The organism is Streptomyces sp. NBC_01341 (assembly GCF_035946055.1).
GTDB lineage: Bacteria > Actinomycetota > Actinomycetes > Streptomycetales > Streptomycetaceae > Streptomyces.
This window is the reverse complement of sequence record NZ_CP108364.1, coordinates 6,285,560-6,400,531: the sequence shown is the minus strand read 5'-3', so window position 1 is coordinate 6,400,531 and position 114,972 is coordinate 6,285,560. Positions and strand designations below refer to the sequence as shown.

At 71.3% G+C, this 114,972-nt stretch carries 95 protein-coding genes, 7 pseudogenes and 1 riboswitch (2 of these 103 only partly in view); of the genes and pseudogenes, 49 read left to right on the top strand and 53 right to left on the bottom strand.

Annotated features, from left to right (window positions below; all coding sequences use genetic code 11):
• The 11 genes and pseudogenes from OG206_RS28240 to OG206_RS28190 form a co-directional block, all read right to left on the bottom strand.
• Positions 1-1,075, bottom strand: partial view of a PP2C family protein-serine/threonine phosphatase gene (locus OG206_RS28240; protein WP_327120983.1) — the 5' portion only. The gene continues 266 nt to the left of window position 1, outside the view; only the first 1,075 of its 1,341 coding nucleotides appear in the window; the start codon lies at positions 1,073-1,075; its stop codon lies beyond the left edge, outside the window.
• The gene (locus OG206_RS28235) at positions 1,075-1,878 is read right to left on the bottom strand and encodes an alpha/beta fold hydrolase (protein WP_327120981.1); all 804 of its coding nucleotides are present in this window, start codon (positions 1,876-1,878) and stop codon (positions 1,075-1,077) included. The genes OG206_RS28240 and OG206_RS28235 overlap by 1 nt, the downstream gene beginning before the upstream one ends.
• Before the next feature lie 514 nt (positions 1,879-2,392).
• Entirely contained in the window at positions 2,393-2,725 is a 333-nt protein-coding gene (locus OG206_RS28230) for a MerR family transcriptional regulator (protein ID WP_327120979.1), read from the bottom strand.
• An 804-nt stretch (positions 2,726-3,529) separates the two neighbouring features.
• On the bottom strand, positions 3,530-5,107 hold the full coding sequence (locus OG206_RS28225) for an alpha/beta hydrolase (protein ID WP_327120976.1): 1,578 nt from the start codon (positions 5,105-5,107) through the stop codon (positions 3,530-3,532).
• A gap of 154 nt (positions 5,108-5,261) precedes the next feature.
• Entirely contained in the window at positions 5,262-6,047 is a 786-nt protein-coding gene (locus tag OG206_RS28220; protein ID WP_327120975.1) for an urease accessory protein UreD, read from the bottom strand.
• Positions 6,044-6,721: an urease accessory protein UreG gene (gene ureG, locus OG206_RS28215; RefSeq protein WP_327120973.1), complete on the bottom strand. Its 678-nt coding sequence runs from the start codon at positions 6,719-6,721 to the stop codon at positions 6,044-6,046. Before ureG ends, OG206_RS28220 begins: the two co-directional genes overlap by 4 nt.
• 60 nt (positions 6,722-6,781) lie before the next feature.
• On the bottom strand, positions 6,782-7,447 hold the full coding sequence (locus OG206_RS28210; RefSeq protein ID WP_327120971.1) for an urease accessory protein UreF: 666 nt from the start codon (positions 7,445-7,447) through the stop codon (positions 6,782-6,784).
• Positions 7,448-7,463: 16 nt separating this feature from the next.
• On the bottom strand, positions 7,464-9,185 hold the full coding sequence (locus OG206_RS28205; RefSeq protein ID WP_327120969.1) for an urease subunit alpha: 1,722 nt from the start codon (positions 9,183-9,185) through the stop codon (positions 7,464-7,466).
• A complete protein-coding gene (locus OG206_RS28200) occupies positions 9,178-9,489 on the bottom strand; it encodes an urease subunit beta (RefSeq protein WP_327120967.1) in 312 nt (103 codons plus the stop codon). Before OG206_RS28200 ends, OG206_RS28205 begins: the two co-directional genes overlap by 8 nt.
• A gap of 14 nt (positions 9,490-9,503) precedes the next feature.
• Positions 9,504-9,806: an urease subunit gamma gene (locus tag OG206_RS28195; RefSeq protein ID WP_014157609.1), complete on the bottom strand. Its 303-nt coding sequence runs from the start codon at positions 9,804-9,806 to the stop codon at positions 9,504-9,506.
• Between the two features lie 137 nt (positions 9,807-9,943).
• Positions 9,944-10,376, bottom strand: a pseudogene (locus OG206_RS28190) (TetR/AcrR family transcriptional regulator); the annotation flags it as partial.
• Positions 10,377-10,396: 20 nt separating this feature from the next.
• On the opposite strand from OG206_RS28190, the gene OG206_RS28185 reads away from it, so the two are divergent.
• The 3 genes from OG206_RS28185 to OG206_RS28175 all read left to right on the top strand — a co-directional run bounded on the left by OG206_RS28185 (position 10,397) and on the right by OG206_RS28175 (position 13,033).
• Positions 10,397-11,254 carry an ABC transporter permease gene (locus OG206_RS28185; protein ID WP_327120962.1) on the top strand — a complete coding sequence of 286 codons (858 nt, stop codon included), beginning with the start codon at positions 10,397-10,399 and terminating at the stop codon, positions 11,252-11,254.
• Between the two features lie 458 nt (positions 11,255-11,712).
• The gene (locus OG206_RS28180; protein ID WP_327120960.1) at positions 11,713-12,021 is read left to right on the top strand and encodes a hypothetical protein; all 309 of its coding nucleotides are present in this window, start codon (positions 11,713-11,715) and stop codon (positions 12,019-12,021) included.
• Between the two features lie 365 nt (positions 12,022-12,386).
• A riboswitch (cyclic di-AMP (ydaO/yuaA leader) is annotated at positions 12,387-12,559 on the top strand.
• Between the two features lie 3 nt (positions 12,560-12,562).
• The gene (locus OG206_RS28175; RefSeq protein ID WP_327120958.1) at positions 12,563-13,033 is read left to right on the top strand and encodes a C40 family peptidase; all 471 of its coding nucleotides are present in this window, start codon (positions 12,563-12,565) and stop codon (positions 13,031-13,033) included.
• A gap of 57 nt (positions 13,034-13,090) precedes the next feature.
• Here the strand turns inward: OG206_RS28175 and OG206_RS28170 are convergent.
• Positions 13,091-13,353: pseudogene (locus tag OG206_RS28170) on the bottom strand (LysE family translocator); the annotation flags it as partial.
• On the opposite strand from OG206_RS28170, the gene OG206_RS28165 reads away from it, so the two are divergent.
• Positions 13,319-13,486 (top strand): hypothetical protein, encoded by a 168-nt coding sequence (locus OG206_RS28165; RefSeq protein WP_327120956.1) that lies wholly within the window; start codon positions 13,319-13,321, stop codon positions 13,484-13,486. The pseudogene OG206_RS28170 and the gene OG206_RS28165 overlap by 35 nt on opposite strands.
• Before the next feature lie 7 nt (positions 13,487-13,493).
• Here OG206_RS28165 and OG206_RS28160 read toward each other — a convergent pair whose 3' ends face one another.
• Positions 13,494-13,925, bottom strand: coding sequence for an ATP-binding protein (locus OG206_RS28160; RefSeq protein ID WP_327120954.1), 432 nt, complete (start codon positions 13,923-13,925; stop codon positions 13,494-13,496).
• Between the two features lie 230 nt (positions 13,926-14,155).
• Here OG206_RS28160 and OG206_RS28155 point away from each other — a divergent pair, with 230 nt between their 5' ends.
• Positions 14,156-15,118 carry a helix-turn-helix domain-containing protein gene (locus tag OG206_RS28155; protein ID WP_327120952.1) on the top strand — a complete coding sequence of 321 codons (963 nt, stop codon included), beginning with the start codon at positions 14,156-14,158 and terminating at the stop codon, positions 15,116-15,118.
• Positions 15,046-15,285, top strand: coding sequence for a DUF397 domain-containing protein (locus OG206_RS28150; protein WP_327120950.1), 240 nt, complete (start codon positions 15,046-15,048; stop codon positions 15,283-15,285). The genes OG206_RS28155 and OG206_RS28150 overlap by 73 nt, the downstream gene beginning before the upstream one ends.
• Here OG206_RS28150 and OG206_RS28145 read toward each other — a convergent pair.
• Positions 15,278-16,426, bottom strand: a complete 1,149-nt coding sequence (locus OG206_RS28145; RefSeq protein WP_327120948.1) for an 8-amino-7-oxononanoate synthase — start codon at positions 16,424-16,426, stop codon at positions 15,278-15,280. The genes OG206_RS28150 and OG206_RS28145 overlap by 8 nt on opposite strands.
• A 142-nt stretch (positions 16,427-16,568) precedes the next feature.
• On the opposite strand from OG206_RS28145, the gene bioB reads away from it, so the two are divergent.
• The 4 genes from bioB (at position 16,569) to OG206_RS28125 (ending at position 20,489) form a co-directional block, all read left to right on the top strand.
• Complete coding sequence (gene bioB, locus OG206_RS28140) at positions 16,569-17,732, top strand: biotin synthase BioB (RefSeq protein WP_327120946.1); 1,164 nt, start codon at positions 16,569-16,571, stop codon at positions 17,730-17,732.
• Positions 17,725-19,029 (top strand): adenosylmethionine--8-amino-7-oxononanoate transaminase, encoded by a 1,305-nt coding sequence (locus OG206_RS28135; RefSeq protein ID WP_327120944.1) that lies wholly within the window; start codon positions 17,725-17,727, stop codon positions 19,027-19,029. The genes bioB and OG206_RS28135 overlap by 8 nt, the downstream gene beginning before the upstream one ends.
• Before the next feature lies 1 nt (position 19,030).
• Entirely contained in the window at positions 19,031-19,720 is a 690-nt protein-coding gene (bioD, locus tag OG206_RS28130; protein ID WP_327120942.1) for a dethiobiotin synthase, read from the top strand.
• A 73-nt stretch (positions 19,721-19,793) separates the two neighbouring features.
• Positions 19,794-20,489, top strand: a complete 696-nt coding sequence (locus OG206_RS28125) for a class I SAM-dependent methyltransferase (RefSeq protein ID WP_327120940.1) — start codon at positions 19,794-19,796, stop codon at positions 20,487-20,489.
• A gap of 9 nt (positions 20,490-20,498) precedes the next feature.
• Here OG206_RS28125 and OG206_RS28120 read toward each other — a convergent pair whose 3' ends face one another.
• Together OG206_RS28120 and OG206_RS28115 are read right to left on the bottom strand one after the other, a co-directional pair.
• Complete coding sequence (locus OG206_RS28120; RefSeq protein ID WP_327120938.1) at positions 20,499-20,870, bottom strand: fic family toxin-antitoxin system, toxin component; 372 nt, start codon at positions 20,868-20,870, stop codon at positions 20,499-20,501.
• Positions 20,867-21,094 (bottom strand): hypothetical protein, encoded by a 228-nt coding sequence (locus OG206_RS28115; RefSeq protein ID WP_030125221.1) that lies wholly within the window; start codon positions 21,092-21,094, stop codon positions 20,867-20,869. The genes OG206_RS28120 and OG206_RS28115 overlap by 4 nt, the downstream gene beginning before the upstream one ends.
• Positions 21,095-21,837: 743 nt before the next feature.
• Here OG206_RS28115 and OG206_RS28105 point away from each other — a divergent pair.
• The 5 genes from OG206_RS28105 (at position 21,838) to mug (ending at position 27,440) form a co-directional block, all read left to right on the top strand.
• A complete protein-coding gene (locus OG206_RS28105) occupies positions 21,838-23,175 on the top strand; it encodes a hemolysin family protein (protein ID WP_327120931.1) in 1,338 nt (445 codons plus the stop codon).
• Entirely contained in the window at positions 23,172-24,191 is a 1,020-nt protein-coding gene (locus tag OG206_RS28100) for a hemolysin family protein (RefSeq protein ID WP_327120929.1), read from the top strand. The genes OG206_RS28105 and OG206_RS28100 overlap by 4 nt, the downstream gene beginning before the upstream one ends.
• Positions 24,192-24,292: 101 nt before the next feature.
• Positions 24,293-25,129, top strand: a complete 837-nt coding sequence (locus OG206_RS28095; protein ID WP_327120927.1) for an SGNH/GDSL hydrolase family protein — start codon at positions 24,293-24,295, stop codon at positions 25,127-25,129.
• Positions 25,130-25,422: 293 nt separating this feature from the next.
• Positions 25,423-26,865 (top strand): adenylosuccinate lyase, encoded by a 1,443-nt coding sequence (purB, locus tag OG206_RS28090; protein WP_327120925.1) that lies wholly within the window; start codon positions 25,423-25,425, stop codon positions 26,863-26,865.
• A 14-nt stretch (positions 26,866-26,879) separates the two neighbouring features.
• Positions 26,880-27,440, top strand: a complete 561-nt coding sequence (gene mug, locus OG206_RS28085; RefSeq protein ID WP_327120923.1) for a G/U mismatch-specific DNA glycosylase — start codon at positions 26,880-26,882, stop codon at positions 27,438-27,440.
• A gap of 595 nt (positions 27,441-28,035) precedes the next feature.
• Here mug and OG206_RS28080 read toward each other — a convergent pair.
• From OG206_RS28080 to OG206_RS28070, 3 genes are all read right to left on the bottom strand, one after another.
• On the bottom strand, positions 28,036-28,473 hold the full coding sequence (locus tag OG206_RS28080; protein WP_327120921.1) for a hypothetical protein: 438 nt from the start codon (positions 28,471-28,473) through the stop codon (positions 28,036-28,038).
• 603 nt (positions 28,474-29,076) lie between these two features.
• A complete protein-coding gene (locus OG206_RS28075) occupies positions 29,077-29,820 on the bottom strand; it encodes an ABC transporter permease (protein WP_327120919.1) in 744 nt (247 codons plus the stop codon).
• Between the two features lie 5 nt (positions 29,821-29,825).
• Positions 29,826-30,773 (bottom strand): ATP-binding cassette domain-containing protein, encoded by a 948-nt coding sequence (locus OG206_RS28070; protein WP_327120917.1) that lies wholly within the window; start codon positions 30,771-30,773, stop codon positions 29,826-29,828.
• A gap of 108 nt (positions 30,774-30,881) precedes the next feature.
• On the opposite strand from OG206_RS28070, the gene OG206_RS28065 reads away from it, so the two are divergent.
• From OG206_RS28065 to OG206_RS28055, 3 genes are all read left to right on the top strand, one after another.
• Positions 30,882-32,054 (top strand): sensor histidine kinase, encoded by a 1,173-nt coding sequence (locus OG206_RS28065; protein WP_327120915.1) that lies wholly within the window; start codon positions 30,882-30,884, stop codon positions 32,052-32,054.
• A 4-nt stretch (positions 32,055-32,058) separates the two neighbouring features.
• Positions 32,059-32,709: a response regulator transcription factor gene (locus OG206_RS28060; protein ID WP_327120913.1), complete on the top strand. Its 651-nt coding sequence runs from the start codon at positions 32,059-32,061 to the stop codon at positions 32,707-32,709.
• A 125-nt stretch (positions 32,710-32,834) separates the two neighbouring features.
• On the top strand, positions 32,835-33,992 hold the full coding sequence (locus tag OG206_RS28055) for an ROK family protein (RefSeq protein WP_327120911.1): 1,158 nt from the start codon (positions 32,835-32,837) through the stop codon (positions 33,990-33,992).
• A gap of 115 nt (positions 33,993-34,107) precedes the next feature.
• Here the strand turns inward: OG206_RS28055 and OG206_RS28050 are convergent, their stop codons facing one another.
• Both OG206_RS28050 and sigJ read right to left on the bottom strand, forming a co-directional pair.
• On the bottom strand, positions 34,108-34,872 hold the full coding sequence (locus OG206_RS28050; RefSeq protein ID WP_327120908.1) for a GntR family transcriptional regulator: 765 nt from the start codon (positions 34,870-34,872) through the stop codon (positions 34,108-34,110).
• 653 nt (positions 34,873-35,525) lie between these two features.
• Complete coding sequence (sigJ, locus tag OG206_RS28045; protein ID WP_327120906.1) at positions 35,526-36,410, bottom strand: RNA polymerase sigma factor SigJ; 885 nt, start codon at positions 36,408-36,410, stop codon at positions 35,526-35,528.
• A gap of 197 nt (positions 36,411-36,607) precedes the next feature.
• Here sigJ and OG206_RS28040 point away from each other — a divergent pair.
• Positions 36,608-37,127: pseudogene (locus tag OG206_RS28040) on the top strand (alpha/beta fold hydrolase).
• Between the two features lie 202 nt (positions 37,128-37,329).
• On the top strand, positions 37,330-38,787 hold the full coding sequence (locus tag OG206_RS28035; RefSeq protein ID WP_327120904.1) for a GNAT family N-acetyltransferase: 1,458 nt from the start codon (positions 37,330-37,332) through the stop codon (positions 38,785-38,787).
• Here the strand turns inward: OG206_RS28035 and OG206_RS28030 are convergent.
• The gene (locus OG206_RS28030) at positions 38,711-39,937 is read right to left on the bottom strand and encodes a trans-sulfuration enzyme family protein (protein ID WP_327120902.1); all 1,227 of its coding nucleotides are present in this window, start codon (positions 39,935-39,937) and stop codon (positions 38,711-38,713) included. The genes OG206_RS28035 and OG206_RS28030 overlap by 77 nt on opposite strands.
• 59 nt (positions 39,938-39,996) lie before the next feature.
• Between OG206_RS28030 and OG206_RS28025 the strand changes: the two genes are divergently transcribed.
• From OG206_RS28025 to OG206_RS28015, 3 genes are all read left to right on the top strand, one after another.
• Positions 39,997-40,515, top strand: a complete 519-nt coding sequence (locus OG206_RS28025) for an Lrp/AsnC family transcriptional regulator (protein WP_327120900.1) — start codon at positions 39,997-39,999, stop codon at positions 40,513-40,515.
• 67 nt (positions 40,516-40,582) lie between these two features.
• A complete protein-coding gene (locus tag OG206_RS28020) occupies positions 40,583-42,268 on the top strand; it encodes a DUF885 domain-containing protein (RefSeq protein WP_327120898.1) in 1,686 nt (561 codons plus the stop codon).
• A gap of 127 nt (positions 42,269-42,395) precedes the next feature.
• Complete coding sequence (locus tag OG206_RS28015) at positions 42,396-43,352, top strand: ATP-grasp domain-containing protein (protein ID WP_327120896.1); 957 nt, start codon at positions 42,396-42,398, stop codon at positions 43,350-43,352.
• Here OG206_RS28015 and OG206_RS28010 read toward each other — a convergent pair.
• Positions 43,271-43,675 (bottom strand): annotated as a pseudogene (locus OG206_RS28010) (rhodanese-like domain-containing protein); the annotation flags it as partial. The gene OG206_RS28015 and the pseudogene OG206_RS28010 overlap by 82 nt on opposite strands.
• Between OG206_RS28010 and OG206_RS28005 the strand changes: the two are divergent.
• Positions 43,655-44,107 carry an Lrp/AsnC family transcriptional regulator gene (locus OG206_RS28005; protein ID WP_327120894.1) on the top strand — a complete coding sequence of 151 codons (453 nt, stop codon included), beginning with the start codon at positions 43,655-43,657 and terminating at the stop codon, positions 44,105-44,107. The pseudogene OG206_RS28010 and the gene OG206_RS28005 overlap by 21 nt on opposite strands.
• Here OG206_RS28005 and OG206_RS28000 read toward each other — a convergent pair.
• From OG206_RS28000 to OG206_RS27990, 3 genes are all read right to left on the bottom strand, one after another.
• Positions 44,097-47,180 carry an SMC family ATPase gene (locus tag OG206_RS28000; RefSeq protein ID WP_327120892.1) on the bottom strand — a complete coding sequence of 1,028 codons (3,084 nt, stop codon included), beginning with the start codon at positions 47,178-47,180 and terminating at the stop codon, positions 44,097-44,099. The two genes, OG206_RS28005 and OG206_RS28000, sit on opposite strands and share 11 nt — an antisense overlap.
• A complete protein-coding gene (locus OG206_RS27995; protein WP_327120890.1) occupies positions 47,177-48,343 on the bottom strand; it encodes an exonuclease SbcCD subunit D in 1,167 nt (388 codons plus the stop codon). Before OG206_RS27995 ends, OG206_RS28000 begins: the two co-directional genes overlap by 4 nt.
• A gap of 133 nt (positions 48,344-48,476) precedes the next feature.
• Complete coding sequence (locus OG206_RS27990; RefSeq protein WP_327120888.1) at positions 48,477-49,112, bottom strand: YigZ family protein; 636 nt, start codon at positions 49,110-49,112, stop codon at positions 48,477-48,479.
• 82 nt (positions 49,113-49,194) lie between these two features.
• Here OG206_RS27990 and OG206_RS27985 point away from each other — a divergent pair, with 82 nt between their 5' ends.
• Together OG206_RS27985 and OG206_RS27980 are read left to right on the top strand one after the other, a co-directional pair.
• Complete coding sequence (locus OG206_RS27985; RefSeq protein ID WP_327120886.1) at positions 49,195-49,611, top strand: CoA-binding protein; 417 nt, start codon at positions 49,195-49,197, stop codon at positions 49,609-49,611.
• A 94-nt stretch (positions 49,612-49,705) separates the two neighbouring features.
• Positions 49,706-50,521, top strand: coding sequence for an aminoglycoside N(3)-acetyltransferase (locus OG206_RS27980; protein ID WP_327120884.1), 816 nt, complete (start codon positions 49,706-49,708; stop codon positions 50,519-50,521).
• A gap of 100 nt (positions 50,522-50,621) precedes the next feature.
• Here the strand turns inward: OG206_RS27980 and OG206_RS27975 are convergent, their stop codons facing one another.
• Positions 50,622-51,206 carry a helix-turn-helix domain-containing protein gene (locus tag OG206_RS27975; protein WP_327120882.1) on the bottom strand — a complete coding sequence of 195 codons (585 nt, stop codon included), beginning with the start codon at positions 51,204-51,206 and terminating at the stop codon, positions 50,622-50,624.
• A 93-nt stretch (positions 51,207-51,299) separates the two neighbouring features.
• Here OG206_RS27975 and OG206_RS27970 point away from each other — a divergent pair, with 93 nt between their 5' ends.
• On the top strand, positions 51,300-52,166 hold the full coding sequence (locus OG206_RS27970) for an EamA family transporter (RefSeq protein WP_327120880.1): 867 nt from the start codon (positions 51,300-51,302) through the stop codon (positions 52,164-52,166).
• Between the two features lie 87 nt (positions 52,167-52,253).
• Here OG206_RS27970 and OG206_RS27965 read toward each other — a convergent pair whose 3' ends face one another.
• Positions 52,254-53,006, bottom strand: a complete 753-nt coding sequence (locus tag OG206_RS27965) for an acyltransferase (RefSeq protein ID WP_327120878.1) — start codon at positions 53,004-53,006, stop codon at positions 52,254-52,256.
• A 146-nt stretch (positions 53,007-53,152) separates the two neighbouring features.
• Here OG206_RS27965 and OG206_RS27960 point away from each other — a divergent pair, with 146 nt between their 5' ends.
• Positions 53,153-53,683, top strand: a complete 531-nt coding sequence (locus tag OG206_RS27960) for a gamma carbonic anhydrase family protein (protein ID WP_327120876.1) — start codon at positions 53,153-53,155, stop codon at positions 53,681-53,683.
• Positions 53,684-53,751: 68 nt separating this feature from the next.
• Here OG206_RS27960 and OG206_RS27955 read toward each other — a convergent pair whose 3' ends face one another.
• Both OG206_RS27955 and OG206_RS27950 read right to left on the bottom strand, forming a co-directional pair.
• On the bottom strand, positions 53,752-54,414 hold the full coding sequence (locus OG206_RS27955) for a DedA family protein (RefSeq protein ID WP_327120874.1): 663 nt from the start codon (positions 54,412-54,414) through the stop codon (positions 53,752-53,754).
• A 129-nt stretch (positions 54,415-54,543) separates the two neighbouring features.
• Positions 54,544-54,996: a DUF4442 domain-containing protein gene (locus OG206_RS27950; protein WP_327120872.1), complete on the bottom strand. Its 453-nt coding sequence runs from the start codon at positions 54,994-54,996 to the stop codon at positions 54,544-54,546.
• Between the two features lie 94 nt (positions 54,997-55,090).
• Here OG206_RS27950 and OG206_RS27945 point away from each other — a divergent pair, with 94 nt between their 5' ends.
• Both OG206_RS27945 and OG206_RS27940 read left to right on the top strand, forming a co-directional pair.
• Positions 55,091-56,128 carry a hypothetical protein gene (locus OG206_RS27945; RefSeq protein WP_327120869.1) on the top strand — a complete coding sequence of 346 codons (1,038 nt, stop codon included), beginning with the start codon at positions 55,091-55,093 and terminating at the stop codon, positions 56,126-56,128.
• 66 nt (positions 56,129-56,194) lie between these two features.
• A complete protein-coding gene (locus OG206_RS27940) occupies positions 56,195-57,505 on the top strand; it encodes an MFS transporter (RefSeq protein ID WP_327120867.1) in 1,311 nt (436 codons plus the stop codon).
• On the opposite strand, the gene OG206_RS27935 is transcribed toward OG206_RS27940, so the two are convergent.
• The 3 genes from OG206_RS27935 to OG206_RS27925 all read right to left on the bottom strand — a co-directional run bounded on the left by OG206_RS27935 (position 57,467) and on the right by OG206_RS27925 (position 60,617).
• Positions 57,467-58,312, bottom strand: coding sequence for a spermidine synthase (locus OG206_RS27935; RefSeq protein ID WP_327120865.1), 846 nt, complete (start codon positions 58,310-58,312; stop codon positions 57,467-57,469). The two genes, OG206_RS27940 and OG206_RS27935, sit on opposite strands and share 39 nt — an antisense overlap.
• A 95-nt stretch (positions 58,313-58,407) precedes the next feature.
• A complete protein-coding gene (tuf, locus tag OG206_RS27930; RefSeq protein ID WP_327120863.1) occupies positions 58,408-59,577 on the bottom strand; it encodes an elongation factor Tu in 1,170 nt (389 codons plus the stop codon).
• Positions 59,578-59,897: 320 nt separating this feature from the next.
• Positions 59,898-60,617, bottom strand: coding sequence for a DNA alkylation repair protein (locus tag OG206_RS27925; protein WP_327120861.1), 720 nt, complete (start codon positions 60,615-60,617; stop codon positions 59,898-59,900).
• 49 nt (positions 60,618-60,666) lie between these two features.
• On the opposite strand from OG206_RS27925, the gene OG206_RS27920 reads away from it, so the two are divergent.
• From OG206_RS27920 to lnt, 8 genes are all read left to right on the top strand, one after another.
• On the top strand, positions 60,667-61,389 hold the full coding sequence (locus tag OG206_RS27920; protein WP_327120859.1) for a TVP38/TMEM64 family protein: 723 nt from the start codon (positions 60,667-60,669) through the stop codon (positions 61,387-61,389).
• Positions 61,390-61,583: 194 nt separating this feature from the next.
• Entirely contained in the window at positions 61,584-62,456 is an 873-nt protein-coding gene (locus OG206_RS27915; RefSeq protein WP_327120857.1) for an undecaprenyl-diphosphate phosphatase, read from the top strand.
• 270 nt (positions 62,457-62,726) lie between these two features.
• Positions 62,727-63,134: an ester cyclase gene (locus OG206_RS27910; protein WP_327120856.1), complete on the top strand. Its 408-nt coding sequence runs from the start codon at positions 62,727-62,729 to the stop codon at positions 63,132-63,134.
• A gap of 200 nt (positions 63,135-63,334) precedes the next feature.
• Positions 63,335-63,508 carry a hypothetical protein gene (locus tag OG206_RS27905; protein WP_327120854.1) on the top strand — a complete coding sequence of 58 codons (174 nt, stop codon included), beginning with the start codon at positions 63,335-63,337 and terminating at the stop codon, positions 63,506-63,508.
• A 260-nt stretch (positions 63,509-63,768) separates the two neighbouring features.
• The gene (locus OG206_RS27900; protein ID WP_327120852.1) at positions 63,769-65,118 is read left to right on the top strand and encodes an MFS transporter; all 1,350 of its coding nucleotides are present in this window, start codon (positions 63,769-63,771) and stop codon (positions 65,116-65,118) included.
• A gap of 153 nt (positions 65,119-65,271) precedes the next feature.
• Positions 65,272-66,069 (top strand): SGNH/GDSL hydrolase family protein, encoded by a 798-nt coding sequence (locus OG206_RS27895; protein WP_327120850.1) that lies wholly within the window; start codon positions 65,272-65,274, stop codon positions 66,067-66,069.
• Between the two features lie 54 nt (positions 66,070-66,123).
• On the top strand, positions 66,124-66,594 hold the full coding sequence (locus tag OG206_RS27890) for a nuclear transport factor 2 family protein (protein ID WP_327120848.1): 471 nt from the start codon (positions 66,124-66,126) through the stop codon (positions 66,592-66,594).
• 113 nt (positions 66,595-66,707) lie between these two features.
• Positions 66,708-68,333 carry an apolipoprotein N-acyltransferase gene (gene lnt, locus OG206_RS27885; RefSeq protein ID WP_442805906.1) on the top strand — a complete coding sequence of 542 codons (1,626 nt, stop codon included), beginning with the start codon at positions 66,708-66,710 and terminating at the stop codon, positions 68,331-68,333.
• Here the strand turns inward: lnt and OG206_RS27880 are convergent.
• Complete coding sequence (locus OG206_RS27880; protein WP_327120846.1) at positions 68,257-69,162, bottom strand: Gfo/Idh/MocA family protein; 906 nt, start codon at positions 69,160-69,162, stop codon at positions 68,257-68,259. The two genes, lnt and OG206_RS27880, sit on opposite strands and share 77 nt — an antisense overlap.
• A gap of 33 nt (positions 69,163-69,195) precedes the next feature.
• Positions 69,196-70,407 (bottom strand): FAD-dependent monooxygenase, encoded by a 1,212-nt coding sequence (locus OG206_RS27875; protein ID WP_327120844.1) that lies wholly within the window; start codon positions 70,405-70,407, stop codon positions 69,196-69,198.
• A 78-nt stretch (positions 70,408-70,485) separates the two neighbouring features.
• Between OG206_RS27875 and OG206_RS27870 the strand changes: the two genes are divergently transcribed.
• On the top strand, positions 70,486-71,106 hold the full coding sequence (locus tag OG206_RS27870) for a TetR/AcrR family transcriptional regulator (RefSeq protein ID WP_327120842.1): 621 nt from the start codon (positions 70,486-70,488) through the stop codon (positions 71,104-71,106).
• Positions 71,107-71,145: 39 nt separating this feature from the next.
• Positions 71,146-71,658: a DinB family protein gene (locus OG206_RS27865; protein ID WP_327120840.1), complete on the top strand. Its 513-nt coding sequence runs from the start codon at positions 71,146-71,148 to the stop codon at positions 71,656-71,658.
• 28 nt (positions 71,659-71,686) lie between these two features.
• Here the strand turns inward: OG206_RS27865 and OG206_RS27860 are convergent, their stop codons facing one another.
• The 11 genes from OG206_RS27860 to OG206_RS27810 all read right to left on the bottom strand — a co-directional run bounded on the left by OG206_RS27860 (position 71,687) and on the right by OG206_RS27810 (position 101,914).
• Positions 71,687-72,208: a hypothetical protein gene (locus OG206_RS27860; RefSeq protein ID WP_327120838.1), complete on the bottom strand. Its 522-nt coding sequence runs from the start codon at positions 72,206-72,208 to the stop codon at positions 71,687-71,689.
• 75 nt (positions 72,209-72,283) lie between these two features.
• Positions 72,284-73,003 (bottom strand): uracil-DNA glycosylase, encoded by a 720-nt coding sequence (ung, locus tag OG206_RS27855; RefSeq protein ID WP_327120837.1) that lies wholly within the window; start codon positions 73,001-73,003, stop codon positions 72,284-72,286.
• A 91-nt stretch (positions 73,004-73,094) separates the two neighbouring features.
• Complete coding sequence (locus OG206_RS27850; protein WP_327120835.1) at positions 73,095-74,675, bottom strand: ABC transporter substrate-binding protein; 1,581 nt, start codon at positions 74,673-74,675, stop codon at positions 73,095-73,097.
• 118 nt (positions 74,676-74,793) lie between these two features.
• Positions 74,794-75,549, bottom strand: a complete 756-nt coding sequence (locus OG206_RS27845; protein ID WP_327120833.1) for an SDR family oxidoreductase — start codon at positions 75,547-75,549, stop codon at positions 74,794-74,796.
• 22 nt (positions 75,550-75,571) lie between these two features.
• Complete coding sequence (gene fabG / locus OG206_RS27840) at positions 75,572-76,333, bottom strand: 3-oxoacyl-ACP reductase FabG (protein WP_327120831.1); 762 nt, start codon at positions 76,331-76,333, stop codon at positions 75,572-75,574.
• Between the two features lie 201 nt (positions 76,334-76,534).
• Complete coding sequence (locus OG206_RS27835; protein ID WP_327120829.1) at positions 76,535-76,918, bottom strand: DUF3037 domain-containing protein; 384 nt, start codon at positions 76,916-76,918, stop codon at positions 76,535-76,537.
• On the bottom strand, positions 76,915-77,799 hold the full coding sequence (locus OG206_RS27830; protein ID WP_327120827.1) for a HipA family kinase: 885 nt from the start codon (positions 77,797-77,799) through the stop codon (positions 76,915-76,917). The genes OG206_RS27835 and OG206_RS27830 overlap by 4 nt, the downstream gene beginning before the upstream one ends.
• A gap of 113 nt (positions 77,800-77,912) precedes the next feature.
• Positions 77,913-78,380 (bottom strand): hypothetical protein, encoded by a 468-nt coding sequence (locus tag OG206_RS27825; protein ID WP_327120825.1) that lies wholly within the window; start codon positions 78,378-78,380, stop codon positions 77,913-77,915.
• Positions 78,381-79,156: 776 nt separating this feature from the next.
• Positions 79,157-86,731 carry a non-ribosomal peptide synthetase gene (locus tag OG206_RS27820; protein ID WP_327120823.1) on the bottom strand — a complete coding sequence of 2,525 codons (7,575 nt, stop codon included), beginning with the start codon at positions 86,729-86,731 and terminating at the stop codon, positions 79,157-79,159.
• A complete protein-coding gene (locus OG206_RS27815; protein WP_327120821.1) occupies positions 86,728-101,226 on the bottom strand; it encodes a non-ribosomal peptide synthetase in 14,499 nt (4,832 codons plus the stop codon). The genes OG206_RS27820 and OG206_RS27815 overlap by 4 nt, the downstream gene beginning before the upstream one ends.
• Before the next feature lie 469 nt (positions 101,227-101,695).
• Entirely contained in the window at positions 101,696-101,914 is a 219-nt protein-coding gene (locus tag OG206_RS27810; RefSeq protein ID WP_327120819.1) for an MbtH family protein, read from the bottom strand.
• 829 nt (positions 101,915-102,743) lie between these two features.
• Between OG206_RS27810 and OG206_RS27805 the strand changes: the two genes are divergently transcribed.
• The 3 genes from OG206_RS27805 to OG206_RS27795 all read left to right on the top strand — a co-directional run bounded on the left by OG206_RS27805 (position 102,744) and on the right by OG206_RS27795 (position 105,188).
• Complete coding sequence (locus OG206_RS27805; protein WP_327120817.1) at positions 102,744-103,994, top strand: cytochrome P450 family protein; 1,251 nt, start codon at positions 102,744-102,746, stop codon at positions 103,992-103,994.
• Between the two features lie 110 nt (positions 103,995-104,104).
• Positions 104,105-104,545 (top strand): Rieske (2Fe-2S) protein, encoded by a 441-nt coding sequence (locus OG206_RS27800; protein WP_327120815.1) that lies wholly within the window; start codon positions 104,105-104,107, stop codon positions 104,543-104,545.
• A 175-nt stretch (positions 104,546-104,720) separates the two neighbouring features.
• Positions 104,721-105,188, top strand: coding sequence for a pyridoxamine 5'-phosphate oxidase family protein (locus OG206_RS27795; RefSeq protein WP_327120813.1), 468 nt, complete (start codon positions 104,721-104,723; stop codon positions 105,186-105,188).
• Between the two features lie 27 nt (positions 105,189-105,215).
• Here OG206_RS27795 and OG206_RS27790 read toward each other — a convergent pair.
• Positions 105,216-105,329 (bottom strand): annotated as a pseudogene (locus OG206_RS27790) (LysR family transcriptional regulator); the annotation flags it as partial.
• An 85-nt stretch (positions 105,330-105,414) separates the two neighbouring features.
• Here OG206_RS27790 and OG206_RS27785 point away from each other — a divergent pair.
• Positions 105,415-105,624, top strand: a pseudogene (locus tag OG206_RS27785) (IS5/IS1182 family transposase); the annotation flags it as partial.
• A 13-nt stretch (positions 105,625-105,637) separates the two neighbouring features.
• Here the strand turns inward: OG206_RS27785 and OG206_RS27780 are convergent.
• Positions 105,638-106,282, bottom strand: coding sequence for a DsbA family oxidoreductase (locus OG206_RS27780; RefSeq protein ID WP_327120811.1), 645 nt, complete (start codon positions 106,280-106,282; stop codon positions 105,638-105,640).
• Positions 106,283-106,598: 316 nt separating this feature from the next.
• On the opposite strand from OG206_RS27780, the gene OG206_RS27775 reads away from it, so the two are divergent.
• Positions 106,599-106,982 (top strand): zinc-binding dehydrogenase, encoded by a 384-nt coding sequence (locus OG206_RS27775; protein WP_327120809.1) that lies wholly within the window; start codon positions 106,599-106,601, stop codon positions 106,980-106,982.
• Positions 106,983-107,331: 349 nt separating this feature from the next.
• Positions 107,332-107,678, top strand: a pseudogene (locus OG206_RS27770) (hypothetical protein); the annotation flags it as partial.
• On the opposite strand, the gene OG206_RS27765 reads toward OG206_RS27770, so the two are convergent.
• The gene (locus OG206_RS27765; RefSeq protein ID WP_327120807.1) at positions 107,665-108,996 is read right to left on the bottom strand and encodes an aminotransferase class I/II-fold pyridoxal phosphate-dependent enzyme; all 1,332 of its coding nucleotides are present in this window, start codon (positions 108,994-108,996) and stop codon (positions 107,665-107,667) included. The pseudogene OG206_RS27770 and the gene OG206_RS27765 sit on opposite strands and share 14 nt — an antisense overlap.
• Before the next feature lie 36 nt (positions 108,997-109,032).
• On the opposite strand from OG206_RS27765, the gene OG206_RS27760 reads away from it, so the two are divergent.
• Positions 109,033-109,719, top strand: coding sequence for a pyridoxamine 5'-phosphate oxidase family protein (locus OG206_RS27760; RefSeq protein ID WP_327120805.1), 687 nt, complete (start codon positions 109,033-109,035; stop codon positions 109,717-109,719).
• A 7-nt stretch (positions 109,720-109,726) separates the two neighbouring features.
• Here OG206_RS27760 and OG206_RS27755 read toward each other — a convergent pair whose 3' ends face one another.
• The 3 genes from OG206_RS27755 to OG206_RS27745 form a co-directional block, all read right to left on the bottom strand.
• Positions 109,727-110,839, bottom strand: a complete 1,113-nt coding sequence (locus OG206_RS27755) for an EamA family transporter (RefSeq protein ID WP_327120803.1) — start codon at positions 110,837-110,839, stop codon at positions 109,727-109,729.
• A gap of 67 nt (positions 110,840-110,906) precedes the next feature.
• Positions 110,907-111,449, bottom strand: coding sequence for a Clp protease N-terminal domain-containing protein (locus OG206_RS27750; protein ID WP_327120801.1), 543 nt, complete (start codon positions 111,447-111,449; stop codon positions 110,907-110,909).
• A 200-nt stretch (positions 111,450-111,649) separates the two neighbouring features.
• Positions 111,650-112,252, bottom strand: coding sequence for a PadR family transcriptional regulator (locus tag OG206_RS27745; protein ID WP_327120799.1), 603 nt, complete (start codon positions 112,250-112,252; stop codon positions 111,650-111,652).
• A 354-nt stretch (positions 112,253-112,606) separates the two neighbouring features.
• Between OG206_RS27745 and OG206_RS27740 the strand changes: the two genes are divergently transcribed.
• Positions 112,607-113,056 carry a DUF2199 domain-containing protein gene (locus OG206_RS27740; RefSeq protein WP_327120798.1) on the top strand — a complete coding sequence of 150 codons (450 nt, stop codon included), beginning with the start codon at positions 112,607-112,609 and terminating at the stop codon, positions 113,054-113,056.
• Between the two features lie 323 nt (positions 113,057-113,379).
• Positions 113,380-114,201 (top strand): PhzF family phenazine biosynthesis protein, encoded by an 822-nt coding sequence (locus OG206_RS27735; RefSeq protein ID WP_327120796.1) that lies wholly within the window; start codon positions 113,380-113,382, stop codon positions 114,199-114,201.
• 22 nt (positions 114,202-114,223) lie between these two features.
• Here OG206_RS27735 and OG206_RS27730 read toward each other — a convergent pair whose 3' ends face one another.
• A protein-coding gene (locus OG206_RS27730) for a CPBP family intramembrane glutamic endopeptidase (RefSeq protein ID WP_327120794.1) crosses the window boundary here: on the bottom strand, positions 114,224-114,972 show its 3' portion. The gene runs 31 nt beyond the window's last position; 749 of the gene's 780 nt are visible here — the last part of the coding sequence; its start codon lies off the right edge, out of view — the gene reads right to left on this strand; the stop codon is at positions 114,224-114,226.

Below are 114,972 nucleotides of genomic sequence, written 5' to 3'. Positions count from 1 at the left end.
TGGTCTGCGTCGTGCTGAACGGAGCTGTGGGAAGGGCGCCGACGAGCAGCCCGCCGGGAGTGCGCAGGAACTCCGCCCGGCCGTCGGAGCGCAGGACCAGGGCCGGCGGATGCCCGCCGGAAGCCAGGCGAAGGGTGGCACAGCCGCCCTCGAGGCCGGGCTCGACAATGCCGAAGATGACGGTGCAGTAGCGGGGATCACCTTCCGCGCCGTACCGCCCGTGCAGGACCGTGTTCAGCGTGGTCAGGGCCGAGGTGGGCTCGGGATCGTGATGAGCGGCGGCGCGCAAGGTGTAGCGGGTCAGGGAGGTCAGGGAAGCGGCTTGAGGGCCTTTGCCGCACACGTCACCCAGAAAGAACGCCCACCGTGTGTCGTCGAGGGGGAACAGGTCATAGAAGTCGCCGCCGAGCTGGTCGGCAGATGCGGTGTGGTAGTGCACAGCGGTTTCGAGCCCTGGCACTACGGGCAACGAGGCCGGTACGAGGGACTGCTGGAGCACGGCAAGTGCGTCAGCAAGCCGTTTCCGGTCGGCCTCAGCCTGCAGCCTGGCCTCCTCTGCCTCTCGTCGCGCCCTGTCGGCCTCGGCATGTGCCTGTTGTGCCTCCTGGCTGCGGCGCAGGAGCTCCTCCTCGTAGGCGCGGCGGTCGGAGGCGTCGAAGACCGTGGTCCGGATCAGCAGCGGCTCGCCTTCGCTGCCGTACTTGATCTGTGACGAGACCAGAACGGGCAGCCTTCTGCCGCCGGAGACCTTCAGTTCCAGAGCGATGCCGCTCAGCTCGCCCTGCATACGCAGCAGGGGTGCGAAATGGGTTTCGTGATACAGCCTCCCGCCGACCGTGAGCAGGTCGGTGAATCGCATGCGCCCCACCACGGCCTCCCGTTCCAGGCCTAGCCAGCCCAGCAGCCTGGCGTTGGCCTTGGCGATGGTGCCGTCCATCAGGGTGGAGAGGTATCCGCAGGGAGCCGCCTCGTACAACTCTTCGGCACTGTCCTCCAGGAGCGCGGTGAACGCCGCGTCCGCCCCCGTGTCGTTCCCGGTCCCGGAAGGCTCTGCCTCCTCCCCCGTGCGGCACATCACCGGCGGCCTGCCAGGAAGCCGAGGATCGCCTGCGCGGTGGCTTCCGGAGCGCTCAGTTGCGGGCAGTGCCCGGTGGCATCCAACGTGACCAGCCGGGAGGAGGGGATTGCGGCCTGTACATAGGCGCCGACCTCCCGGGGCGCGATGGCGTCCTGCGCGCACTCCAGCACCAGCGTCGGCACGCTCACACCCGTCAGGTCCTTACGGCTGTCGGACAGGAACGTGGTGCGGGCGAAGACACGGGCGATGTCCGGATCGGTGGCGCAGAAGCTGTTGGTCAGTTCCAGCCCCAACTCGGGCCGCTCCGGATTTCCCATGATCACGGGTGCCATGACGGACGACCACCCCAGATAGTTCGACTCGAGTGACGTGAGCAACTCGTCGATGTCCTCGGCGCTGAAACCGCCGCGGTAGCCCTCGTCATCGATGTAGCAGGGCGACGGCGCCACCATCACCAACGCCCCGATCCGCTCCGGGACAGTCTGCGCGGCCAGGACTCCGATCATGGCACTGACCGAATGCCCCACGAACACGGCCCGCTCAAGGTCCAGCTCCTCGAAGACATCCACCACATCCTGGGCATAGCCCTGAAGCGAGGAATACCGCTCATGGTCCCAGGCCGACAGATCCGAACGCCCGGAACCGACGTAGTCGAACAGCACCACCCGGTACTGCCGCGCCAGCGTCGGAACTATGAGGCGCCACATGTTTTGATCACAGCCGAACCCGTGCGCAAGCACCACCACCGGCCCGTCGGACGGACCGGTCACGGTGATGTTGTTTCTGCTGCGAATGTCCATGTCAGCCATCCTCCCATCACGACCCCACACAACTGGGAGGGCGGCTCAAGATCCTCACACTCCGTGCATGGCAGATCTCCCGGCAGACACCACCTCGATGCGCATGGCTTCCGCGAATTCCGGAATCACGCCGGATTTGCTCAGAACCATGGGGCAAGCGTAAGGCGGGGTCTTCTGGTCGTGCCGCGCGTTCTGGTCCGGCGGAATGGCTTCGTTGTCGCGATCGCCGAATCTGAACGGAGGCCTTGCACGGCCGTGCCCCGAGAAGCGGTCCGGGTGGCGGCAGCCGCTCTCCAGGATCTCCGTCCGGTGATCTCGCCATCGCGGCTTCTCGTAAGGACGAGGCGGTCTTGATTCCTTGTCCCGGCGCCGCATACCGCACCGAAACCACCGATCAGCGGGACCACCACGGCCCGGCCCGACAGGGCAGGGAACCTGTCCTTTTCCTCCTTTCTTCCTTCGCAGCCCGGGATGCCTCCCTGAAGGACTCGACACCGGTTGTACGAGGAAACTGTCAGTCCACCGGCATCGCTGTTGCGTCGGCGCGCCGGTATTCGGCGTTGATCCGCTGCGCTTCCTCGAGCTGGTCCTCGAGGATGACGATGCGGCAGGCGGCCTCGATGGGCGTGCCCTGATCGACGAGTTCGCGGGCACGGGCCGCGATGCGCAGCTGGTAGCGGGAGTAGCGGCGGTGGCCGCCCGCGGAGCGCAGTGGGGTGATGAGGCGGGCTTCGCCGATGGCGCGGAGGAAGCCCTGGGTGGTGTTGAGCATGGCGGCGGCCCGGCCCATGGTGTAGGCCGGGTAGTCGTCGTCGTCGAGACGTCCGAAGGAGTCGTCCGCTGTCACTTGCACCTCTCTGTGGAACGCGTGGAGGGGCCTTGGTGCCGTACGGCACCAAGGCCCCGAAGGAACTGCTACACCATCTGCCGGCCCTGTGACTGCGCCGACCCTCTGTTTCCGCCTGCCCGGCCGTAATGGCGCCGGTCTTGCGGGGATCGCGGTTGCTCGACCGGAGACCACCTCACTATCGATGTCCTGCGGTACCCGGACTCATGACTCCGCCCGGGCGATCCTGATGGCGTCCAACCCCTCCGTTCTTCCCTCTGAACCATTCACTTTCCGTGCGTACTGCCGGCGGCCTTGACAGCACCACCTTCGCCGGCCAGCCCCGTCGCCCGTCCTGCAACAATCCTGGCTTGGAACCCCACCGCCGAACCTCCCGGCGCGCGCGCCCGCAGCCGACGCCTTCACCGAGGTACCGCTCACCGACTTCACCGCCGGGGTACTGCGACTGCACTTACAGGTACTGCTCGCGGTGGCCCCTGATCACTACGGGCCACCCGGTCCGGTCGCCAGCCCCGTCGCCGCCCTGCAACAAACCTGGCTTCGAAACTCCACCACCGCACCGTCCTGCACACGGCAACTTCACTGCCGATGCCCGCCAGTTCATCTCTGCCGGGCCCGATCGATCTCGCCTACGAGAAAAACCATAGCCACTCCACCAGCCAATGTCTACTCCCACCGACATAGATTTTCGCGTGCCCTGCAGGGAGATAGTCAGACTTGAGCCGAGAAGTCACATCGCTGCCCGCCGCGGGTGAGCGGACGGCCGCCGGAAGACATCGGCCGCCCGCTCACGTCCTCGGGGTGTTACGGCTTCGGCGTGGCGTGCGGGGTGCACGTCACGTCGTGCCGGTCGGTCTCCCCCGTGAGCAGGTAGGTCTCCACCCGCTCGTTGATGCAGGGGTTCACCAAGCCGGTCACACCGTGTGAGCCGGCGCCCTTCTCGGTGATGAGACGCGAGCCCTTGAAGCGCTTGTGCAGCTGGACGGCGCCCTCGTACGGGGTGGCGGCGTCACGCGTGGACTGCACGATCAGCACCGGGGGGAGCCCCTTGCCGGTACGGACCTCCAGCGGCCGCTGCTGCGTGGCCGACCAGGTGGCACAGGGCAGGTTCATCCAGGCGTTGGCCCAGGTCATGAACGGGTAGTCCTGGTGCAGTCGCGTGTTGTCGCGGTCCCACTTCTTCCAGCTGGTGGGCCACTTGGCGTCGGCACACTCGACCGCCGTGTACACGGCGTTGCCGTTCTCCGCGCTGATGTTGCCCGCGGTGTCCGACAGGTCGGGTGCCGCGGCGTCGATCAGTGCCTGGGTGTTGCCGCCCAGGTAGGCGCTCCAGACCCGCGCGGTGGGTGCCCACGCGGAGTCGTAGTACGGCGCACTCTGGAAGAAGCCGATGAGCTCGGCGGGTCCCACGACGCCGCCGATCGGGCTCTTCTTGGCAGCGGCACGCAGCGTCAGCCAGGCTTGCTCGACCTTGGCCGGCGTGTCCCCGATGTGGAAGGTGGCGTCGTTCTTGGCGACCCACGCCTTCCAGTCGTCCCAGCGCATCTGGAATGCGACGTCCTGGTTGAGGTTGGCCTCGTACCAGATGTTGTCCGTCGAAGGGTCGACGACGCTGTCCACGATCATGCGGCGCACGTGCGAGGGGAAGAGTGTGCCGTAGACCGCGCCCAGATAGGTGCCGTAGGAGACACCCAGGAAGTTGAGCTTCCGCTCACCGAGCGCGGCACGGATGACGTCCAGGTCACGCGCGGTGTTGGGAGTGGTCATGTGCGGCAGCATCCCGCCGCTGCGCTCGGCGCAGCCGTCGGCGTACTCGGCCGCCAGCTTGCGCTGTGCCCGCTTGTCGGCCTCGCTGTCGGGGACCGGGTCGGCCTTCGGGGCCTTCACGAACTCCTGCGGGTCGACGCAGGAGATCGGCGCCGAGTGGCCCACCCCGCGCGGGTCGAATCCCACGAAGTCGTACGACTTCGCGGTGTTCGTCCAGAGGGGGTTCTTGGTCACGATGCGCTTCGGGAACGCCATTCCGGAGCCGCCGGGGCCTCCGGGGTTGTAGACCAGGGCACCCTGCCGTTCGGCCTTCGTGCCGGTGCTGGTGTGCCGGTCGACAGCGAGCTTGATCTGCTTGCCGTCCGGCTTGCTGTAGTCGAGCGGAACGCTGACCCATCCGCACTGGATGGGGGCGGCTATCGCCCAGTCCGCCGGACAGTCCTTCCAGTCGATGCCGGCCCTTGCGGCCCGGGCAGCGGCTGTCTGCACACCGCGCGCCTCGCGGTCGCCGTGGTGGCGCCCGTCGGCACCGGCGGCCGGTGCGGCTATCGCGCCCGCTATGAGCGTGCCCGCGATCAGAGTGCCGGCCGAACCGAGCAGTGCTGTGCGTCTCAAAGTGGAACCTCCCCCTACGTGATGCGCCGCCGATGACGGCGCTGTTGTTCATGCGTCCGGCAGATCCTTTCGTCTGTGAGGTTGCCGAGAACAGGGCGTACACGTGTTTCTTTACCGAACCAATAACCGGTGCGCTCTGTCCCGCTGAGCGAACTCAGCCCTCCACAGGCGGCCTTGCCCCCTCCAGAAGCTCGCCCAGCGCCTCGTCCAGAAGTCCGCGCAGCAGCCGCGCGTCGGCGGCGAGAGCCGTCACCAGGACGGCGGGCCCTGCCAGAGGCACCAGTGAGGCGGTCGGCCCCAGCAGCCTGGGGGCGGGCTGGTCGTCGACGAAGGCCGGGTCGACCACCAGCAGTTGTCCCACGGCGCGGTGGCCCCCGAGGACGGCCGCCCCGTCCCATCCACCCGGGGCGCCGGGCCCGAACGTCAGCTGCTGGTCGAACAGGGGCCGTCCGCCCCTGCGCACCGTCAGCCGGGTGGAGAGCCGGCCGGTGGTCTCACCGTGGCGGCCCAGGATCTGCTCCTCGCGAAGTACCAGTCGGGCGGAGAGGGCGAGTTCGACACGGGTCGTCACGCCGAGCGCACTGCCCCGCGCCGAGATCAGCTGCTCGGGCAGCCAGCGCAGTTCCGCCCGCTCCCCCACGTCGAGCCGCACATCGTAGGAGGCGGGGATGTCGTCCGGGCCGGCGCCCGGCAGTGCCACGGTCGCGGCGGCGGAATCCACCGTCAGCCGCGCCCCGTCCCCGGCCCGTACCTCGATGGCGAGCCGGTCGCCGCCGAGGGGCGCGCTCATCGCCCCGATGACGGTGACGCGCGTGTGCGCGGCGTCCGGCGATCGGGTCCTGCGCAGGGCGAGCGGACCCTCGCTCTCGAGTACGGGGAGTGCCGTGCCGCCGCGCCCGTCGGCGACCGCGGCGATCCGGGCGGTGGCCGTGACGCTCATGCGGCCCAGGCCGCGAGCTGCGCCCGCACCCAGTCGGCGACGGGGGCAACACCGTCCTCGGCCTTCAGGGAGGTGAACACCACGGGCAGATCGCCGCGTTGTTCCGCGGCGTCGCCGGCCATCCGGTCCAGATCGGAACCCACGTAGGGGGCGAGGTCGGTCTTGTTGATGACGAGCAGGTCGGCGGTGGTGACCCCAGGGCCCCCCTTGCGTGGGATGTCGTCGCCGCCGGCGACGTCGATCACGAACACCTGCGCGTCGACGAGGCCTTTGGAGAAGGTGGCGGTCAGGTTGTCGCCGCCGGATTCCACCAGGATCAGATCGAGCGGGCCGACGGAGTCCTCCAGTTCCTCCACCGCCTCGAGGTTGGCGGAGATGTCGTCGCGGATCGCGGTGTGCGGGCAGGCGCCCGTCTCGACGGCCTGGATGCGCTCGGGCGGGAGTACGGCGTTCCGGAGGAGGAAGGCGGCGTCCTCCCGGGTGTAGATGTCGTTGGTGACAACGGCGATGGAAAGCCTGTCGCGCAGTGCGCGGCAGAGCGCTGCGACGGTCGCGGTCTTCCCGGAGCCCACCGGCCCGCCGAGGCCGATGCGCAGGGCCCGACGCGTGCCGTCGGGGCGTGCGGCGTCGGCACTGACGGCCGCGGGACCGTGGTGGGCGTGGTCGAGGTGCATGGTGCGGCTCCTGGTGGTGGCTTGCGGCGGGCATCGGTGGTTCACAGAGCGAGCGGTGGTTCAGGAAGCGAACAGGCGCACCGGCCAGGCCGCGTGGGACTCCGCGGAGATGTCGAGCATCGGGGCGGAGGCGGCGGGCAGCGCGTCGATGCCCTTGCGTGCCGCCTCGGCCGCCTGCTCCGCGACCCGGTCGAGTTCGGGTGCGAGGCGGGCGAGTACCGCGGCGGCCTCGAAGGGGTCGAGGGAGAGCAGCCGGACCACCGCGGTGGCGGGGCCGCTGACCGTCTCGTAGGCGGCGCAGTGGGCCGCGTCCTCGGGTCCGAGCCCGGCTGCCCGGGCCGTGAGGCCGAGGACGACCGGCTGGTGGGCCCCGCGGGGCAGGGCCGCGGCGAGCGCCGACAGTTCGGGGCTGGGCCAGGTGGCGCGGGCGGCCCGCATCAGCTGGCGGCCGAGCTTGCGTGCGACCGCGCGGAGGGCGGGTGATGGGGTCCGGGCGTCGGCGGCCTCGTCGAGCGCGAGCGGATCGAGGCCGTGGGCCGCGGCGGCGGCCAGAGCGGCGGAGGTGAGGCCGGTGGTGTGGAGCCTGCCCAGGCAGAAGCCGGCCAGGTCCCGGGCGTCGCGGATGTGTCCCGCCTTGACGGCCGGCTCGGCGCCACCGGAGTGGGCGTGGCCACCGGCGGGGAACCGGCCGTCGGCGAGGACGAGCAGTGCTGCGCGCGTCGTCATGAAGTGCCGCCTGCTGTCAGAAGAGGAAGTACCGCTGGGCCATGGGGAGTTCCGTTGCGGGAGCGGGTTCGACCGGCTCGCCGTCGATGGTGACGGCGAAGCTGTCGGAGTCGACGCGGACCTGTGGCAGTGCGTCGTTCTCCCTCATGTCAGCCTTGGTGACGCCTCGGGTGCTGGTGATCGGCACGAACCGCTTGCCGAGCCCCAGACGCTCCGGGAGTCCGTCCTCGACGGCCGCGGCGGAAACGAAGTTGAAGGAGTTGGCGGCGGGAGCCCTTCCCACGGCACCGAACATCGGCCGTGGCATGACCGGCTGCGGGGTCGGGATCGACGCGTTGGCATCACCCATTTGTGCGTACGCGATCTGGCCACCCTTGATGACGAGCTGCGGCTTCACCCCGAAGAAGGCCGGATCCCACAGCACGAGATCCGCGAGTTTCCCCGTCTCGACGGAACCGATCTCACGGTCCAGCCCTTGGGCGACGGCGGGGTTGATGGTGTATTTGGCGACATAGCGACGAGCCCGGTTGTTGTCGGCGGCGCCGTCGCCGGGCAGCGCTCCCCTCCGTCGCTTCATGACATGGGCGGTCTGCCAGGTCCGCAGGATCACTTCACCGATCCGGCCCATCGCCTGGGAGTCGGAGGAGATGATCGAGATGGCGCCGAGGTCGTGGAGGATGTCCTCCGCCGCGATGGTGGAGGGCCGAATGCGGGACTCGGCGAAGGCCAGATCCTCCGGCACGGTGGGATTGAGATGGTGACACACCATCAGCATGTCGAGGTGTTCCTCGATGGTGTTGACCGTGTGCGGCCGGGTCGGGTTGGTGGAACTGGGCAGGACGTAGGGCTCCGAGACCACGCTGATGATGTCGGGTGCGTGCCCGCCGCCGGCCCCCTCGGTGTGGTAGGCGTGGACGGACCGTCCCGCGATGGCCGCCAGGGTGTCGGCGACGAAGCCGGCCTCGTTCAGCGTGTCCGTGTGGATGGCGAGTTGCGCCCCCGTCTCCTCGCAGACGCCCAGGCACGCGTCGATGACGGCGGGGGTCGCGCCCCAGTCCTCGTGGATCTTGAATCCCAGTGCACCGGCGCGCAGTTGGGAGTGCATGGCGTCCCGGGACATCGTGTTGCCCTTGCCGAGCAGTCCGATGTTGACCGGGTATCCGTCAAGCGCCTCGAACATGCGGGCGAGATGCCAGGGGCCGGGAGTGATCGTCGTGGCCTTGGTGCCCTCGGCGGGGCCGGTACCCCCGCCGACGAGTGTCGTGATCCCGGAGGAGAGCGCCTGGTCGACCAGGGTCGGCGAGATGAAGTGCACGTGCGCGTCGATGGCACCCGCGGTGACGATCTTGCCGTTGCCCGCGATGATCTCGGTCTCGGGCCCGATGACCAGGTCCGGGTGGACGCCATCCATCGTGTCGGGATTGCCGGCCTTCCCGATACCGGTGATCCGGCCGTCGCGGATGCCGATGTCGGCCTTGACGACACCCCAGTGGTCGAGGACGACCGCACCGGTGATGACGGTGTCCGGCGCGCCTTCGGCGCGCGTGGTGCGCGCCTGGCCCATCGATTCGCGGATCACCTTGCCGCCGCCGAAGACGGCTTCGTCCCCGGCGCGCCCGGGGCCGCCGCACCTGTCCTCGTCGACGCGGACCACGAGATCGGTGTCGGCGAGCCGGATGCGGTCACCGGTGGTGGGGCCGAACAGGTCGGCGTACAGGGGGCGGCTGAGCTCAGGCATCGAGGGGGCCTCCGGTTTCGCCACGCAGTCCGGGGACGATGCGCAGGCCCGCGAGCGGGACGAGTTCGACGTCGACGGGGATGCCGGGTTCGAAGCGCACAGCGGTTCCGGCGGCGATGTTCAGCCGGAGTCCACGGGCCGCGCGGCGGTCGAACTCCAGGCCGCTGTTGGCCTCGGCGAAGTGATAGTGCGAGCCGACCTGGACGGGCCGGTCGGCGGCGTTGAGGACGGTGAGGCGGGTGACGGGACGCCCCTCGTTGAGCGGCACAGCGCCTTCCGCGTACAGGATCTCTCCGGGAATCATCGGCTGCTCCCCCGTCAGACGATCGGCTCGTGGACGGTGACGAGCTTGGTGCCGTCCGGGAAGGTGGCCTCGACCTGGACGTCGTGGATCATCTCCGGGATGCCCTCCATGACGTCGTCACGGGTGAGCACCTTCCTGCCGGAGGCCATGAGTTCGGCGACCGTCCGCCCGTCGCGGGCGCCTTCCAGGAGGTGCGAGGTGATCAGCGCGATCGCCTCGGGGTGATTGAGCCGCAGGCCGCGTGCCCTGCGCTTCTCTGCGACATCGGCCGCCACATGGATGAGCAGGCGTTCCTGTTCGTGCGGAGTCAGTTGCACGCTTCCACCCTCTTCGTCTTCCGCCCGGTACCTGCCCGGGCGCAGCGGGACCCTATCCGCCTTCAACACCCTGTTGAACGATGAAAGGGATTCCGGGTTCAGGTATTGCACGTTAGGGCGAAAGTTTTTCCGGCGCGTTAACTGATCTTTTGCGGACCCATGGACATCAGACCCCGCAAGCCGTTCTCCAGGACCTCGGGCTCGACCCCGCCGAACAGTGCTTCCTGCACCATGAATCCCTGGGCGGTGGCGATCATCGTGCGGGCGACGTCGTCGGGGGAGACGTCGGCGTGCATGATGCCGGCCGCACGATAGGCCTCCACCAGCGTCGCCCAGCCCACGCGCATGCCGGCGTAGCCGTCACCGAAGGCTTTGGACAGCCGCTCACTGCGCCGCCAGGAACGCGCGCAGCACTCTGCCCAGGAGCACGTCCGGGGTGGGCGGCGGGGTGACCTGGGCGGCGTCCGCGAAGGCGTGCCGGATGGCGCCGAACGCCTCGTCGGCGATGGCCGCGATGGGATCGTCCTTCCCCGCGAAGTAGCGGTAGACAGCCCCCGCCGACAGCCCGACCACCGCCGGGGGCTGCCACCGTGCTGCTCGTCCCTCTGATCGTCGCGCTCGCGCTCTGGGCCCTCGCGTGGCCCGCCGCCCGTATCGCGCCGCGCGACCTGCCCGTCGGCATAGCAGGTGCGGCGCCGGCCGTCGATCAGCTGCAGGAGCGGTTCGAGCGGGAGGAAGGAGCCTTCGAGATCCACCGGTACGAGGACGAGACCGCGGCCCGCACCGCGATCGAGAACCGGGTCGTATACGGGGCGGTCGTGGTCACCGCCCAGGGCCCGCGGCTGCTCACCGCCTCGGCCGCGAGCCCGGTCGTCTCGCAGTTGCCGACCGGGGCGGTGGCGGCATCCGCACCCGGCGGGGCCGGAGAACGGATTGCCCAGCAGCACCATCAGCAGTGCCCTCAGGCCGATGCCAGGGGTGCCCAGCAGGGCGGCGAACCCCGCCACCGTCGAGCCGATCGCCACCACGGTGAGCCCGACGACGCCCGCCTCCGCCCACCAGTCGCCGGTGATCACGCCGAGCCAGCTGTCGGCCATGGCGGTCGCCACGAGCGGGAGGGTGCTCGCGCCGAGCGCGCTGCCGCGGGGGTCGGTGTCCGGCGCGGCGACGACATCGGTGACCGGCATGCCGGCGTGACCAGCGCCCCCGAACTGCTCCCCGCACCTGTCGGCACCCTCGGCCAGTGGCTGCCACCCGGCGCGGGCGGCTCACTGCTGAGGTCGGCCGCCTTCTTCGACGGTCACGCGGCGGGCGGACCGGCGCTGACTCTCGCCCTCTGGGCCGTTCTCGGTTTGACCGCCGTACTGGTGGGCGGGCGCAGGCACCGCGACGACCCGGCACCGCATACCGAGGCCGCCGACCGCACGCCCGAGCCCGCGCTCACCTGAACAACCTGCACGCCGCGCCACGTCGCGTCCTCCCCGCCCGAGCGGCGGAGGGCGCGGCTTTCCCTTTCGGCCGCGCGGGTGCCCCGGTCACTCGTCCCGCTCGCGGCCGCGGGGCTCCGCGACGATCCCGAATCGGCGCCGTCCGCCCTCGCCCGAAGTCAAGGACCTCGCCGTGACTACGGTCTGCCTCAGGCAAGCAAGTTCCGGTGCTGCCGGCGGCGGGCGGCCCCGGCCTCCGACATGCGCTGCCCGGCACCCGGGTAGCCATTGAGCAACCCGCTCCGGAGGAGCCGGGCGGGGACAGCCTTCGGATCCCGGGATCCAGGCACGCGAGCCGCCATCGAACGGGACACCATTCCCTTCCCGACAGCCGGCCGCCCTGGCATTCGGGCTGGTGGACCACGTCATGGAGAACCGCATGCCGTCCCGGCCGCCGCACCCCGCGAGGTGAACCAGCGATGCTCCCACCCCAGTTCCCGCCGCTGCCCGCACTGACCCGCGCCGAGGCCGAGTTCATCGACTGCTACCTCGAGGCGCTCGACCAACTCGGCCGTATCAATCCCGCTCGCGACGGCGATACCTACGGGGCCCTGAGGGCGGCACAGGCGCTCGCCTCCCGGGCGGTCGCCCTGCGCGACGCGCTCACGCTGATGCACGAGCGGGGTGAGTCCCGGATCCACGCGGAGACGCCGGCCAGGGCGCTGCGACTGCTGGACGGGGAGCGGCGGGCCGGGCGGGTAGGCGTACCGCCCGAGCCGTCCGGCTGAGCACCACGGCGCTCGACTCCCCCGGCTTGCGGCTCCCCTTCGGTGCCCTTCCCGACACGCCCGACGAGCCGATGAGTTTTCCTCGCTCGTTCGGCGTAGAAGATCCCCCGCCCGAGGGACAGCCCAACTTGCGCAAGCAGCGCGGACAAGGAACGGAATCAGTCGTTCCACCGCTGGTACGGGGCTGGTCCGGCCCGGCCGCAGGGTCCCCGGATCCGCCCCGTCCACCCGAACGGATCAGTGGTGACGACTCTCACATATCGCGGATTCAGTGAGGAAATCCGCCAGTGCGTGCGTAAAGATCCCCTGGACGACAAGCCCCCGCCGCCGCGGCGGGGCGGTCCGGGCGGACGCCGAGTCCTGCCGCTGTCCGGATGCCTGGTCGACAGAAGTGGATCGGCAGGAGTGGAGGACCCGAGCACAACGGGCCGCCCGGACATCCGGACGACCCTCGGGGTGAAGCCGCCTTGTGCGGCCGGGCAACTTCGCCAGCCCGAACCCGACAGGTCATCCTTCACAGGCGGCTGACGAAGGGTTGCGCATGACTGCGCAGGTTCATGTCCCGTCTCTGTTCGCCCGGGTCAGTACGGCCTCGGTTCTCACATTCGCTGTAAGCACCACGATGCTGGCTCCCGGCTTCGTCGACGACGCCGAGGCCGCCAGCCATTCGGCGAGGGCTCTCGACATCGCCGCCTCCAAGAAGGGCGCGCCCTACAGATACGGCGCCACGGGTCCGCACCGGTTCGACTGCTCCGGGCTGACGCTCTACTCGTATCGGAAGGCGGGCAAGAAACTACCCCGCACGGCGCAACAGCAGTACAACAAGACCCGCCATATCTCCAGGTCGCAGCGGAAACGCGGCGACCTGGTCTTCTTTCACGCGGGGCGCGGTGTCTACCACGTCGGGATCTACGCCGGAAGCGGCCGGATCTGGCACTCGCCGAAGACCGGGGCACTGGTGCGGCTGGAGAAGATCTGGTCGAACAGCGTCTGGTACGGGAGGGTCCGCTGACACCTGCGTCCGCCCGGTGCCGACCCCCGCGCGCGCCGGCGCCGCTTCCCACCTGGATCAGTGCAGCAGGGGCCCGGCCACCAGCACGAGTCCCAGCGCGGTGAGCGCCGCGCCGCTGCCGCCCTCGATGTCGCGGGTGGTACGCGGCCGGCGCAGCCACCTGCCGAGACGTTCCTCGTGCCGGGCCACGGCCGGGAACCGGACGAGCGCGAGCAGGACGACCACCAGGGCGAGCAACTGCGTCCTCGGCAGGGAAGCCTGCCGCCGGGCACGAACGTGGGCAGCATGCTCAGGAAGAGTGCGGCCGTCTTCGGAGTCAGACGTTGGTCAGGGATCTCACGCCGGGTTCCCCCGGACGGCCTCGGTGGCGCACCGGGTCAGGAGAACACCGCGGCTGCCACCACCCTGCCGACGCCGCTGCGGAGCGGTTCCGGCAGGACCGGCATGCCGTGAGCCGATGTCAGGCCTGCGCCGGAACAGCCCAGGGAAGGGCGATCAACACGGTCTTGCCCCCGTCGGGGGTGGGGATGACGCTGAGTCTCCCCCCGCACTCCTTGGCGAGGGACCGGATGATCACCATGCCCCGGCCGTTGTCCTGGCGGACCGCCGCGGGCAGCTTCTGCGGCCAACGGGGGTGGCTGTCCGTCACGCCCAGACAAAGCTCCTCGTCCCGGTCGAGCCGGAGGTCGACGGTGAACGTGGGTGACAGGCCAAAGGTGTGCTGGACGGCGTTGGTGGTCAGTTCCGAGACGATCAGCCTGACCGCCTCGGCCAGGTCGCTGCCCTCGGCCAGGCCCCACTCGGTGAGTACCCGCGCGACATAGCGGCGGGCCGCGGACACCGAGACCGGGTCGCTCGGCAAGGTGACGGTTGCTTCCTGATGGTCTGCCATGGCGTCGTCGTCCCTTCCCGCCCCGACCGGTCCGCGACCGGTCCGGATTGTGGTTCGCGCCAGACTGCCATCCCCCGAGCCGTCCGTAACCGCGATCCACCAAGATATGCATATATCTGTCGCCCATTCCGGTGAACCATGCCCCGCGAGCACTGACCGGGCGCCACACTGGCCACTTTCCGAGCCGCCCCTGAAGGGGTCGGCTCTCCGTACAACGGAGGGAGGCCACCGTGCGCAACGGCCCGGTCGTACGCCGTCGCAAACTCGGCGAAGAGCTGCGCGGTCTGCGTCACACATCCGGACTCACGAGCCGGGAAGCCGCCGGAATGCTGGGCTGGCACCAGTCGAAGGTGAGCCGGATCGAGACAGGTGCGAGCGGGGTGTCCCCCGATGACGTGACACGGTTACTGGATGCCTACGGGGTCGGCGACGGGCAGTTGCGCGCCCTGCTCCAGACGCTCGCCGGATCGGCCGGCGGCGGCGGAAGCGGCTGGTGGCACGCCTATCGTGGTCTCATTCCGCCGCAGTACCGCGACTTCATCAGTCTCGAGTCACAGGCCGACGCCGCGCGCACGCTCGAGACGTCGGTGGTGCCGGGGCTCCTGCAGACCGCCGACTACGCGCGGGCCGTGACCCGCTCCACTCTGGACGGCCTGCCCCCCTCGGCGCTCGACTCCCTGGTGGAGGTCCGACTCGCCCGGCAGAGCGTCCTGCACACGTCCGGACCACTGCGGCTCAGCGTGGTGCTCGACGAGGCGGTTCTCAGGCGCCAGGTCGGGGGCGCCCGGGTGATGGAGGAACAACTGAGCCACCTACTGTGGGCCGCCGAACTGCCCCATGTGACACTGCAGTTGCTGCCGTTCGAGGCGGGAGGGTATGTCGGCCTCACCGGCCCCTTCGTCATCTTCTCCTTTCCGAGCACTTCTGATCTGGATGTGGTCGTTCTTGACCACTTGACGAGTAGTCTCTATCTGGAGCGGAGAGAAGACCTCGAGGCGTACAGCTCGGCCTTCCGCACGATGCAGGCCCACGCGCTGTCGCCGGAGCGTTCGCTGGACCTCATCGCCGCGCTGATCAGCGGCGGTCAGGCGGAACCTTCAGACTGCCCGAGGGGGGCACGATGTCCGACCGTCCCGCACAGCTCTCACAGCCCGCACCCGAATGGCGGCGCAGCAGCCGCAGCACGGGGATGAACAACTGCGTGGAAGCCGCACTGATCGCCCCCGGCAGGCTCGCCGTCCGGGATTCCAAGGACACGGACCTGCCGCACCTGAGCCTCTCGGGCGCGGCGTGGACGACCTTCGTGGCCTGCCTGTGCGGCCGCCGGGTCCCCGGGGGCCGCGTCGGAAACCTCAGCTGACCTGCGGGGGCGCCGATCCGACGATCGTGGCCACCGCGAACTCGATCTGCGCCGCCGTCAGGTCGGCGCGGGCCGTGAGCCGGAGGCGCGAGATGCCGTCCGGCACGGAAGGAGGCCGGAAGCACCCCACCGCGAGCCCCGCGGCACGGCAGTCGGCGGCCCAGCGCACCGCCGACTCCGGCGACGGCGCGCGGACCGAGACGACGGCTGCGTCCGGGCGTACCGCGGTGAGCCCGGCGGCGGTCAGCAGGCCGTACAGTTCGGCGGCCACCCCCCTCGCCCTTCCGGCACGCTCCGGCTCCCGGCGCAGCAGTCCCAGGGCGCCGGACGCCGCGCCGGCCGCTGCCGGGGCGAGGCCCGTGTCGAAGATGAACGTCCGGGCGGAGTTGACCAGATGGGCGATGACCCCGGCCGGCCCGAGCACGGCCCCACCCTGGCTCCCCAGTGACTTCGAGAGGGTGAGCGTGGCGACGATCCCTTCCCCGCCCGCGAGGCCTGCGGCGGCGAGGGCGCCGCGCCCACCGTCCCCCAGCACCCCGAGGCCGTGCGCGTCGTCCACCAGGAGGGCTGCGCCCGTGTCCCTGCAGGCATCGGCGAGCGGCGCCAGCGGGGCCGCGTCGCCGTCCACCGAGAAGACGGAGTCGGTCACCGCCACAGCCCGTCCGGTGTGCGTCAGGAGTGCCTTGCGCGCGGCCTCGGGGTCCGCGTGCGGCACGACCGCCGTTGCCGCCCGGGAGAGCCGGCAGCCGTCGACGATCGAGGCGTGGTTGCCCGCGTCGGACACGATCAGCGAGTCGTGCCCGGTGAGCGCGGTCAGGGCGGCGAGATTGGCGGCGTAGCCGGAGGAGAAGACCAGGGCGGCCTCGAATCCGCAGAACTCGGCGAGTTCGCGTTCGAGCCGGGCGTGCAGCGTGGTCGTTCCTGTGACCAGCCGCGAACCGGTGGCACCCGCACCCCACTCACGCGCGGCCTCGGCAGCGGCGGACGTGACCTCGGGATGCCTGGTCAGCCCCAGGTAGTCGTTGCTCGCGAGGTCCAGCAGATCCGTCCGGGAGGCGCGGGGGCGCAGGGTCCGGACGAGTCCGGCGTCGGTACGGCGGCGGGCCTCGTCATCGATCCAGTCGAACGGGGCGTAGGACATGAGCGGGTCCCTTTGTAGGCAGTTCACAGACCCTAGCCCGGGGCGCAACAGGCCAGGGTGTGGCAATACACACAGCATCGTCCGCCGGTCCTGTCCGGTTCCTCCTTGGCCGGAGGCGGTGTCGTACGCCAGGATCGACGCCATGGACCTGCTGAACACGCTGGTGGACAAGGGGCTGCGGCGCGAACTGCCGACCCGTGACGAAGCACTCGCCGTACTGGCGACCTCCGACGACGAACTGCTCGACGTGGTGGCCGCGGCCGGAAAGGTGCGCCGCCAGTGGTTCGGCAGGCGCGTCAAGCTCAACTATCTGGTCAACCTGAAGTCGGGGCTCTGCCCCGAGGACTGCTCCTACTGCTCACAGCGTCTCGGTTCCAAGGCCGAGATCCTCAAGTACACCTGGATCAAGCCGGACGAGGCCGAGAAGGCCGCCGCCGCGGGCGTGGCCGGCGGCGCGAAACGCGTCTGTCTGGTGGCGAGCGGCCGGGGGCCGACCGACCGGGACGTCGACCGGGTGTCGAAGACGATCGAGGCGATCAAGGGGCAGCACGGGGACGTGGAGGTGTGCGCCTGCCTCGGTCTGCTGTCCGAGGGACAGGCGGAGCGCCTCAAGTCCGCGGGCGCGGACGCGTACAACCACAACCTCAACACGTCCGAGGCGACGTACGGGGACATCACGACCACCCACACGTACGCCGACCGGGTGGAGACCGTGCAGCAGGCCCAGGCCGCCGGCCTCTCGGCGTGCTCCGGGCTGATCGCCGGCATGGGCGAGACCGACGCCGATCTCGTCGACGTCGTCTTCTCGCTCCGTGAGCTGGATCCCGACTCCGTGCCGGTCAACTTCCTGATCCCCATGGAGGGGACCCCGCTCGCGAAGGACTGGCACCTCACTCCTCAGCGGTGCCTGCGCATCCTCGCGATGGTCAGGTTCGTGTGCCCGGACGTCGAGGTGCGGCTGGCAGGCGGTCGCGAGGTACACCTGCGCTCGATGCAGCCGCTCGCCCTGAACCTCGTCAACTCCATTTTCCTGGGCGACTATCTGACCAGCGAGGGTCAGGCGGGCCAGACCGACCTGGACATGATCGCGGACGCCGGCTTCGAGGTCGAGGGCGCGGAGACGAAGACGCTCCCCGAGCACCGGGCGGAGCCTTCCGGGGGCTGCGGTTCGCACGAGGGCGGCTGCGCTCCCTGCGGCGACGCCCCTCGGACAGTTCCGGAGCCGTCCGAGGCGCAGGCGGCGCGTACGGATCTGGTGGCGGTGCGCCGTCGCGGTGCCGGAACGGATCTCGCGCCCAATGCCTGACCGCTTCACCCCCGCCGAACTCCGCGCCCTGGACCGGGCCCACGTCTGGCACCCCTACGGACCGATGCCCGGCCGCCAGGAGCCCCTGATCGTGGAGTCCGCGTCCGGGGTTCGGCTGCGGCTCGCCGAATCCGTGCACGGCCGGAGCGAGTTGGTCGACGGCATGTCGTCCTGGTGGTCGGCGGTGCACGGCTACAACCATCCGGTGCTCAACGACGCGGCCCGGAGCCAGCTGGACCGGATGAGTCATGTGATGTTCGGCGGGCTCACGCACGAGCCCGCCGTCCGGCTGGCGGCCCGGCTGGTGGAGATCACCCCGGAGCCGCTGCAGCACGTCTTCCTCGCCGACTCAGGCTCGGTATCGGTCGAGGTCGCGGTGAAGATGTGCCTGCAGTACTGGCGCTCGGCCGGCCGGCCGGCCAAGCACCGGCTGCTGACCTGGCGCGGTGGGTACCACGGGGACACCTGGCAGCCGATGTCGGTGTGCGACCCCGAGGGCGGGATGCACGACCTCTGGTCGGGCGCGCTCCCCCGGCAGGTCTTCGCCGACGCACCGCCCGACGGCTTCGGGGCGGCGCCGGACGAGGCGTACGCACGTCACCTGAACGACCTGATCGCCGCCCACCGCGACGAACTGGCCGCGGTGATCGTGGAGCCGGTGGTCCAGGGAGCGGGCGGGATGCGCTTCCACTCGCCGGCTTATCTGCGGGTGCTGCGCGAGGCGTGCGACGCCAACGACGTGCTTCTGGTGTTCGACGAGATCGCGACCGGTTTCGGGCGGACGGGAGAACTCTTCGCGGCCGGACACGCGGGGGTCTCACCGGACGTCATGTGCGTCGGCAAGGCGCTGACCGGTGGCTATCTGACGCTGGCGGCGACCCTGTGCACCACGCGCGTGGCGGAGGGCATTTCCCGCGGGGAGGTGCCCGTGCTGGCCCATGGGCCCACGTTCATGGGCAATCCGCTCGCCGCGGCCGTGGCGTGCGCGTCCGTCGACCTCCTGCTGGGTCAGGACTGGCAGGTGGAGGTGAAGCGGATCGGTGCGGGGCTCCGGAACGGTCTCGCGGAAGCCGCGGAGGTGCCGGGCGTGCGTGACGTCCGGGTACTGGGGGCCATCGGCGTCGTACAGCTCGATCATGAGGTCGACATGGCGGCCGCGACACGGGCCGCGGTCCGCGAGGGTGTGTGGCTGCGGCCGTTCCGCGACCTCGTGTACACGATGCCGCCCTACGTGACCGGCGACGACGACGTGGCGAGGATCAGCCGGGCCGTGTGCGCGGCGGCGAGAGAGGGCTGAGATGACGATCCTGGTGGTGACCGGGACGGGCACCGAGATCGGCAAGACGATCGTGACGGCGGCGGTGGCCGCTGCCTGCGCGCAGAAGCGGGTGGCGGTCCTCAAGCCGGCCCAGACCGGCCTGGCGCCGGGTGAGCCGGGCGATGCGGCGGAGGTCGTACGGCTGGCGGGCGCCCATGTGACAGCCCTGGAACTGGCGCGCTTCCCGGAGCCCCTGGCCCCCGAGACGGCGGCACGCCGGGCCGGAATGGCGCCCGTACGCCCCTTCGAGATCGCGGAGGCGGCGCAGAAACTGGCGACGGAGCACGACCTGGTGCTCGTGGAGGGGGCGGGCGGGCTGCTCGTGCGCTACGACGAGCAGGGGGCCACGCTCGCGGACGCCGCCCGGCTGATGGCCGCGCCCGTCCTGGTCGTGGTGCAGGCCGGTCTGGGCACGCTGAACGCCACCGCCCTGACGACCGAGGCCCTGCGGACCAGGGGGCTGGTCTGCACCGGCGTGGTCGTCGGCAGCATGCCGGCCGACCCGGACCTCGCGTCCCGGTGCAATGTGGAGGACCTCCCGGTTTCGGCGGGGGCTCCGCTGCTCGGCGCGGTACCGGCCGGGGCGGGCGCTCTGGACCCGGCCGACTTCCGTGCACGCGCCGGGAGTTGGCTCGCCCCGCAGCTCGGAGGGAATCGCCGGGGCGACTGAGGGGGCTGAGCACGCCCGTACGGGGGAGAATCGGGGGAGAGCCGCATCTCCGCGTCCTCCGAGGAGGCCTGCCATGCGTCGGCGCAGCACGAATGTCCCCAAGGACGCCGTGCACCACCCGGTGTTCGCCCGTTTCTACGCGCGGATGAGCGTGACCGCCGACCTGAAGGCGGGCGTCGCTGCCCACCGCGAGGAACTTCTCGCCGGGCTGTCCGGCCGGGTCATCGAGATCGGCGCGGGCAACGGTCTCAACTTCGCGCACTACCCCGGGGCCGTCTCGGAGGTGGTGGCGATCGAGCCCGAGCGAAGTCTGCGGCGACTGGCGGCCCCCGCCGCGCTGAGGGCGGAGGTTCCGGTCGACGTGGTGCCGGGAACCGCTGAGGCCCTGCCGGTCAAGAGCGAGGCCTTCGACGCGGCAGTGGCCTCGCTGGTCCTGTGCACCGTGCGCGACCTCCCCCGGGCGCTGGCGGAGATGAAACGTGTGCTGCGGCCGGGCGGCGAGCTGCGGTTCTTCGAGCACACCCTGGCTTCCGGCCGGGCGCTGGCGACGACACAACGGGTCGTGGACCGGACGGTGTGGCCGTTTCTGTTCGGTGGCTGTCACACGGCACGGGACACCGTCGCGGCGATCGAGGAGGCGGGCTTCCGAATGGGGACGTACCGCAGGTTCCGCATCCCGGAGAAGGGCGTGCAGCTGCCGACCACGCCGTGCGTGATCGGGGTCGCCCGCAGGTCCGCCGTGGTCGACCGGATGGCGGAGGCGGGTTGAGAAGGAGGGTCAGAGGCTCCATCGGCGCAGTTCGTCGGCGATGGCCCGGACGTCCGCCTTGCCCTCCTTCACCAGTCGCGCGAGGTCGCGGACCTGTTCGGGTGAAGTGATGACCTTCGTCCCCGAAGCGACGAGATAGCCGTAGGCCACGGCGGAGGCGAACATCGCGTTGGAGTGCTCCAGCGCCGGCACATGAAGCAAAAGCTGCAGCATGGCGGCGGCCCGCGCGTGCGGGTCGCTGTAGACGGGGCTGCCGAAGATCTCCGCCTCGTGCCGGCTGACAGCCGCGACGAGCGCTCCCCAGTCGACGACCTGGGGATCACCGGGCGTCTTGTGCTCGGCGACCATCAGCAGCCAGGAAAGGTCGATCTGCAGGTTCAACGGGTGCCTTCGCGCTCCGGGCCGAACTCTTCGGCGAACACCGACTCGTACTGCTTCATGAAGTCGGCTGCTGCTTCGACGAACGTGTGTCCGACCTCGCCGGCATCCCGCTTGACGAGTTCCTCTATGTAGCGGTTCACACTCATCCCCCGCTGGAGGGCGCGCTGTCGCGCCGCCTCGGCGGTGGCCTCGTCCACGCGAACGTTCAGCTGAGTTTTGGGCACCTCATCACGCTAGCGCGTGACTGCTAGCACCAGCAAGAGGAACGACACGGGCACCTCCGCCCCGCCCGAGCCGCCGTACACCCGGCGAGCCGCCGCTTTTCCGGCGGCAGGCCGCGCGCGGCGGGGCTGCGAGCCGGGGCTGCAATGCGCGGCTTGCCTGTCGGCGTGCCGACAGGGCCGGACGTCACCGAGGGGGCGGACGACGAGGTGCCGGGACGGCCGGTCAGCGCCACCCCTGCGGCCCACCGGACCGGGCAGTGCGGCGAAGCTGGAGATCTTCGCCCACATCACCGCATTGGTGTCCGGCCATGTCGCCCACGAGAGCGCGCGAACCGCCGCCTCACAGGCCCCCGAACGCATCACGGCCGAAGCCCGCCACCTCGCCGCTGTCGTCACGGACGGCCGCCACCCCCAACTCGCCGAAGCCCTCGCCACACCGGACGCCCCCTCGCACCCGAAGCCACCTTCACCCGGTTCCTCAACCGCCCGATCGACGGCCTCGACACCGGCTGCCCCCCTTCGACCCACCGCGCCGTTCCTCCACGTCAGTAAGTTGAGGGAAGCGCCTCGGCCGCCGGTCCTGCGCCACCGGCTCTTTGCCGACCCTTTACTATGGACGTTCGACCGTCCGACCCACTCGAAAGGTGTGAGCGTCCGCCCATGGGCGAGCCCCCCAGTAGTCCATACCGCCGACATCGCGCGATCCTCCAGCCCCTGCCCGATCATGGGACGGAGGTGAACCGATGACCGAAGTGCTACTGCTCCTCATGGCCTTGTTGCTCTCCCTCGCCTGCGGTGTGTTCGTGGCGGCGGAGTTCTCTCTGACCACCGTGGAGCGCGGCCAGCTGGAACGGGCCGTCGAGCAAGGGGAGCGGGGTGCTGCTGGAGCCCTCAAGGCCGTACGCAGCCTCACCTACCAGCTCTCGGGCGCACAGCTCGGCATCACCGTCACCAATCTGGTGGTCGGGATGCTCTCCGAGCCGTCCATCGCCGCGCTGATCCGGGGGCCGGTGGAGGCCACCGGGCTGTCGCCGGGTGTGTCCTCCTCGCTGGCGCTCGTGATCGGCACGGCACTGTCCACCGTGGTCCTCATGGTCGTGGGCGAGCTCGTCCCGAAGAACTGGGCGATCTCGTCACCGCTGGCCGTCGCCAAGAAGGTCGCCGCACCGCAGCGCATGTTCACCGCGGTCTTCCGTCCCTTCATCAGCCACCTCAACAACACCGCCAACCGGATCGTGCGCCGCTTCGGTCTGGAGCCGGCCGAGGAGCTGGCCTCGGCACGCAGTCCGCAGGAACTGGTGGCCCTGGCCCGCCACTCCGCGAAGGAGGGCGCACTGGAGGCGGACACCGCCGAACTCTTCGTACGCACCCTCAACCTGTCCGAGCTGACCGCGGAGAACGTGATGACGCCCCGCGTGCAGGTCACCGCCCTCGAGGTCCAGGCGACCGCCGAGGACGTCGCGAACGCCACACGCGCGACCGGCCTCTCCCGCTTCCCGGTCTACCGGGGCAGCCTGGACACGGTCGTCGGCATCGCGCACATCAAGGACGTCCTGGCCATCCCCGCGGACCAGCGGCCTCGCAAGCGGGTGTCGGACATGCTGCGCGAACCGCTGCTCGTGCCCGAGACCCTCACCGTGGACCGCCTGCTGGACCGGCTCTCCGGAAAACCGGCCATGGCGGTCGTCATCGACGAGTACGGCGGCACGGCGGGAGTCGTGACGCTGGAGGACATCGTGGAGGAAGTCGTCGGCGAGGTACGGGACGAACACGACCCGCACGAGACGCCCGACCTGGCCTCGGCCGGCGAGGACGCCGACGGCCGCACGCTCTGGTCGGCCGACGGGGCTGCCCGCACGGATCAGCTCCGCACGATCGGGCTGCGGGTCCCCGACGGTCCGTACGAGACGCTGGCCGGGCTGATCGCCACAGAGGTCGGCCGCATTCCGGTGGTCGGCGACACCGTCGAACTCGCGGGCTGGCGCATCGACGTCGTGGACGCCTCCGGGCACCGTGCGGCTCGCGCCCTGCTCCACGCGCCGCTGTCCGGTGACGACGAACCGGCGGAGGACGAACGATGATCGCCGTTCAGCTCTTCATCGGCCTGCTCACCCTGGTCGTCAACGCATTCTTCGTCGGCGCGGAATTCGCCCTGATCTCCGTGCGCCGCAGCCAGATCGAGCCCGAGGCCGAGGCGGGGAACCGTCGCGCGCGCAGTGTCATCTGGGGCCTGGAGCACGTGTCGGCGCTCCTCGCGGCGGCTCAGCTGGGCATCACGCTCTGCACCCTGGTGCTGGGCATCGTCGCCGAGCCGGCCATCGCCCATCTCCTGGAGCCCGTCTTCGACGCGGTGGGAGTGCCCCACGGGCTGGTACACCCGATCTCCTTCGTCATCGCCCTGACCGTGGCGACGTACCTCCACATGCTGCTGGGCGAGATGGTGCCGAAGAACATCGCGCTGGCCGAACCGGCGAGGACCGCGCTGCTGCTCGGACCGCCCCTGGTGACCCTCGCCAGGGCGCTCAAGCCGGTGATCTTCGCGATCAACGCCTTCGCGAACGCCCTGCTCAAGATCCTCCGGGTGGAGACGAAGAACGAGGTCTCCGCGACCTTCTCCGACGACGAACTCGCGCGCCTCGTCAAGGACGCGGAGGACTCCGGACTCGTCGACGACCGTTCGGCGGACCGGCTGCGGCATGCCCTGGAACTGGGCCGTCGCCCTGTCCAGGACGTGATCATGCCGGTCGACCGTGTCCTGTACACGAGGGTCGGCACGACTCCGGAAGAACTGGAGCGGCTCTCGCACGAGTCCGGCTTCTCACGGTTCCCGGTCATGGACAGCGAACAGCGCATCATCGGCTACCTCCACGTGAAGGACGCCCTCGACGCAGCGCCGCGCGATGTCCCGTTCCCCGTGTCGGCCCTCAGGCCGATCGCCCGGGTACGCGCCGCGACCCCGCTGGACGACGTGCTGACCGCGCTGAGACGCAGCCGTACGCACCTGGCGGCCGTACTGGACGAGGACGGCCGTCTGTCCGGCATGGTGACGATGGAGGACGTGCTGCGCGAACTGGTAGGCAGGCCACAGGCCCGCTGACACCGGTGCGGTACGGCGGGCGGAGAGGGGCGCGGCACCGGGCCGCGCGCCTCTCCGCCCACGTCTCTCCCCGGGGGATACGCGGTACGATCGACGTCGCCATGGAATTGAATGCCTCCTACACCAGTCTCGTAGCGGTCGGCGACTCGTTCACCGAGGGCATGTCGGATCTGCTGCCCGACGGCTCCTACCGCGGCTGGGCCGATGTGCTCGCCTCGCGTCTCGCTTCGCGGTCGCCCGGCTTCCGGTACGCGAATCTCGCCGTGCGCGGAAAGCTCATCGGCCAGATCGTCGACGAGCAGGTCCCCGTCGCAGCGGAGCTCCGGCCCGATGTGATCACACTCGTCGGAGGGCTCAACGACACCCTGCGCCCGAAGTGCGACATGGGCATGGTGCGCGGCCGGCTGGAGGAGGCGGTGGAACGACTTGCGCCGGCGTGCAAGACCCTGGTCCTGATGCGCAGCCCCGGTCGGAGCGGTCCCGTGATGGAGCGGTTCCGTCCACGCATGGAGGAGCTGTTCTCGCTGGTCGGGGAACTGGCCGACCGCCACGGCGCGCTGGTGACGGACCTGTACGGCGCGCCGTCGCTCGGCGATCCGCGGATGTGGGACGTCGACCGGCTGCATCTCACCGCCGAGGGGCACCGCAGGGTCGCGGAAGCCGTCTGGCAGACGCTGGGCATGCCCGAGGAGAGCGACTGGCAGACGCCGATGGCCGCCACGTCGCCCGTGCGCTGGGTGCGGCGACGGGTCGACGACGCGCGGTTCGCCAGGCAGCACCTGATGCCCTGGATCGGGCGGCGCCTCACAGGACGCTCGTCGGGCGACGGACGAGCAGGCGCCCAGTACGACGCCGGGCTCGGGCAGGCCTTCTGGATCACCCCCGAGGATGCGTCGGCTCCCGGGCCCGTCACGGGCTGGCGCCGGCTGGACGGCTGACGCAGGGAACTGGGGGATCTGTTCCTCGGTCTCCCGGTCTACGGCCTGGGTCTGGTCTCCGCCCCATGCCTGTTGTGCCTGGCGCGCCTGGGGCGGGTCTCCATAGTTGGCCCGTGCCCCGGAGTGCCGACGTAGTCGGAGTGCCTGGCGTGCTTGTGCGGTCGAGGGCAAGGCACGACTCGGCTCCTGACGAGCGGACGACCCGGCGCCTGCGGCGTGCGAAGCCCTTCGTAGGAAACCACAGACCGGCCCTCGGCGCGGACCTGCAGAAACCGCCAGTAGAATCCGGACACGTGACTGCTGTGTCTGCGAAGCCTCGCATCCCCAATGTCCTGGCCGGCCGCTATGCCTCCACGGAGCTGGCCGTCCTCTGGTCCCCCGAGCAGAAGGTGAAGCTGGAACGTCAGCTGTGGCTGGCGGTGCTGCGCGCTCAGAAGGACCTCGGGATCGAGGTTCCCGATGCGGCGCTGGCTGACTACGAGCGTGTGCTCGACCAGGTCGACCTGGCCTCGATCGCCGAGCGCGAGAAGGTCACCCGGCACGACGTTAAGGCCCGAATCGAAGAGTTCAACGCTCTCGCCGGCCACGAGCAGGTCCACAAGGGCATGACCTCCCGGGACCTCACCGAGAACGTGGAACAGTTGCAGATCCGGCTCTCGCTGGAACTGATGCGGGACCGCACGGTGGCCGTCCTGGCCCGTCTCGGCAAGCTGGCCGGGGAATACCGCGAGCTGGTCATGGCTGGCCGATCCCACAATGTCGCCGCCCAGGCGACGACGCTCGGCAAGCGCTTCGCGACCGCGGCGGACGAGCTGCTGGTGGCGTACGGGCGACTCGAGGACCTGCTGGGCCGCTATCCGCTGCGCGGCATCAAGGGGCCGGTCGGCACGGCGCAGGACATGCTGGACCTGCTCGGCGGCGATACGGGCAAGCTGGCCGATCTTGAACAGCGCATCGCCGGACACCTCGGCTTCGGCCATGCATTCACCTCCGTCGGTCAGGTCTACCCTCGCTCCCTCGACTACGACGTGGTGACTGCCCTGGTGCAGCTGGCCGCCGCTCCGTCGTCGGTCGCGAAGACGATCCGGCTGATGGCGGGACACGAGCTGGTGACCGAAGGCTTCAAGCCGGGTCAGGTCGGCTCGTCGGCGATGCCGCACAAGATGAACACCCGCTCCTGCGAGCGTGTCAACGGCCTGATGGTCATCCTGCGCGGCTACGCGTCGATGACAGGCGAGCTGGCGGGCGATCAGTGGAACGAGGGCGACGTGTCCTGTTCCGTAGTCCGACGCGTCGCACTGCCCGACGCCTTCTTCGCGTTCGACGGTCTGCTCGAAACCTTCCTCACCGTGCTTGACGAGTTCGGCGCATTCCCCGCGGTCGTCGCGCGTGAGCTGGACCGTTACCTTCCCTTCCTCGCCACCACCAAGGTGCTCATGGGTGCGGTGCGAGCCGGGGTCGGCCGTGAGGTGGCCCACGAGGCCATCAAGGAGAACGCCGTCGCCTCGGCACTCGCCATGCGGGAACAGGGCGCGGAGCGCAACGAACTGCTGGACAAGCTGGCGGCCGACGAGCGCATCCCGCTCTCCCGTGAGCAGCTCGACGCGCTGATGGCCGACAAGCTCTCTTTCACCGGCGCGGCAGGCGATCAGGTCAGCGCCCTCGTGGCCCGGATCGAGGAGATCGCCAAGCAGCACCCCGAGGCCGCGGGCTACACCCCCGGTTCCATTCTCTGACGGCACCCCACCGAATGGCACCCGAAGAGCCTCCGGCCGCCCGCGGACGCGTCGTACCCGACGTGGTCGCGGGCGGCCTGCGCGTGCTGTTCTGCGGCATCAACCCCAGCATCATGACGGCTGCTACCGGTCACCACTTCGCCCATCCGGGCAATCGTTTCTGGCCGGTATTGCACCTGTCGGGCTTCACCCCTCGGCAGTTGAAACCCTCCGAACAACGGAAGCTGCTGGACTACGGCTTGGGTATCACCAATGTCGTGGCAAGACCCACCGCGCGGGCCGACGAACTGAGCACGGAGGAGTTCCGCGAGGGCGGAAAAGTCCTTGCGGCCAAGGTGGCAGAGCTTCGCCCGGCGTGGCTGGCCGTTGTGGGTGTCACTGCCTACAGGACAGCGTTCGGCGACCGTCGCGCACAGATCGGTCCGCAGGAACATACGCTCGGCGGCGCTCGCGTGTGGGCTCTGCCGAATCCCAGCGGCTTGAACGCTCACTGGACCGTGGAGACCATGGCGGACGAGTACGCACGCTTCCGGTCTGCGGTCCGTGAGCACGAATGTCAGGGCTCCAAGCACTAGAGACTGATGGCCAGGGCCCGCACTCCTCTCGGTCTGCACGGCGAGGGGCCTCCCGCTCCCGATACTGGTCTGCGCAGCCCATGGGCACCTGCCTCAGGCGCATCTGCGGCCGCCTGCCCCAGTCAGTCTTGGCGGGGCTCGGGTGACAGGCGTGAGCAGTGCTGCCCAGGCCCGGACTCCCGCCAATCGCGCGTCTGGCTCAGGTGGGACGGGGGGGGCTTACGTTGCCCGTCGCGCTACGGTTCCGTTGCCGCCAGGACGCCGAAACCGAGCCCGAGCCCGCAGCCAACGACTAAACACGGACGCCAAGGGCGAATTTCGCCTCACGGAGGGTGGATTAGCCTCCGACGCGCGCGCTCACCCGCCGCCTTGGCCTGCGGATCGCCTCGCTCCTCGGCACTCTGATCGTGCGATCCGGAGAGAGCAGGGCTTCGAGCATCGAATGACTGCCGCCGACAAGGGCGGTGACGGTGACCCGGGCACGCCCTGCGCCGTACCTGTGGGCCCGCAGTACGCAACAACTGCCTGGCCTACGTATTGATCAAGCTGCTGATCACTGTCAGGCCGTTGTTGTCGTATCGGCCGCCTATGCCGCTCAAGGTGGGTCGACAACCGTCACGATGACGCCCAGCTCGCAGCCCACTCCAGCCTCTTGCAGATACAACACCATCGCTATCCAACGCCCGTCGACCCGCCACAACTGCAGGTACTCGCAACCTGAGACAGGTTCAGCCCAGGGGTCGGCTATCGCCTCACCTGCCATCATGCGCTCCTGGGCACTCCACAGACTGACCAGTTGTGGTTCGCCCCAGCGAAGAGTGAGTAGCGTAAGCAGTGCGTCATGTTCCGCCAAGCACTGGGCCCGTCGCTGCGCCCGGCCTGAGGTGTCGTCCTCTCCGTAGAGGTCCTCTCTGAGAAGAAGCGCTGTGTGGTAGCCGGGTGCGCTGACTCCTGTGCCCGAGTGGAGGCGCTCCGAGGGAAAGTCCTGGGTGCGCATTCCGTCGATGAGGCCGAGGTGATGTTCGGTCGTCATATCGTCAGTAAACCTCTCCCCACTGACAGATGACCTGACGCCCGGAAGCATGCCGAGCATCGACTCCACCAACAGGACGCATGCAGTCGCGGATGCCTGCTCCGCGTTCGGCCGGATCAGTCCGGGACATGACGTCCGCCGTCTCGGAACGCTGCCCGTCCTCATGGGATACCCACGCCGGCCGCATCGGAGCCGCCGGCTCCGATGCGGAGCTTTAGCTGCGGTCGGCCGCCTACGGCAGCTGGTGGCCCGGGCCTTCGCCAACTGAGCTGCATGGCATGGGCCGTGGCGCCAGTTCGCCATCACGGGTGCAGACGCGTCAGCGAGAGCAGAGGACGCCCTCAAGGTCGCGTGTCTGTGATCAGCGGTGCGAGCGTGGTGATCCGGGATCACCACACGATCTTTCGTGACCGGCTACGGCGGACAGGGGGTCTGCGCGGCGCCGACGCACCCAGTCCGAGAGGTGCCCGGCGGGCCGGCCCACAGCCAGAGGCAACGCGAGCCATCCGCCCACTACTCTCGAGCCGCATCCCGTGTTCCGATCTCGCGCTTCGCGTCCCGCACACGTGGGCCATCCCGTCCGGTCCGTGGTCCACCCTGCCTCTAGGCATCGCGCCGACTCATGGACCACCACCCTGCAAGAAGTGCGAGACCGGCCCATCCTGCGGTGACGGCAAGTCCCGTCCAGGGGCCCATACCTTCCTCGTGGCGTGTATGCAGGATCAGCTGTCCCGCTTGGTCCGGGAGAAAGTGAGCGGCAGCTCCGGCTATGTCGCCGATAACGAAGGACACGATGAGGATGAAAGGAATCATAAGACTCAGCACGGCGACCGCGCTGCGGAGGAGCGCTGTCAGTCCTGCCGCGAAGAGGGTCATCAGCGCGAGATAGACGGCCCCTCCGAACGCCGCTCGCAGCGCACCCGGATGCCCGAGGCCGATCGCGTACTCGCCCATGAACAGCTGCCCCACAAGAAAGGTGGTGAAGCTGGTGATCAGGCCCACGCCGAGGGCAAGCCCTCCGACCACCGACATCTTGCAGCCGTAGAGAAGGCCACGTCGGGGAACCGCCGCGAGCGATATGCGCAAGGCACCGTTCACGAACTCCGACGACATGGCGGTCGCCCCGAAGCATATGGCGGCGATCTGGCCGAAGTTCAGCGCATAGAAGGCGGAGAAGACCGGATCGTGACCTGCGTCATTCACCTCGGCCTGCTCGACGGAGGCAAACATGAGCACGGTGACGAACAGCGTCGCGCCGAAGACCGATATCAATGAACCGGACACTGACCGTACGGAGCTGATCTTGATCCACTCGGAACGCAGAACCGCTGTCGCAGACATCGTCATGGCGCTCAGGCCTCCTTAGGGCTGACAGGCTGGTCGGGCAGGGTCGTGGATGCGGCAAACTGGGTCTCGCTCGCGGTGAGGTCGAGGTACGCCTCTTCCAAGGTGACCCGCATCTGTGTCAGTTCGACGAGGGGAATGCCCTCCCCAGCTGCTATCGCGCCGATCTCCTCCACGTGTGCTCCTTCGATCGTCCAATCCCCGCCTTCGTCCTCGACCGGCGTGTAGCCCCTGCGCACGAGAGCGTCCCGGAGACGAAAGGCTTCGGTGGTCCGGAGCCGGACGCCGGGGCGGTTTCGAGAACTGAGGAATTGCCCTATCGGCAGATCGGCCAGGAGCCGGCCCCTGCCCAGCACGATCAAATGGTCGGCGAACGATGAGGTCTCATTCATCAAGTGGCTGGAGACCAGGACTGTTCTACCTTCGCGCGCCAAGCGGCGCATCAGCTCGCGAATCCATACGATGCCCTCCGGATCCAGCCCGTTGGAGGGTTCGTCCAGCATCACCACCTCCGGCTCACCGAGCAGTGCCGCGGCAATGCCGAGCCGTTGCCGCATGCCGAGCGAGAAAGTCTTGATCCGCCGCCCCCCGACCTCTGTGAGGCCGGCCTCATCGAGCGCCTCCTCGACCCTGCTGTCGGCTATGCCGTTACTTGCGGCGAGAACACGCAGGTGCTTACGCGCAGTCCGTGAACCGTGTGCCGCCTGGACGTCGAGCAAGGCTCCAACCCGGCGTAGCGGGTTGTCCAGGGCGGAGTACTGTCGTCCGCCGATGGTGGCCGAGCCGGCCGAAGGGCGGGCCAACCCGAGTGCAAGTCGCATGGTGGTGGACTTCCCGGCGCCGTTGGGACCGAGAAAGCCTGTGACACGCCCTGGCCGCACGCTGAAGGTGAGGTGGTCAACAGCGCGGACAGGCCCGTAATCTTTGGTGAGTTCGTGGACTTCGATGCTGGTCATGGCTCAAGGCTGGCTTGCCGCCCACCCTCGCCGCCTCCCCCGCCGGAGGGAGCGATATCCCTCGCTCGGGGGAGCCGCCCTCCAGCGCGACGCTGACACGATTGCGGCATGCACTATTTCCTGGGACCGCTGGCCCGACCCGTCACGTACAGCCGCTGGCTGCATCTGCTCATTCCTTCCGCTGTGGTCAGTGTGTGGCTGTTCATTTCCATGGACACACCGTGGATGCCTTGCCTCTTCGCGGTACCGGTCGGCCTGCTGCCCGGGTTCCGCCTCGCGGAGGGCTTGCAGGCGCAGTTACTGCTCACACCGGCAGAGCGCGGCAGGCCCGGGGCCTCGATCTCAGCCACTCCCGCAGCCACGTGGGCCGAGCGGTGGCGGACCGTCGCCTGGCTAGAGGTCAGGCTGCTGCTCGCAGCAGCAGCGGGCTTTGCCACCGTCTGGTTGCCGGCGACGACGTTCGACCTGATCGGCGCAGCGTTCGGCGCCCGGCCGACCACGGACTGGCTGACCGAAGTGCTCCCGGGACGCTGGCTGTGCGCGCTACTCGCGCCTGTGCCGCTCCTGTTGCTGCTCGGGGTGGTCGTCCTCTGTGGCGAAGTGGCCACAGCAGCGGCCCGCGGGCTACTCGGCCCCTCCCCGACCGAGCGGATGACCGCCCTGGAGGAGCGCACCCAGCTGTTGCTGGAGCGCAATCGGATAGCCAGGGAACTCCACGACTCCATCGGACACGCGCTGACGATTGCGGTGGTGCAGGCGGGGGCTGCCCGGACCGCGGACAGCCCGGAATTCACCGCCCGCGCCCTCGCCGCCATCGAGGAGACGGGACGCACTGCGCTGGAGGATCTGGAACGGGTTCTGCGCGTTCTGCGGGAGCCGGACCTCCCCGTCGGGGGACGTCCGACGCTCGTCGACGCCGGCAGGCTGCTGGATTCGGCCCGCGACTCCGGCGTGATCATAGACGTGGACATGGTGGGATCACTGGATCTGCTACCCGGCCCGGTGTCGCGCGAGGGGTACCGGATCCTGCAGGAGTCGCTCACGAACGTGCTGCGTCACGCAGGCACTGTTCCCGTTCGAGTGAGGATCGCCGTGGTGGGGACACGCCTTGATCTCGAAGTGACCAATCCACTTGTGGGGTCATCGCGCGGCCGAGGCGGCGGTAGTGGTCTGCGGGGCATGAGGGAACGGGCCGCGCTGCTCGGCGGCAGAGCGAGAACCGGACCGCACAAGGGGGAATGGATCGTGCACGCGAGCCTCCCGTTGGACCACATACGCTGACCTGATGCCGGTTACCGTACTTCTCGTCGACGACGAACCCTTGGTGCGTGCGGGGTTGCGCGCGGTCCTGGAGGCCCAGCCCGATATCGAGGTGGTGGGAGAAGCAGCGGACGGCGCGGCAGTGATTCCGCTGGTGAGCCGGCTTCGGCCCGACGTCGTCGCAATGGACGTACGCATGCCCTTGATGGACGGCATCGAGGCGACCCGTCTGGTGCTGCGGACCGTTCCCGACCCGCCGAAGATCCTCGTGGTGACGACGTTCGAGAACGACGAGTACGTGTACGAGGCACTGCGGGCCGGCGCTGACGGGTTCCTCCTCAAGCGCGCCCGGCCCTCCGAAATCGCGCATGCCGTACGCCTGGTGGCGGAGGGCGAGTCGCTGCTGTTTCCCGCAGCGGTCCGGCAGCTCGCCGCGGAGTACGGAAGCAGCAAGGCACGGGAACGCATGCACAGAGCGGCGCTCACCGACCGTGAGGCGGCGGTGCTCCGGCACATGGCGCGAGGGCAGTCCAACGCGGAGATCGCTGCCGAGCTCGTCGTCGGAGTGGAGACAGTGAAGACACATGTCAGTGCGATTCTTGCGAAGTTGGGAGCCAGGGACCGGACCCAGGCGGTCATTGCGGCATATGAGTCCGGCTTCGTGGCTCCGAGCTGACCGGGGTCAGCCCCCGCCCAGTGCACCCGATGTGTTGGCCGGTGCCTTCCCTCAGCTGAGTGGTCGCCCCGGTCCGAGGCAGCGAGTACCATCCGGCAGACACCCACGACCTGGGAGGACACACGGTGGGCAGGCTGACCGGTGGGGATCCGTCTCTGCTTCGGCGGATCAATTCCGCAGTGGTGCTGCATGCACTGCGCGGCGCGGATTCGCCCACACTTACGGATCTGACACGGATCACCGGCCTGTCCCGGCCCACCGTCGAGGGCGTCGTCGAAGGCCTCTTCGGTGAGGGCCTGGTGGTCGAGGCGCTGCCCGACGACAGCGGAGCCCGCCGCCAGGGGCGGCCTGCCAGGCGGTTCAGGTTTCGTGCCGAAGCGGGGTATCTACTGGGCGTCGAGATCGGCCCTCATCGAGTGTCCGCCCTTCTCTCGGGACTGGACGGCAGAGTGGTCGGCGCCGGTTCACGCGACGTCTCGGAAACAGCCTGTGCGGATGACAGGCTCGAGCAGGTCCGAGCCATGATCGTAGATCTGTTGCGGCGCACCGGGGTGGCGAGAAACAGTTTGCGCGCAGTGGGAGTCGGGAGCCCTGGCATCGTGGAGACGGACGGCACCGTACGACTGGGGACGGCGCTGCCCGACTGGACGGGGCTCGCGCTCGGCGAGAGGCTGCGGCGTTCGTTCCGTTGCCCGGTCCTGGTGGAGAACGACGCCAACGCCGCAGCGGTGGCCGAGCACTGGAAGGGTGCGGCGACCGAGTCCGACGACATCGTCTTCGTCCTGGCGGGCTTGAGCCCGGGCGCCGGTTCGCTGATCGGGGGGCGATTGCACCGCGGGTTCGGCGGAGCAGCCGGCGAGATCGGCGCACTTCATCTGCTGGGCAGGGACGTCACACCGGAACACCTGCTCTCCACGACGGACACTCCGCTCGACCCACTGGACGAGCAAGCGGTCGCAGCGGTCTTCGCCAAGGCCAAGGACGGGGACTCGGGCGCCCAGGCAGCAGTCGCACGGTTCAATCAACGGCTGGTCCACGACGTCGCCGCTCTCGTACTTGCGCTCGATCCCGAGCTTGTGGTGATCGGCGGGTGGGCCGCCGGTCTCGACGGGGTACTGGACCCTCTTCGTGACGAGCTCGCCCGCTACTGTCTGCGGCCCCCACGAGTCACTCTCTCGCTCCTCGGTGAGGCCGCCGTCGCCACCGGTGCACTGCGGTTGGCACTGGACCACGTGGAGGAGCAGCTCTTCGCCGTCGAGGGAACGATGACGGCCCGCCGCTGACAGCGGCGGGCCTCTCCGAAAGAGCGGGGATGGCGGGCTCGCACCCCGGCATCAGCACACATCCATCGGCCAGGGTCTGACATACCCGAAAACGGCCGACGCACCGACGACGACGTCAGGAGGCCTTGCGTTCCTGCTCGGCGTGACTGATTTCAAGAGCTCCCGAATCCCCGAAGGTCAGCCTGCAGGTATCAGCCCGGTAGGTGGCGACGGAAACAGCCGCCGTGGCCTTTTCGGCAAGGTAGCGCGTCGTGACGACGAGCACAGGGGCTCCTGGCAGCCGGTCGAGCTCCCTGGCGTCGTCCGCACGGGCTGATCCCAGCTCGACCGAGCGGTCCTGGCCGTCGAGGTCGAGACGGTGCAATTCCCTCAGGACACTGCGGGCCCGTGTCGGCCCGGACGCCGCCTCGATAGCGGAGAGTTCGGGTACGGAGGACGCCGGGACGTAGAGGAGCTCAGCGGCGACGGCCTGGCCATGGGTGATTCGGATGCGGCGCACCACGTGCACCGTCTCACCGGCTTCGACGTCGAGTGCGGCCGCGACCACCGCGGGTGCGACGGCCATGGTGCACTCGACAGGCTGCCATGCCTCGTCCCCGTCGCCGGACCATCCGTGCTGCGCGGTCGCGACAGCGACCCCGACGCGCGGCGGTGCGACGGTCGTGCCGACGCCGCGGCGGCGCTGCAGCCGTCCTTCGAGTTCGAGCTGCTCCAGTGCCTGGCGGAGCGTGGCGCGTGCGACACCGAAGCGCGCTGCGAGATCCCGCTCGTTGGGCAGTACCTCTCCCACCGCGAAGTCCGAGTCGAGTGCCTCACTGAGCACGGTCTTGAGGTGCCAGTACTTCGGCTCCTGTACCGATTCCAGCTGCGTGGTCCCCACCCTGTCCTCCGCAATCGCTCGACAGCTTTCCGCGACGTTATTTATTAAAGGTTCCTGCCTTAACGTTCAGACCTTAGGGCGGCTCATCACCTTGGTCAAGACCAATCCTCGCTCGGTGACGGAGAGAAACGGTCTCATGCCGCAGAGCGTTCATGGGACGTTCGCGCGGCTGTGAGCCCAGGCAACACTCGACCTCATGGCAGACCGGATCCGTCGGGGTTCGCGAAGCATGAACGGTGCGACCGCCGGAGGGCTTCGCGAGACCGGCCAGACGCTGGAGGCAGCACATTCCCGCGCGGGAATGTGCTGCCTCGCCCTCGCCCCCGGCCGCCGGATCCGAGGGGCGTCAGTAGGGACCACCACAAGCGGGCAGCCCCGACCCATGGAGGACCGGGGACCCGCGAAGGCCGGCGTCCGAACGCTCGTGCAACGCCCCGTGCAATTGCGAAGGTGAAGGGGTGAAACGGCCATGAACCGCCGAGCCGCACACGGGCCCGTGTCAACAACGCTCGCGATCAAAACACCTAGGCCCAGAGGTCCCGGAACCCAAAAATCGACCCCCGAGCCCCCGAGCCCCGGCCGGCTTCTGAATCTGGCAGACTCGCCCCCGCCTCTGCGATAGGGGGACGCCCCGGCCAGGCAGGGTTCGTGCACTACGTGACGTGCAGCCCCGTCAGCTTGTCGGGGTTGCGGATCACATAGACACACTGGATGACACCGTCCGTGACCTCGGTCTGGAAGACGGTGTCCACCTGCCCGTCCACGCCGAAGACCAGGGCGGGGCCACCGTTGAGTTCCAGGATTCGGGCCTCCATCCGAGAAGGCCAGTCGTGCGCCACCGCGAAGAGGAAGCGCCCGACCTTGTCCGCGGTCTCGATGATCCGCCGGGGTGCCTTGGCCTTGCCGCCACTGTCACTGACAAGCCGCACGTCGGGCGCCAACAGGGCCAGCAACTGGTCGAGTCCACCGCCCGAGGCAGCGGCGAGGAAGCACTCCGTCAGTTCGCGCCGCTCGGCCGGGTCCACGTCATAGCGCGGCCGGCCTTCCTCGACATGCCGCTTCGCGCGACCGGCGAGCTGACGCACCGCCGCCTCGGATCGGTCGAGGGTGGTGCCGATCTCCGCGTACGGGAAGCCGAATGCCTCGCGTAGGACGAAGACCGCGCGCTCCAAAGGGGAGAGCGTCTCCAGGACGATGAGGACGGCGAGGGAGACGGAGTCCGCGAGGACCGCCTGCTCGGCGGAGTCGGGAACTGCCTGGCCGAATCCGGTGACCACGGGTTCGGGCAGCCAGGGCCCCACGTACGCCTCACGCCGGGACTGCAGGTGGCGCAGCCGGTCGATGGCGAGACGGGTGGTGATCCGTACGAGATAGGCCCGCGGTTCCCGCACGTCTTCCCGGCCGGCCGAGGACCAGCGCAGCCATGCCTCCTGCACCACGTCCTCGGCGTCGGCGACGCGGCCGAGCATGCGGTACGCGACCCCGGTCAGGACGGGCCGGTGCTCCTCGAAGACATCAGTCACGGTGTCGGCAGTCACTTCCCCATCCCAGCCGACGCACCGGAGGGTGTCCAGCGGGAATCGGGCGGACCCCGTGAACTGCGAGCTACCGGCGGTAATTATTGTTGACGTGGAGTCTCATTCACTCCGCCCCCACGCGGCCGGATGATCCCGAGGGGCGGTAGGGCCGGCACACGGTCGGTATGGCGTACGAACGAACAGGTGAGGGTGAGCCGTTGGTCCTGCTGCACGGCATCGGCCATCACCGGCAGGCCTGGGATCCAGTCCTGCGCATCCTGGCGTCCGAGCGGGACGTGATAGCCGTCGGCCTCCCCGGGTTCGGCGACTCGCCGTCGCTGCCGGCCGGGCTCTCCTACGGCGTGCGGACGGTGGTACCGGTGCTCGCGTCGTTCTTCGACGCACTCGGCCTCGTGCGCCCGCACGTCGCGGGCAACTCTCTGGGTGGTCTGCTGGCCCTGGAGCTGGGCCGGGAGAAGAGCGTCCGCTCGGTCTACACCTTCTCCCCTGCCGGCTTCTGAGGCCGGGCGGTTCGCCGACTTCACCGACGACGTGCCAGGCATCCCCGTCACCGTCGCCGCGGGCAGCAAGGACCTCCTGCTCCCACGTCAGCAGGGCATCAGGGCGAAGAGCGTCGTCCCCGGTGCCCGGCTCGTCCGCCTGCCGCACTGCGGCCACGTCCCGATGAGCGACGACCCTGCCGCCGTCGCGCGGGTCGTCCTCGACACGAGCCGCTGATCCCTCCGCACCGCTCCGGCCCGAGGACGCCCGACCCCGGTGCCCTATCCCGGCTCCCGGCTCCCGGCTCCCGGCTCCCGGCTCCCGGCTCCCGGCTCCCGGAGAAAGGTACCGAAGGCCACCAGAACGGCCGGATCCACACGTAACCCATCAGTCACAATGCGTTCGTGGTGAGGCAACACCGTTCGGTCACAGTTGCTACATGACTGATGTGACCTCTGCGAAGAGTGCCCGCCGCCCGCACCACTGGCGGCGGGATCTGATCGAACTGGCCGCGCTCTTCACTGCGGTCGCGGTGGCCGACGCGATCGCCAACCTGATCGGGCACCAGCCCGACGGCCCCTATCTGCTCATCGCCTCGGCCGTGGCCCTCGCCGCCACGGCCGCGTTCCACACGTGGTGGGCACGACGCCACAGCCACGCACCGCCCCCGGATTCCGATACCGGTGCCGGCACGCAGGCGGAGCTCGCCTCGGCCGGCCCGGACGAGGCGATGGAGACGGTGCTGTGGCGGATGCGGACGACCGTGCGGGACACTCCGGGTGCCCTGGCGGCCCTCTGCACCGCACTCGCCCGCCACCGGATCGACATCCTCACCCTGCAGACGCACCCTCTGGCGGACGGTACTGTCGACGAGTTCCTGCTGCGGGCGCCCGGCGCGCTGCCGGCGCAGCAGCTCACCCGGGAGATCGCCTCCGCCGGCGGGACCTCCACCTGGATCGAGCGCGCGGACGCGCACGACCTGGTCGACACCCCCACCAGGGTTCTCGGCCTCGCGACCCGCACGGCCCTGGACGCGGCCGAACTGCCCCTGGCCCTGCGTCAGCTCCTCGGCCGGTGCACCATCCACTCGCTGCCCGCCCTGTCGATCACCGGGCGGCCCACCGGGGAGAGCGCGCCGGTGGAAGGTGTCCTGGAGGACACCGTGATGAGGCTGCGCGATCCGTCCGGTGGCGTCATCAGCGTCGAACGCCCCTACCTTCCCTTCACTCCCACGGAGTTCGCCCGCGCGCGGGCTCTCGTCGAGCTAGACGCGCGGCTCGGACCGCGGGTGCCCCGCAGCGAGGACGTCCTCACGCTGCCCGAGGGCAACGAGATCACGGTCCGCCGGGCCGATCAGGGTGACCTGGACGCGGCGGTCGCCATGCACAACCGCTGCTCCGAGCGCACCCTCGGCCTCCGCTACCACGGCCCGGTCCGCGACGCCGACCGGTATCTCGACCACCTCCTGAGCCCGCGCTTCGGCCGCACCCTCGCCGTGCAGACGGCTTCCGGCCGTCTGGTGGCGCTCGGGCACCTGCTCTGGGACGGCGACGAGACCGAGGTCGCCCTCGTCGTCGAGGACGACTGGCAGCGCCGCGGTATCGGTTCGCAGCTCCTGAAGCGCTTGGTGGGCCTGGCGGTCGAGGCAGGATGCGAGAGCGTCTACGCCGTGACGCAGGCCCACAACACGGGGATGGTCGCCGCCATGCGCGCGTTGTCGCTGCCCCTCGACTACCAGATCGAGGAAGGCACGCTGGTCATCACCGCGCGGCTGGCACCGTCCCCTGCCCGGTCTGCCGCGGAGTCGGCGAACCGGCCGGCTACCGGGCCTTCGGAACAGGCATCGCAGCGGCCACTCCCCCGGTCCGGGCCGGCGGGACAGCCGTTCCGTCGCTGAGCGCCTGGCACAGATCCGCCCACAGGTCCTCGACGTCCTCCAGGCCGACCGACATGCGCAGCAGCCGGTCGCCGACGCCCGAAGCCCGCCGGTCTCCCTCACCCACGATGCGGTGGCTGATGGAGGCCGGGTGCTGGATCAGCGTGTCCACGCTGCCGAGGCTCACCGCGGGCGTGATCAGGCGCACCCCGGCGATGATCCTGTGCGGATCCCCGTACACCTCGAAGGACACCATCGCCCCGCCCACCTCCGGGTAGTGGACGCGGGCGATCCGGGGGTCGGCCGAGAGCCTCCGGGCGAGTTCCGCGGCGGACGCCGACGCGGCTCTGACCCGTACCGGCAGCGTGGACAGACCGCGCAGCAGCAGATATCCGGCCATCGGGTGCAGCACGCCCCCGGTGGCGAACCGGACCTGGCGCAGGGTCGAGGCGAACTCCTCGTCGCAGGCGACCACTCCGCCCATCACGTCACCGTGGCCGCCGAGGTACTTGGTGGCACTGTGCAGGACGATCCGCGCCCCGTGCTCGACCGGGCGCTGGAGGACCGGTGTGGCGAAGGTGCTGTCGACCAGCAGCGGTACGGATCCGCAGGAGTGCGCGACGGCTCTGATGTCGATCTCGGCCAGGGTCGGGTTGGCGGGTGTCTCGACCATCACCAGACCGGTGTCCGGGCGGATCGCGTCCGCGATGCCTGCCGGATCCGTCCAGGTCACCTCGGTGCCCAGCAGGCCGGCGCTCAGCAGGTGGTCACTGCAGCCGTAGAGGGGACGCACTGCCACCACGTGTCGGAGCCCCAGGCTGGCCCGGGCCAGCAGGACGGCGGTGAGGGCCGCCATTCCGCTGGCGAAGGCCACCGCGCTCTCGGCGCCTTCCAGCCGTGCGAGCGCCGTTTCGAAGCGGGCCGTCGTGGGGTTGTCGAGCCGCGCGTAGACGGGCGGGCCGTCGGGCCTGGCCCCGGTCGTGGCGAAGGCGTCGATGCGCTCGGCCTCACCCCGGGAGTCGTACGACGGGTAGGTGGTGGAGAGATCGATCGGCGCGGCGTGCAGACCGAGAGAGGCGAGATCGTCGCGTCCGGCGTGCACGGCTTCGGTGGCGAGCGCCCTGGACCGGAAGGGGGCCTGGGATGTCAGGGAAGTGGCTTCGGCGTCCATGACACCAGCCTGAACAATCAACGGGTGATCGTGCCCGAATGCCGTGCTACGTTCGCCGAATGCCAGAATCCGTCGCTCTCGATCCGGTCGACCTGCATATTCTGCGACTGCTGCAGAACGATGCACGGACGACGTACCGGGAACTCGCCGCGGAGGTGGGTGTGGCGCCGTCCACGTGTCTCGACCGGGTCGCACGGCTGCGCCGCTCGGGAGTGATCGTCGGACACCGGCTGCGCATCGATCCGGCGCGGATCGGCCGCGGGCTGGAGGCGCTCCTGCTGATCCAGGTCAGGCCGCACCGCCGGGAGCTGATCGGCCCGTTCGTCGAACGGATCCGGGCGCTGCCGGAGTCCCGGGCGTTCTTCCACCTGACCGGCCCGGACGACTACCTGGTCCATGTGGCCGTCGCCGACCCTGCGGACCTGCAGCGGCTGGTGCTGGACGAGTTCACCTCACGCCGGGAGGTAGCCCGGGTGGAGACCCGGCTGATCTTCCAGCAGTGGGAGTGCGGCCCGTTGATGCCGCCATCGTCCGGCCCGGGCGTCAGGGAACAGCATCAGGATCTTCCGGCCCCGTAATGGATCTTTCCCGGCCGAAGTCGTATTACCCGTGACGTGAGGGCCTCACCCGTACGAGGATGTCCACATGTCAGACACATCGAGCAGCCCGCTGCCCCGCCAGGTCGCCGACGCCTACGTCGACGCGTACATCGAACTCGACCCGATCACGGGCACCTACCTCGGCGTCGCGGAAAGCTCCCGCAGGCTGCCCGATCTCTCGCCCGACGGTCAGGCGGCCATGGCCGGTCTCGTCCGGCGCACCCTGGTGGAACTCGACGCGGCCGAGCGGGTGCCCGGCGCCGACACCGCGGAGGAAAAGCGCTGTGCGCGGCTGCTGCGCGAGCGCCTGACAGCCGAACTCGCCATCCACGAGGCCGAGGAGGGGCTGCGGGCGGTCTCCAACATCCACTCCCCGGTCCACAGTCTGCGGGACGTCTTCTCGGCCACGCCGACGGCCACGGACGAGGACTGGGCCGCCGTCGTGGACCGTCTGCGGGCGGTTCCGGCCGCGATCGAGGGCTACCGCTCCTCGCTCGCACTCGGCCTGGAGCGCAAGCTGTACGGCGGGCCCCGGCCGACCGCCACATTCATCGGGCAGCTGGGTACCTGGACGGGCGACGGCGGCCCGGCGTTCTTCGAGGACTTCGTGGCCCAGGGTCCCGACTCCCTGCGCACGGACCTGGACGGAGCGGCCGTACAGGCCACCGCGGCGCTCGTCGCGCTGCGCGACTGGCTGGCCGAGGTGTACGCCCCCGCGATCGAGGGTGCCCCGGACACCGTGGGCCGTGAGCGCTACGCCCGCTGGGCGCGCCAGTTCAACGGCACGGACCTCGATCTGGACGAGGCGTACGCGTACGGCTGGTCCGAGTACCACCGGCTGCTGGCCGAGATGAAGACCGAGGCGCACAAGATCCTTCCGGGCGCGGGCCCGTGGGAGGCTCTCGCCCACCTCGACGTGCACGGGAAGCACATCGAGGGCGTGGAGGAGGTGCGGGAGTGGCTGCAGGGCCTCATGGACGAGGCCATCGAAGCCCTGGACGGCACGCACTTCGAACTGGCCGAGCGGGTGCGGAAGGTGGAATCCCGTATCGCTCCGGCCGGCGGCGCGGCCGCTCCGTACTACACGGGCCCCTCGGAGGACTTCTCGCGTCCCGGCCGCACCTGGCTGCCGACGATGGGCGAGACCCGCTTCCCCGTCTACGACCTGGTGTCCACCTGGTACCACGAGGGCGTGCCCGGACACCACCTGCAGATCGCGCAGTGGACGCACGTGGCCGAAAGCCTCTCCCGCTACCAGGCGTCGATCGGTCACGTCAGCGCCAACGCCGAGGGCTGGGCGCTGTACGCCGAGCGGCTGATGGACGAGCTGGGCTTCCTGCCCGACGCGGAGCGGCGCCTCGGCTATCTGGACGCGCAGATGATGCGCGCGTGCCGCGTGATCGTCGACATCGGCATGCACCTGGAGCTGGAGATCCCCGCGGACGCGCCGTTCCACCCGGGTGAGCGGTGGACGCCGGACCTGGCGCAGGAGTTCTTCGGCGCCCACAGCGGACGGCCGGCGGACTTCGTGGAGAGCGAGCTGACCCGCTACCTGTCGATGCCCGGGCAGGCGATCGGCTACAAGCTGGGCGAGCGCGCCTGGCTGCTGGGCCGGGAGAACGCCCGCAAGGCGCACGGGGACGCGTTCGACCTCAAGGCCTGGCACATGGCCGCGCTGTCGCAGGGGTCGCTCGGCCTCGACGACCTGGTGGACGAGCTGTCCAGGCTCTGATCATGTCGGTGGCGGGGTCGGGTGCAGGGCCCCTGACCCCGCCGTGTTCCTCCCCGCCGTGTTCCTCGCTAACGCCCTTCACGGGCCCACGTCGTCCGAGAACGAGTCGTCCAGGAATGAGTGGTGCATGACTTCGCCCGGATTCCTGTTCTGCCGCGATCCTCTGCGGACCGGCCGCCCGGATGCCGCGTTCGCCCGGGAGGCCGCCGCGGCTCGTCGGGCCGGTGCCCAGGTCGTCACGATCGACCACGACGCGCTGCTCGCCGGCGACGCGGAGACCGCGGTGAGCCGGGTGCCCCGAGATTCGGGTCCGTACTGGTACCGGGGCTGGATGATCCCGTCGGAGCGCTACGTGGACCTGGAGCAGGCTCTCGTCGCTCGCGGCTGTCCGCCGCTCACCGATGCCGCCGGCTACCGGAAGGCGCACGAACTCCCTGGCTGGTACGAGACGTTCAGGGATCTCACGCCGCGCAGCACCTGGCAGCCCCCGCACGCCGGAGACGTCCCGGCCGGTCCCGGCCCCTGGTCCGCCCTCGCCCGGTCCCTCGGCCAGGGGCCGGGGATCGTGAAGGACTTCGTGAAGTCCCGCAAGCACGAGTGGCACGATGCATGTTTCGTGCCCGATCTCGGGGACACGGCACGGCTCACCGCCGTCGTGGACCGGTTCCTCGCCCTGCAGGGCGAGTTCCTGGCCGGTGGAGTGGTGCTGCGTGCCTTCGAGCCGTTCGTGTCGGACGGTGAGGTACGTGTCTGGTGGGTGGACGGCGAGCCCGTGCTGGTGACGGCCCACCCCGACACACCCGGTCGTGTGCCGGAACCCGCGCTCGGCCCGGTCCGTGACGCCGTGCGGGAGCTCGGCTGCCGGTGGGTCACCACCGACATGGCCCTCCGCGAGGACGGGGTGTGGCGGGTGGTGGAGGTGGGGGACGGTCAGGTCAGCGGACTGCCCGCGGACGACGACGGCGGCATCCTCTTCACTGCGCTGCTGGCCGTCCGGCCGGGTCAGCAGCCGCAGTCCGCGTCGTCGGCAGGCGCGGTGATCGGATCGACGGTGCGCCGCTCCGGCCCCTCCCAGGTCTCGTAGGCGAATCCTTCCCGAACCCAGTACTCGAATCCGCCGAGCATCTCCTTTACCTGGTAGCCGAGTTCGGCGAGAGCCAGCGCGGCACGGGTCGCACCGTTGCAGCCCGGCCCCCAGCAGTACGTGACCACCGGAACGGCCGGATCGAGAAGCCCCGCCGCCCGGTCCGCGATCAGGGCGGTCGGCAGGTGCACCGCGCCGGGGACGTGGCCCCGGTCCCAGGAGGCGGCGGAGCGGGAGTCCAGGAGGGCGAACCCGGGTTCCGTCCCGGAGCCGAGCACCGCCGCCACGTCGGACACGTCCGCGTGGAACGCGAGCGAGGCACCCCGGACGCCACGGACTGGCGTCTCCTCGACGTCCTCCAGCGCGACGGACGTGCCTCCTTCGCCGAACTGGCCCGGGCGGTGGCGATGTCCCCGAGCGCCGTCACCGAGCGGGTCCGCCGTCTCGAGGAGGCCGGGGTGATCAGCGGGTACTCCGCCGTGGTGGACCCGGAGCGTTTGGGGATGCCCATCCTCGCCCTGGTGCGCCTGCGCTACCCGAACGGCAACTACAAGCCGTTCCACGACCTGACGGACACGACCCCGGAGATCGTGGAGGCGCACCACGTGACGGGTGACGACTGCTTCGTCCTCAAGGTGACCGCCAGATCCATGCGTCACCTGGAGGAGATCACCGGCCGGATCGGCACGCTCGGTTCCGTGACGACGAGCATCGTGTACTCCTCGCCGCTGCCCCGGCGGGCCATCAGCCGCTGAGCGGGCCGCCCGCCCGGTGGCGCACCGCCGACCCGTGACGCTCCTTCACCACCTCGAGCTGGGCGGGGATACGGCGGCGCAGGTCGGCGACGTGGCTGACGATGCCGACACTGCGGTCCCGCTCCCGCAGGGAGTCCAGGACGTCCAGCACCTCGTCGAGGGTCTGGTCGTCCAGGCTGCCGAACCCCTCGTCGATGAAGAGCGTGTCCAGCCGCACGCCGCCCGCCTCGTCCGTCACGACGTCCGCGAGGCCGAGAGCGAGGGCGAGGGAGGCGAAGAAGGTCTCCCCGCCCGACAGTGTCGCCGTGTCGCGCTCCCTGCCCGTCCAGGCGTCGACGACGTGCAGTCCCAGCCCCGCCCGCCGGCCTCCGCTGCGCTCGTCGGAGTGGACGAGGGTGTACCGGCCGGAGGACATGCGCTGCAGGCGGGCCGTCGCGGCGGCTGCCACCTGTTCCAGGCGGGCCGCCAGCACGTACGCCTCCAAGCGCATCCTGCGTTCGTTGTCCGCCGACGTCCCGGCGGTCAGGCCCGCGAGGCGGGCCACCCGCTCGTACTCCTCGCGGAGCGGGCCCAGACCGCGCACCTCGTTCGCCGCACGGCGCGAGAGCCGGCCGAGTTCGACGGTACGCTCCAGCGCCGCGGCGTGGGAAGCCGCACCCTCGCGCAGCGCCCTCACGGAAAGGTCGTACGCCGCCTGTGCGTCACCGGGCACGGCAGGAGGGCGCTCCGCGGCCGCTCTGGCGTCCTCCTCGGCCAGCCGGTCGGCGACCGTGGCGGCCTCCGTCTGCCAGGCGTCGATCCGGTGCTGGAGTTCGCGCTGCGCCGTGTCGTCGAGGACCTTCGCCGCGGCGGCCCGGGGAGTGTCGAAGCCGGCCCGGAACGCCGCGTCGGCGAGCCTGCCGTCCGCTTCCTTGAGGCGGGCGGCGGCAGTCTCCTCGGCGCGGAGGGCCTCCGCCGCGTCCGCGAGCAGCCGGACCCGCCGTCCCAGCAGGCCGGCGTGCTCGGCGACCGTGCCGCAGGTGCCGCGCGCCTTCACCAACTCGGCTTCCAGCGCGCCCTGCTCACGGTCGAGGGCTTCCCTCTGCGAGGTGCGGGCCGCCGCACGACGCTCGGCCTGCTGACGTTCGTCGAGCCGCCCCAGGTACTCGCGTTCGGCGGCGGCGAGGGCCTCGCGGGCCGCGTGCGTCCCGGCGGCAAGCCGGTGCGCCCGTGTGTGCTCCCCGGTGAGCAGGTCCACGGCCTCCTGGAGCCCGGCGACCGAGGCAGGGTACTCGGCCTCCATCGGGCCCGGCCCATGTCCCTCTCCGCCCGGATCGGCCGATCCGGCGGGCTCGCCGTCGCCGGCCGCTTCCGCGCGGGCCGCCGCGAGCCGTTCGCGCAGCACGCCGAGCGCGCTTTCCGCCTCCGCGCGTGCCTGCTCGGCGCTCCGGTGTGCGGTGAGCGCGGCTTCCTCCGTGGCCCGGTCCACGTGGCCCGCCGTGGGGCGGGCGGGGTCGGGGTGTTCGGCCGAGCCGCACACCGCGCACGCCGTGCCGTCGACCAGCCGGTCCGCCAGTTCCGCGGCGATGCCCTGGAGACGCTGCTCGCGGAGCCGGAGCCAGTGCTCGTGGGCCCCGACCGCACGTTCACGGGCCCGCGTGAGGTCCGCCGCCGCCCGGCCCTCCCGGCCGGCGAGCGCGTCACGCCGTCGTGCCGCATCCAGCCTCCTGCGGGCCGGGCCGAGCCGGCCGGCCAGCTGTTCCGCCCGGGTCGCCGCGAGCTGCGCTTCCTCCACACGGCCGGTGAGATCCCGGCGGGTGGCGTCCCAGCCCGACAGCCAGTGCGCCGCCTCCTGGATCAGTTCGTCGTCGACGCGGGACTGCCTTTCGAGACCTGCCCGTTCGGCGTCGATCTCCGCGCTGCGCCGTTCGGCCCGTCGGGCGGCGTCGAGGGCTCCCAGCTCCGCCCGGATGCCTCGCTCCCTCTCGGCGAGCTCGTCGAATCCGGCATCGGCGAGTCCGGGCGGGAGTCCGGTGCGGGACCGCTCGCGCTCCGCGACGGCGGAGCGGTACGCGCGTTCGGCCTCGTCCCGGAGGTCGAGCGCGGGGACGACGAGGTCCGCCTTGCGCGCGCGGGTCAGCTGCTCGTGGCAGCGGTCGTGCTCGGCGCGGCGGTCCTCCAGTCCCGCCGCACGGCGACGGGTCTCCTCGTACCGCTGCTGGAGGCGTGCCAGTTCGCGCTCCGCCTCGAGTGCCTCACGCGCGGCCGCGTTCCTGCCCTCCACGCCGTCCAGGACGCATCGGGCGATGTCGAGCCGTTCCTGGGCTCCGCTGCGCGCGACCGCGGCCCACTGGAGGACCCCCTCGGCCAGTCCGGGTTCGCCCGCGCGGTCCTCGGGGAGGTCCGCCTCGCCCGCGGCCGGTCCGGCGGCCTGCGCGATGCGCTGGGCCAGGGCGAGGATCTGCTCGTCGGCGGCCTTGACCCGGGCTTCGGCCGTCCGGCGCAGCTCGGCCAGGCGGTCTTCGACGGCCGCGAAACGGCGGGTGTCGAAGAGCCTCCCGAGCAGCTTGCCGCGCGCCTCGGCGTCGGCGCGCAGGAAGCGGGCGAAGTCGCCCTGGGGCAGCAGGACGACCTGGCAGAACTGGTCACGGCTCATCCCGATGAGCACGCCGATCTCCTCGCCGATCTCCTGGTGCGAGCGGCTGAGGGCCTGCCAGCCCTTCTCGGTGTCGTACTCACGCAGCAGGCTCTGGGCCTTCTCCGTCGTGAAGCCCCCGCCCCGCTTCTTGGGGCGGGGCTGTGCGGGCCTCCTGGTGATTTCCAGGCGGCGTCCGCCGACGGTCAGTTCCAGGCTCACCTCCGTCGGGAGACCGGCCTCGGCGTGGTCACTGCGCAGCGAGGTGCCGGGGCTCTGGCGGGCGCCGGGCACGGCGCCGTACAGCCCGTAGCAGACGGCGTCGAGGACGGACGTCTTGCCCGCGCCGGTCGGTCCGTGCAGCAGGAAGATCCCGGCGGCGGACAGCGCGTCGAAGTCGACTTCCTGCGTGCCGCCGAAGGGCCCGAACGCGGTCAGGCTGAGCTTGTGCAGCCTCAACGGGCCACCTCGTCCACCACGTCGGCGACCCTCACGTCGTCGAAGGCGTCGCGCAGCACGGTCCGCTCCTGTGCGCTGGGGCCGCTTCCGCCGCGTACATGGGCCACGAAGTCCTCCGCGATCTGCTGGTCGTCGCGCCCCCTGAGCCGCTGGGCGTACGACGCGAGGGGGTCCTCGGGGGGCCGTTCCGGCTCGAAGACCAGGCTGAGGGTGTGCGGAAAGCGCCCGGCGAGCCTGGCCATGGGCTCGTCGGGGCGTGCCGGGTCCGTGAGGGTGGCCTCCACCCAGGACTCGCGGTGCCGTTCGAGCGCGGGGTCCTCGAGGAGGCTGTCCAGGCGTCCGCGCAGCCGGGCGAGGGGACGCGGCACGGGGCAGTCGATCCGTTCGGCGCCGAGTTCGCCGCCGGGGCCGAGGTCGACGAGCCACATGGACTTGCGGTGCACGTGCTCGGAGAAGGAGTAGGCGAGCGGCGAGCCCGAGTAGCGCACCCGCTCCGTGACGGTCTGGGAGCCGTGCAGGTGGCCCAGCGCGACGTAGTCGACGCCGTCGAAGACGCCGGCGGGCACCGCTGCGACGCCGCCGACGGTGATGTCGCGTTCGCTGTCGCTGGGTTCACCGCCCGCGACGAACGCGTGGGCGAGGACCACGGAGCGGGTACCGGCCGGCCGGGAGGCGAGATCGGCCCGTACGCGGTCCATGGCTGCCGTGAGGACGGCTTCGTGCCCGGCCTTCGGGGCACCCAGGGTGTCCTTGACGAGAGCGGGTTCGAGGTAGGGCAGTCCGTAGAACGCCACCTCGCCGTGGGTGTCGCCCAGGACGACCGGGACGGCGCAGTCAGCGGGGTCGGTACGCAGATGAACGCCCGCCCGGGCGATCAGTCCGGCGCCGACGCCCAGTCTGCGGGCGGAGTCGTGGTTCCCGGAGATCATGACCGTGGGCACTCCGGCCGCCGCCAGCCGGTGCAGCGCGTCGTCGAACAACTGGACAGCCGTGAGCGGCGGGACGGCCCGGTCGTACACGTCACCGGCCACGACGACCACGTCGACCGCCTGCCTCCGGACCGTCTCCACGAGGTGGTCGACGAAGGCCGCCTGGGCGTCGGCCAGGGAGACCCGGTGAAGCGAACGGCCCAGGTGCCAGTCCGAGGTGTGCAGAATCCTCACCACGTCACCCCGGCTGCTTCGCCCCGCATGTTCCGTTTCCTCCGCCCCCCGGGACCTCACAGATCCCGGACTCCGCCCGCCGCGGGATTCCGCGCCGGGCCGACCACGCTAGTGCCGTGCGGCCCCGGACACCTCATCCGCCCCCGGCGTCCCCGTACGCCTCGCCACCCAGTTCGAGGGTCGCGGAGCCTGCTGTTGCGTCCGCCAGCCAGCTCCGGAAGTCGTCGACCTCGGAGTCGGGGAGCCCGATCCCGAAGGTCACGGCCTCCGCGTACGTGACGTCGTGGACGGCGTGGCCGCTCGCGCGCAGATCGTTCTCCAGCCTGCCCGCCCGCTGATGGTCCACGGTCACGGCGGCGAGCCGGAACCGGCGCCGGGTGACGGTGCCCAGAGCGTCGAGCGCCTCCCCGACCGCGCCGCCGTACGCGCGGATCAGCCCGCCCGCGCCGAGTTTGACGCCACCGAAATAGCGGGTGACCACGGCCACGCTGTACCGGACCTCACGGCGCATGAGCATCTGCAGCATCGGGACGCCCGCCGTCCCGCCGGGTTCGCCGTCGTCACTGGCCTTCTGCACCGAGGCCTCGGCCCCGATGACGTACGCGAAGCAGTGGTGGTTCGCGGTGGGGTGCTCCTTGCGGACGCGCGCGATGAACTCCTGCGCCTCGTCCTCGGTGGCGGCGGGAGCGAGCGCGCAGAGGAAACGCGATCGGCCGACCTCGGTCTCGTGCACACCCGCGCGGGCGACGGTGCGGTACTGCTCCTGCATCCGCCCACCCTATGCGCCGGTTCCACCGCGCCGTTCACCCTCCCGTGGGGAATGGTCCGACGTCACCGTCCGTTGTCCGGGCATGTACGCAGACGATGACACGATCCGCAGGATTCTCCAGGACACGGGCGACACCTGGGCGGTGGTCGGCCTCTCCGGAAACCGATCCCGCGCAGCGTACGGGGTGGCCGAGGTCCTCCAGCTCTTCGGAAAGAAGGTGGTGCCTGTCCATCCCAAGGCCGAGACGGTTCACGGCGAACAGGGATACGCCTCGCTGGCGGAGATCCCCTTCCCCGTCGACGTGGTGGACGTATTCGTCAACAGCGAGCTGGCCGGAGGCGTCGCCGACGAGGCGGTGGAGGCAGGAGCGAAAGCGGTCTGGTTCCAGCTCGGTGTGATCGACGAACAGGCCTGCGCGCGCACGAGAGAAGCCGGGCTCGACATGGTGATGGACCGCTGCCCCGCGATCGAGATACCCCGTTTGCGGGGCCGCGCCTGACCGCTCCGCGCGCACCCTGCGCACGCTGCGGGCATCCCGTCTCTCCGTGTTCGTCGGGTAGGCGTGGTGTCGCAGCGGGTCACCGGCGTGGAGAATGTGCGCCGTGACACGGCATCTCCTCCTCACGGTTGACGACGCGGCCACGCAGTTGCACGAGCTCGGCGTGCGACGGGGCGGCGTCCTGCTGGTGCACGCCTCCATGCGCTCGGCCGGTGCGGACGCCCGGTCGATGGCGCGTGCGCTGCGGACCGCTCTGGGTCCCGGGGGCACGCTGGTCGTCCCGTCCTTCACGCCCGAGAACTCGGACACCTCGCGTTCCTACTTGGACCGTGTCCGGGGTCTCGGCGACGAGGCGTGCGCGGCCCTGCGTGCCGCGATGCCGCCGTTCGACGCGGAGACCTCTCCCGCACCGGCCATGGGGGCACTGGCGGAGACGGTGCGGCTCACTGCCGGCGCCGTACGCAGCGCGCACCCGCAGACCTCGTTCGCTGCGGTCGGCCCGGCGGCCGAGAAACTGCTCGCGAGCCACCGCCAGGACTGCCACCTGGGAGAGGACTCCCCTCTCGCCCGGCTCTACGAGTCCGATGCGCAGGTCCTGCTGCTGGGCACGGGCTTCGACAGGTGCAGCGCCTTCCATCTCGCGGAGTACCGCCTGCCCGCCCCGTTGCCCAGACGCGCCTACCGCTGTGTGGTCGCGCCCGACGGACGGCGCCGCTGGTGGGAGTACGAGGACGTCGTTCTGGACGACGGCGACTTCGCGGTCCTCGGCGACGACTTCCAGCAGGAGGACCGCGCGGGAGTGATCCGGTCGGGCACGGTGGGCTCGGCGAGCAGCCGCCTCTTCGGCATCCGAGCGGCGGTGGACTTCGCCCAGGGGTGGCTCGGGCGCCATCGGCCCGCGCGGCGTTAGCGCCTGTTCCGCTCCGGGGCCAGCACCTCGACAGGTCCGGCGGGGTGCGCCGGCGCGCCTCGTGGCGGCCTCGCGATGGACCGGGGCGCGTCTCGACGGCTCACCTGCTCTCCCGGCGCACCGGCGGGATCGACACCGCCATGGTCATCTCGGCCGGCTCGGCACCGTCGTTGCGGTAGCTGTGCGGCACGTGCGCCTCGAACGTCGCCGACGTCCCCGCCGGTACCGGGTGAGCCTCACCGTCCACGATCAGCGTCATCTCGCCGGCGGTCACGTGGAGGAGTTCGACGGTGCCTTCGGGGTGCGGGTCCGAGGCGCTGACATCGCCGGGCATGAGGCGCCAGGACCACAGTTCGATCGGCCCCCGGGCCTCCGTGCCGACCAGGAGCGTGGTCGAACTGCCCGCTTCCGTCGACCACATGCGCACTGCCTGCTCCTCGGGCACCAGTCGCACCTGGGACCCCTGCTCGTAGTCGAGCAGGGTCGTGATGCTGACCCCCAGCGCGTCCGCCAGTTTCACGGTGGTGCCGACGCTCGGGTTCGTACGCGCCTGCTCGATCTGGATGATCATGCCCCGGCTTACCCCCGCCCGGGCCGCCAGGGTGTCCAGCGTGAACCCGCGCTCACCTCGCCAGCGCTTGAGGTTGCGGGCCAGCGACTGCGTGAGCTGATCGAGGTCAGACACATTCCGTCCAATATATTGAATGACAGAGTCGAAAATACTGCACTACGGTGTGGTGTACCCACCCGACCACCGCACTGTACTGCGAGGCGCTCGATGACAGTCCTGTTCGCCCTGGCCACGAGCCTGCTGTGGGGGCTGGCCGACTTCGGCGGCGGGCTGCTCACCCGGCGTACGCCCGCCCTGACCGTGGTCGTCGTCTCGCAGTGCATCGCCGCCGTGGTGCTCGGCGTCGTCGTGATCGCGACCGGAGCCTGGCACGAGGCCGGGGGACGGCTCTGGTTCGCGGTGGCAGCGGGCACGGTCGGGCCGGTCGCGATGCTGAGCTTCTACAAGGCTCTGGCGCTGGGCCCGATGGGCGTGGTCTCCCCGCTCGGTTCGCTCGGGGTGGCCGTGCCGGTGGGGGTGGGCCTGCTCGTCGGCGAGAGGCCGGGGCTGCCCCAGTTCGCCGGAATCGTGATCGCCGTCGCCGGGGTCGTCCTGGCGGGCGGGCCACAACTGCGCGGAGCGCCCGTGCAGCGCCGGGCTGTCGCACTGACGCTTCTGGCCGCCTTCGGTTTCGGAGCCGTGATGACGCTGATCGCGGAGGCCTCCGCGACGGCGACCGGCCTCTTCCTCGCCCTGTTCGTACAGCGCGTCACGAACATCGCGGTCGGCGGAACGGCCCTGTACGTCTCGGTCCTCCGGGGCGGCCGCGCACTTCCGGAGGTCGGTGGCCGGCATGCCGTGCGGGCCGCGTTGCCCGCACTGGCCTTCGTCGGGCTGGCCGATGTGGCGGCGAACGGCACGTACTCCGTGGCGGCACAGCACGGCCCGGTCACCGTGGCCGCGGTCCTGGCGTCGCTGTATCCGGTCGTGACGGCACTGGCCGCGCGGGGTGTGCTCGGCGAACGGCTGCGCGGGGTCCAGGCGGCGGGCGCCGCCCTGGCTCTGCTGGGGACGGTCCTGCTGGCGACGGGCTGAGGAGGGCCCGACGGGCACGGGGCCAGGACGTACCGGGGCAGGAGTCCCGGCGGTCGCGGGCCGCCGGCCTCGGTACGGCCCGGGGGATCAGGTTTCCGCCGCCGGCTCCTCAAGCAGGAGCGCCACGGCCTGGAGCTGTTCGGGAGTGACCCCGTCCGGGATGGGCACCGGCGCCGGCGTGCGCAGCGGTGGCTGCCAGCCCTGCTCCGGGTCCCAGCTCCGCACCACCCGGGCCGGCGCCCCGGCCACCACCGCGTGATCGGGCACTTCGCCGCGTACGACCGCGCCGGCCGCGACGACGACGTTCCGGCCCAGCCTGGCTCCCGGGAGGATGACCGCTCCGGTGCCGATCCAGCAACCCGGCCCGACCGAGACCGGCTCCATCCGCGGCCACTGCTTGCCGACGGGCTCGTGGGGGTCGTCGTAACTGTGGTTGGTGGAAGTGATGTAGACGTACGGGCCGCAGTACGTGTCCGAGCCGATCGACACCGTGGTGTCGGCGATGACGTGACTGCCTCGGCCCAGCACGACACCGTTGCCCAGCGTCAGAATGGGCTGGGAGCCGAGGTCGAGGTCGGGCATCAGCCCGGCGGTGAGGGTCACCCGCTCGCCGATGATGCAGTGGTCGCCCAACTCGATCCAAGGCTCCCCGAACACCGTGCCCTGCGGGAAGGCGAGCCGGGTGCCCGTACCGATGCGGCCGAACCGGAGCCGCCCCGGGTGCTGCGCGGTGACCGCCCCGGCCTCCTGCGCCCAGCCCCAGACACGGTGCACGGCGCGTGACATGACACCGCGGCGCAGGCGGGCGAGAGAGGAGAACGTGTTTCGGTTCTTCGGCACCCGCACACGGTAGCCGCCGGTCCGGAGCGGGTCCGCGCGACGGGCTGTGACGTTCACCCCACCTCACCGCGCAGGTGAGGCCGTCCATTACGGTTCGTCCGGAGCAGGGGCGCCGAGCGCGCCACATTCCGGCGGAGGAGCGGGCGATGACAGAGCAGGCGTTGGTCACCGGCATCGGCGGCAGGGAGCCGGACGTCGATCCGGACGCCTTCCTCGCACCGACGTCCGTCGTCGTCGGCGAGGTGTCGTTGGCCGCGGGCTCCAGCGTCTGGTACCAGGCGGTGCTGCGCGCGGACTGCGGCCCGATCTCGCTCGGACCGGACAGCAACATCCAGGACAACTGCAGCGTCCACACCGACCCGGGCTTCCCGCTGACGGTGGGCGCCCGGGTCTCCGTGGGCCACAACGCAGTGCTGCACGGGTGCGTGATCGAGGACGACGTCCTGGTCGGCATGGGGGCCACGGTGCTCAACGGCGCCCACATCGGGGCGGGTTCGCTGATCGCCGCACAGGCCCTCGTCCCGCAGGGGATGCGGGTCCCCCCGGGCTCCCTTGTCGCCGGCGTGCCCGCCAAGGTGAAGCGGCAGCTGACCGACGAGGAGCGGGAGGGCATCGCCTTCAACGCGGCCGGTTACGTGGAACTGGCGAAGGCGCATCGCGAGGCGCACCGGAACTGACCGGGCAGGAGCAGCCCGCGCCGCCACCGGACCTTGCGAAGGCGTCCCGGGTTCGACAGTGCCGGGTTTCAGTCGGCCGCCGGCACCGCTTCCGGTTCGGGTGCCGGGGCCGGACGGTCGGCCTGTTCGGCGGCCTTCTTGGCCCGGTTCTTCAGCACCAGCATGGAGACCAGGCCGATCAGTACGGCCACGAGCAGTCCCAGCCATGAGAACCGCTTGAGCCACGCCTCGGCGACGACGCCCACGGAGTAGATGACGGCGGTGGTGCCACCGGCCCAGACGATGCCGCCGAGTACGTTGGCGATCAGGAACTTCCAGTAGGGCATGCGCAGGACGCCCGCCAGCGGCCCCGCGAAGATCCGCAGCAGCGCGACGAAGCGGCCGAAGAAGACGGCCCACATGCCCCACTTCTCGAAGGACCGCTCCGCCAGGGCGATCTGGGGCTCCCCGAAGTGCCTGGGGAACCTCCCGCCGAGCCATGCGAGCAGGGGGCGGCCGCCCTTGCGGCCGATGGCGTAGCCGACCGAGTCGCCGATGATCGCCCCGGCCGAGGCGCAGGCGCCGAGCACCACCGGGTCGATGTCGCCGTGCTGCGAGGCTAGGAGAGCCGAACTCACGAGGATGATCTCGCCGGGCAGCGGGATGCCCAGGCTCTCGAGCCCGATGACGACCCCCACCAGGAGGTAAACGCTGACCGCGGGTACGGTCTCCAGCCACTCCTGGACGTGCATCGCCGGTCCTTCCCGTAAAAAGTCTGTCGCCGTGCACCACGTGTGGTGCACGGCGGGCAGCCTACCGGTCCGGCGGGCGGGAGCGGCCGTCGCGGACCCCGGGCGCGGGCGCGCGGGGGCGGTGCGACGTCAGCGGTTCGGACGCAGGGTCCAGACCACGCTCATCTCGCTGGTCACGGCCCCGTCGGCACGCCGGATCTCGACGCTCACGGGGAACTCGGGACGCTTGCCCTCGTCGAGTTCGGCCACGACTTCGGCCGCCGAGCGGCCCAGTACCGCGGTGGCGGTGAGATCACCCATGGCCACCTTCTTGAAGGCCATCTCCGTGGTCACGGGCAGCGGGACCGCCCGTGCCATCTGGTCACCGAACGCGGCGACGACGATGGCGCCGCTCGCCGACTCCGCGAGGGTGAACATCGCTCCGGCGTGTGGCCCGCCGAGGTGGTTGTGATATTCGGCCCGGTCCGGGAGCGAGAGCACAGCGCGCTCCGCGGTCGTCTCCAGATACGTGATGCCGAGGGTGCGGACCATCGGGACGCTCGCGGACAGCATGTCGCCGACTGTCGTGTCTTGAGTGCTCATAAAGGAGATGTTACTAGCGAGTAGCAGTCTTTGACCATCCCCTCACAGGGGCGCCCGTAGCTGCGGGCGCCCCTCCCCTCTATGGTTACTGGCCATGTGGCCAGGACAGCAGCCGCCCGGGGGCGAGCAGAACCCGCAGGACCAGAACCAGAACCCGTACCAGCAGCCGGGGTACCAACAGCCGAATCCCTATCAGCAGCCGGGATACCAGCAGCAGGGTCAGCCGGGATACCAGCAGCCCAACCCGTACCAGCAGCCGACCGTTCCGCAGTACGCCGTCCCGGGACAGCCCGGCGGCCCGCGGCCAGACGACAAGAGGAAGACGGCGATCGTCGCCGTCGTGGCCGCGACCGCGGTCGTCGTCACGGCGGTGGTGACTGGTGTCGTGGTCATGAACAAGAAGGACGACGGGGGCGGGCCGACGGCCGACGGCAAGTCGTCGTCGTCACCCTCGGCGAAGCCGTCCGACACGGCCTCCTCCCCCGCGGCGAACCCGCGTGGCGGCGAGGACGCCGCGCCCAGCGTGCCGGGCTGGAAGGTCGTGACCAACCCCAAGTGGGGCACCCGGTTCGACGTGCCCGGTGACTGGGAGGTCGCGGGCACCGGTGTGTTCTCCGGATTCGAGGACGTGAAGGACCCCACCGGCCCGCCGGCCGCCGGCTTCACCGCACCCGCGTTCTACAAGAGCAAGTGGTGCATCGACGACGCGGACAAGGACGGCACCAAGGAGGACACCGGCCTGGCCGGTGTCGGCACGAAGGGCGGGCAGGGCGCCAAGAGCACGGACGAGGCAGCCACGAACGAAGCCTCGAACATGGTCTGGGCCGCCTACGGCCAGGAGGACCCGAAGGACAAGGTCAAGATCGGCAAGCCCAAGCCGTACACGACCAAGTCGGGTCTCTCGGGCAGCGTCGTCACGGCAACCGCGACAGGACTTGCGAACAAGGACAAGTGCGACACCGACGGCAAGTCGATCGCGTTCACGTTCAAGAACGCCCAGGACGAGTACGCGTCCTGGATCCTCTACGCCAACGCCGGGATCGACGACGAGCTCCCGGACGCCACCGTTCAGAAGATCCTCAGCACCGTACGCCTGACGGAAGGCGCGGAGAGCGGCGCGAGCCCTTCCTGAGCTTCCGGCGACGACCCGGGGCACGCCCATTTGGCGTGAGGGGGCCGTGGCGGGGATAGTCCCTTGGTGACCTCCCCCGCCTCTTCCCCCCTTCCCGCGCGCCGTCCCCCGCGGGAAGGCCGCAACTTCGGTCTGCTGACCGCCGCCGCGATCATCACGAGCCTCGGCACCAACGGCGCTCTGATCGCGGCGGCGTTCGCGGTTCTGGAGTCGGGCGGCGACGCCGGCGACGTCGGTCTCGTGGCCGCCGCGCGTACGGCGCCACTGGTGCTCTTCCTGCTCATCGGCGGCGCCGTCGCGGACCGGATCCCGCGTCACCGGGTGATGGTGGCCGCCAACGCCCTGAACTGCGTCTCCCAGGCCGTGTTCGCCTGGCTGGTCCTCACCGGCTCCGCCGAGCTGTGGCACATGATGCTGCTGACGGCACTCTGCGGCACCGGCCAGGCGTTCTTCGGTCCGGCGTCCGAGGGCATGCTGATGTCCAGCGTCGACGGCGAGCACGCGGCACGGGCCTTCGCCCTCTTCCGCATGTCGATGCACGGCGCGGCCATCGGCGGGGCGGCGCTCGGGGGCGCCATGATCGCGGCCATGGACCCGGGGTGGGTGCTCGCGGTCGACGCGGCGGCTTTCGCTGTCGCCGGTGCGCTGCGGGCGTTCCTGGACGTGAGTCACATCCCCGGGCGTGCCGCGGGCGGCGGGCTGCTCTCCGATCTGCGCGACGGCTGGCGGGAGGTCGCCGGACGGCCCTGGCTCTGGGCGATCGTGCTCCAGTTCAGCGTGGTGGTCGCCGTCGTCGGGGCGGCGGAGGCCGTCTACGGGCCGCTGGTGGCACGGGACCACCTCGGCGGTGCCCGCCCCTGGGGGCTCGCGCTCGCCGCGTTCGGCGTCGGCACGCTGGGCGGGGCGCTGCTGATGATGCGCTGGAAACCACGACGGCTGCTGCTGGCCGGGACGCTCTGCGTGTTTCCGCTGGCGCTGCCCTCCGCCGGGCTCGCGATCCCCCTCCCGGTGGGCGGACTCTGCGGGGTGATGTTCGTGACCGGCATCGCCATCGAGGTGTTCGGAGTGTCCTGGATGACCGCGCTGCACCAGGAGATCCCCGAGGAGAAGCTGTCCCGGGTGTCGGCGTACGACTGGTTCGGGTCGGTCGCGATGGTGCCGCTGGCCACGGCCGCGGCCGGTCCGGTCGAGTCGCTCGTGGGCCGCAGCGAGGCGTTGTGGGGCTGCGCGGCGCTGATCGTCCTGGTGACGGCGGGCGTGCTGCTGGTGCCGGACGTACGGAATCTGACGCGCCGCAGCACGGTCAAGGACATCGGGGCGCCGGTCGCCCCCCGGGAGTCAGCCGATGCTGAAAGCCCCGTCGGGCGGCTCGGGTGAGGCGACGGCCTCGCTGTCCCGCACCGGCCTCGCACCGTTGACGAGACGGTGGAGCGATGCACCGTGCTCCACCCTCGCGGGGAAGGCGTCGGCGGCGCACAGCCTGGTCAGCGGGGCGATGTCGAGCGGCGCCCGGGAGGCGAGTAGCACGGTGTTGCCGAAGCGCCGGCCGCGCAGGACGGCCGGTTCGGCGATGAGGGCGAGCTCGTCGAACACCTCCGCGAAGTTGGCCAGTTGCGAGCGGAGGAACGCGAAGGGCGCACTGTCGGCCAGGTTGGCCGCGTAGATCCCGTCCGCTCTCAGGACGCGGGCGGCGGACCGGGCGTACTCGGCGGACGTCAGGTGGGCGGGCACCCGCGCGCCGCCGAAGACGTCGGCGATCAGGAGGTCGGCGGAGTCCCGCGGCGCCTGTTCGAGCCAGGCCCTGGCGTCGGCGGCGTGCACGGTGACCCCGGCTCTGTCGGGCAGCGGCAGGTACTCGCCGACCATCTCGACGAGCCCGCCGTCCGCTTCGGCCACGTCCTGACGTGAGCCGGGACGGGTCCGCGCCGCGTAGCGCGGCAGCGTGAGCGCGCCGCCGCCGAGGTGCAGGATGTCCAGCGGGATTCCCGGGGCGGCGGCGCGGTCGACGACGTGGCCGAGTCGGCGTACGTACTCGAATTCCAGGTGCTCCGGGTCGTCGAGGTCGACATAGGACTGCGGGGCACCGTCCACCGTGAGCAGCCACGCCCGGTCCCGGTCGACGTCGGGCAGCAGCCTGGCGGTGCCGTGGTCGGTGTCGCGGATGACGGGTATCGGCTCGTTCACTCCCCCATTGTGACGGGCGCGGGAGCATCCGCCGGACGGACCGGCGGTCGCCGCCCGCGTCCCCGGGGGCCGGGGACGCGGGCGGCGACGTACGGTCAGAGCAGTGCGGTGACCGTGCCGGCGCCCACCGTCCGGCCGCCCTCGCGGATCGCGAAGCCCAGGCCGGACTCGAGCGGGACGTCACGGCCGAGCTCGACGGTCATGGTGACCGTCTCGCCGGGCCGCGCGACCGCTGCCTCGCCGAGGTCGACGTCACCGACGACGTCCGCCGTGCGGATGTAGAACTGCGGCCGGTACCCCGTGGTGACCGGTGTGGTCCGGCCCCCCTCCCGCCCCGACAGGACGTACACCTGTGCGGTGAAGCGCCGGCTGGGCGTCACGCTGCCCGGCGCCGCCACCACGTGGCCGCGGCGGACGCGGTCGCGCTCGACCCCGCGCAGCAGCAGCGCGACGTTGTCGCCGGCCTCGGCGGACTCCATCGGCTTCCCGAAGGTCTCCAGCCCGGTCACGACCGTCTCGACGTCCGCGCCGAGCACCGACACACGGTCCCCCACGCGCACCGTGCCTCGTTCCACGGCCCCGGTGACGACGGTGCCCCGGCCGGTGATCGTCAGCACGTTCTCCACGGACAGGAGGAACGGCGCGTCGGTGTAGCGCACCGGGATCGGTACGTAGGTGTCGACGGCGTCCAGCAGCCCCTCGACGGACGCCGTCCAGCGCGGGTCGCCCCGCAGTGCGCCGAGCCCCGACACCCGCACGACCGGCACGGAGTCACCGCCGTAGCCGTGAGCGGTGAGCAGTTCGCGGACCTCGAGCTCGACCAGGTCGGTGAGCTCGGGGTCGCCCGCGTCGGCCTTGTTCAGGGCGACGACGATGTGGTCGACGCCGACCTGACGGGCCAGCAGGACGTGCTCCGCGGTCTGCGGCATGATGCCGTCGAGCGCGGACACGACGAGGATCGCCCCGTCGAGCTGCGCCGCCCCGGTGACCATGTTCTTGATGTAGTCCGCGTGTCCGGGCATGTCCACGTGCGCGTAGTGCCGGGTGTCGGTCTCGTACTCCACGTGCGCGATGTTGATGGTGATGCCGCGCTGCGCCTCCTCAGGAGCCCGGTCGATCCGGTCGAACGGCACGAAGGTGCCGGTGCCTCGGTCGCTGAGCACCTTGGTGATCGCGGCGGTCAGGGTGGTCTTCCCGTGGTCGACGTGACCCATGGTGCCGATGTTGAGGTGCGGCTTGGTGCGCACGTATGCCGTCTTGGGCATGGCTCGTCCTTGGTGTTCGAAGCTGAGAGAGAAGACCCCAGGGCCCCGCCGACCCTCCCCTCACGGGGTCCGCCGGACAGTCGGGGGAGGGTCAGCTTCGGGCGCCGCCGAGGGGCGCCGCGGCAGCGACGAACGCTGCGTCGAGTGCTGCTGCTGCGGTCGCGCCCGCAGGGCTCACGGCAGCCTTCGGCGTGTCCGCGACTGCGGACTGCGCTGTGGGGAAGGCGTACCGGAACATGCCCTGATCATGGCGGAGCGGCCGGGCGCCGTCGAATGGTTTTCCGGGCGTGCGGGCCCCCGGGGACGCGGCTCGGAACGCCTCAGCCGATGTTCTTGAGTGCCTCGCGCGCGGAGAGCGGCGACAGACGGTCCCGGGCGCCCTCGACGAAGTCGCGTACGGCGTCCGGGGCCGTCTTGGCGTACTCGCGCAGGGACCAGCCGATCGCCTTGCGGATGAAGAAGTCCGGATGGTCGGCGCGCAGCAGGCAGTAGCCGAAGAGACGGCCGGTGTCGGTTCGCTCCTTGTAACGGAGTTGGTGCAGCAGCGCGGTGCGGGCGATCCAGACGCTGTCGTCCTCGATCCAGCCGTCCATCGCGGTCCGCAGTTCCGGTTCCGCCGTGACGAGGGGCCCGGCCACGTGGGCCGCCAGCGTGTCGACGGTGTCCCACCAGGGGACCGTCGAGACGAGATGGCGCAGGACCGGGAGGAAGCGGGCCGAGCAGCCTGCGGCGTGGCTGCGCAGGAGGTCGACGGCGAAGTACTGGTACTCGCGCTCGGGCAACTCCCAGCAGCGCAGGGCGATCGCGGTGAGATCCGTCTCGTCCGGCGTGTCCGTGCCCGCCAGGACGGTCCTGGACAGCTCCCTCCGTCGCGGGGTGGGGATTCCGAGGAACGCCGCGACGTTCTTCATGTACGCAGCCGCCTGGACTGCACGTTCGGGATCGGCGGCCACGGGATACACCCGGACGAGCCGGTGCAGCACGATATCGGCGAGCGCGCTGGCCGGCACGACGGGGACTGGCTGGGCCGGGGTGCTCATGCCGTGCACATTACGGCGATCACACACCCGTTTCGGTTACGCTCCCCAGATGTTCGACCCCGTCCCCGCAACACGGCCCTCCGGCGGCCTGGCAGTGCGCTGTACGAGGGCGCTGCTCTCCCCCTGGTCCCGGTTCTCCCTTCTCGTGGCAGTCCTGCTGGCTGCCGCCACCGCCATGGTGCTGTTCGAACCACAGAGACTGCTGGCCTCCGGCTGGCCACCGCAACTCACCGGTTCCGCGGCGGCGATGCTGTTCGGGCTCGCGTACGGGGTGTGCACCGTGGCGTTCGTGCCACGCCCGCTGCTGAACCTCGCCGCCGGGGCTCTCTTCGGCGCCCAGGCGGGGCTCGCGGCGGCCCTGGCGGGCACCGTCCTCGGTGCGGGGGTCTCCTTCCTGCTGGGCAGGGTGCTGGGGCAGGACGCGCTGCGCACTCTGCTGCGGGGCAAGTACCTCAAAGCGGCGGACGGATTGCTGAGCCGCCACGGGTTCCGGTCCATGCTGGCGCTGCGGCTCTTCCCCGGGGTGCCGTTCGCCGCAGCCAACTACTGCGCGGCGACCTCCCGCATGGGCTACCCGCCGTTCCTCCTGGCCACCGGGCTCGGCTCCATCCCCAACACGGCGGCGTACGTCGTCGCGGGCAGCACCGCGTCCTCGCCGACCTCACCGGTCTTCCTGGCGGCGATGGGCTTCATCGTGGTCTCCGGCGTCGGCGCGGCCCTGGTCGCCTGGCGCAGGCGCCACCGGCTCGCCGTGGCAGCCGGTCCCTCCTGACGAGGCGGGTGGCGCGGCGAAGCCGGGGGGCAGCGGGCAGTCCGTTCACCCGCAGGCGATACGCTGCGCGCATCCGACAGAGGATGTCCGGGACCGTGGTGTCCCGCCCCCTTTTCTGACCGCATCCGCACACCGCCGACGGCCTTCGTGTCCGTCGGCCGTTGCTTGAGCATCTCCGGGATGGCCAAAGCCCCATGAGCTGGTTCGAATCATTCGTCCTGGGCCTCGTTCAGGGACTGACCGAGTTCCTGCCGATCTCCTCCAGCGCGCATCTGCGGCTGACCGCGGCGTTCGCGGGCTGGCACGACCCGGGAGCGGCGTTCACCGCGATCACCCAGATCGGCACCGAGGCCGCGGTCCTCATCTACTTCCGCAAGGACATCGCGCGCATCGTCTCGGCCTGGTTCCGGTCGCTGACCAACTCCGCCATGCGCGGTGACCACGACGCGAAGATGGGGTGGCTGGTCATCGTCGGGTCGATTCCGATCGGTGTGCTCGGTGTGACCTTCAAGGACCAGATCGAGGGCCCGTTCCGTGATCTGCGTCTGATCGCCACGACCCTGATCGTCATGGGTGTGGTCCTCGGCGTCGCGGACCGCCTCGCGGCCCGCGACGAGACCGGGGGCAAGCACCGGGCGATCAAGGAACGGAAGTCCCTGAAGGAACTGGGCGTCAGGGACGGCCTCATCTTCGGCTTCTGCCAGGCTCTGGCCCTGGTCCCTGGCGTCTCACGGTCCGGCGCGACGATCAGCGGCGGTCTGCTGATGGGCTACACCCGTGAGGCGGCGGCGCGCTACTCCTTCCTGCTGGCCGTTCCCGCGGTGCTCGCCTCGGGCGTGTTCGAACTGAAGGACGCGGGCGAGGGGCACGTCTCCTGGGGACCCACCATCTTCGCGACAATCATCGCTTTTGCGGTCGGATACGCCGTAATCGCATGGTTCATGAAATTCATCACCACGAAGAGCTTCATGCCGTTCGTCGTCTACCGCATCATCCTGGGCATCGTGCTGTTCGCCCTGATCGGCGCGGATGCCCTGAGCCCCCACGCCGGCGAGTCGGCGGGCTGAGGCGAGCGGTTCCGGGGTGGATTCCCCCGGGCCGGGCGGGCGCCGTCCGGGCAGGGGAGCGGCGCACTGCCGCTGTGACAGCGGTGCTGCCGGGTGCAGCCGGGGTCCTCGTCCCGGCGGTACCCGGCTGCGGCGTGTGGGGGCAAGCGGTGACCCGTACGGGGTGGCCCTCGGCATGTCGGCACGCTCCCACGGGCCGCCGCAGCAGGATCGGTGTCCGCGGCGGCTGTTACGGCGCCGTCCGCGCGTTCACGAGACCGAGGAGCTGCCGTGTCCCAGCAGGAGAACATCGCCGTCCAGACCGCGTTCGGAGAGGCGGTCAGCACCGGGAATCTCGACGCTCTCACCGACCTGGTCGCTCCCGGATCGGTCGACCACGACCCGGCGCCCGGTCAGGGGCCGGGCCCGGAGGGTTACCAGCGCATGTTCCGCGAACTGAGGACCGCGTTCCCGGACCTGCGGGTCGAGGTCGAGCACCTGGTGGCCACCGATGACGAACTCGCCTTCGCCTACACCATCAAGGGCACACACCGGGGCGAACTGCTCGGCCATGCGGCGACGGGTAAGGCGGTCACCTACCGGGGCATGCAGATCAGCCGCTTCGAGGACGGCAAGCTGGTCGAACGCTGGGGAAGCAGCGACGAACTCGGCATGATGCGGCAGCTCGGCCTCGCCTGACACGGACGGCAGGGGACGGGGCAGGGCCGCCACCTGGGGGGACAGAGGTGGCCCGCCCCCGGGCGGACCCTCCGGCACGGCCGGCCGCCGACGCCCCCGAGGCCGGCGCGGAGGTCGCGCGACCGGAGGATCCACGGTGATTCCGGATGTCGCCCTACGCCCCCGGTCGGTTTTTCGGCTCACGCCCTTAGAATCGATGCATGCCCACCCCTTCCACCGAGCCGACACCGGTCCGCTCGCTCGCCGAGCTGAACGCGCAGATCCGCATGCTCGTGGACGGTGGCCTGGGTACTCTGGAGGCCCGTCAGGAGTACGAGCGGCTGCTCGTCGAGTGGGGATCGGCCGTGCAGCACGGCGCCGCCGAAGCGGCGTGACCCGCCGTTCCGGCCCATCTCCCGGAGCGGCTTCGGTGACGGGCATCCAGACCGAGTGCCCGTAAGCGGCGAACGACATACGAGGAGTTGCGGACATGCCCGGTCGTCCGAGCGCGCGTTGACATCGCGGCCGTCACCGGCCCGTCATCGCGTGCTGCCCCTGAAATCGCGGCACAGCGAGCCTTCTTGAGCCCGGATCGCGGGCGCACCTGTGGTGTGCCCCGTCGCGGGCCTCGCCGTCCGTCACCCGAGGGGTCCCTGTGCCGTCCGATTTCTCCGTCGTACCCGATTCCGGCCTGCCTGTCGCGTCCGGCCTCCGGCGGGACCGTGACTTCCGCCGGCTGTGGTGGGGACAGACAGCCTCCCAACTGGGCGAACACGCGACGCTGGTGATCCTGCCGCTCTATGCCGTCCTCACGCTCGGCGTCGATCCGGGCCGGCTCGGTGTCCTGCGCGCCGTCGGCCAGGTGCCGGTCCTGCTGCTCACGCTCTTCGTGGGCGCCTGGGTGGACGGTTGGCGGACGCGCACGGTGATGGTGCTCGCGGACAGCGGCCGGGCGTTCGTCCTGGGAGCAACCGCGTTGGTCGCGCTCTTCGGGCGGGTCGGCCCGGCCACACTGTGTGTGGCCGTCTTCGCCGTCGGGGTCCTGTCCGTCTTCTTCGACGTGGCCTACCAGGCGTCTCTCGTACGTCTGGTACGACGCGACCAGCTGGTGCGGGGCAACAGTGCGCTCGAGGGCAGCCGTTCGGCGGCCCAGGTCGGCGGTCCCGCCCTCGGCGGCGCCTTGGTGTCCCTGCTGTCCGCGCCCGTCGCGGTGGCGTCCGGCGCCCTGTTCTTCGCGCTGTCGTGCGGGGCGATCCGCCGGATCCAGCGGGTCGAACGGATCCCGGAGCGCCCGGAACGGCAATCCCCCGTACGACGGCGGATCCTTGAGGGTCTCCGTCTCGTCCTGGGCGACACCTCGCTGCGGTCCGTGTGCCTGGCATCGGCCGTCTTCCAGTTCTCCTTCGCCGCGCTGATGACGGTCCATCTGCTCTTCCTGCCACGGGAACTGCACCTGTCGGGCACCGCCGTGGGCCTGGCACTCGCGGCGTCGGGGCCGGGTGCGCTCCTGGGCTCCGTGCTGGCTGCCGCTCTCCCGAAGCGGTTCGGCTACGGCGCGGTGCTGGTCTTCGCCGCGGCGATCGGCGACGGCGCGTTCCTGTGCGTTCCCGCGCTGCGCGGCTCCCCCGCGGTGACGCTTCCCGCACTCCTCGCCGTCGGCTTGGTGTTCGGTGCGGGAGGGCAGGTGGTGAACGTGGCGGTCATGGCCATCCGGCAGAGCGTCACGCCGGACGGGCTGCAGGGCCGCGCGGCCGCGACGATCACGTTCGTCGGTATGGGTATGACGCCACTGGGTTCCCTGCTGGGCGGCGTCCTCGCCCAGGAGTGGGGGTTGCGCACCGGTCTCCTGGTGACGGCCGCGGGCATGCTGCTGTCCCCGGCGGTGATCGCCCTGTCCCCGCTCGCGCGCCTGGGGCGGGCGCTTCCAGCCCTGCCGGACGAGCGGTTGCCCGGCCGGTCCGATGCTCCCGAGGCCGGCAGCGCTCCTGCCCCGGCCGCCGAGTGAGGGGGACACCGAGCAGACGGGCACCGACGCGCTCGGTCATTTCGCCGATGACGCAGAGCGACGTGAGCGGGAGGTTGGGCGTGGGCGCGACGGACGGCGTCGCACGCCGGCCCGGCGCCCTCCGCATCCGCTTCCCGTCCCACGGAGACCCCCATGCGCCTGTCCACTTCCCGCACGGCCACTGCCGCACTGCTGGCCCTCGCCCTCGCCTCGGTCGCCCTCCCGGCCTCCGCCGCATCCCCGGCCGGCACCGCCGCAGCTGCCGTGGAGTACGTCGCGCTCGGTGACTCGTACGCTTCGGGCACCGGCGCGGGCAGTTACTCCGACGCCGCGTGCACTCGGAGCCGCAACGCCTACCCCGCCCTGTGGGCCACCGCCAACCGCCCGGCCTCGTTCGCCTTCGTCGCCTGCGGCGGCGCGAAGATCCCCGATGTGCTCGGCAGTCAGGTGGGCGCACTGGACGAGGACACCACGCTGGTCAGCCTGAGCATCGGCGGGAACGACTCGGGGTTCGCCTCGACGATGCTCAGCTGCCAGTATTCCACCCAGTCCGCCTGTGAGCGTGCGCTGCGGACGGCGGGCGAGTACGTCGTGAACGAGCTTCCGGGCGAGCTGGACAGCCTCTACGCGACGGTCCGTGCCAGGGCGCCCCACGCGAAGGTCGTCGTCATCGGGTACCCGCACCTCTACAAGGAGGGCGGCCTCTGTCTCGGCGGGCTCAGCTCGGCCAAGCGCACGGCCGTCAACCAGGGTTCGGATCTGCTCAACGACACGATCGCGGGCCGGGCCGCTGCAGCCGGGTTCGCGTTCGCGGACGGCAGGCCCGCCTTCGCGGGGCACGAGATCTGCACCGGGGACGCCTGGATCAGCAGCACGAACGTCCACCCCACGGCAGAGGGGCACGAGTCCGCCTATCTCCCGGCCTTCACGGCTGCCGCCGGGAGCCACTGAGCTCGACGGTGCACGGCTCTTGGCGTGCCGCTCCCTCTGGCCGAGACTTGGGCGATGACACAGCGCGTGGCTCTCGCGACGGTGATGGACCGGCTGTCCATCGACTCGGTGATCAGCGAATACGCCGCCGCGGTCGACGACGGCGCGTGGGAGGCGTACAGCGCCCTGTTCACGCCGGACGGCCGCGTCGACCACCGGGGGGCGGGCGGACGGGAGGGGCCGGTGGCCGAGGCCGTGCGCTGGCTGGAGGACAGCATGCGGCTCCTCCCCGTCCGTCAGCACCTCATCGTCAACCGGCGCCTGGACCTCCAGGACCTGGGCGGATATCCGGGCGACCTCGCACGGGTGCGGGCGGACTACCTGAGCCCGCGTGGCGGCGGGGGCGCGGGAGGGGTCGCGCCGACGGCGATGTCCGGCGGCCGGTACGTCTTCGATCTGCGGCGCACGGAACCGGGCTGGCGTATACGCACCGTCACGATGAACGAGTCGTGGCGCCAGGGGCACGGGACCACCGTCACGGCCTGACCGCCCTTCACGGCCGGCCCGCGGCCCGTAGGTGTCCGGTCGCTCCCCCTGTGCGCTCCTGATCTTCTGGCGCACACTGGGATCAAGCGGAGTACCGGCGAGGAGGACAGGACATGCCGATGCGGGGCACGCGGCTTCCGGACGTGACGGCCGACGGGCATACGCCGCCGCACGAGCGGCTGCTGCGCTCGCGCGTCGGGCGGGGTGCCGTCGCGTTGTGCGCCGGTGCGCTCCCCGCCCTGGCGTTCCCCGCGCCGTCCCTCTGGTGGTTCGCGTACGTCGCGCTGGTGCCGTGGATGCTGCTGATCCGGTCGGCGGGCACGGGCCGGAGGGCTGCCCTGGACGGCTGGCTCGGCGGGGTGGGCTTCGTGATCGCCGTCCACCACTGGCTGATGCCGAGTCTGCACGTGTTCATCGTGGTGCTCGCGGCGCTCCTCGGGCTGCTGTGGGCTCCCTGGGGGCTTCTGGTGGCCCGGCTGCTCGGCGGATCGCCGTCCGTGCGCAGGTCCTTCGCCGCGGTGGTCGTGGTGCCCTCCGGCTGGTTGATGATCGAACTCGTGCGCTCGTGGGAGGGTCTCGGCGGGCCGTGGGGCCTGCTGGGGGCCAGCCAGTGGAACGTCCCGTTCGCACTCCGCACCGCGTCGGTGGGCGGCGTATGGCTGGTCAGTCTCGGTGTCGTCGCCGCGAACACGGCCGTCGCGCTGCTGGTCGCCGTGCCCTCGGCCCGGCGGACGGCGGCCGTGTGCGTCCTCGTGGGCGCGGTCGGTGTGGGGGCGACGGTCCTGTGGGCACCGCGGCCGGAGGAGGAGGGCACGGTCCGTATCGCCGTCGTGCAGCCGGGGGTCGTCGATGGTCCCGGCAGTATCGGGCACCGCTTCACACGCAGCGAGGAGCTGACCCGGGGCCTCGCCGGCCGGGACGTGGACCTCGTGGTGTGGGGCGAGAGCAGCGTGGCGGTGGACCTGTCACGTCATCCGGAGACGGCGGACCGGGTCACCGCGCTGTCGCGTCAGGTCGGCGCGGACATCCTGGTCAACATGGACGCCCGGCGCACGGATGGCCCCGAGCGCATCGGAATCTTCAAGTCGGCGGTGCTGGTGGGCCCTGATGGTCCGACCGGGGACCGGTACGACAAGATGCGCCTGGTGCCGTTCGGCGAGTACGTCCCCGCCCGCTCCCTCCTGGGCTGGGCGACCTCGGTGGGCAAGGCCGCGGGCGAGGACCGGCTGCGCGGCAGCGCCCCCGTGGTGATGAAGCTGCCGGACGGACTCCGGGTGGGGCCGCTGGTGTGCTTCGAGACCGCGTTCCCCGACATGAGCAGGCGACTGGTGGAGGACGGCGCCGAGGTACTCGTCGCCCAGTCGTCGACCTCGACGTTCCAGCACAGCTGGGCTCCCGAGCAGCACGCCTCGCTGGGAGCACTGCGGGCGGCGGAGACGGGCCGTCCGATGGTGCACGCCACGCTCACCGGGGTGAGCGCCGTGTACGGCCCGGAGGGTGAGCGGGTGGGCGCCCCGCTCGGCACGGACGCGAGCGAGGCGGCGGTGTTCGACGTGCCGCTCGCCCAGGGCACCACGCTCTACGTCCGGCTGGGCGCCTGGCCCGTGTACGCCGCGCTGGCGGTGCTGGCGGTGTTCTTCGGCGAACTCGGGCTGCGGTCCCTCAGGAAGCCTGTTCCAGTGCGTCCAGGACCACCCGTTCGCACAGCCGGTGGGTCTCCAGAGCGTCCTGCGCGCTGAGCACCTCGCCGGCCCGCACCGCGTCCAGGAAGGACAGGACGCACTGCTCGATACCGCGCTGACGGGCGACCGGCACCCAGTCACCACGCCGCCGCAGGGTCGGCTGGCCCTTGTGGTCGATGACGTCGGCGAGGTTGAGCACCTGCCGTTTGGAGTCCTGGCCGGAGACCTCGAGGATCTCCTCGGTCGACCCGTTGAGCCGGTTCATCATCCCGATGGCGGTGAATCCGTCGCCGGACAACTGCAGCACCACGTGGTGCATGAGCCCGTCGACGATCCGCGCGCGCACGACGACGCCCGACACGGGGCCGGGGGCCAGGAAGCGGAGCGTGTCGACGACGTGGATGAAGTCGTCGAGCACCATGGTGCGCGGATCCTCGGGCAGCCCCACCCGGTTCTTCTGCAGGAGGATCAGCTCACGGGGGTGCTCGGCGCACTGGGCGTAGGACGGGGCGAGCCTGCGGTTGAAGCCGACGGTGAGTGTGACGCCGCGCTCCTCGGCCAGGGCCACCAGCCGCTCGGCATCGGCGAGTTCGTACGCCAGTGGCTTGTCGACGTAGGTGGGGACGCCCGCTTCCAGGAGCCGCTCGACGATCTCCGCGTGCGCCGCGGTCGACGCGTGCACGAAGGCCGCGTCCAGCCCCTGCTCGAGGAGGGCGCCGAGGTCCTCGTGGCACCGCTCGCCCGGGATCCGGTGCGCGGCGGCGACGGCCGCCAGCGTGGCCGGGGTGCGGGTCTGCAGATGCAGTTCGACACCGGGCAGGGCCGTCAGTACCGGCAGATACGCCTTCCTCGCGATGTCTCCGAGCCCGATGCAGCCGACCTTCACGAGGTTCTCCCTGTCGCCTTGACCAGGGTCTTGTCACGGCCGCGTCGTCCGCCCGTCCCCGGTTCCGGCAGCATACGTGCGCTGCGGAGGCCGCCAGTCGGCGATCCCGTCGAACGTCCGCAGGACGAGCCCGGGACCCAGCCTGGAGACCGCGGACATCAATCCGTCGCGGAGGGCGACGGCGGGCCCGCCGGACAGTCCCGTCAGCCGGGACACCCGCGCCGCCTTGCGGACCATCGCGGTCGTGCGCGGCACCCGGGCCGCGCTGTAGGCGGCAAGGCCCGCGCCCAGGTCGCCGTCCGGCGCGACGTGGTGGGCCAGCACCACGGCGTCCTCGATGGCCTGGTTCCCCCCTTGGCCGAGGAAGGGCGCCATGGCATGCGCCGAGTCACCGACGAGGACGGCGCGGCCCCGGTGGAAGGCAGGCAGCGGATCCGCCAGGTGGTGGACGTCGTGGCGCAGCACCTGGCCGGCGCCGACGGAGGCGATGATGCCGGGGATCGGGTCGTGCCAGTCGCCGTACCTGCGGAGCAGTTCCGCCTTCTCGTCGTCGACGGCACTCCCGCCGGCGGGGACGGCGGCCGCGGCGTAGGCGTAGATCCGGCCGTCCTTCATCGGGTGGCTGCCCCACAGGGCGCCCCGTCCCCACGTCTCGTGCGAGCTGAAGGGCCGGCCGAGCCCGGGGGCGATGACGCGCCAGGTGGTGAATCCGCTGTACGAGGGCCCCGGGTGGCCGGGGAAGAGTGTGTCGCGCACCGTCGAGCCGATTCCGTCGGCGCCGATCACGAGATCGGCGTCCAGGTCACCCCGGGACGTCCTGACGCCCGCCCGCCTCCCGTCCGCACGGCCGGGAGAGACGAGCTCGGCCGCCGTGGCCGTGTGCACGGCGGACTCGGGGAGCCGGGAGCGGAGCAGACCGATGAGCGCGGACCGGTGGAGCAGGACCAGCGGGCCGCCGAAACGCTCGGCGGCCGCGGCACTGTCCGTGCGGGCGAGCCAGCGCCCGGACGGCGTGCGCATGCCTCCGTCGCCCTGCCAGGCGGCCAGGGATCTGACCTCGTCGCCGAGGCCGATGACGTCCAGGGCGCGCTGGGAGTTGGGCGAGAGGCTGATGCCCGCGCCGATGGGTGCCGGCGAGGCGGCGCGTTCGAGGACGGTGACCTGCCAGCCGCTCCGGTGCAGCGCCGCCGCGGCGGCCAGACCTCCGATGCCGCTTCCGACGACCACCGCTCTGGATGTCCCCATGACCGAGCCTCCTGGCACTACACCTGTAGTAACGACCTCACGGTACTACAGCTGTAGTGACGGCGGTAGATTGGCTCCATGCCCCCACGCTCCGCTTCCGCAGGCACCACCCGCCCGTCCGAGCCCTCCCGTGCCGATCGGATCGCCGATGCCGCGCTGGCGCTGCTCGCGGAGCGCGGCATGAGGGGCCTCACCCACCGGGCCGTGGACGAGCGGGCCGGGCTCCCCCAGGGGTCCACGTCGAATCAGGCCCGCACCCGGGAGGCCCTGCTGGAGGCGGCCGTGCGCCGGCTCGCCGAACTCGAGGCGCGGGTGCTCGCCCCCGGGGAACTTCCCGCGGACGGCGGTCCCGACCGCATGGCGGCCGGGCTCGCACACGCACTGCACCGCTACCTGACCGGCGGCACCGCCCTGCTGGTGTGCCGCTACGAGCTGGCCCTGGAGGCCACCAGGCGGCCAGCGCTGCGGGAGTTCTACGACGAGGCGGGCAGACGGTTCCGCGAACCGCTGGTCGCCCTGATGGCCGCCGCCGGGTCGAGTGAACCGGAGCGCCACGCCCTGTCCGTCGTGGCCTGGGCCGAGGGGATGATGTTCGCCTGCGCGGCCGGGTCGTACCACCGGGCCGTGCCGACGGAGGCCCAACTGACCACCGGCTGCGCGGAACTGCTGCGCGGGATGCTGGGTACGGGGCCCGCTTGAACCTGGCGTCGTTGATCATCGATGCGCGACGATGACCGCATGACGACAGAAGAACGCCCCGAACCCGCCTTCGACGCCGCCGAGCGGCAGATGCTGGAGGGGTGGCTCGACTACCACCGGGCGACCCTGGCCATGAAGTGCGAGGGCCTCACCGACGCCCAGTTGCGCGAGGCGCCCGTGCCCCCGTCGGCCTTCACGCTCCTCGGCCTCGTACGGCACCTGGCCGAGAACGAGCGGGGCTGGTTCCGCGAGGTGCTCGCCGGTGAGGAGCTCCCGCCGCTCTACTCCACGGAAGAGGACCCGGACGGTGAGTTCCACGTCACCGACGCGGACACCTGGGAAGAGGCCCGCACGACCTGGCAGGCGGAGATCGAGGCCGCCCGGGCCAATGCCGCGAAGATCGAGCTCGACGGCCTTTCGGTGGGCAGAAGCGGAAGCGGCAGCCCGTTCACCCTCCGCTGGATCTACACCCACTTGATCGAGGAGTACGCCCGGCACAACGGCCACGCCGACCTCGTACGCGAACGGATCGACGGCGCCACCGGGCAATGACGCCCCGGCCCCGGGAGGCAGACCTTCGTCACTCCTCCGAGGGCCTCCCGCGCATCCGCTGCTCCAGGCGGCCGATCTCCGCGCGGACCGCGTCGCCGTAACCGTCGTCCTCCAGCACGCCGACGGCGTCCCAGGCCAGGTCCAGATGGGCCCGGGCGGCCTCGAAGCGCTGCAGCTTCAGGTAGTCCGCGGCGAGGTTGAGGTGCAGCGAGGGAATGAACGTCCGGACAGCCGACGCGTCACGGGGCCCCCGGGGAGCGCCGGTCGCGTCGCATCCGCCGGCCGGGCCTTTCGCGGGTCCGTCCGCCATGCCTTCGGCGGCGATCAGCGCCCTCAGGTCCCAGGCGAGCTCGTCGCCCGGGTCGTCCTGCGTGTCGGCCATGTAGTGGGCGAGAGTGCAGCGGTGCAGGGCATCACCGCACTCCTCGAGCTCTGACCAGAGGGTGCCGAAGCGGTTGCGCGCCTCTTCCCTGTCCCCCGCGTGGAGCAGCATGATCGCCTGGCCGATCCTGGTCATGACGGGGTCCGACCGCACGTCCCGCTGCTCCACGTCAGAGGCCTCCCTGGTCGGCGTCCGGCCTGTTCCGGTGGGTCGAACGCTAACCGCAGCCGTGCGCGATACGGCTCAGGCGCGGGCCCGAGCCGTCGGCCGGGTCGCCTGAAGGCCCAGGTCAGGGATGCGCCAGTCGATGGCCTCGTGGCCCTGGGCGGCGACGGCCTCGTCGATCTGCGTGAAGGGGCGGGAGCCGAACCACTTCTTGGCGGAGAGAGGCGAGGGGTGCGCGCCCTTCACCACCACGTGGCGCTCCTGGTCGATCAGGGGGATCTTCTTCTGGGCGTAGTTGCCCCAGAGGACGAAGACCGCCGGGTCGGGCCGTTCGGCCACCGCGCGGATCACCGCGTCGGTGAACTTCTCCCAGCCCTTGGACTTGTGCGAGTTCGCCTCGCCGCCACGGACCGTCAGCACCGCGTTGAGCAGCAGCACGCCCTGCTCGGCCCACGGCATGAGATAGCCGTTGTCCGGGACGGGCAGGCCGAGCTCGTCGTTCATCTCCTTGTAGATGTTGCGGAGCGAGGGGGGTGTCCTGACGCCCGGCCGCACCGAGAAGCACAGTCCGTGCCCCTGGCCCTCGCCGTGGTAGGGATCCTGTCCGAGGACCAGCACCTTGACCCGGTCGTACGGTGTGGCCTCGAGTGCGGCGAAGACCTGATCCCGCGGCGGATACACCGGTCCGCCGGCCCGCTCCTCCTCGACGAAGTCCATGAGCTCCTTGAAGTAGGGCTTCTGCAGCTCTTCGCCGAGGACGCCGCGCCAGGACTCGGGCAGCAGGTCGGTGTCGGTCACGTGCACAACCTCCGGTAAGCAATCGGTTCTTGACCACAGAACCTACCGGGGACCACTGACAGGCGGCCTGCCGAGCCCGCTGCCTCCCCGCCTACCAGCTGGTCTTGCGGTACAACTCCCACATCTGCATGACGGTCTGCGGGTCGAGTGCGCGCTCGCCGCCGCCGATGTCCTCGCCCGCCGCGACGTAGAGCTTGCCCTGCCACAGCGGGAGCAGCCGGACGTCCTCCACGAGGATCTCCTGCGCCCGCTTGAACTGCTTGGAGACGGAACCGCGGTCGCTCTCCTTGCGGGAGGACGGCAGCAGTTCCTGGGTGATCTCGTCGGTCAGGTAGGGGGTGCCGGTGACACTGTCCCGTCCCACGAACGGGGCGATGAAGTTGTCCGGGTCCGGGAAGTCGGGGAACCACCCCCGCCCGAAGACGGGGTAGTCGCCCTTGGTGAAGCCCTCCTGGAAGGTCGTCCAGGGCGCGCTCCTCAGCTTGACCCGGAACAGGCCGGACGCTTCGAGCTGTCTCTTGAGCTCGGCGAACTCGGGAGCGGTGGAGGAGCCGTAGCGGTCGGTGGTGAACCACAGAGTCAGCTCGACGGGTTCGGTGATGCCCGCGCCGGTGAGGATCTTCTCGGCCTTGGCCGGGTCCGGGTCGCCGAAGGAGTCGAAGAAGCTGGTGGTGTGACCGGCGATGCCCTTGGGGACCATGGAGTAGAGCGGTTCCGCTGTGCCCCGGTAGACCTTGGCGACGAGGGCGTCGCGGTCCACGAGCTGCGCGATCGCGCGCCTGACGGGGAGCTTCCCGACGGCCGCATCCGTGGGGTTGAACACCAGGAAGCGGATGTCGGCGCCGACCGTCTCGACGATCTGGAGACCGTCGTTGTCCTTCTTGTTGTCCTCGAGGCCGACGACCTCCTCGGCGGTCAGACCTCGGTAGGTGGCGTCGATCTCCTTGTCCTTCAGGGCCGCCACCATGGGGGTGGAGTCCTTGAAGTAGCGGATCGTGACAGCGGTGTTCTTCCGGTCGGCGAAGCCCTTGTAGCCGGGGTTCTTCGTCAGCTCGGCCTTGTTGCCGGGCTCGTACGACTCCAGGACGTACGGCCCCGATCCGGTGACCTTCCCGTCGTCGCGGATCCTGTCGGCGGGGTAGTCACCGGGCGCGACGATCGACATCGCGGGGGTCGCGAGGATGAAGGGGAAGGTCGCGTCCGCCTTGCCGAGGTGGAAGACGACCGTGTCGCCGCCCTTGGTCTCCACCCGGTCGAGAGAACCGAGCAGACCCGCCGGGCCGCCCTTCACCTTGATCTTTTTGATACGATCGATCGAGTGCTTGACGGCGTCCGCGTCGACCTTCTCACCGTTGGAGAATTTCAGCCCGGACTTCAGGGTGCAGCTGTAGGATATGCTCGAGGAATCGGTGAACCCGCACGACTCCGCCGCGTCAGGCTCGGGGCTGGTGCTGCCGGTCGGGAAGCTCACCAGGGTCTGGAAGACGTTCCTCATCAGCTCCCAGGAGCCGTCCCAGGCCGCCGCCGGATCGAGGGTCGAGGGCGAGCTCGTCGTCCCGACCGATATCCGCTGGTCCGTCTCGGAACTGCTGTCCGACAACAGGCCGCAACCGGCAAGAACGGACAGGGAAGCAACGGCCGCAGTGGCCTGCAGGCTGGCCCGGTAGAACACGCGCACGCTCCTCGATCGGCCTTGGGTCGGCAGACCATACCGCAGCGCCCCGCCGGATCAATCCGCTGACCCGACGGGGCACTTGAGTCATTCAGGGCCAAACCGGCCCAGGCTTCCCTCAGGCCACACCGGCATTCAGGAAAATGCCGCCGTCGACCACGAGCGTCTGACCCGTGACCCAGTCGGACTGCGCGGACGTGAGGAACGCGGCGGCTCCTCCGATGTCCTCAGGCACACCGAGCCGGCCCAGCGGGTACGCGGCCGCGGCCTCCGCCTCACGGCCCTCGTAGAGCGCCTGGGCGAACTTGGTCTTCACCACGGCCGGGGCGATCGCATTGACCCGCACGACCGGGGCGAACTCGTGCGCCAGCTGGAGGGTCAGGTTGACCATGGCCGCCTTGCTCATCCCGTAGGCGCCGATGAACGGCGACGCGGAGACACCGGCGACGGAGGCGATGTTGACGATGGCGCCGCCGTTGTCCTTCTGCCAGGCCTTCCAGGTCTGCTGAGCGAACCCGAGCGCCGAGATCACGTTCGTCTCGTAGACCTTGCGTGCCACCCCGAGGTCGAGTTCGGCCATCGGCCCGAACACGGGGTTCGTTCCGGCGTTGTTGACCAGGAAGTCGACCCGGCCGAACGCCTCCATGGCACGCTCGACGGCAGCCGCCTGGTGAGCCTCGTCGTGTGCCTTGCCCGCGACGCCGACCGCCCGGTCGGCGCCGAGCTTCTCGACGGCCTCCTTCAGCGCGTCCTCGCCGCGTCCGGTGATGACGACCCGGTCGCCCCGGGCGACGAACGCCTCCGCGACGCCGTAACCGATACCCCGGCTCGCGCCCGTGATGAGCGCGACCTTGCCACTGTCCTGCACAGTCATGGTGTCCGTTGCCCTTCCGGGATCAGTTGAGCGGTCCGCCGGCGACGTACATGACCTGCCCGGACACGAAACCCGCGGCGTCGCCCGTGAAGAACGCGATGGCGTTGGCGATGTCCTCGGGGTGCCCGACGCGCTGGACGGGGATCTGGGTGGCGGCGGCGGCCTGGAACTCCTCGAAGCCCATGCCGACCCGGGCCGCGGTCTGCGCGGTCATCTCGGTGACGATGAAGCCCGGCGCCACGGCGTTGGCGGTGACGCCGAACTTGCCGAGCTCCTTGGCGAGCGTCTTGGTGAAGCCCTGGAGGCCGGCCTTGACCGCGGAGTAGTTGGCCTGGCCGCGGTTGCCCAGCGCCGACGAGGAGGACAGCGAGACGATCCGGCCGAACTTGGCCTCCACCATGTGCGCCTGGACGGCCTTCGCCATCAGGAACGCGCCCTTGAGGTGGACGTTCATGACGAGGTCCCAGTCGGACTCGCTCATCTTGAAGAGCAGGTTGTCGCGGAGCACACCCGCGTTGTTCACCAGGATGGTCGGGGCGCCGAGCTCGGCGGCCACGCGCGCGACGGCTGCCTCCACCTGCGCGCTGTCCGACACATCGCACCCGACGGCGAGGGCCTTGCCCCCGGCCTCGGTGATCTTCTCGACCGTGTCCTTGCACGCGGCCTCGTCGAGGTCGAGTACGGCGACGGCGCGGCCCTCGGCCGCCAGGCGTACGGCGGTGGCGGCGCCGATGCCCCGCGCCGCTCCCGTCACGATGGCGACGCGCTGCTCGGTGGTGGACATGCTTGGTTCTCCTCGCCCTTGGATCGCGGCTCAGCGGACGTCAGGAAGTTCCCGATAACTGAGCAACCGCTTAGTACCTTCAGCAGACGAGACGCTAGAAGCCCTGGCACCCGGTGTCAACGGCACACGGGGGCACGGGCGCATGTCACACCGGACGGCGCTCCGGCCGGCCGTGTTCCGTGCGGCGCCTCCCGGCCCGCGTCAGCGGACCAGCAGGTCGAGCAGCCTCTCCACCTCGGCCGCCGGGTCCGTGGTCAGACCGCTGTGCACGACACCCGGCTGGACGACCGTGGAGCGCGGCGCGATGAGCCAGCGGAAGCGGCGCCCGGCGTCGTCCTCTGCCGCCTGACCGGCGGCTCGGCCGCCTCCGCAGACGCCTTCCACCGCACGCAGGGCGGCTCGCACGCCGACCACGTCGGCCTGCGGGTCCAGGGCCCTGAGCTTGTCCTCGTCCAGGAGCGTCCGCGCCGCCACGAAGGACTTGGCACGGCAGTACACCAGTACCCCGGCGTTGAAGCACTCGCCGCGCTCGACGCGCGGGACGACCCGCAGGACCGCGTACTCGAAGACATCGCGCTGACTCATCGGCCGCCGTCCTTGCTGTCTCGTCCTGCGGCCGCCTGTGCGTCGCGGTCCTTCTTCGTGGGATGCGGCCACGGGGCCGCGTGCTCCGTGAGCCAGCCCGGGGCCCGGGAGGGCTGCGCCGGGGTCGGCTCCCCCACGGTGATCCGCTCGTGGATGCTGCCGGCCCGGGCCAGCAGGGGCTCCGCATAGGCGCGCCGCAGCAGATCCGTGGTCGCGAAGCCGGGCTCGCCGGCCAGCCACTCGTCGGGAACCTGCGCGATCACCTCGGTGAGCAGTTCCTCCGTGACGAGGGGCGCGAGTTCGGCGGCGGCGGACGCGATGTCCGGGGCGAAGGCGGCCAGGACGTGGTCGGAGGCGTTGTACGGCTTGGCCGCGGAAGCCTGCGCGCCCGGCCAGTTGTGGTGCCAGATCATGGTGGCGCCGTGGTCGATCAGCCACACGTCGCCGTGCCAGACGAGCATGTTCGGGTTGCGCCACGACCGGTCGACGTTGTTGATCAGTGCGTCGAACCAGACGACGCGACCGGCCTCGACCGGGTCCACCTCGTAGGCGAGCGGGTCGAAACCCAGTGAGCCCGGGAGGTAGTCCATCCCGAGGTTGAGGCCGCCGCTGGCCTTGAGCAGCTCCTGCACCTCCTGGTCCGGCTCCGCGAGCCCGATGACGGGGTCGAGCTGGATGGTCACCAACTCGGGCACACGCAGCCCCAGCCGCCTGCCGAGCTCCCCGCAGATGACCTCGGCGACCAGGGTCTTGCGTCCCTGGCCCGCTCCGGTGAACTTCATGACGTACGTGCCCAGGTCGTCGGCCTCGACGATGCCCGGGAGCGAGCCGCCCTCCCGCAGGGGTGTCACGTAGCGGGTCGCGGTGACTTCTTTCAGCATTTCCCCAGGTTATACGGCGCGGCTCCCTGAAGATCCGCGGACCGGGGGCCTGCCCCGCGACGACGCCGGATGCTCCCCGCCGCAGGCGCGGGGAGCATCCGCGAGGACTGCCGTCAGGCGCTCAGCACCTCGAAGGCCGCCTCGGCCGCATCCTTGAGCCGGCCGACCGCCTCGCCCAGCCGCTGCTCGTAGCGGCCGCGCTCCGAGGTGGCGACCGGCACCGGCAGATCGGCCACCTCGGTGATCGCCGCCTCGACGGCGGCGATCTGCGGCACCTTCCTGTTGACCTTGGCCAGGCGCCTGAAAGTGGGGCGGAGCCGGCGGATCGCGGTGACGTCGGCAGGCGCGACGACTCGGTCAGTGCAGTCGTCGAGGATCTCCTGCAGCGCCAGGACCTGGGTCCTTACGCGATCCGTCTTGTTGTTGTACGACGTCTTGATTCCCAGGACCGCGCTGAGGCCCACGCCGAACACGGCGGCCCCGGCAGCCACCCAACTGGCCACGCTGCCCGGGTCGGCGGACGCGGTGGCGACGACGGCCAGCGCTTGGCTGGATATGCCAATAGGAATAGCGGTACCCATTAGTCTGTTCTCCGTGTAAAGCCGTACGTCACCCCAACTGCCTGGAATCGACCGGGGTGGCGCGGTTTGAATGAAGGGCCGCTCGTGCGCGCTCACGCATGAGCGGGCGCTTAGAACTGTGGCCCCGAAGAACTCACTCTTCGGGGCCACAGTCGTGCGTGATCGGGGCGTAACTCGCCCGGCGCACAAGTGGAACGTGAGGACGACCGTTCATCGACACACCTCCCTGGCGGGATCCGCGCCGGCGCCTTGCGCCGAACGCGCTCCGGTGGCGCACCTTCACGACGCGCCCCCGGCGCCGTCAGCGAGGTGCGCCGCGCGCCGGTCACCCGACTCTACTGGGCCGCAGGACCCGCTCCGCGACCTGGTATCCGGGCATGGAGTGGCGTACGTGAGGGGCAGTCAGGCCCCTTTCGTAGACATCCGACAGTGCCTTCGAACGATTTTTGTGGTGGCCGCAACGCGCATTTCGCTCGGCCCGAGCCCCCTGCTCGCACAGGCGGCCCCGCCCATCCGAAAGTGCCCTGCTCAGGCGTGCGGCATGTGAAGCGAACGCGTCAGGGCCGTATACGGCCGGTGTGTCGCGGATGGCGACACACCGAAGACAGGACAGCGCGCGAAATGTGACGTGCTTCACAACTCGCACTTCACCGTGCGGGCCACCTCGCAGTGACCACGAAAGGAACAGCTCGGCCGCCCCCAGGTGCGGGGTGGCCGAGCTGCATGACTTCTCCGACTGGCCTGTCGGACAAGTCGCGTCGAAGGGCGCCTTCCCTCTACGCCCCGGTCACCGTCCTGCGAGGTGCCGGCAGGAAGCCCGTGCGCTGGAAGTAGGCGAGGTACCGGGCCAGGATCTCGTCGGTGAGATGCGGCAGGTGAACACCCAGGGCCGCCGCGGCCTTGGCCGTCCGGCTCGAATCGAAGCACCGCCGGTCCAACGCCTCCTCGGGGGACCGGTCCTCCTCGCCGAGGAAAAGCTGCGCCGCGTTGTCGTGCTGTGCCGAGACACGGGCACGCCACGACTCCGCGGGGACGGTCGCCAGTTCGTGGCCGAGGAGGGCGGCCGTGCCGAACACGCGGTCCAGGCCCGGCGCGTCGGGGTTGGTGAAGTGGTAGGTGTCCGCTTCGCCGGGGCCCGACAGGGTCAGCGCCACGACCGCCGCGCTGACGTAGTCGACGGGCACCCAGTCGGTCGTCCCGTGGGGCAGGTCCGGTACCGCTTCCGCCTGGAGGCACCCCTTGATGAGCTGCCAGAGCAGGTCGCGGTCCTGGCATGCGCCGGTGGTGGTGTCACCGCTGATACGTCCGGGCCGGTGAACGGTCACGGGCAGGCCGCGTTCACGGGCCAGGCCGACGATCCCCTCGGCGACCCACTTGCTCCGCGCGTATCCGCCGGGCAGCCCGGACGCGGGCCCCACCGGGGTCGACTCCGTGATGACCACGGGACCCGGCGCCGGGGCGAAGACGCTCGTGGTCGAGATGTAGTGCATCCCGGACGAGGAGGAATCCGCGACCATGCGCAGCAGTTCCTCGGTGCCGGCCACATTGGGGGCGCGCAGATCGCCGTACCCGGCGGCGAAGTTGACGCGTGCGCCGTTGTGCAGGACGGGGCCGAGACGGCGTACCAGGGCGGCCCGGTCCTCGGGCGGGAGGCCGAGTCCGGGGGCGGCGAGGTCGCCGGGGACGGGGCGGATCAGGTCGGCGTACCGGGGGCGCCACAGACCGTAGTGCTCCAGATTGGCACGGAGCCGGTCCGCCGCGCGCCTCTCGTCCTCGGCGCGGACGAGGCAGTCGACAGGGCCGCCGGTGCTGTCGATGAGATCCCGCAGGAGGAAGGCGCCGAGGAAGCCCGAGGCGCCGGTCAGGAGGGGCCGGGGGGAAGGCCGCGGCGGCCTGCCGCGGGTCGGAGCGGGCAACGGGCGCGAACCGTCCCGGCCGGTGCCCGTGATGTCCGCGGCCAGCCGGACCTCGGAGGCGAGGTCGGGCTCGGCGACGTCCAGCGGGTGCTCCTCACCCTCCGCCCGGCCCAGGACACGGTCGACGCCCTCGACGGTGGGTGCCGCGAACAGGTCGCGCAGGGAGAGGCGCCGGCCGCAGCGTTCCTCGATCCGCCGGGCCAGGGTCACGGCGAGCAGCGAGTGACCGCCCAGGGCGAAGAAGTCGTCGGTGACTCCGACTCCGGGCACGCCCAGGGTGTACGAGAACACCTCGCACAGCGCACGTTCGCGGGCGGTGCGGGGTGCGCGGCCCCCGGCCGGCGCGTCCCGTCCGGGGGCGGGCAGGGCGCGCCTGTCGGTCTTGCCGTTGGGGGTGACGGGCAGGGCGCCGAGGCGTACGTGGACGGCGGGGATCATGTGGCTCGGCAGGGTGGCGGCGAGGTGCGCGCGCACCTCGGCGTCGTCGGGGCCCGCCGCGCCGTCCGCGGGCACGGTGTACGCGACGAGCCGCCGGTCGCCGGGCCGGTCCTCGCGGACGACGGCGCAGGCCGCGGCGACGCCGGGCAGCGCGGTGAGCGCGACCTCGATCTCGCCGAGTTCGATGCGGAAGCCACGGAGCTTGACCTGGTCGTCCACGCGGGAGACGTAGACGAGTTCGCCCTCGGCCGTCCAGCGCACCAGGTCGCCGGTGCGGTACATGCGGCCTCCCGTGGGGTCGAACGGGTCGGCGACGAAGCGGGAGGCGGTGAGGCCCGGCCGGCCGTGGTACCCGCGGGCCACTCCCTCGCCGGAGACGTACAGTTCGCCGACGACGCCGGGCGGCACGTGTGCCAGTCGGTCGTCCAGGACGTGCACCCGGGTGCCGTCGACGGGGACGCCGACGGGCACGGTACGGTCCGGGGCGAGCGGCCCGTCCGCGTGCTGGAAGGCGCTCATGGTGGCGCACACGGTGGTCTCCGTGGGGCCGTAGGCGTTGGTGAGGTACAGGTCGCGGGCCCACGCGCGCGCCAGGGCCGGGGGGCACGCCTCGCCGGCCAGGACCATCGTGCTGCCGGCGGGCAGCGATCCGGGCGGCATCACCGCGAGGGCGGCGGGCGGCAGGGTGAGGTGGGTGATGCCCCGTTCACGGACCAGGGCCGCGAGGGTGGGGCCGGGCAGCAGGGCTTCGCGCTCGTCGATCTCCAGGCAGGCGCCGGAGAGCAGGCCCATGCACAGCTCCCAGAACGCGGCGTCGAAGCTGACGGACGCCATGTGCAGCACCCGGCTCCCGGGGGCGACGCGCAGCCGCTCGCTCTGGGTCCTGGTCATCGCGCCGACGCCCCGGTGGGTGACCACGACGCCCTTGGGGCGGCCGGTGGAACCGGAGGTGTAGATGACGTACGCCGGGTGTGCCGGGTTCGGGAGGGGGACCGCGCCGGTGTGCGCGTCCGTGGCCGCGCCCGCACCGACGTCTCCGGCGTACAGGTGGGGCACCTGCGACGCCGGGAGGCGGTGGTGGACGGCGGGCGTGGTGAGGAGGAGGCGCGGCCGGGCGTCGTCGAGCATGTGGGACAGGCGCTGCGCCGGGTAGTCGGGGTCCAGCGGCACGTACGCCGCCCCGCTCCGGAGGATGCCGAGCAGGGCCACGACGAGTTCGTGGGTGCGGGGCAGGGCGACCGCCACCCGGTCCTCGGGGCCGATGCCCCGGGCGGTGAGGTGGCGGGCGAGGGCCTCGGCGCGGGCGGCGAGTTCGCCGTAGGTGAGGGTGGTCGAGGCGTCGCGCACGGCCGGGGCGTCCGGCGTGCGCCGGGCCCACCGCTCGAAGAGGGCGGGGAACGTCGATGCGGGGCTCTCCTCGGCGGGGCCGGTCCCCCAGGCGGCGAGGTGGACGCGTTCGGCGGTGGTGAGGACGTCGTACGTGCGCAGCGGGCGGTCGGGGTCCGCGATCACCGCGGTGAGCAGCAGCACGAGCCGTTCGGCGAGACCTCTGACGGTCCCCGCGTCGAAGAGCTCGGTCGCGTAGTCGACGGCGGCCGACATGCCACTGGGCGTGCCGCCGTCGTCGTACGTCTCGGTGAAGCTGAACGACAGGTCGAACTTGCTGACCCCGGGGTCGACCGGGACGCCGCGGACGGTGAGGCCGGGCAGGTCGAGGGGGGCGGCGGGGGTGTGGTTCTGGAGGACGAGCATGGTCTGGAAGAGGGGGTGGTGGTTCTGCGAGCGGGCGGGGTTCAGCGTCTCCACCAGGCGCTCGAAGGGGACGTCCTGGTGCGCGTACGCGGAGAGATCGAACTCCTTGACCCGGTCGAGCAGTTCGAGGAACGTCGGATCGCCCGTCAGGTCGGTGCGCAGGACAAGGGTGTTCACGAAGAAGCCGACGAGGTCCGAGGCGGCCTCGTCGTCACGTCCGGCGACGGCCGTGCCCAGGGGGACGTCGTCACCGGCGCCGTGCCGGGAGAGCACCATCGACAGCGCGGCCTGGAGCACCATGAAGACGCTGCATCCGCGGGCGCGCGCGAGGTCCGCGATTCCCCGGGCCGTTGTGCGGTCGAGGGCGAACGGGTGGGTGGCTCCGGTGTGCCGGGGCACTGCGGGGCGCGGCCGGTCCCACGGCAGGCCGACCATCTCCGGGAGCCCCCGCAGCGCTTCCCTCCAGTGGTCGAGCTGGTGGGCCGCGAGGCTTTCGGGGTCGTGCTCGTCACCGAGCAGACGGTGCTGCCAGAGGGTGTGGTCGGCGTAGTCGACGGGGAGGTCCGCCCATGCGGGCGACTCGGCGCGGGTGCGGGCCCGGTAGGCGACGCCGAGGTCGCGGGCGAGGGGCGCCAGGGAGGTTCCGTCCGCGGCGATGTGATGGATGACGAGGACGAGGACGTGGGTGTCGTCGGTCAGCCGCAGCAGAGTCGCCCTGACCGGCAGACGGTGCTCGATGTCCAAGGCCTCGCCGGCGGCCGCTCGGAGCCGGCCGGGGAGCGCGCCCTCGTCCACGGTCTCGAAGATCAGCGGGAGACTGACGTCCTCCGGGGCGACGACGTGCTGGCGCGGGCCGCGTTCGTGCTCGGGGAAGACGGTGCGCAGGGCCGCGTGGCGGGTGAGGACGTCGTGCAGGGACCGGCGCAGGGCAGGAACGTCCAGCGGCCCGTCGATGCGCACGGCGAAGGGGATGTTGTACGTCGCGGAGGGTCCCTCCAGCCGGTGGAGGAACCACAGCCGTCGCTGGGCGTGGGACAGCGGGACCGCGTCGGGACGCTCCTGCGGCACGAGGGCGGGACGCGCGGGTCGGCCCGCGGTCTCCAGGGCGGTGGTGAGGGCCGCGACGGTGGGGTTCTCGAAGAGGGTGCGGATCTCGGTCTCGGTGCCCAGGGCGGTGCGCACGCGGCCGACGAGACGGGTAGCGAGCAGGGAGTGGCCGCCCAGGGCGAAGAAGTTGTCGTCGATGCCCACGCGGGGCACTCCGAGGACGTCGGCGAACAGCCCGGCGAGGATCTCCTCGCGGGCGCCTCGCGGCGGCCGGCCGGCCGGCCCGTGCGGAGTGGCAGGCACGGGCAGGGCCGCCCGGTCGAGTTTGCCGTTCGGGGTCATCGGCAGCGCGTCGAGCGGCTGGATGACGGTCGGCACCATGTACGCGGGCAGGTGACGGCCGACGCGCGCGGCGAGCAGGTCCGGGTCCGGCGCGTGTCCGGGTGCTGGAACGACGTAGGCGGTGAGGGCGCGGTCCCCTGGCCGGTCCTCGCGGACCAGGACGTGGGCGGCGCGCACGGAGGGGTCGGCCAGGAGCGCCGCCTCGATCTCCCCGGGTTCGATGCGGTGGCCGCGCAGTTTGATCTGCTGGTCCGCCCGGGCGACGTGGTGCAGGGCGCCGTCGGCGCCCCACCGCACGAGGTCCCCGGTGCGGTACATGCGCTCCCCGTAGCCGGCGAACGGGTCGGCGGTGAAGCGGGTGGCGGTGAGGCCGGGGCGACCGAGGTAGCCGCGCGCCACTCCGGGGCCCGCGACGTACAGTTCGCCCTCGGCGCCGGGCGGCACGGGGCGCATCGCCGCGTCCAGTACGTAGGCGCGCATGCCGTCGAGCGGACGCCCGACCGGCGGGACGCCTCCGGGTGCGTCGCCGGGGCGTACGCGGTGGAGCGTGGCGAAGGTGGTGGCCTCCGTGGGCCCGTAGGCGTTCAGGACCGCGGTGCCGGGGTGGTCGGCGGCCAGCCGCTGCAGGAGACCGGGTGCGGCGGTCTCGCCGCCGGCGGCTGCCAGCCGCAGCAGGCCGAGGGCGCCGGGGTCCGTCTCGGCGATGACGTTGAACAGGGCCGTCGTCAGGAACGCCGCCGTCACTCCGTGCCGGGTGACGAGATCCCGGAGCACGGCGGGCTGGAGCGCCCCCTCGGGTGCCACGACCACGCGGCCGCCGTTGAGCAGGGGGGCCCAGATCTCGAAGGTGGAGGCGTCGAAGACGTACGCCGAGTGCAGCAGGACCGCCTCGGCCGCGCCGTCGCCCCAGGTGCGGTCGGCCGCGAGGGCGGTGATGTCGGCATGGGTGACGCCCACGCCCTTGGGCAGGCCGGTGGAGCCGGAGGTGAACATGACGTACGCGAGGCCCGCGCCGCCGGTGAGTTCGGGGAGGGCCCCGGGGGCCCCGGGATGGCCCTCCTGGAGCCGTCCGGCGGCGTCGACGGTCAGCACGGCGACATCGGGGCCGAGCCCGCGCACCCAGGGGTGCGCCGACGTGGTCCCGTCGACGATCAGGGCGCGCAAGGGCGCCACCTCGGCGACGCGGGTGAGCCGTTCGGCCGGCCAGCGCGGATCGAGTGGTACGTAGGCGGCGCCCGCACGCAGTGCCGCGAGGGAGGCGGTGACCAGGGCGGTCGAGCGGCCCAGGAGGACGCCGACCCCGTCCTCCGGGCCTGTCCCGTGTCCCGTCAGAGCTGTCGCCAGCTGGGTTGCCGTGCAGTACAGCTGGCGGTACGTCAGTTCCTCGCCGGCGCCCGACACGGCCACCGCGTCCGGTTGCAGGACGACGTGCCGGGCGAGGGCGTCCGGGACGCTCATGCCGGTCGCACCCCCGGCGAGTGCCGCGCCCCGCCCCAGCGCGAACAGGGCCTCGCGCTCACCGTCCAGGAGGACGGGGACGGCGTCGGCGCGGAGTTCCAGCCCTTCCGCCATCACCGTCAGCAGACGCCGCATTCGGGCGACCGTGCGGGTCACCTCGTCGGCGTCGAGGGCGGTGGCACGGTAACCGAAGGTGATCTTCAGTGCGTCACCGGGAGCGATGGTGAGGGTGAGGGGGTAGTGGGCCGCGTCCGTCCCGCTGAAACCGGTGACGGCGAGGCCGGGAAGCTGCCGCTGAGCGGTGCGCAGCGCCTCTGCGTCCATCGGGTAGTTCTCGAACACCGCGAGGGTGTCGAAGAGTTCGTCGAGACCGGTGACTCCGCGTATCTCGGTCAGACCGACGAACTGGCTGCCGAGGAGGCAGCCCTGCTCCTCCTGGAGCCGGGTCAGGAGCGTGGCCAGGGTGTCACCGGGCGCCGGGCGGAGGCGCACCGGCACGGTGTTGATGAACAGGCCGACCATCGACTCGACGCCGGGGATCTCCGGCGGGCGGCCGGAGACAGTGGTGCCGAACACGACGTCGGGGCGGCCGGTCAGGTGGGCGAGCAACAGGCCCCAGGCGCCCTGGATCAGCGTGTTGAGGGTGAGCCGGTGGCCGCGGGCCGTGTCACGCAGTCGGCGCGTCGTCGCCGCGTCCAGGTCGAGGACGAGCGTCTGCGGCAGTTCGCCGGTCCCCGGGGTGTCCGCTCCGCCGCGCCCGGCGAGCAGGGTGGGCGCCTCGATCCCCTCCAGGGCTCCGCGCCAGGCGTCCAGCGCCGCCGCGCGGTCCTGCTGGGCCAGCCATGCGAGGTAGGTGCGGTAGGGGGCCACGCGTGGCAGGGCGCTGTCGTCTCCCCCGCGTGCGTACAGCTCGAAGAGTTCCCGTACGAGCAGGGGCACCGACCAGCCGTCCAGCAGAATGTGATGACTCGTCATGACCAGCCGGTGCAGCTGCGGCCCCGTGCTCACCAGGGTGAACCGCATCAGCGGCGGAGTGTCCAGGTCGAAGCGGCGGATGCGGTCGGCGGCCAGGAACGCGGCGAGGTGCTCCTCCGTCGCGCCCGCGTAGTGCGCCCCCGTCAGGTCCAGCTCCTCGAGAGGCACCGGCACTTCGGCGGCGATGGCCTGGACGGGCCGGTCGAGATCCTCGTGGAGGAATCCGGCCCGCAGGTTGGGGTGCCGCCGCAGCAGGCCCCCGACGGCGGCCTGCAGTGCGGGGACGCTGACAGGGCCCTCGAGGTCGAAGACGAACTGCGCGGTGTAGACGTCCGCCGCACGTGAGTCGTACAACGCGTGGAAGAGCATGCCCTCCTGCAGCGGCGTCAGAGGGAGTACGTCCTCCAGTCGGAACCCGGTCACTTGCGTCCACCCCAATTGTTCTGCAGTCGGTCGAGCTGGGCCTGGTCGAGCGAGACCAGGGGAAGGTCGGACGGCGTCCAGCCACCCGTGTCGGGCTGTTCCGCGTGCCCGGCGAGGGCGCGCAGGGCACGGTTGAAGGCGCCGGAGAGCGCGTCCAGGTCCTCCTCCTTGAGCAGGTCGCAGGGCCAGGTCCAGCGGGTCACCAGGCACGGTCCGCCCGGCAGGTCCTCGGTGTGCGCGTTGATGTCGATGACGTGGTGCACGGGCATGTCCGGGTTCCGGCTGCGCGGCCCGCCGCCGTCCAGCAGGACCTCCCAGTCGGTGCCGGCGGCCTCTTCGCCGTCCTCCGGGTCCTGCGGGGCGACGTACCGGCCGAGGTAGTTGAAACCGATCTGAGGGCCCGGTGCCGTGGCCGGCAGGGAGTGCACGCCGGGGTTGAGGTGGCGCAGCATGCCGTAGCCCACCCCGTGGTCCGGAACGGTCCGCAGCTGCTCCTTGACGCGCTTGAGGGCGCGTTCCACCAGAGCCGCGTCGAAGTGTCCGGGGCGGCGGGCGTCCACGGGTCCCGGGTCGAGCCGGACCGGGTAGAGGCTGGTGAACCAGCCGACCGTGCGGGACAGGTCGACGTGCTCGGAGATCTGCTCGCGGCCGTGTCCCTCCAGGTCGAGAAGGACCCCGCCGTCGTCCGTGCCCGGCCCGCCGGGGACGGCGCCCCGGTTCGCCCGCCAGCTCCGGACGGCGAGGGCGAGAGCGGTGAGCAGGACATCGTCCACCCCCGCGTGGAAGGCGGCCGGGACGGTGGTGAGCAGGGGTTTGGTCCACGTCGCGGGAAGACGGGTGGTCAGGGTGCGCGTCCGGTCGGCCGTGTCCAGATGCGGGTCGAGCGGCCGGTAGCCCAGTTGCGGGTCGGGGGTGCGCAGCGCCGCCTCCCACAGCGGCAGTTCCGCCTCGCGTGCGGCACCTGTCGCCTGGGACGCGAGGAGGTGCGCCCATTGCCGGTAGGAGGTGATGACGGCGGGCAGCGCCGCCGCGGTGCCGGCGCCCTCGGTGACGGCTTGCCATGCGGTCACGAGGTCGGAGGCCAGGATGCGCCAGGAGACCGCGTCGATCGCCAGGTGGTGCACGACGAGCAGCAGCCGTCCGCGGGCGTGCGGTCCGGCGTCGCACCAGACGGCCTCGATCACCTCGCCGTGTGCGGGCCGCAGCCTGCTGCGCGCCTCCTCCCCCGCCGCGGTGACGGCGGCGCGGACTGCGTCGGCGTCGAGGCCCGCGACGTCGACGCGGGTGAAACGCCGACGGGCGGACACGGCGCCCGGAGGCAGGGCTTCGACGACGGGTTCGCCACCTGCCCGGCGGGTGATCCTCAGACGGAGCATGTCGTGGTGGTCGACGAGGAGTTGGAGGGTGGCGACGAGGGAAGCCTCGTCGGCCCCCGCGGGCGTGCGCAGCACTCCTGACTGGTTGTAGCCGTCGGCAGCCCCGGGTCGCTCCAGGAGCCAGGCCACGATGGGTGTCGGCGGCATCTCACCGGATCCCTGGCCGGCAGGCACGACGGTGTCCTGCCCGAGTTCGGTGGCGGCGGCCGCGATGGCCTCGGGCGTCCGGTGGACGAACACGTCCCGGGGGGTGATGCCCAGGCCGGCCGCGCGGACCCGGCTGACGAGCTGGATGGAGATGATGCTGTCGCCGCCGAGCGCGAAGAAGTCGTCGTCGGTGCGGACGGCCGGAACGCGAAGGACGGACGCGAACACGTCGCACAGGACGCGTTCCCGTTCGCTGCGCGGTTGCCCGCCCGGCCGGACGGCGGCGGGCCGCTCCGGGGCGGGAAGGGCGCTCCGGTCGGTCTTGCCGTTGGGCGTCAGCGGCAGCGCGTCGAGGGTGACGAAGAGGGCGGGCACCATGTACGGCGGCAGAACGCCCGCCAGCCGCGCGCGCAGTTCGCCGTCCGAGGGGGCCTCGGCGCCGCCGCGCCGGTCGGGGACGGTCCAGGCGACCAGCCGCCGTTCGCCGGGCCGGTCCTCGACGACGGCGGCACAGGCGGCGGTGATGCCGTCGAGGGCCGTGAGAGCGGCCTCGATCTCGCCGGGTTCGATGCGGAAGCCGTTCAGCTTGACCTGGTCGTCGGCGCGGGAGACGTAGGTGAGCAGGCCGTCGGCGCCCCGCCGGACGAGGTCGCCCGTACGGTACATGCGGCTTCCGGCGGGGCCGTACGGATCGGCGACGAACCGGGCGGCGGTCAGGCCGGGGCGCCCCAGGTAGCCGCGCGCGAGTCCGTCGCCCGCGATGTACAGCTCGCCCGTGACGCCCGGCGGCACCGGCTGGAGCACGGCGTCGAGCACGCGGGCCCGGGTGTTGTCGACGGGGCGGCCGAGCGGGACGCTGCCCTCCCCCGCCGCGCCGTCCGTGCCCCGGTGGCGGTGGGCGGTCGCGTCGATGGTCGTCTCGGTGGGCCCGTAGAGGTTGTGCACCTCGGTCCGCCAGGCGTCTCCCGCGCGCTCCGCCAGGGACCTCGGCAGGGGCTCCCCGCCGCACAGCACGGCCCGGAGCGTCGGGGGCACCTCGTCGGGGCCGGTCTCGGTGAGGACGACCGAGAGGTGGGAGGGGACGAACTGGGCGAGGGTCACGCCCGTGTCGCGCATCCGGGCCAGCAGGCCGGCGGGGTCGTGGTTCAGGGCGGGCGGCACAGGGCAGGTGCTGCCACCGTGCAGGAGCGGCAGCCAGGTCTCCCAGACCGAGGCGTCGAAGCTCGGCGACGTGCGGGCGAGGACCCTGTCGTCATCGCTGAGCCCGAGGTGGCCGGCCATCCACGCCATGTGGTTGGTCAGGGAGGCGTGGGTGACGACGACGCCCTTGGGGCGGCCGGTGGACCCCGAGGTGTAGATGACGTATGCCGCGTCGAGTGGGTGCGGCTGCGCGGCGGGCGGCGCCGTGTGCCCGGTGGACCAGGACGCGCGGTCGTCGAGCGCGAGGCAGGCCACGGACGGCCCGTACCGGGCGGCGGGGCTGGTGCCGTGGGTCAGGAGCAGTGCCGGGCGCGCGTCGTCGAGCATGTGCGCGATGCGCGCCCGCGGGTACTCCGGGTCGACCGGCAGGTAGGCGGCCCCGGCCTTGGCCACCGCCAGCATGGCCACCACCTGGTCGGCGGTGCCCTCGAGGGCGAGGGCCACGACATCGCCGCGGCCGATGCCCCGGCCGTGCAGGTGATGTGCCAGGTCGTCGGAGAGGGCGTCGAGTTCGCCGAAGGTGAGGCGGTGCGCGCCGTCCCGGACCGCGATCGCTCCGGGGGTCCTGGCGCACTGCGCGCGGAACGCCTCGGGCGCGGTGCGCGCCGCCACGGACCCTACGGGGCCGTGTCCGGCGAGGTCGAGCCGCTGCCGCTCGTCCTCGTCCAGGATCTCGACGGTGCGGACGCGCAGGCCGGGGTCGGCGGAGAGCCGCGCGAGCAGGCGGTTCAGCCGGGCGGCCAGGGCGTGGGCCGTGTCGTGGGTGAAGAGTTCGGTGGAGAACTCCAGGACGCCTCCGAGGCCGGCGGGGCGTCCCGTCTCGTCCTGTGTCTCGGTGAAGGTGAAGGTCAGGTCGAATTTGCTGATCCCGGTGTGCACGGGCTGTTCCGTCACCGCGAGACCGGGCAGGTCGACCGTCGCGTCCGCCTGGTTCTGGAGGACGAGCATGGTCTGGAACAGCGGATGGTGGTTCTGGGCCCGGGCCGGGCTCAGCGAGTCCACCAGCCGCTCGAACGGCACGTCCTGGTGGGCATAGGCGGCCAGGTCGAACTCCCGTACGCGGTCGAGCACTTCACCGAACGTCGGGTTCCTGCTGAGGTCGGTGCGCAGGACGAGGGTGTTGACGAAGAAGCCCACCATGTCGTCGAGAGCCTCGTCGGTGCGTCCGGCGACTGCGGTACCGATCGGTATGTCCTCACCGGCGCCGTGCCGTGAGAGGAGCACCGACAGCGCGGCCTGGAGCACCATGAAGACGCTGCATCCGCGGGCACGGGCGAGTGCGGCGAGTGCCCGGTGGGTGTCCGCGTCGACGGGAAAGGCGAAGGCGTCGCCGCAGTGCGCCGGGACGGCGGGCCGCGGGTGGTCGCAGGGCAGGTCGAGCAGTTCGGGGGCACCGGCGAGTGCGGTGCGCCAGAAGTCCAGCTGACGGGCCGCCCTGCTGGAGGGGTCGTCCGAATCGCCGAGCAGCGCACGCTGCCACAGGGTGTAGTCGGCGTAGTGGACGGCCGGTTCGGTCCAGCCGGGCTCCTCGCCCCCGAGGCGCGCCCGGTACGCCTCGCCCAGGTCACGGGCGAGCGGCGCCAGGGACCAGCCGTCACCCGCGATGTGGTGGACGACCAGCACCAGGACGTGGGCCTCCGCCCCGAGCCGCACCAGCCGGGCGCGTACGGGGAGTTGCGTGCTCACGTCGAAGGCGTGCGCCACCTCGGCCGTCAGGATCTCGTCGAGGTGGGCGGGGTCGGCGTCGCGGGGCGTCAGGTCGATGTCGGCGCCGCTGACGTCGAGGACCAGTTGACGCGCCACACCGTCGGTGTCGGGAAACACGGTGCGCAGGCTCTCGTGACGCTCGACGACGTCCGCGAGGGCGCTCTCCAGGGCCTCCGCGTCGAGCGGGCCGTCCAGACGCAGCACGAGGGGCACGTTGTAGGTGGCGCTCGGCCCTTCGAACCGGTTGAGGAACCACAGGCGCTGCTGGGCGAAGGACAGGGGCAGTGGATCGGGACGGCTCGACGCGCGCTCCAGAGGGCTCCTGGCCCGTTCGGCCCCGTCCAGCGTGGCGGCGAGCGCGGCCGGCGTGGGGTGCTCGAAGAGGGTCCTGACCTGGATCTCCACTCCGAACGCGGTGCGTATGCGAGCGGTGAGCCGGGTGGCGAGCAGCGAATGGCCGCCCGAGGCGAAGAAGTCGTCGTCGGCGCCCGCCCCGTCGAGGCCGAGCACATCGGCGAAGAGTCCGCACACGATCTCCTCGCGCGGGGTGCGGGCGGCACGCCCGAGGACCGGTGTGCGGCCCACGGGTTCCGGCAGGGCGCGGCGGTCCACCTTGCCGTTGAGGGTCAGCGGCAGCGCGTCGAGCAGGACGAACGCGGAGGGCACCATGTAGGCGGGCAGGGAACGCCCGACAGCCCGGGCGAGATCGGCGGGTTCGGGCCGGGCGCCGGACGCGGGGACCACGTAGGCGACGAGCCGGCGGTCGCCGGGGGCGTCCTCGCGGACGACGGCGAAGGAGTCGGCCACACCCTCGCAGCAGGCCAGCACGCCCTCGATCTCGCCGAGTTCGATGCGGTAGCCGCGCAGCTTCACCTGGCCGTCGGCGCGGTCGACGTAGGAGATCTGCCCGTCGCGGGTCCATCGGACCAGGTCACCGGTGCGGTACATGCGCCCGCCCGCCTCGTCGAACGGGTCGGCCACGAAGCGCGTGGCGCTCAGGCCCGGGAGCCCGGCGTAACCGCGTGCGACTCCGCGACCGGCGAGGTACAGCTCGCCCACGACGCCCGTCGGCACGGGGGTCAGGGAGTCGTCGAGGACGTATCCCCGCATGCCGTCCAGAGGGCGTCCGACGGGCGGCGGGCCCGGTGGCCGGTCCGCCGCCACGTCGTAGCGGGTGGCGAAGGTGGTGGTCTCCGTGGGCCCGTAGACGTGCAGGACCCGCAGACCGGGCACGGTGCCGGCGACACGCTGCATGGCGTCCGGGGAGGCCAGTTCGCCCCCGGCGCACACGAGCCGGAGGCCGGAGAAGGCCCCCGGGTCCGTTTCGGCGATGACGTTGAACAGGGCCGTCGTCAGGAAGACGGCGGTCACTCCGTGGTCGTGAACGGCATCCCCGAGGACACCGGCCTCCAGAACACCGTCCGGTGCCACGACGACACGGCCGCCGTTCAGGAGGGGCGCCCAGATCTCGAAGGTGGAGGCGTCGAAGACGTACGCCGAGTGCATCAGCACCGCGTCGGCGGCGCCCCCCTGCCAGGCGGCGTCGGCGGCGAGCGCCGCGACGTCGGCGTGGGTGACGCCCACGCCCTTGGGCAGGCCGGTCGAGCCGGAGGTGAACATCACGTAGGCGAGGGAGCCGGGAGCCGGCACGCCCGCCGGGTGGCCGGGCCGCTCGGGCGCGCCGCGCACGATCCGGCCGAGCCGGTCCACGACCAGCACCGGCATGCGCTCCGCCGCCCTGCTCACCCAGGGCGAGGCGGCTGCGGCCTCGTCGACGACGAGCGCCCGCAGACCCGCCACTCCGGCGGCCTGGTCGAGCCGTTCCTCGGGCCAGCGCACGTCCAGCGGGACGTAAGCGGCGACGCGGACGGTGCCGAGGGTCACCGACACCACTGCCGGCGACCTCCCGAGCAGCACGCCGACCCCGCACTCGGCACCCATGCCGAGTGCGGCCAGGGCACGGGCGAGGCCATCGGAGACCCGGTCGAGCCCGGCGTACGTGAGGGTCGCGCCGTCGCCGGTGACGGCCACGGCGTCCGGCGTCCGGCGCGCCTGGGCGGCGAACAGCGCCGGCAGCGTGCCGTCCCGGCCGGCGGGCGGCGTCAGGGCGCAGCCGGTGCCCCAGCGTGTGACCCGGGCGTGTTCGTCGGGCGTCATCAGGTCGTAGGCGGACAGCGGCAGACCGGGGTCGGCGGTCACCTGTTCCAGGAGGCGGACCAGGCGATCCGCGAGGTTGCGGACGGTGGTCCGGTCGAAGAGGGCGGTGGCGTACTCGATCCCGGCGGCGAGACCCGCCGCGGGACCGCCCCCGGCCTGATCCTCGGTGAAGGCGAAGGTGAGGTCGAACTTGCTCAGACCGTTGTGGACCAGCCGGTTCTCGACCGTGAGGCCCGGCAGATCGGGGCGGACGCTCTCCTGGTTCTGCAGGACCAGCATGGTCTGGAACAGCGGGTGGTGGTTGCGCGCCCGGACCGGATTGAGGCTCTCGACGAGTCGCTCGAAGGGCAGGTCCTGGTTCCCGTACGCGGCCAGGTCGAACTCCCGCACACGTGACAGCAGTTCACGGTAGGTCGGATTTCCCGACAGGTCCGTGCGCAGCACGAGCGTGTTGACGAAGAACCCGACGAGGTCCTCCAGGGCCTCGTCCGTCCGGCCGGCCACGGGAGAGCCGAGCGGGACGTCGTCACCCGCGCCGTGCCGGTGCAGGAGGGTGGCCACCGCAGCCTGGAGCACCATGAACGGACTGCTGCCCGACTCGCGCGCCAGGCGCAGGAGTCCGGCGTGGAGCCGAGGGGGTACGTCGAAGGTGTGGACCGCCCCCCTCGGGTCGGTGGTGACGGGTCGCGGCCGGTCGAGTGGCAGGCCGGTCAGTCCGGGCAGGCCCGCGAGTGCGGCGTGCCAGTGGTCGAGTTGCTGCCGCAGGACGCTGTGCGTCGCGGAGCCGTCGCCCAGGGCCGCGTGCTGCCAGAGGGTGTAGTCGGCGTACTGGAGCGGGGTGCCGGCCGTCGGCTCGGGCTCCCTGCCGGCGACGCGGGCACGGTAGGCCTCGCCGAGATGGCGGGTGAGGGGGGCGAGGGACCAGCCGTCGCCGGCGATGTGGTGCAGGACCAGCACGAGGACGTGGTGGTCGGGGGCCGCGCGCAGGAGCAGGGCGCGCAGCGGCAGGTCCGTCGTGACGTCGAACGGCTGCCGTACGGCGGCGAGGACGGCCCTTTCCAGCTCCGCCGGCGTCGTGCTCACGACCGGCAGGGGCGGCGTGGCGGCGTGGGCGGGGAGGATCAGCTGACGCGGCGATCCGTCCTGCTCGGGGAAGAGCGTGCGCAGCGCCTCGTGCCGCTCCACGACGTCGGCCAACGAGACCCGCAGGGCGTCCGGGTCCAGCGGGCCGTCGAGTTCGAGGACGAGCGGGATGTTGTAGGTCGAGCTGGGTCCTTCCAGCCGGTTGAGAAACCACAGCCGCTGCTGGGCGGAGGACAGCGGCAGCGGATCGGGCCGGTGCGCGGCGGGGACCACTGGAGGGCGCTCCCTGCCCGGCCCCTCGAGGACGCGGGCCAGACCGGCGACGGTCGGGTGCTCGAAGAGCGTGCGTACGGCGATCTCTGTGCCCAGGACGGTGCGGACGCGGCTGACGACGCGCATGGCGAGGAGCGAGTGGCCACCGAGGTCGAAGAAACTGTCGTGCGCACCGACCAGCGGTCTGTCCAGGACGTCGGCGAAGATCCCGGCGAGCAGGTCCTCCTGGAACGTGCGCCGCCCGGGCCCGGTGGCGGTGTCGGCGTCCGGCTCGGGTTCCGGCAGGGCCCGGCGGTCCACCTTTCCGTTGGGCAGGAGGGGAAGGTCCTCAAGGAGCTCGACGGTGCCCGGGACCATGTAGTGCGGGAGGGTCTCGGCGAGGGCGTCACGCAGGTCAGTGGCGCGCGGGGCCGCTTCGCCGGTGACGGCGTACGCGACGAGCCGGCGCCGGCCGGGTGTGTCCTCACGGATCACGGCACAGGCGGCGGTGACGCCCGGCCGCGCCAGCAGCGCGGCCTCGACCTCACCCAGTTCGATGCGGAATCCCCGGAGTTTGGCCTGGTCGTCGGCGCGGGACACGTAGGCGAGCAGACCGTGCGCGTTCCACCGTACGAGGTCGCCCGTCCGGTACATGCGGGCACCGGTGGCGTCGAACGGGTCGGCGACGAACCTGGCGGCGGTCAGGCCCCGGCGGTCCAGGTAGCCGTGCGCGAGGTTGGGGCCCGAGAGGTACAGCTCGCCGGTGACACCTGTCGGCACGGGCCGCAGGCGGCCGTCCAGGACGTACGCCCGCATGCCGTCGACGGGGCGCCCGATCGGCACGGTCTCCGACTGCGCGCCGGCGTCCGCCGGTCCGCCGGTGCCCTGTCCGCCGGTGTCCTGTCCTCCTCTGTCCTGTCCGCCGGTGCGACGGCCGGTGACGCGTTGGGCGGTGGCGTCGATGGTCGCCTCGGTGGGCCCGTAGAGGTTGTGCGCCTCGGCCTCCCACAGTCCGGCGATCCCGTCGGCGAGCGAGCGGGGCAGCGGTTCGCCGCCGCACAGCACGGCGCGCAGGCCGGGCAGGGGTGCCGCGTGCGCCGCCTCGGCGAGGACGAGGGTCAGATGTGAGGGCACGAACTGGGCGACGGTGACGCCGAACCGGCTCATCCAGGTGACCAGGGCGCGCGGGTCCCGGTTGGCGCCCTGCGGCAGCACGCAGACCTGCGCGCCGTACATCAGCGGGAGCCACAGCTCCCACACGGAGGCGTCGAAACTGCTGGAGGTACGGGCGAGGACCCTGTCGTCCGGGGTGACGGACAGGTGCCGCGCCATCCAGGCCATGTGACCGGCGAGGGCGGAGTGCGGCACGACGACGCCCTTGGGGCGCCCGGTGGAACCGGAGGTGTAGACGACATACGCGGGGTCCGCCGGGTGCGGTGTGTGGCGCACGCGTTCCGTGGGGACGGCGGGCCGGGGAGCCGCGTCGTCGAGGGCGAGCAACGGCACGTCGCAGGCGGGCAGTTCCGTACGGACCTGCTCGGTGGTGAGCAGCAGGACGGGCCGGGTGTCGTCGAGCATGTGCCGGATGCGGGCCGGCGGGTACTCCGGGTCGACGGGCACATAGGCGGCGCCGCTGCGCAGCACGGCCAGCATCGCGACGACCGTGTCCACGGACGGCGGCGCGGCAAGGGCCACCCGGTCCCCGCGCCGCACGCCGCGCCCGCGCAGTAGGTGGGCGAAGTCGTCGGCCCGGGAGTCGAGTTCGGCGTAGGTGAGGCTCGTGCGCGCGTCGCACGCGGCGACCGCGCCGGGCGTGCGTACGGCCCACTCCCGGACCGCTTCGGGGGCGGTGAGGACGGGCGACGGCAGTGCGTCGCCACGGCCCAGGTCGAGGAGGCGGTCACGCTCAGCCGGAGCGAGCGGGTCGAGATCCCCGACGGCGCGGTCGGGGTCGGTCACGGCCCGGGTGAGGACGCGGGCGAAGCCGACGCACAGGGCGTGGGCGGTGGCGGCGTCGAAGAGGTCGGTGGCGTATTCGAGATGGCCCCCGATGCCGCCGGGGGCGGCTGACGCGCGCTCGCCGGGGGCCGGCTCCGAGGGCTTGGTGAGCTCCGTGAGGGAGAACGTCAGGTCGAACTTGCTGATCCCGGTGTGCCGGGACCGGTCGTGGACGGTGACTCCGGGCAGGTCGAGGCCCGTACGCTCCTGGCTCTGGAGGACCAGCATGGTCTGGAAGAGCGGGTGATGGTCACCGGACCGCTCCGGGTTGAGCTCCTCGACGAGCCGTTCGAAGGGAACGTCGCTGTGGCTGAAGGCGGCCGTGTCGAACCTCTTCACCCGGTCGAGCAGTTCACGGAACGTCGGCTCGCCGGTCAGGTCGGTGCGCAGGACGACCGTGTTGACGAAGAAGCCGACCAGATCGTCGAGTGATTCGTCCGTGCGGCCCGCCACCGCAGTGCCCAGGGGGATGTCCGGACCCGCACCATGGGCCCGCAGAGTCACGGCAAGGGCGGCCTGCAGCACCATGAAGGGCGTGCACCCGGCCGTGCGGGCGAGTCGGACGAGCGCGGCGTGCGCGGGTGCGGGCAGCTCGAAGGGGACCGCGCCGCCCCGGTGGCTGGGCACGGCGGGGCGGGGCCGGTCGAGAGGCAGGTCGAGCAGGTCAGGGGCGCCGTTCAGCGCCTCACGCCAGAAGCGGAGCTGGCGCGCGGCCAGGCTGTCCGGGTCGCCGTCGTCGCCGAGCAGTCGCCTCTGCCAGAGGGCGTAGTCGGCGTACTGCACGCGCAGCGCGGGCCAGTCGGGCGTGTTCGTGCCGCTGGTTCTGGCCCGGTAGGCCGCGCCGAGGTCACGGCTGAGCGGTGCGAGGGACCAGCCGTCGGCGACGACGTGGTGCAGGACGACCGCCAGGACGTGCCGGTCGGTGCCGAGACGCAGCAGACGTGCCCGGACGGCGGCGTCGCCCGCGAGGTCGAAGGGTGTGGCGGCGAGGCGGCGCACCGTCTCATCGGCCCAGAGGTCGGCGTCCTCCCCCGCCGGGACCGGCTCGACGACAAGGGGAACGAGCGTCCGGGCGGAGGTCGCGTCGAGGATGTCCTGGCGGGCGATGCCCTCGTGCTCCGCGAAGACGGTACGCAGGCTCTCGTGCCGGGTGACCACGTCGGCCAGGGCGCCACGCAGGGCCACCGTGTCCAGGGGGCCCTCGAGCTGGAGGACGAAGGGGATGTTGTAGGTGGCTCCGGGGCCCTCCATGCGGTTGAGGAACCACAGGCGCTGCTGCGCGTAGGAGAGCGGCACCACCTCGGGCCGCTGCTGCGGCGTGAGGGCGGGGCGGGACGCGCCGGCGGTGTCGAGGACGGCGGCGAGCGAGGTGACCGTGGGGTGGTCGAAGAGGGTACGCAGGTCCAGTTCCGCGCCCAGGGCGGTCCGCACCCGGCCCACGAGCCGCGTGGCGAGAAGGGAGTGGCCGCCCAGGGAGAAGAAGCTGTCGTCGATGCCGACGGCGGCCAGGCCCAGGACATCGGCGAACAGGCCCGCCAGGACCTCCTCGCAGGCGGTGCGCGGGGCACGGTCGGTGGTGGCGGCGGCCCGTGGCACGGGCAGGGCGTGGCGGTCGACCTTGCCGTTGCGATTCAACGGCAACGTGTCGAGGGGGACGAAGACGGACGGCACCATGTAGGCGGGCAGGGCGCGCCCCAGGCGGCGGGCCAGGGCGGCGTCGTCCGGCCTGGCACCCGGCACGGGCACGACATAGGCGACGAGCCTCCGGTCGCCGGGCACGTCCTCGCGCACCAGGACGCGGGCGTCCCGGACGTCCGGGTCGGCGAGCAGCGCGTTCTCGATCTCGGCGGGTTCGATGCGGAATCCGCGCAGCTTGACCTGCCCGTCCGCCCGGCCGACGTACTCGACGTCACCGCGGGGGGTCCAGCGCACGAGGTCACCGGTGCGGTACATCCGGCAACCGCTCGCGTCGTACGGGTCGGCGACGAAGCGGGTGGCCGTCAGTCCGGGCCGGCCCTGGTAGCCGCGGGCGACGCCGTGCCCGCTCACGTACAGCTCCCCGACCACGCCGGGCGGCACCAGGCCGAGGGCTGCGTCGAGCACGTACAGGCGCATCCCGTCGAGGGGACGGCCGACGGGTGGCACGCCCTCGGTCCCGGCGGCTACCCGGTGCCGCGCGGCGAAGGTCGTGGTCTCGGTGGGGCCGTAGACGTGCAGGACACGCGTGGCGGGCGCGACGGCCGCGACCCGCTGCATCAGTCCCGGTGCGGCGGCCTCCCCGCCGGCGGCGACCAGGCGCAGGCCGGCGAACGCCGACGGGTCTGCCTCCGCCACCACGTTGAACAGCGCCGTCGTGAGGAACACCGCGGTCACGCCGTGCCGGTCGACCGTGTCCGCGAGGGAACGCGCGTCCAGGACCCCTCCCGGAGCGACGACCACGGTGCCGCCGTTCAGGAGCGGCGTCCAGATCTCGAAGGTGGACGCGTCGAAGACGTACGCCGAGTGCATCAGCACCGCGTCGGACACCCCGCCCGTCCAGGCGGTGTCGGCGGCCAGCGCGACGATGTCGGCGTGGCTGACACCGACGCCCTTGGGCAGACCCGTGGATCCGGAGGTGAACATCACGTAGGCGAGCCGCTCACCGCGGATCACGGCCGGCGGGCCTCCCGGCCGCGGCGGGGCGCCGCGCACGATGCCTCCGAGACGGTCGACGACGATCACCGGCAGGGTGGCCGCCGCCTCCTTCACCCAGGGCAGGCCGGCCGTGGCCTCGTCGACCACCACGGCGCGCAGGCCGGCGACTTCGGCGACTCGGCGGAGCCTTTCGGCCGGCCAGCCGGGGTCCATCGGTACGTACGCCGCCCCGGCACCGACCGCGCCGAGCGAGGCGGACACCACGGCCGCCGAGCGGCCCACGAGCACCCCGACGCCGTCCTCCGCGCGGATGCCCCGGCCGGCCAGGGCGGCGGACAGCCCGTTCGCCGCTCGCTCCAGTTGCCGGTAGGAGAGCGTGTCCCCGCCGTCGACCACGGCCGGGGCGTCCGGGGTCCGGTTCACCTGCGCGCCGAACGCCTCGGGCAGGTTCCTGGCGACGGTGTCCGCCGGCAGCCCGGTGCCGCGTCCCTGCGCGAGCAGCAGTCCGGCCGAGGTGTCGTCGACGAACGGCAGATCACGAAGGAGTGTGTCGGGCTCGGCCGCCGCAAGGGCCGACAGGAAGGAGACGATGGCCTGCTGGTGCAGCCGTACGTCATCAGGGTGGTAGATCTCCGGGTTGGTGTCGAACCCGATCAACGGGCCGGTGCCCTCGGACCGTTCGGAGACGAACAGGGACACGTCGTCGACGGGACCGATCGACAGGACGCGTGATGCGGCGGAGCTGCCCGCGAAGTCGAGGTCGTAGTCGTACCCCATGATGTTGACGACGACGCCGGTCAGGCGGGCCGCGCCGTCCGTCGTCCGCAGCTCGCGGGCGAGTTGTTCCCGGGAGAACCGGCGGTGGCGCAGGGCTCCGCGCATCTCGGCGGTGACGGCGCGCACGAGGGCGCCGACCGTCATGTCGGCGGTGACGGCCAGACGGAGCGGCAGGATGTTGGCGGTCATACCGACGATGTGCCGCAGACCGCCGTGACGGCCGTTGGAGGCGAGTCCCACGGCGACGTCCTGAGTTCCCGTCACCCGGCCGACGTAGGCGGCGACAGCGCTCACGAGGACGGCGGTCCAGCTGGTGCGGTTCCCGGCGGCGAGCCGGCGCAGGTCGTCGAGTACGGCGAGGGGCAGGGTCTCGCCCGTGTGCAGCCGGACGTCGGCACCCGGGGACCCGGCCGGAGCCGGGACGTCGGTGCGCCGGCGGATGAGCGAAGGGCCGCCTCGCGCGCCCGTGGCGCCGCCGGCTCCGGACCCTTCCGTCCCGCCATCCGTCGCGGCGTCGGCGAACTTGCCGGTCCAGTAGGCGCGGTCCGCTGCGTAGCGGTCCGAGGAGCGGTAGTCCTCCTCGTCGGCCGACAGGTCGCGCAGGGCCCCGGCGGGCGGCTCGATCGTGTCGAGGTCCTCGCCCCGCGCCGCCCGCGTGTAGAGGTCCGCCACGGTGCGGGCGAAGACGGCGCCGCCCAGGCCGTCGACGGCTATGTGGTGGTAGCGGATGTACCAGTAGTGCCGCGTGGGACCGAGTCGCATGAGAGCGAAGTGGTGCCGGGGTGCGTCGAGTCTGTCGACCGTGGCCATGTCCTCGGCCATGTATCGCTCGGCCGCGGCGGCGGGGTCACCGGCCTCCGAGAGGTCGACGATACGGAGCCGGCCCGTATCGTCCGGTGAGCGGTGGACGACGCGCTGACGGACCGTTTCGCCCCTGGTGACGAACTCGGTGTTGAGGCTGTCGCAGAAGGCGGCGGCCCGGCCGAGTGCGGCGGCGAACAGCGACTCGTCGATCCCTCCGTCGATCTCGAAGCATTCACCGATGTTGAATTTCGGACTTTCCTGATCCACCAGTTGCCCGTACCAGACACCCTGCTGGGCAGCGGTCAGTTCGATGAGTTCTTCCGGGCCAGTATCTGACGGGAGAGATCCGTTTCTGCGCATGCCGGACGACACCTTCGGGGAGAGTTTTCGGGGACGGCGGATCAGGGCGCGCGGAACCGGCCACGCGATTTCCCACTCCCCCGGGGCGGACCGGGAAAAGGGATGCGAGGGCATCGCTGCGCCCACTGATCGGACCACTGGAGAGACCTCTCACCGGGCGCGGCAGCCCGACATGAGACCACACTGCCGCGCACCCACAGAAACAGGCCACGAGGCAGCACACCAGCATTTTATGAATGCCACATGAAATGGATTCGAGCACGCGTAGCCAAATTCGCAAGTCCTTGATCACGCGGGATCGATAATGATCAGAAACGGACGGGCGGACGGACATGGAGCCGGGAGGGGCGCCGCCCCGGACAGAGTCCGGCGACCGTCGGCCGGCACACGTCGGGCCAGGTCCGGCGGGACCGCCGGCGGCCGGGCCCGTCCCGCATCAGGTACGGGACCGAGAGGAACCGGGCCCGGCCTATCCCGCGTCGGCCCGCATCGCCCGCACCAGACTGGCGGGGCGCATGTCGCTCCAGGCGGCCTCGATCGCGTCCAGGCACTCCTGACGCGACCCCTCCGAGCCTTCGACGCGCCACCCGCCCGGGACATCGAGACGCGCGGGCCACAGGGAGTACTGCCCCTCGTCGTTCACCAGCGCCACGAACCGTTCCGATTCGTCATCGAAAGGATTGGCCATGATTCCCCCACTAGTTCTCGCTGTTCCACAGCACATTAATCGACTGCTTCCGGGCGCGCAGGCGGATCGCATTCTGCAGGCACATCATCGAAAACAGGCCCCCACGGCGCAATTCCAGCCACCGGGAGTGGCCATGAGCCGCACCCCGAATAGCAGCGGCGAACCAGCCGCGGAGCCACGACTACCCAAGCCCCGCCCGTCCATGCCAATCACATTAGATGCCCGGAAGCAGCCGAGAAGTGAGCCCCCTGCCCCACTTTCGATTACGCGTCCGAGTGGAGGCCACGGGAACCCATTCTCGGCATATGCCAGGCACGCCGGGCGGAAACTATCGAGCCACACGGCGCCCCTCCTGTGCAGGTATGTCCAAATGTGAACCACGTCATTCAGGAAACCCTCGTACGCGATACCCGTGAGCCCCCCGTGCCCACCTGAAAACCACACCGAGCACCCATGCGCCGGGTGTGCGCCCCACCCCCACCGGTGTCCGGCGGAAAGGACGGCCACCGCCCGTCGGAACGGGAACGGTGGGTCCCGGCCGGAGCCCGCAGCGGACGTCGGTGGCCGGAAGAAGCGTGACGCCGCATCGCACGGAGTGCTCCGCACCGATGTCTCCGGCCCGGCCCGGGCCGGCCCCCACGCACGTCCACCGGCGCACTCGATCGCCGACCGGATACACCCCATTGGCCTACGCTGTTCATGTCCCGCGCGCAGCAGCCGAGTTACCCCGATCCGTCCGCCCGTCCTCGGGCCACGCCCCGACGATCCGTCACACACCGAGGCGGCCCGGGTGCCCGGTCACTCACTCACCGTTCCGTCAGGAGCCCTGTTGAACACGTCGCCGGAGAACCTCGCGCACGACACGCCGCACCGCCTGGACCCGTCCGGCGGGTGCCCCCACGCCGCCAACGCGCGGTTGCTGGCCGGGGGCGCCGTCTCGTCGGTGGTTCTGCCGGGCGAGGTGAAGGGTATGGCGGTGCTGGGTCACGACGCGCTCAGGGAATTCCTCTCACACCCCGACGTCGCGAAGGACGCGCGGCACTTCGCCGCTCTGCGGGACGGGGAGATCCCCGACGGCTGGCCGCTGAAAACCTTCGCCACCGTGCAGGGAATGACCACCGCGGACGGGGCGGACCACCGGCGGTTGCGATCCCTCATGAGCAAGGCGTTCACCACGCGCCGGGTCGAGGAGCTGCGCCCGCGTGTCGAGGAACTGACCGCGTCGCTGCTGGACGGCCTCGAGCGGGAGGCAATGGCGAACGACGGCGTCGTCGACCTGCGCAGGCACTTCGCCCTGCCGCTTCCCATGGGCGTCATCTGCGAACTGTTGGGTGTCGACCCGGAGCACCACGACAGGCTGCACCACCTTTCCAGCCGGATCGTCGCCACCGACATCGGCCCCGCCGAGGCGATGACCGCCAACCGGGAGATGGTGGACGCCCTCGGCGCCGTCGCCGCCGCCCGGGCCGAGGACCCGAGGGACGACCTGATCAGCGCGCTGATCGCGGCCCGGGAGGCGGACGGCGACCGGCTCGGTCCGCACGAGCTGATCGGCACCCTGATGTTGACCATCATCGCGGGACACGAGACGACGCTCAATCTGATCACCAACGCCGTACGGGCCCTGTGCACCCATCGTGACCAGCTCGCCCTGGTCCGGGAGGGCACGGCGAGCTGGGCGGACGTGGTCGAGGAGACGCTGCGCTGGGACAGCCCGGTCAGCTACTTCCCGTTCCGCTATCCGACCCGCGACCTGACCATCGACGGCACCGTGATCCCGAAGGGGACCCCGGTGCTGGCCGGTTACTCGGCGGCGGGACGCGACACGAAGGCGCACGGCCCGGAGGCCGGACGCTTCGACATCACCCGCGACGGCAAGGCCCGCCACCTCTCGCTCGGCCATGGCGCGCACTTCTGCATGGGGGCTCCACTGGCCCGCGTGGAAGGCGCGACAGCACTTCGGCAACTGTTCGCGCGCTTCCCCGCGCTCACCCTCGCCGTCCCGGACACCGAACTCCCCCGGCATGCCTCGTTCGTGGGGAACAGTGTGCGCGAGCTGCCGGTACGCGTGCACGGCTGAGCCAACACCACCGCACCCTGGGGAAGGAGTCGGCGCGGGGTCTGAACGCCGGGCCGCCCGGGGCCGTATACCCCTGCGAAGCCTCGTACACCGATGAAGGGAATGCCGGCATGAGCGCATCGCAGGAGCGTCAGGTCCACCTCGGGCGCCGCACCGTCGTGGCGGCGGTCGGCGCGGCGGGGGTGGCCGCCGCTCTCACCGCGTGCGGCGGCTCGAAGGACGGCGAGGGTTCGGACACGGTACAGCCGGCCGGGAAGGGCGGCGGTGAGGTACTCGCCAGGACGAGCGACATACCCGAGGGGGGAGGGGTCGTCTTCGCCGACAAGGGCGTGGTGGTGACGCAGCCGACCGCGGGCACGTTCAAGGCCTTCTCCTCGAAGTGCACGCACCAGGGATGCGCGGTCAAGGGCGTCGCCGACGGAACGATCAGCTGCCCCTGCCACGGCAGCACCTTCGACGCGACGACCGGAAAGGCTACGGCAGGGCCCGCCACACAGCCGCTGCCGGAGACGCCGATCAAGGTGGCGGACGGCGCGATCATTCTGGCGTAGGGGCGCGGTTCCCGGGGCTCCGCCGGAGCGCCGACGCGAGGCGCGCCTCCCGCGCCCGCACCGCCGACGTGTGACGGAGGCCCGGCGCCCGCCCGAGCCATTGCCCCTGGGCGGGCGGAAGCCCCATGCTGTCGGCCATCGACGAACCCCCGGCGAACGCAGGAGGGCCCCGCCCATGTCCGTCACCCAGCGCCGCGGCCGCCGGATCATGATGACCGACGCCGAACGGGACGCCTACCTGACCGGCCGGCGCACCTGCCGGGTGGCCACGGTCTCCGCGGAGGGGCGCCCGCACGTCGGGGCGCTGTGGTTCGTGTGGGACGGCACCTCGCTGTGGCTCTACTCCCTCACACGGAGCCTGCGCTGGGCACAGCTACGGCAGAACCCGGGCATCGCCGTCGTGGTCGACGACGGCGTGGAGTACGGCGAGCTGCGGGGCGTGGAGCTCACCGGCCAGGCGGAGTTCGTCGGCGAAGTGCCTCGCACGGGTGAGGACCACGCCGAACTGGGCACACCGGAACTGCTGTTCGCCAAGAAGTACTTCGGTCTGGAGACCCTGCCGCACGATTCCCGGCATGCCTGGATCCGGCTCACCCCGGAAGCCGTCACCTCGTGGGACTTCCGGAAGCTGACCGACGTCTAGGGTCTTTCGTTTGGATCAGGCCGGCCTTCAGCCGGCCTGATCGTACAGGGACCGCCCCGCCGCCCGCAGCGCGTCGACGGCGGCCCTGATCGACGGCCTGCGGTCCGCGTCCGTACGCCATACAGCGTGGACGTGTTCACGTTCGAGTACCGCACCGGGACACCATGGACGCACTGACCTGCCTGAGCACTTCGGGTCATGGAAAGGCGCCCACAATCAGCCCGTCGACCGGACCGCCAACCGCAAACACCTCGGCAGCCGAGGCGTCGGACCACCCGCTTTCGACCACGACGCCTACAAGCAACGCACCACCGTCGAACGCTGCGTCGACAAACTCAAACAGTGGCGCGGCCTCGCCACCCGCTACGACAAGACCGCCACCATCTACCTCGCAGGACTCCACCTCGCCGCCATCTTCATCTGGTCAGGCGGATGACCCGAGAATCGGCCTAGGCGGCGGACCGGTTGGCCCAAGCCTGTTCCAGCGCCTTGGTGTAGGCGCCGGCCGACTGGACGCCGCCGACACTGTATCGCCGGTCGAGTACGACGAACGGCACGCCCTGGGCGCCGACCTCCACGGCCTCCCGCTCGTCGCTCCGGACCTCGTCGGCGAATGCCGTCGGGTCGTCGAGGACCGCCACGACCTCGGCCTCGTCGAGTCCCGATGCGACAGCGACGTCGATCTGGGTCTGCCGGTCGTAGACGGAGCGCTCCTCGCCGAAGTTCGCCCGGAACACGAGGTCCGCCAGCTCGTCCTGCAGGCCGCGGGTCTTCGCGAAGTGGATAAGGCGGTGGAGGTCGAAGGTGTTGCCGAAGCGGCGTCCGCCCACGATGAAGTCGAGGCCCAGCCCCCTCGCCAGCTCTGCGGCCTGCTCCTCGCGGGAGACCTGCTGGGCGTTGGTACGCCCGTACTGCTTGGCGACCACGTCGACGTAAGAGGAGTTGCCGTTCTTCGCGTCAGGGTTGAGTTCGTACGAACGCTGCACGACCTCCACCTCGTCCCGGTGCTCGAAGGCGGCGAGCCCCTTGGCGAAGGCGGCCCGGCCCGAGTAGCACCACGGGCAGGCAATGTCCGTCCAGATTTCGACGCGCATGACTGGTATCTCCCTACTTGCGATTCCGCGGGGCCTGACACGCGCCGCGCGGTGCTGGGGCCCCCGCGATTCCCGCGCTGCGGTGACGTCCATACACAGTCGCCCGGTCAGGCGACCTCATACATAGTAGACGACCGGACGTCTATTTATGGCCGCCCGATGGCCATCGGGCGGGCAAAAGGTCATCGGTCCGGGATGCGGGACCGTTTTCGGTGCGGCTGCCTCCGCCGCCCTCCTGCCAGGACTGCCCACTGGTGCGGCGGGAGGAGTTGGTGGATATGCGGTCGCCCTCGCGGCCCACGCAGGCTGGGTCCTCATGGGGCTGGCCCGTACTTCCGACGCCGATGGGCCGACCCGGGCGGGGGCCGCTGAGACGATCACCGATCTGAAGGGTGCCGCCGGCTTCGACGCGGTGCTGGACGCCGCGCTACTGGACGAGGTGGTCCTCCCCGCTGTCCGTGACAACGGGTTGTACGCAGGGGCCTTTCCCGGGCGTGAGCCCGAGTCCGAGCGTGGCATCGGAGTCACAAGCGGAGTGATCGCCCCTGACGGCCGACGGCTCCGCGAGCTGCTGGCGCTGACCGCCGAGGGGCGACTGGAGGCCCGTCGCGCTGGCACCGTTGCGCTGGACGGTGCCGCACAGGCCTACCAGGCTCTCCGCGACGGCGGTCAGCGGGGCCGATGGGTGTGGACGCCGTAATCGCCACGACTCCGTGACTGAGCGCGACGAACCATACGGTAATGACGGTGGAGCCTCCGCTCGGCGCACCGGCTGCGCCGAGCGGCCCGTGCGCTCCCCTCCTGCCGACGACCGGGCGGGTCGGCCTTCCAGAGACTGCAGGGCCGGCCCACTCGCCGCCGAAGACCGCCGCTCCGCCACGACGCATCACCCTGCACCTGCCACACAACTGGCCCTGGCAGGACACGTGGACACACCTCTTCGACACCGTCCACGGCCCACCCGTCTGACACGAACAACCCCTGCCCACCCCGCCTGCAAGGGCCCGCCTTGGAACCTGTGGAAAAGCTGGGCAGACCAGCAGACAGCCTTCATCGGCGTACTCACCGCGCCGGGCGCATGGCAGGGGTTCACCGGGCTGGATCTCACGGGTACGGCGATGGCCCTGCTCGCCTCGCTGAGCTACCCGGTCGGCTGGATCTACGTCCGCCGCACCCTGGCGGGCACGGGAGCGTCGCCCCTGTCGCTCACCGGAAACCGCGGCAGGGGTGGCCCTGCTCGGCGAGGGAGCTGAGCTGGAACACCCCGGTCGGCGCGCCGGTGGTCCTCGCCGGTGCCGCACTCACCCAGAGCAGGACCCGCGGCGCGCCAGCCGCGCCCGGCCGGATCACGGACGCGGGCACCGGCGCGGAAGCCGGCGGACTCACCCGTAGCTGACCGGGCGGACGGGCCGCACCGCAGCCGCGACCGCGTCCGCCAGCGGTTCGATGTCGGCGGCGGACAACGGTGACACGGTCAGCCGCACTCCCTGCGGGGACGCCATCCGGAAGCGCGCCCCGGGGGCGACCGCCCAGCCGGCGTGCAGCATCCTGGCCACCGCTCCGGTCTCGTCGCTCACCGGGACCCACACGTTCATCCCGGTCCGCCCGTACGCCGGCACCCCCCGCTCACCCAGCGCCCGGATCAGCGCGTCCCGCCGCTCCCCGTAGGACCCGGCGACCTCCACCGGATCCACCGCACCGGACGCCCACAGGTGGTGCACGGTCCGTTGCAGCAGACCGCTCACCCAGCCGGGGCCCAGATTCTGACGTCCCGTCACCCGATCGACCGTCAGCGCGTCCCCGGTGAGCACGGCGAGCCGCAGATCGGGGCCGTACGCCTTCGAGGCGGACCGGACGAAGGCCCAGCGCTCCGTGACACCCGCGAGCGGGTGCACCGGCAGGTCGACGATCGCGTGACCGTGGTCGTCCTCGATCAGGAGCACCCCAGGATGCCCGGCGAGGACGGTCCGCAACGCGGCCGCCCTCGTGGAACTCACCGCGGCACCAGTCGGGTTCTGCGCCCTGTCAGTGACCACCAGAGCCCTGGCTCCCGCTCGCAGAGCTCGCTCCACATCGCCGGGCAGGGGCCCTTCGTCGTCCAGCGCGACCGGGACGGGTCGCATACCGAGCGCAGGGATCAGATCGAGGAGGGCGCCCCATCCCGGGTCCTCGACGGCTACCGGGTCACCGGGTCTGAGGTGCGCCGTCAGCACGCGCTCGATCGCGTCGAGCGACCCGGACGCGAGCGCGACCGGCCCGGTCTGGACGCCGTCGGCGTCCAGACCGGCACGCACGAGACGCTCGAATTCAGGGAGCACGGGGGCGTCCCCGTACAGACCCGGCCTGTCGGCGTACGCCCGCGAGGCCGCGGCCAGCGCCGGACCGAGGTCGGGCAGCAGCGCCGGGTCCGGATTGCCGTCACCCAGTTCACGCACGCCGGGAGGGGCCTCCACCCGGAGGGAACCGCGCGCCGTGCTGGCCGGGCGCGGACGCACCCTGCTTCCCCGCCTGCCCGCCGTCTCGATGACTCCGCGCTCCCGCAGCATGCGGTACGCGGCGGCCACCGTGTTCGGGTTGACCCCGAGTTGGAGCGCCAACGCCCGCATGGGCGGGAGCACATGACCGGGTGCGAGGTCACCCGAGGCCACCCCGTGCTCCACGCTCGCGGAAATGTCCGATGCGCCCCGCCCACTGATCCGATACTCTCCTAGCACAAACATTATTATGCACTAGCGCAATGGAGTGAGCAAATGCCGGACACCCCCAGCCCCGCCGCCTCCGGAGCAGTGGCCTACGAGCCGACGGACCGCACGGTGCCGAGCCGCTCCAGGGAGCGCGCCTCGTACGACAAGGAGACCGTCCACGCGATACTCGACGCGGCCTACCTGTGCCATCTGGGCTTCGTCCGCGACGGCGCGCCGGTCGTGCTGCCGACGCTGTTCGGCCGGATCGGCGAGCGGCTGTACGTGCACGGCTCGACGGGATCACGCCCGCTCCGCGCGGCCGGCGCGGCCGACCCCGGCCTCCCCGTCTGCCTGACGGTCACACACGTCGACGGCCTCGTGCTGGCCCGCTCCGCCTTCCACCACTCGATGAACTACCGCTCCGTGGTGGTCCATGGGATCGCCAGCACCGTGACGGACCCGCAGGAGCGGCGTGTCGCGCTCGACGCCATCGTCGACCAGGCCGTGCCCGGCAGGTCGAAGGACTCGCGGGCTGCGGACACGAAGGAACTCGCGGCGACCGCGGTGATCCGGATCGACCTCGACGAGGTCTCCGCGAAGATCCGCACGGGCGGCCCGAGTGACGAACCGGAGGACCTCTCCCTCCCCCACTGGGCAGGCGTGGTTCCGGTGGCCAGGACCTACGGGACACCTGTCCCGTCCGACGACCTCGACCCCGCGATCCGGGTTCCGGGCTACCTCGCAGCCCTCTGAGCCTTCGTCACCAGGACTCGGAGCGCGGGGGCTTGGACCGGCCCTCCGGTGAGCAGGGCACCGCCTCGCCGGGCGACGGGCGGCCTGAGGGCTGTCCCGTCCGGCGCGGCAGTTCCCCCTCGGGGCCGGTCGGCTCCCGGGCCCCGACCGCCTCGGCGCCCAGCAGACCCGGCCCCGACGCGACAGGCCCCGTCGGCGGCTTGGGCGCGGACGACTGGGCGATGAAGGCCCCGATCAGGACCACGGCACCGCCCGCCAGCTGCGGCGCCGAGAGGTGTTCACCGAGCAGCACCCAGGCGAGCACGGTCGCGATGACCGCCTCCAGGCACGCGACGACCCCCGCCACCTGGGGCGAGAGCAGGCGCACCGACACCACACCGGTGACGTAGGCCAGCACCGTCGCGAGCAGGACGATCCAGCCGAGCAGGACCCATGCCGGGACGCCGTGCCCGTCCATGACCGCGTCGCCTCCGAGCACCGCCCAGTCCATGCCCCACGGCCTGGCGACGGCCGTCAGCACGACGGCGCCCGCCAGCAGTCCGTACGCGATCACCCCGAAGGGGTGCGGGGGTTCGGTATCCGCCGTGTCCCCGTGCCCGGCACCCTGATCCGACAGGACGAAGTACCCCACCTGGCAGCAGGCCGCACCGAGCGCGAGCAGCAGGCCCATCGCGTCGAAGCCGAGCCCCGACCACACCTCGACGACGCAGGCGAGCCCGCCGACCGCGAGCACCACTCCGACGGCGGCTGCCCTGGTGACGGCGCGGCGCTGGACGAACCGCACCCAGCCGAGGACGAGGGCGGGAGCCAAGTATTCGACGAGCAGGGCCACCCCGACCGGGATGCGCGAGATCGCGGCGAAATAACAGGCCTGGACACCGGCGACGGCGAACAGCCCGAACCCCGCCAGCAGGGCCGGCCGCTCGCGCACGAGATTCCGGTGCCGCCAGGCGACCGGCAGCATGCCGAGTGCGGCGCCGGCCACTCTGAGCCACACCACGTGCAGCGGGCCGAGCCCCGCCTCGATCAGCGGCTTGGCCGCGACCCCCGAACCACCGAATGCGAGAGCCGAGGCAAGGGCCAGGCCCAGTCCGGCGCTTCTCCCCTGAGACGCGTGCATCGGCACATCATGGCAGCAGCGGTCAGCAGCGTCACCCCTGATACACCTGTCATTTACGTGGCCATGATCACCATGGCGTCTCCCCCGCGGTCAGCCGGGCCTCGGTGCGGGAGGCCAGCTCCGCGACCTCGACCCCGGCCCGCTCCAGCACCTCGACCGCCCGGCACCGGGGATCCGCGAGCAGCGCGGCCAGCAGATCCAGTCCGTCGGCGTGGGACCGTCCGCGCCGGGCGGCGCCCCGGGCCGCCCGCTCCAGCGCTTCGGCCGCCGGAGACGACCAGCCTTCGCCGGTGGGCGTCCGCACGACCGGCACCGCACCCGAAGCCTCCCGCGCACCCTGCCACCGGAGGCCGTATCCGATACTGCGCTGCACGAGGTAACCGAGCACCCGAGCCAGCTGCGGCGCTCCGCCGAACACGTCCCGCACCGCATCATCCGACTCGACGAGGGAGTGCAGGAGATGGGCCGTGTCGACGCGGCGGTCACCGTCGCGCAGGGCGCGCCTCCGCGCGCCGCCGGCCACCGCCGTCATGGCGGGACTCAGCGCGGCATCGGGGCGCGGATGGTTCGGCGGGATCTGCTCGGGGGTACCTCGTGTCCGGAACTGCACCACTCCACCTCATCAGCCCCGGGGAGCGAAAACATCCCCGGTACGGCCTATCCGGCATCCCGCAGAAGGCTGGGGCCACCGGGGGTTCCTCATCCTTCTGGATGAGATCACGCCATCACGGAGAGCATTTCCCGCCACCGGGACGCACAAGGGGCCCCACGGACGGGGCCCCTCTCGGATGTTCGGCGAAGCCTCATGACTCAGTCCTCGTCGGCGAGGATCAGGTACAGCTTCTTCCGCGCGTCGCCGATCACGGTCAGGGCCTTCTGCCGCTGGCCGGCGGAGCCGGTCTTCCAGACCTGGCCGAACGCCTCCATCAGACCGAAACCGGCCTGCCGGATCTCGTTCACGCCCTCCCAGTCGACCCCGCGCCCGGCTTCCTCCCAGGGTGCGTCGGGGCCGGACTCGGCCTCCGTGCGGCCCGCCTCGGTCAGGGTGAACAACTTCTTGCCACCCTCACTCGCACTGACGATCAGACCCTCGTCCTCCAGCAGCTGGAGCGTGGGGTACACAGAGCCGGGACTGGGCCGCCAGGCCCCTCCACTGCGCTCACCGATCTCCTGGATCATCTCGTACCCGTGCATCGAACGGTCCTTGAGCAGCGTCAGGATCGACGCACGTACGTCACCACGCCTGGCCCTCCCCCGGCCGCCTCCCCGGCCACGCCCGCCGCCGCCGCCGAAGGGCCCGCCACCGAAGGGCGGGCCGAAGGGGCCGAAGGCGGGGCGGCCTCCGTCGAATTCTCCCCTGCCGGCGCCTCGGCGCCCGGGGCCGCATCCGTGTTCATGTCCATGTGAACGCATGACTGCGCTCCTCTCCTGTGCGGTGTCACGCGACTCTGTCGTTGATCTGTCGCGATGACTCAACGATATATCGGGAACTATCGTCTGACAAGAACCATCACCTCGGCCGCCCTGTCCTGTCTCAGCGAAGATTCACCGGTCTCACCGAAGATTGACGAGCGGCCTGTTCGTCTCATCGAAGTTTGACCAGACGGGGCAAGCGAACCGGGATTGGGCGACGACGCCGGCGTGCGACCAGCGGGTGCTGGTGACCCGGGCCAGCCCCGCTCTCTATGCGGTCGCTAGTCTCGCGCCATGTCTAACGATCTCGGTTTCACGTGCTCATGCTGCGGCGACTACCACGCAGAGCTCCCCATGAGCTACTCGACCATGGCTCCTGATGTCTGGGATTCCAGCTTCGAGAGCGATCAGGCCAGCATGCTGTCGTCCGACCAGTGCGTGATCAAGGGCAAGCACTTCTTCATCCGGGGCCTGATCGAGATACCTGTGATCGGCAGCGAGGACGTCTTCTCGTGGGGCGTCTGGGTCTCCCTGAGCAAGGACAACTTTGCCCGTGCCCTCGACGTGTGGAATACGGAGGGGCGTGAGGCGGAGAAGCCGTACTTCGGCTGGCTCAGCACGGAGCTCGCGCTCTACTCCGAGAGCACCACCGACTTGAAGACCAACGCCCACACCCGACCGGTTGGCGAGAGGCCCTTCATCGAGCTGGAGCCCACCGACCACCCGCTCGCCGTCGAACAGCGCACCGGGATCACGCAGGACCGCGTGCGTGAGATCGCCATGGCTGTGCTGCATCCGGCCTGAGTCACCGCAGGTCAAGGCCCGGCGAGGGCGCACGGCGGAGGAGCAACGTAGAGCAGCGACCGGTCAAACTTCAGTGAGAACGGTCAAACTTCACTGAGACGAGTCACGCCCCGCGGTGACCGCGGAGTCGACGTGCTGACCCGGAGGCGGAGGCCACCCGTCGGCACCGGACACCGCTGTCCGGGCCGGGGGTCGGTCGCCGCGGACACGGTTCGGTCATCCCGTCGGCCCCGGAGAATCCGGATGTCCGCCCGGCCCGGACGGGCCGCACATCCCTGATTGGCCTTGGACCGCCCGGAGGCGTCACGCCTACCGTCGACGGCATGAAGATCCGCATCGTCGACGCCTTCACCGACCGCCCCTTCGCCGGCAACCCGGCCGGGGTCCTCCTCCTCGACGCGGGCCCGTTCCCCGAGTCGGCCCGCCTTCAGTCGATCGCCTCCGAGCTCAATCTCTCGGAGACCGCCTTCGCGCACCCGCTGCCGCCCGGCGGTGATGCCGACTGGGCGCTGCGCTGGTTCACCCCGGCCACCGAGGTGGATCTCTGCGGACACGCGACACTGGCGGCGGCCCATGTCCTGCACACGACGGGTACCGCGAGCGGCACCGTGCGGTTCGCGAGCCGTTCAGGCATCCTTCGCACTGTCGCGCACGAGGACGGCTCCCTCACCCTGGACTTCCCCACCGCGCCCCTGACGCCCGTCGCCGTTCCCCCCGGACTCGTGGAAGCGCTCGGCGCGTCCCCCCTCTCCGTGCACGACACGGGGGAACACGTCGGTGATCTCCTGGTGGAGCTGGCCGACGAGGCCGCCGTACGCGCCCTGCGCCCGGACTTCGCCTCACTCGCCGCGTGTTCCCGCCGCGGTGTCATCGCCACCGCCGCAGCCGGCGACGCGGCGGGCGCGTACGACTTCGTGTCGCGCGGCTTCTTCCCGCGGGTCGGGATCGACGAGGACCCGGTGACCGGCAGCGCGCACACCGCCCTGGCCCCCTTCTGGTCGGCCAGGCTCGGCCGTGACGACCTCACCGGCCTGCAGGCGTCCGCCCGCTCGGGCCTGGTGCGCACCTCACTGCGGGGTGGGCGCACCCTGCTGACCGGCAGCGCCGTGACGGTCGTCGACGGCGAACTGCTCACCTCGCTCTGAGCACACGAACCCGGGCCGCGTCTCAGGGGGTGGGCAGCCAGCCCACCTTCCCCGCGAGCAGGGCGTATCCGACGAAAGCCCCGATGTCGAGCAACGCGTGCGCGACGATCAGCGGTCCGACCCGTCCCCACCGCCGGTACAGCACCACGAAGACCACGCCCATGACCACGTTGCCGATGAACCCGCCGATCCCCTGGTAGAGGTGGTAGGAGCCGCGGAGCACGGAGCTCGCCACCAGCGCGGCCATCGGTGTCCATCCCAGCTGCCCGAGCCGGCGCAGGAGGTACCCGACGACGATGACTTCCTCGACGAGGGAGTTCTGCACGGCGGAGAGGATCAGTACGGGGAACTTCCACCAGACCTCGGGCAGCGACTCCGGTACGACCGTCAGGTTGAACCCCCCGGCGCGGGCCGCCAGATAGAACGCCAGCCCGGCGCTGCCGATGGCGGCCGCGACCAGAGTGCCCCGGCCGAGATCCTGCCGGGGCCGGGTGCGGTCCAGTCCGAGGGTCCGCAGACCGGCTCCCTCGCGCAGGAGGAGGTGGGCCACCAGGGCGACCGGTACCAGCGCGGTCGCGATGCCGAACAACTGCCAGGCGAGGTCGAGCCAGGGACGTCCGGGGGCGTACGACCCGTTCAGCGTCGCGGCCTGGTCCTTGAGGCCCCCGGGCTTCGTCAGCGACCCGACGAAGCTGATCAGGGCGGAGACGCCGCTGGCCCCGAGCGAGAGAGCCAGCACGAGCAGGGTCTCCGACCTCAGGATCCGCGGGG

Excerpts from the sequence above, each read along its gene's own strand:
- OG206_RS28235 (WP_327120981.1), bottom strand. The coding sequence starts at position 1,878 with ATGGACATTCGCAGCAGAAACAACATCACCGTGACCGGTCCGTCCGAC.
- OG206_RS28220 (WP_327120975.1), bottom strand. The coding sequence starts at position 6,047 with ATGAGCGTCACGGCCACCGCCCGGATCGCCGCGGTCGCCGACGGGCGC.
- ureG (WP_327120973.1), bottom strand. The coding sequence starts at position 6,721 with ATGCACCTCGACCACGCCCACCACGGTCCCGCGGCCGTCAGTGCCGAC.
- OG206_RS28210 (WP_327120971.1), bottom strand. The coding sequence starts at position 7,447 with ATGACGACGCGCGCAGCACTGCTCGTCCTCGCCGACGGCCGGTTCCCC.
- OG206_RS28205 (WP_327120969.1), bottom strand. The coding sequence starts at position 9,185 with ATGCCTGAGCTCAGCCGCCCCCTGTACGCCGACCTGTTCGGCCCCACC.
- OG206_RS28200 (WP_327120967.1), bottom strand. The coding sequence starts at position 9,489 with ATGATTCCCGGAGAGATCCTGTACGCGGAAGGCGCTGTGCCGCTCAAC.
- OG206_RS28180 (WP_327120960.1), top strand. The coding sequence starts at position 11,713 with ATGCTCCCACCCCAGTTCCCGCCGCTGCCCGCACTGACCCGCGCCGAG.
- OG206_RS28175 (WP_327120958.1), top strand. The coding sequence starts at position 12,563 with ATGACTGCGCAGGTTCATGTCCCGTCTCTGTTCGCCCGGGTCAGTACG.
- OG206_RS28165 (WP_327120956.1), top strand. The coding sequence starts at position 13,319 with ATGCTCAGGAAGAGTGCGGCCGTCTTCGGAGTCAGACGTTGGTCAGGG.
- OG206_RS28160 (WP_327120954.1), bottom strand. The coding sequence starts at position 13,925 with ATGGCAGACCATCAGGAAGCAACCGTCACCTTGCCGAGCGACCCGGTC.
- OG206_RS28150 (WP_327120950.1), top strand. The coding sequence starts at position 15,046 with ATGTCCGACCGTCCCGCACAGCTCTCACAGCCCGCACCCGAATGGCGG.
- OG206_RS28145 (WP_327120948.1), bottom strand. The coding sequence starts at position 16,426 with ATGTCCTACGCCCCGTTCGACTGGATCGATGACGAGGCCCGCCGCCGT.
- bioB (WP_327120946.1), top strand. The coding sequence starts at position 16,569 with ATGGACCTGCTGAACACGCTGGTGGACAAGGGGCTGCGGCGCGAACTG.
- OG206_RS28135 (WP_327120944.1), top strand. The coding sequence starts at position 17,725 with ATGCCTGACCGCTTCACCCCCGCCGAACTCCGCGCCCTGGACCGGGCC.
- bioD (WP_327120942.1), top strand. The coding sequence starts at position 19,031 with ATGACGATCCTGGTGGTGACCGGGACGGGCACCGAGATCGGCAAGACG.
- OG206_RS28125 (WP_327120940.1), top strand. The coding sequence starts at position 19,794 with ATGCGTCGGCGCAGCACGAATGTCCCCAAGGACGCCGTGCACCACCCG.
- OG206_RS28105 (WP_327120931.1), top strand. The coding sequence starts at position 21,838 with ATGACCGAAGTGCTACTGCTCCTCATGGCCTTGTTGCTCTCCCTCGCC.
- OG206_RS28100 (WP_327120929.1), top strand. The coding sequence starts at position 23,172 with ATGATCGCCGTTCAGCTCTTCATCGGCCTGCTCACCCTGGTCGTCAAC.
- OG206_RS28095 (WP_327120927.1), top strand. The coding sequence starts at position 24,293 with ATGGAATTGAATGCCTCCTACACCAGTCTCGTAGCGGTCGGCGACTCG.
- mug (WP_327120923.1), top strand. The coding sequence starts at position 26,880 with ATGGCACCCGAAGAGCCTCCGGCCGCCCGCGGACGCGTCGTACCCGAC.
- OG206_RS28080 (WP_327120921.1), bottom strand. The coding sequence starts at position 28,473 with ATGACGACCGAACATCACCTCGGCCTCATCGACGGAATGCGCACCCAG.
- OG206_RS28075 (WP_327120919.1), bottom strand. The coding sequence starts at position 29,820 with ATGACGATGTCTGCGACAGCGGTTCTGCGTTCCGAGTGGATCAAGATC.
- OG206_RS28070 (WP_327120917.1), bottom strand. The coding sequence starts at position 30,773 with ATGACCAGCATCGAAGTCCACGAACTCACCAAAGATTACGGGCCTGTC.
- OG206_RS28065 (WP_327120915.1), top strand. The coding sequence starts at position 30,882 with ATGCACTATTTCCTGGGACCGCTGGCCCGACCCGTCACGTACAGCCGC.
- OG206_RS28060 (WP_327120913.1), top strand. The coding sequence starts at position 32,059 with ATGCCGGTTACCGTACTTCTCGTCGACGACGAACCCTTGGTGCGTGCG.
- OG206_RS28035 (WP_327120904.1), top strand. The coding sequence starts at position 37,330 with ATGACTGATGTGACCTCTGCGAAGAGTGCCCGCCGCCCGCACCACTGG.
- OG206_RS28030 (WP_327120902.1), bottom strand. The coding sequence starts at position 39,937 with ATGGACGCCGAAGCCACTTCCCTGACATCCCAGGCCCCCTTCCGGTCC.
- OG206_RS28025 (WP_327120900.1), top strand. The coding sequence starts at position 39,997 with ATGCCAGAATCCGTCGCTCTCGATCCGGTCGACCTGCATATTCTGCGA.
- OG206_RS28020 (WP_327120898.1), top strand. The coding sequence starts at position 40,583 with ATGTCAGACACATCGAGCAGCCCGCTGCCCCGCCAGGTCGCCGACGCC.
- OG206_RS28015 (WP_327120896.1), top strand. The coding sequence starts at position 42,396 with ATGACTTCGCCCGGATTCCTGTTCTGCCGCGATCCTCTGCGGACCGGC.
- OG206_RS27990 (WP_327120888.1), bottom strand. The coding sequence starts at position 49,112 with ATGCAGGAGCAGTACCGCACCGTCGCCCGCGCGGGTGTGCACGAGACC.
- OG206_RS27985 (WP_327120886.1), top strand. The coding sequence starts at position 49,195 with ATGTACGCAGACGATGACACGATCCGCAGGATTCTCCAGGACACGGGC.
- OG206_RS27980 (WP_327120884.1), top strand. The coding sequence starts at position 49,706 with ATGTGCGCCGTGACACGGCATCTCCTCCTCACGGTTGACGACGCGGCC.
- OG206_RS27970 (WP_327120880.1), top strand. The coding sequence starts at position 51,300 with ATGACAGTCCTGTTCGCCCTGGCCACGAGCCTGCTGTGGGGGCTGGCC.
- OG206_RS27960 (WP_327120876.1), top strand. The coding sequence starts at position 53,153 with ATGACAGAGCAGGCGTTGGTCACCGGCATCGGCGGCAGGGAGCCGGAC.
- OG206_RS27955 (WP_327120874.1), bottom strand. The coding sequence starts at position 54,414 with ATGCACGTCCAGGAGTGGCTGGAGACCGTACCCGCGGTCAGCGTTTAC.
- OG206_RS27950 (WP_327120872.1), bottom strand. The coding sequence starts at position 54,996 with ATGAGCACTCAAGACACGACAGTCGGCGACATGCTGTCCGCGAGCGTC.
- OG206_RS27945 (WP_327120869.1), top strand. The coding sequence starts at position 55,091 with ATGTGGCCAGGACAGCAGCCGCCCGGGGGCGAGCAGAACCCGCAGGAC.
- tuf (WP_327120863.1), bottom strand. The coding sequence starts at position 59,577 with ATGCCCAAGACGGCATACGTGCGCACCAAGCCGCACCTCAACATCGGC.
- OG206_RS27925 (WP_327120861.1), bottom strand. The coding sequence starts at position 60,617 with ATGAGCACCCCGGCCCAGCCAGTCCCCGTCGTGCCGGCCAGCGCGCTC.
- OG206_RS27920 (WP_327120859.1), top strand. The coding sequence starts at position 60,667 with ATGTTCGACCCCGTCCCCGCAACACGGCCCTCCGGCGGCCTGGCAGTG.
- OG206_RS27915 (WP_327120857.1), top strand. The coding sequence starts at position 61,584 with ATGAGCTGGTTCGAATCATTCGTCCTGGGCCTCGTTCAGGGACTGACC.
- OG206_RS27905 (WP_327120854.1), top strand. The coding sequence starts at position 63,335 with ATGCCCACCCCTTCCACCGAGCCGACACCGGTCCGCTCGCTCGCCGAG.
- OG206_RS27895 (WP_327120850.1), top strand. The coding sequence starts at position 65,272 with ATGCGCCTGTCCACTTCCCGCACGGCCACTGCCGCACTGCTGGCCCTC.
- OG206_RS27890 (WP_327120848.1), top strand. The coding sequence starts at position 66,124 with ATGACACAGCGCGTGGCTCTCGCGACGGTGATGGACCGGCTGTCCATC.
- lnt (WP_442805906.1), top strand. The coding sequence starts at position 66,708 with ATGCCGATGCGGGGCACGCGGCTTCCGGACGTGACGGCCGACGGGCAT.
- OG206_RS27875 (WP_327120844.1), bottom strand. The coding sequence starts at position 70,407 with ATGGGGACATCCAGAGCGGTGGTCGTCGGAAGCGGCATCGGAGGTCTG.
- OG206_RS27870 (WP_327120842.1), top strand. The coding sequence starts at position 70,486 with ATGCCCCCACGCTCCGCTTCCGCAGGCACCACCCGCCCGTCCGAGCCC.
- OG206_RS27865 (WP_327120840.1), top strand. The coding sequence starts at position 71,146 with ATGACGACAGAAGAACGCCCCGAACCCGCCTTCGACGCCGCCGAGCGG.
- OG206_RS27845 (WP_327120833.1), bottom strand. The coding sequence starts at position 75,549 with ATGACTGTGCAGGACAGTGGCAAGGTCGCGCTCATCACGGGCGCGAGC.
- fabG (WP_327120831.1), bottom strand. The coding sequence starts at position 76,333 with ATGTCCACCACCGAGCAGCGCGTCGCCATCGTGACGGGAGCGGCGCGG.
- OG206_RS27835 (WP_327120829.1), bottom strand. The coding sequence starts at position 76,918 with ATGAGTCAGCGCGATGTCTTCGAGTACGCGGTCCTGCGGGTCGTCCCG.
- OG206_RS27830 (WP_327120827.1), bottom strand. The coding sequence starts at position 77,799 with ATGCTGAAAGAAGTCACCGCGACCCGCTACGTGACACCCCTGCGGGAG.
- OG206_RS27825 (WP_327120825.1), bottom strand. The coding sequence starts at position 78,380 with ATGGGTACCGCTATTCCTATTGGCATATCCAGCCAAGCGCTGGCCGTC.
- OG206_RS27815 (WP_327120821.1), bottom strand. The coding sequence starts at position 101,226 with ATGCGCAGAAACGGATCTCTCCCGTCAGATACTGGCCCGGAAGAACTC.
- OG206_RS27810 (WP_327120819.1), bottom strand. The coding sequence starts at position 101,914 with ATGGCCAATCCTTTCGATGACGAATCGGAACGGTTCGTGGCGCTGGTG.
- OG206_RS27800 (WP_327120815.1), top strand. The coding sequence starts at position 104,105 with ATGAGCGCATCGCAGGAGCGTCAGGTCCACCTCGGGCGCCGCACCGTC.
- OG206_RS27795 (WP_327120813.1), top strand. The coding sequence starts at position 104,721 with ATGTCCGTCACCCAGCGCCGCGGCCGCCGGATCATGATGACCGACGCC.
- OG206_RS27780 (WP_327120811.1), bottom strand. The coding sequence starts at position 106,282 with ATGCGCGTCGAAATCTGGACGGACATTGCCTGCCCGTGGTGCTACTCG.
- OG206_RS27775 (WP_327120809.1), top strand. The coding sequence starts at position 106,599 with ATGGGGCTGGCCCGTACTTCCGACGCCGATGGGCCGACCCGGGCGGGG.
- OG206_RS27760 (WP_327120805.1), top strand. The coding sequence starts at position 109,033 with ATGCCGGACACCCCCAGCCCCGCCGCCTCCGGAGCAGTGGCCTACGAG.
- OG206_RS27755 (WP_327120803.1), bottom strand. The coding sequence starts at position 110,839 with ATGCACGCGTCTCAGGGGAGAAGCGCCGGACTGGGCCTGGCCCTTGCC.
- OG206_RS27745 (WP_327120799.1), bottom strand. The coding sequence starts at position 112,252 with ATGCGTTCACATGGACATGAACACGGATGCGGCCCCGGGCGCCGAGGC.
- OG206_RS27740 (WP_327120798.1), top strand. The coding sequence starts at position 112,607 with ATGAGCTACTCGACCATGGCTCCTGATGTCTGGGATTCCAGCTTCGAG.
- OG206_RS27735 (WP_327120796.1), top strand. The coding sequence starts at position 113,380 with ATGAAGATCCGCATCGTCGACGCCTTCACCGACCGCCCCTTCGCCGGC.